Here is a 110,335-nt window from a genome sequence, read left to right as displayed (position 1 = left end):
CTCCTTGACCACGCGCTCGAGGTGCGGGACGAGGAAGTTCGAGACGCCGATGCTGCGGGTCAGGCCCTGCTCGCGCAGCTCGACGAGCTTGGCGAATGCGTGCACGAAGTTGTCCTTCGCAGGCGTCGGCCAGTGCACGAGGTACAGGTCGACCTGATCGATGCCGAGCTTCTCCAGGCTCTCGGCGATCGCTTTGTTCGGCTCGTCGCCATCGTGGCGGTCGTTCCACAGCTTCGTGGTGATGAAGAGTTCTTCGCGGGCGATACCGCTCTTTGCGATAGCGGCGCCGACGCCCTCTTCGTTGCCGTAGATCGCGGCGGTGTCGATGTGGCGGTAGCCGACCTCGAGCGCTTCGCTGACAGCTTTCTCGGTCTCCTCCTGCGGAACCAGGAAGACGCCGTAGCCGAGCTGCGGAATCGTGAAGCCGTCATTGAGAGTGATGGTGGGAATCGTCATGCGTTCAGCCTACGACCTGTGATGACAGGTACCGGCCCGAGATGACTCCGAATGTCGATCATCGCTGTCCGAGTACCGCATGAAGGGCCTCGGTGTAATCCTCGAAAGCGCGTCGACCGGTGCGGGTGAGCCCGATGTAGGTCACCGGAGTCCGCCCCTGGTGGGTTTTCGCCACGGCGATGTAATCAGCATCCTCAAGCTTGCGCAGGTGCGTGGAGAGGTTGCCTGCCGTCATGTCCAGCAGCTCCTGTAGACGCGGAAAAGCGATGCTCTCCTCGTCTGCCAGCGTCGCAAGTGCCGCCGTGATCCGCAGTCGCGCTGCCGCATGGATGACCGGATCGAGTTCGGTCATGATCGCGCACCCGGAGCCATGCGGCTGCGTGCTCGCCGCATCCATATCCACGTCCACAGCGCGACGATCAGCAATCCCCCACCGCCGGCCAGCGCGTAGACCAGATACTGACCGGGATAGCCGACGAACGGCGCGACGGCACTGACGATGATCGACCAGCCACCCAGAATCAACATCGGAACAGCCCGCCAAATCGCCGCGGCCGAGACGAACATGACGCCGACGAAGAAGATGTACGCCGACGGGTAGAAGACCCTCAGCAGATCCGGATGCATACCCTGAAGCACGAGCGCCTGGCCGAGCGCGAAGATCGCCAGGCAGCCGACCCACCAGGACTGTCCGTAGATGATTCCGACGAAGGCGGAGTCCTTGCCGCCGCGCAGGCCCGTGCCCGAACGGATCCCCAGAACGGTCGACAGGACTCCTGCCCCGCCCAGAAGCACGACGAATGCGCCGATCGCCACCCCGATCGGCAGCGAGAACGCGGCACCGGGGCCATCGATCAGCCACAGCGCGCCGAACCCGAACAGCCAGGCGATGCCCCACGACAGCAGGATCAACGGCACGAACGCACCCTTTTGCCCTGCGACGCTGCGCTGCTGATCCTTCATCAGTGCCAGCATCTCGGCCGGGTCAAGAGGCTCTTCATCGAGTGACATGGTCGTACTCCGTTCTCGGGTCTGTCTGGTCATGGTTAACTTTGTACTGCAAACTACTTTGCATGTCAATGCCCGCGCGCACATCAGGGCGGCCTCGTCATACGATGGAGGGCTATGTCTACTGCCGATTTCGTCATCACCTATCCCTCGGAACTGCCCGTCAGCGCCGCGCGGGATGAGATCGCTGATGCCATCCGCAATCACCAGGTCGTGGTCGTGGCAGGAGCCACCGGGTCGGGTAAGACGACGCAGCTGCCTAAGATCTGCCTCGAACTCGGGCGAGAGAACATCGCGCATACGCAGCCGCGTCGCCTCGCCGCACGAACGATCGCCGAGCGCATCGCGGAAGAGCTGCAGGTGGAGCTGGGAACCACCGTCGGATACAAAGTGCGCTTCACCGACAAAGTGTCGGCCACAACCAAGATCGCTCTGATGACCGATGGGATCCTGCTCAACGAGATCCATCGGGACCGGCTCCTGCGCCGATACGACACGATCATCATCGATGAGGCCCACGAGCGATCCCTCAACGTCGACTTTCTGCTCGGCTACCTCACTCGCATCCTGCCGGAGCGCCCGGATCTCAAGGTCATCATCACCTCGGCGACGATCGATCCGGTGAGCTTCGCGAAGCATTTCGCGTCCCCTGCCGGCATCCCGGCTCCTGTCATCGAGGTGTCTGGCCGCACCTATCCGGTCGAGATTCGGTACCGAGCTCCGGCCGACGCGAGCACAACTCCTGAAGAAACCGCGGCCGGGGCCTCTCCGGGGCCGACTTCAGCACGTTCTGGCAAAAAGTTCAGGAGTTATGCATCGGGAGCGGCGGCGACAGCGGCCGGAGAAGCCGAGGACGAGGTCTCCGCGATCGTTGCGGCGCTGCGCGAGCTCGATGGTGAAGCGCACGGTGACGTGCTCGTGTTCCTGCCCGGCGAGGCCGAGATCCGGGATGCCGCGGATGCTGTGCGCGCCGCGTACACGTCAGCATCGGCGCCGGTGGAGGTTCTCCCCCTGTACGGGCGCCTGTCCGCCGCTGAACAGCACCGCGTCTTCGAAAAGAGCCGCGTTGCGGGTGTCCGGCGCCGCGTCGTTCTGGCTACGAACGTCGCCGAGACGAGCCTGACCGTCCCCGGCATCAAATACGTCATCGACACGGGAACGGCACGCGTCTCCCGCTACAGCAACCGCTCGAAGGTGCAGCGACTGCCGATCGAAGCGATCTCGCAGGCGTCGGCGAACCAGCGCTCGGGACGCGCGGGACGAACCAGCGACGGCATCGCGATCCGCCTCTACAGCGAAGACGACTTCGATAAGCGCCCGGAGTTCACCGAACCCGAAGTGCTGCGCACATCCCTCGCTGCGGTCGTACTGCAGATGCTGTCACTCGGCTTCGGCGACATCACGGCTTTCCCGTTTCTCACCCCGCCCGATTCCCGCGGAATCCGCGCGGCCTTCGACCTGCTCACCGAGCTCGGTGCAGTGACCCTTCAACAGGCTCAGGGAGCGAATCCTGAGAGCCCGCGGCTGACGAAGATCGGCCGTGAGATCTCGCGGATGCCGATCGACCCCCGCTTCGCACGAATGTTGCTCGAGGCGCAGACCCCTTCGACGGGCTCAGGGACCGACGTCACCGCTGCTGTCCTCGCGATCGTCTCCGGTCTCACGATCCAAGACGTACGCGAACGGCCGTCCCAGGATGCACCGCAGAATGTGCGCGACTCCGCCGAGAAGATGCACGCGCGATTCACGGATCCGACGAGTGACTTCCTCGCGATCCTGAACCTGTGGAACCATCTGCGCGAGCAGCAGCGCGAGCTCGGCTCCAGCGCTTTCCGGCGGATGTGCCGTTCCGAGCACCTGAACTATGTGCGCGTGCGGGAATGGTTCGACGTGCACCGCCAGCTGCGCTCGCTCGTGAAAACGGGGACGTCATCGAAGGGGGATGCGGCGGCTGACCCCGACGCGATCCATCGCGCGCTGCTGTCCGGGCTGCTGTCTCAGATCGGCACGCTCGATGAGCGCAACACCAAGACACCCCCCAAGGGGCAGGCGAAGAGCCAGAAAGATCCGAAGCGTCGCATCGCCGAATATCGCGGAGCACGCGGCATCCGCTTCTCGATCTTCCCCGGATCGGGCCTGCGCAAGAAGGCGCCGCAGGCGGTCATGGCCGCCGAGATCGTCGAGACCTCCCGAACCTTTGCCCGTACCGTCGCCGCGATCGACCCGGCGTGGGCTGAGTCTCTGGCCGGTGACCTCGCGAAGCGGTCAACCTCGGAACCGCACTGGTCCAAGGATGCCGGATCGACCATCGCCTACGAGAAGGTCACGCTCTTCGGTGTCGAGATCGTTCCGCGTCGGCGCATTCAGTTCGCCCGCGTCGACCGGGCCGCATCACGGGAGATGTTCCTGCGTCATGCGCTGGTCGAGGGAGAGTGGGATCCGAGCCGACTCGACAAGCGCGTCAGCGCGTTCTGGCGCAGCAACCACGAATTGCGCAAGCGACTCGAGAAGCTCGAGGAGCGCGAGCGCCGCCGCGACATCCTCGCCGGCGATGAAGAGGTGTTCCGCTTCTACGATGAGCGCGTCCCCGCCGATGTGTTCGACGTGCGCTCGTTCGAGAAGTGGTGGCGCGAATCGCTGCAACAGACCCCGAAGCTGCTAGTCATGCGCGAGAGCGATCTGATCGAAGACGACGAGCGCGCCGATCAGAATGAGTTCCCGACCCGCTGGACGCAGGGCGATCAGGTTCTCGGGCTCGCGTACCGTTTCGAGCCCGGTGCTGCGGACGACGGTGTCAGCGTCGTCGTGCCGTTAGCGCTGCTGGCACAGATCGAGGATCGCGGCTTCGACTGGCAGGTGCCGGGCCTGCGTGCAGAACTCGTCACGGCCCTTCTTCGAGCACTACCCAAGACGATCCGCCGACATGTGGTCCCAGCCGCGGACTGGGCTGACAAGTTCGGCGAAGTGCTTGCGGAAGAGGGGCCGGAGCGGCACGGCGGACGGCCGCAACGCTCCATGAAAGAAGCACTCGCCCGTCTGATCCAGCCACTGGCGAATCAGCCGGTGAACGCCTCCGACTTCGACGACGAGCGCGTGCCCGGGCACCTGCGGATGAACTTCCGTGCGGTCGATGAACGCGGCCGGGTGGCAGGTTCCGCACGAGATCTCAGCGACCTTCAGTCGCAGCTGTCAGATCGCGCCCGCGCGAGTGTCGCCCGGTCGATCGCACGGCCGGAGCAGAATCGTCGAGGACCCCGGCCCGACGCAAACGCTGTTGCCGCAGCATCCGCACGGGGGCCGATCGAGCAGGACGGCCTCACCTCGTGGACCTTCGGAGATCTTCCCGAGGTGCTCGACACGAAGGTCGCCGGCGGTGTCGTCCGCGGCTATCCTGCGATCGTTGACCAGGGTAAAACCGTGTCGATCCGCGTCGAGTCGACAGCGGATGCCGCAAACGCCGCGACCAGCGACGGCGTGGTGCGCCTGATCCTGCTGAGCGTTCCCTCTCCCGCCTCGTACGTGCAGGGACATCTCACCTCGCAGGAGAAGCTCGCGCTGGCAGCATCGCCGTACTCGTCGGTCGCTGCGCTGATCGAAGATGCCAGAGTCGCGGTCGTACGCGCCGCGCTGCGATCGGATGCGATCATCCGCACCGAGTCGGAGTTCGTGGCCGCACGGGATGCTGTGAGCGCGACGCACGTCGATCAGCTGTTCACGACCGTCTCCCTCGTCGCGAAGATTCTCACGAAGTCGCGCGAGGTCGAGCGCGGCATCAAGTCGCAAAACTCGCTTGCTCTGCTCGGTCCGCTGAACGATATCCGCACGCAGCTCAGTGGCCTGTTGCATCCGGGATTCATCTCGGCGGCAGGCACCGAGCGATTGGCGCACTTCCCGCGTTATCTTGACGGCATGCTCGACCGGTTAAAGACGCTCGAGAGCGAACCGGGCAAGGATCGCACCCGCATGACCGAGTACGAACGTATGGCGAAGGCGTTTGAGGATGCTGGGGGGACGGTGCCGCTCCCCCGAGATGCAGCCCCCGCGCTTGAGGAGGCGCGCTGGCTGCTGGAAGAGTTCCGCATCAGCGTCTTCGCACAGCGGCTCGGTACCGCACAGCCGGTCTCGCCGCAGCGCATCCAGAAAGTGCTCGCGGCACGCTGAGCGAAACGTCGCGCGAGATACCCTGGCGAGATGAATCGGCAAACGGTCCCGTCAGGAGCTGCCCAGTTGTCCGCAGAAGCGAGCGGCAATACTGACGGCGCCGCGGTACTGCTGATCCATGCGGGCGTCACCGATCTGCGTTCCTGGGATCATCTGGTCGAGCACCTCGGCGCGGGCGTGCGTAGCATCCGGTACGACGCGCGTGGCTACGGCGAGACCACGTACGACGCAGACGACGGGTGGTCGCCCGTCACCGATACCCTCGCTGTTCTGGATGCCTCGAACGTGAACAGAGCGATCGTCGTGGGCTGCTCGATGGGCGGGCGCACAGCGATCGATCTTGCGCTCGCGCATCCGGAGCGAGTCTCAGCGTTGGTGCTGATCGCACCCGCCATCAGCGGCGCTCCGGAACCAGCACTCGAGCCTGTGGTCGCCGAACTTGATCTTGCGATCGATGCGGCCGACTCGCACGGGGATCTCGATGAGGTCAATCGGCTCGAGGCCCACGTCTGGCTGGACGGGCCCGGTCACGAAGGTCGCGTCACAGGGCCCGCGCGCACACGCTTCCTGGAGATGAACGGTCGTGCACTCGCGGCTGCTGATCCTGGAGAACCCACATTCGCGTCAGATTCATTCTCCGAACTCGTGCGGATCTCCGTACCGACCCTCCTCCTCGTCGGCGACCTCGATCTGAAGCACGTCCGCGAGAACGCGCGGCATGCCGCGGCTTCCATCCCGCAGTCACAACTGATCGAGCTCCGCGGCGTCGCTCATCTCCCGCATCTGGAAAGCCATCGGCCGACGCTGGATGCCATCGTCGAGTTTGTCGCCTCAACACCGCACAGCCGCAGCGCATAACCGCAGCGCATAACAAAGGTGTTGCGCGAGGCCTGAGCGCCCGTCACACGGCGTCATCTCGATTAGCGCCAACCGGGCGATCGGGTGAGAATTGATTTCTCACCTCCTCTTCTTCCCCGAAAGGGGCCCTTGGCATTCCTATGATCACCATCGAGCACGTCAGCCGGTCGTTCGGCGGCACCCGCGCACTCGACGATGTCTCGCTCGAGATACCCCGCGGTCAGATCTTTGGCGTCGTCGGCCAGTCCGGTGCCGGCAAATCGACGCTGCTGCGCACCGTCAATGCACTCGAGCGCCCGGACTCCGGACACGTCGTCGTCGACGGCGTGCAGATCTCGCATCTGGCCGGCAACGAACTGCGCGCAGCCCGGCACGGCATCGGCATGGTGTTCCAGCACTTCAATCTGGTGGGTAACCGTACGATCGCCCAGAACGTGGAGTTCGCGCTGGAAGCGGTCGGTCGTGCACGTGGCGACCGCACGAAGGATGCCCTCGAGATGCTCGACCTGGTCGGTCTCGCCTCCCGCGCCGGCGCCTACCCCGCGCAGCTCTCCGGCGGACAGCGTCAGCGCGTCGGCATCGCCCGCGCCCTGGCATCCCGCCCCAGCGTCCTGCTCTCGGACGAGGCGACCAGCGCACTCGACCCCGACACCACCCGCCAGATCCTCGCTCTGATGAAGCGGCTGTCGGGCGAGCTGGGACTGACGATCATGCTCATCACACATGAGATGGCTGTTGTGAAGCAGATCTGTGATGCCGCAGCGCTCCTCGAGCACGGCCGCGTGGTCGAGCAGGGTGCCCTGATCGATCTCATCCGCACGCCGGGCAGCCGTCTGGCGCGAGACCTGTTTCCACTCGGCGATGTCCCCGAGATGCCGGGCTCCGCGGTCATCGACCTCACCTTTGCTGGCGAAGAGGCTGAGCGGCCGACCATCACACTCCTCGCACGCGCTCTGGATCTGGATGTTTCGATCCTCGGCGCCACGATCGAGAACATCGCCGGATCACAGGCCGGCCGTACTCGGCTCGCGCTTCCGGCTGACCCCGCAGTTCTCGCTCGCGCTCAGGCATTCCTCGCCGAGCACGACGTAGCCGTCGAAGTGGTGAAAGCAGCATGATCGACTACACATCCCCGGACTTCTGGCCCGATCTGTTCGACGTCATGCTCAAGGGCACGCTCGAAACGCTCTGGATGACCGCTGTCGCCATCCTCATCACGATCGTCGTCGGTCTCCCGCTAGGCATCGTGCTCGTCGGCACGGAGAAGGGTCGTTTCCTGGCGACTCCGTTCGGCTCCGCCACGGCCGGTGTGATCATCAACCGGCTGCTGGGGTTCATCGTGAACCTGGGTCGATCGGTGCCGTTCATCGTTCTGATGATCGCGCTCATTCCGCTGACCCGACTCCTGCTCGGCTCGTTCATCGGCACGGGGCCTGCGATCTTCCCGCTCACGCTCATCGCGATTCCGTTCTTCGCGCGCGTTGTGGAGATCGCCGTCAAGGAGGTCGATTCGGGTCTGCTCGAGGCGGCCGATTCGCTCGGGGCCACCCGCTGGCAGCTCGTGCGGCGCGTCATCCTCCCCGAGACCGGACCGGCGATCGTGCTCGGCATCGCAACGACCATCACCTCAATCATCAACTTCTCCGCCATGGTCGGCGTCGTCGGCGGCGGCGGGCTCGGAAACGTCGCGCTCACCTACGGCTTCCAGCGCTACAGCTGGGTGCACATCGTCGCCGTCGTGATCGTGCTGTTCGTGATCGTGCTGCTGGTGCAGTGGGCATGCAACGTGCTTGCGCGCCGTCTCGATCACGCCAATCGTGCCTCGCACTCTGCCGACGTCATCGCCGTCGGCGCCTGATTTCCTTTCACCCCTGACACCCCGGAGCATCATCATGTCTTTCTCCTCTCTCACTCGCGGCATCGCCATCGCCATCGCCGCCGCAGGCGCCCTTGCACTCGGCCTCACCGCCTGTGCCGGATCGGACTCCACTCCGGCCGCCGACGGCTCTGAGGGCCTCGGCACGCTGAAGGTCGGCGCTCTGCCGGTCCCGGCCGGCGACATGCTGAAGTGGGTCTCCGAGAACCTCGCCGAGGAGAAGGGGCTCACGATCGAGTGGCAGGAGTTCACCGACTACAACACGCCGAACCCGGCACTGTCGGACGGCTCGATCGATGCCAACCTGTTCCAGAACTCGACGTTCCTGGACACCTACAACACGCAAGCCGGTGACGAGCTGATCTCCCTCGGCGACATCTACCTGCCGGCCGCAGCTTTCTACAGCGAGAAGATCGACAGCCTTGACGAGCTCAAAAAGGGCGCCACTGTTGCGATCCCGAACGACCCGACGAACGAGGGTCGTGCGCTCGAGCTGCTCGCCGCCGAAGGCATCATCGAGATCAAGGACAACGCGACCACGATCACCGACATCACCGACAACCCCAAGGATCTGAAGTTTGTCGAGATCGAGAACGCTTCGCTCGCACTCGCTCTGCCCGACAACGACGCTGCCTTCGTGACCGCGTCGTTCGCGATTCCGGCTGGGCTCTCCGACGAGCAGGCGATCCTCCTCGAGGGCACCGACAGCAAGTACTACAACGTGCTGGCCACTCGTCCCGAGCTCAAGGATGACCCGCGCATCGTGGCTCTCATCGAACTTCTCAACGATGACCGCACCAAGGAGTACATCCTGGAGACGTGGAAGGGACTCATCGTCCCCGTCGGCTGATCTCAGCGCCGTTGTGAAGCCCTCACATCTTCGGATGTGAGGGCTTTGCTCGTTGCCGGTAGCCTGGCGTCATGGCTCACGCGATCGTGTACACAGAACTCGGCACCCCTGATGTCCTTCAGCTCGTAGAGATCCCCGATCCTGTCGCCGGCCCCGGTGAGGTCGTGGTGCGGATCGAGGCAGCGGGCGTCAACCCGCTGGATGCGAAGCTGCGCCGCGGCGCACGCCCCGGCGCTCCGATCACCCAGCCGCGCCGCGTCGGTTTCGACGGCGCAGGAGTGATCGAGTCACTCGGCGAGGGCGTGAGCGAATTCGCTGTCGGCGACCGTGTGGCAATCGGCGGCACTGTGGGCACGTACGCCACTCACCTCGTCGTGAAGGTGGAGAATCTCGATCTGCTTCCGGATGCTGTGACCGCTGCCGAGGGCGCCGGTCTCAGCATCCCGATCGGAACCGCCTATCAGTGCCTGCGTTCGCTCAATGTCGGAGACGGCGATGTCTTGCTCGTGCACGCCGGTTCTGGCGCTGTGGGACAGGCCATGATTCAGTTTGCTGTCGCCTGGGGCGCAACCGTTGTCGCCACTGCAAGCCCGGCTCGCCACGAGCATCTGCGCGAACTCGGCGCGATCCCTGTTGCTTACGGCGATGGTCTCGCGGACCGTGTGCGGGCAGCTGTGGATGGCGACGTCACCGTCGCGCTCGACTGCATCGGCACCGATGAGGCGATTGAGACCTCCCTTGAACTCATTACTGACCGCGATCGCATTGCGACGATCGTTCGCGGCCCGGATGCTGCCAGCTTCGGCATCCGTGCTTTCAGCGGCGGCTCTCCCGAGCCGCTCACGGCGCAGGAGCTCGCCTGGCGCGCAGAGGCCGTCGGTGTAGCGATCGAACTTATCGCAGCCGGAGACTTCCAAATCGAGCTCGGCGCCACGCTGCCGCTCGCCGAAGCCGCCGTGGCCCACCGCATGGTCGAGGAGCACTCCGCCCGCGGCAAGATCACACTGGTTCCGTGATCGTCCGCGCCCGTCACCTCCGGCAGTGCCGAGTTTGAGCGATCCCAGCGACTCATCAGTCCCCCCGGAACCATTCACGTTCATGAATGCTCCCGGACGCAGCGGTGTCCCCCGACTCCAGCAGCCGGTCGTCGAGATCCTATTTTTCGGCGCATTCTGCGTTGCGGGGATTCTGCTGTCGGTGTTCCTGTTCACCAGGCACGGAGGCGGGGCAGCCCCTGCCGTCTCCGGCGTAATTGTGCTGATCTTCTGGGTCGTTCCCGGCGCTGTCGGAATGTACATCGGCTTCGCCCGACAGGTCTGGAAGCGGCGCTACAAGAAGGCCTACGGCACCCCACCGTTCTGATCGCGGGCTATGGGTACTGCCGGCCACGACGAAAGCGATCTCGGGCACGCCCAGACGCACACGCAGAGCTGTCGAACAGTACGCGGCCCGTAGCAAGAACAACTGGCGCCGGCGGGCGGCACGCTCTCAGGCGGCCGCACGAGCCTCGTCTCGCCGGCGAGCACCTTCGCGGAGCAGCGGCACCAGCTCCTTACCCCAGTCGCGGACATCACCCAGCGGGTTGAAGCCGCGGATGAGGAACCGTGTGACACCCAGGTCGTAGTACTTCAGCAGCGCGTCGGCGACTTGCTCTGGTGTGCCCACTGGAGCGGTGGAGTTCCCCGACGGTCCGGTGAGCCTTGTGATTCCGAGCCAGAGCCGCTCGTCATGCACGTCACCGCGGGTTGCATGCTGCTGCAGACGATCGGCCGACACGGCAGTTCGTTCGCGGCGCAGTGGCTCAGCAAAAGCCAGCGTATTGCCAGTCTTGTTCCCTTCAAGGAGCTTCTCCGCGTGCGCGTAGATCCGGTCTGCCTTTGCCCACGCTTCCTCTTCGGTGTTGGCAATGATCGGACGGGTGGAGAGGCTGAACTCGATCGTGCGCCCCTCCCGGGCTGCGGCCACCCGGATCGCACGAATGTGCTCTGCGACGTCGGCGAGCGGTTCGCCGAAGAGCATGTACACATCGGCCTCCTTGGCGCCGACCTCGATGGCACCGTCTGAAAGGCCTCCGAAGAAGATCGGGATGCCATCGGATGTCGCTGGCTTGACTCCCGAATACCCGCCCTCGAACCGATAGAACTCCCCATTGTGATCGAATGGCTCCTCCTCGGTGAGCGTCTTGCGCAGCACCTCGATGAACTCGCCGGTGCGACGGTAGCGGTCATGTTTTTCACTGAAATCACCATCACGTCGCTGATCTGCCTCGCTGCCACCGGTGATGTGGTGGATCGCGACTCTTCCCCCACCGGTCAGATGGTCGAGCGTCGCGAGCTTGCGAGCGACGATCGTTGGCGGGACGAATCCAGGGCGGTGGGCGATCAGCACCTTGAGTCGCTCGGTGGAATGCAGTGCGGCGGATGCCACCGCAAAACCATCCGGCGAGCTCGCGCTATAGCCGATCAGCACGCGGTCGAACCCGGCTTCCTCGTGTGCGCGGGAAAACTCTCGCACATACGCCGGATCGACAACGGGTCCCGTCAGCGCCTTCGCCTCCGACCCTGCGGTAGTAGCGATCATTCCAAGAAGTTCAATGGGCATTGCGGTGACTCCAAACGTGTCAGGGGCGGTTGGTGGAAAGTGTGCGGATGAGGGGGACGGAATCGATAAGCCGCCGGGTGTATGGATGCTGCGGTTGGGAGAGCACTCGCCGAGTCGAACCGTCCTCGACGATGCGCCCATGATTAAGGACGACGAGCCGATCGCTCATGGCTGCGAGTGAACCGATGTCATGCGAGATCACCAGCATCGCCAGAGCGCTGCCCCGCCGGTCTCTCAGCGCAATCAATGCCTGCACGACCCGGTCACGACTCGCTGCGTCGAGCGCGCTGACGGGTTCATCGAGCACGAGGAGGTGCGGCTCGACGACGAGAGCTCTGACGATTGCGGCTCGTTGGCGCTGCCCGCCCGAAAGCCCGGAAGGCAGTCGGCTAATGAGCTCCGCGTCGAGACCGACCGCCTGCAGCGCGACATCCCGCTGACGCGCAGCATCCTGTGCGGGGACACGGGCAATGCGCAGACCTTCGACGAGGGAATCCGCCACAGGCACCCCCGGATCGAGCGAGCGCAACGGATCCTGGAACACATATTGCACTGCACCGGAACGCCGCCACGCGCGCAGTGCGCCGCCACGAAGCCGAGTGATATCCCGGCCTGCGACGTGAATGCTGCCTTCGGAGGGTCGAGCTGCGCGGAGAACGGCCCGCGCGAGGGTGGTCTTCCCCGAGCCAGATTCGCCAACGACACCGACGACCTCGCCCGGACGCACGGTGAGGGAGATACGGTCGAGCACGCGCACCTGGCCATAGTCGACCGAGACGCCATCCAGTTCGAGAACCGAGCCCCGAGCTGAGGCCACGTTCCCCAAAGGCTCCGGGCGACGCGGAGCGGTGGCGGGAGTGGGACGTACGGAGCTAAGGGTCATGAGAGGTACTTCTCCAGTCCGTAGGCGGCATGCGCAGCGAGCAGCTCCCGCGTATATGGATGCCCCGGTGCGCGTAGCACGCGCGAAGTCGCACCGGCCTCGACGACGCGACCGTCGCGGAACACCTGGACACGCTCGCACACCTGCGCGACGACGGCGAGATCGTGCGAGACAAGCACGAGCGCAAGGTCTCGTTCGATCCTCAGCCTCTTCAGCAGCTCAAGCAGCTCAGCCTGCACAGTGACGTCAAGCGCAGTCGTCGCTTCGTCTGCGATCAGGACCGCCGGATCAGCGGCGAGCGCCATCGCGATAAGGACTCGCTGCAGCATGCCGCCGCTCAGCTGCGCGACGCGCTGGCGGAGCACGAGGTCGACACGGCGGATGCCGAGATCGTCAAGAAGTTCACGAGCGCGTGCGCGGGTAGCTCGGCGAGGCACACCGGCGGTGATGCGCAGCGTCTCTTCCAGCTGAACCCCGACTGGGATCGCTGGGTGCAAGTAGGACGCGGGGTCTTGGAACACGGCGGCGATGTGCGACCCCCGGACGCGGCGCCACTCCGGCTCTGTCGCGTGCGTCAAATCATGCTCGTCAATCAGAACGCTGCCACCGGAGATGCTGAGCCCCGGAGGGAGGATGCCGAGCAGTGCACGGCAGGTCAGCGTCTTGCCGCTGCCGGATTCACCGACGATGCCAACAGCCTCTCCAGGGCGCACCACCACGGATACGCCGTGCACGAGATCGGTACCGTCATTCGCAGTGATCACTAACTGCTCGACGGCGGCTACGGCCGGCCGAGCCAACGACCCCTCGTCGAACGACGGTGTGAGGGGCGCATGTTCGTTACGCACGGCGGACCCTGTGACGAAAACCGGAGGTTTTGTCCCAATAGCTCCGACAGGCGTCACACCCTCCGACGGGTGTATCAGTTCGGCCGCAAGCGGTCTGACACGAGCATCAGACATGAGCACTCTCCTTCCGGTTCGCCCGGACGAGCACGGCATCGCCCCCGAGCACATCGCGCGCAGCATCCGCGAGCAGGTTCAACGCGGCCACGGTGATGATGATCGCCAGCGCCGGTCCGAGCGGCCCCAGCGGTCGTTGACTGAGATACCCCAAGTCACTGGCGAGCATGCCGCCCCAGGTCGGGGCCGGCGGCTGCACGCCGATGCCCAGGAATGTGAGCGAAGCGACGGCAAGCAGCGCGCCGCCGAGCGCCGAGACGGAGGCGACGACGAGGTTCGGCGCAACCTGTCGCCAGACGTGCCGTCGCAGCACCCACCAGGCAGAGCCGCCGAGAAACAGTGCAGCTTCGACGTATTGCGAGTCGCGCACTCGGAGCGTTGCCGCGCGAGCGATACGAAAGAAGCCGGGAGCGATCAGGATGCCGATCGCCAGGGTCGCCTGGAAAAGTCCGTTTCCCAGCAGGGCTGCGAAGACGATCGCAAACAGGATGAAGGGCAGCGAGAGCAGAGCATCAACAAGCCGCAGTGACAGCCACTCGCCGATTTTCGGCGCGAAAGCACTGAGCGCACCGGGCACCGCGCCGACGACCAGCCCGATGACCGCCGCGCCGAGCGCGCTGAGAAGCGATGCCGGTGCGCCGGCGAGGACTCTGGAGAGCACGTCGCGACCCAGGTAGTCGGTGCCGAAAGGATGTGCGAGCGACGAGTTCTGCAGGGCGTTCGCGGTGTCCTGCACCAGCGGATCGAATGGCGCCATGGCTGGCCCTGCCACGGCGATCACCACGACACCGAGAATGACCAGTAACGCGATGCGCACCATCCAGCCTGCGGACCACAGAAGTCTGAGGGTGTTCATGCCGCACTCCGTCCTGTTCCGCTTGTGTGGGTGATGACGAGATTGATCAGCACGCCGAAGACCACGACCATGGCGATCGTGACCAGCAGCACACCCTGCACCACGGGAATATCTCCTTGGAGGGCGGCACGGTTCGCGAGTTGTCCGAGTCCTGGCATGCCGAAGATCACCTCGGTGATCACCGCGCCGCCAATGAGCCGCGGAGCGTGGGTCCCGAGCACCGATAGCGCGGGCGTCGAGGCGATCGGCAGCGCATGACGGAGCAGAATCCGGCCCGGGGTCAGCCCGTGCACCCGTGCACCGATGATGTAGTTCTCCTGCAATGTACCGACCAATGACGTTCGCAGCTGACGAGCGAGATCGGCACCGGTATCGAGGCTGAGGGCGATTGAGGGCAGCACGAGGCACATCACCCAACCTCCCAGGCTCGTCGACGGCGGCACATACCCGGCAACGGGGAATATCGGGATCGCATAAGCGAACAGCAAAATGAGCGCGATCGCCGCGACGAATGCAGGGATCGTGGCAGAGACGGTGCTCAGCAGCGTGACCACGCGATCCACCAGTCCGCCTCTGTTTACAGCTGCGAGCACGCCACCGGTGAACCCCGACAGCAGAGCGAGCAGTATTGCACCGGATGCGATCGACAGGCTCACCGGGAACGCCTGCGCGATGCTGGCCGCGACGGGAATCGTCGTGAACCAGCTCGCACCAAGGTCGCCAGTGACGGCGTTCGAGATCCAGTCGAAATATCGCACGAGAAACGGGCGGTCCAGGCCGAAGAAGTGGTTGAGTCTGTCGATATCCGCCGGGGTTGCAACCTCGCCGAGCGCGACGGCCGCCGGGTTCGAGCCGCTGGCCGCGCCCAGGGCAAAAGTGGCAAACGTCGCGATGACGAAGACCATGACCGCTGTGCCGACCGTGGACAGTGCCGCGCGTAGCAGGGGCCATCCCCAACGCGCGACCGTCGCTTCCTCAACCTCAGATGTCACCGCCGTTTCCACGGACACGGTCGTCGTCATAGCGCTCAGCCCTCGACCTTCACGTCTTCCCAGCGCTGGACGTCGAGCCAGTGTTGAATGCCAGTCACCTTCGCCGGGTGGATGAGGATGCGCGGCCAGCTGAACAGGAATGTGTTCGGCTGCAGTCTGACTCCAACCTCCACAGCTTCCTGAAGTCTCTGCTGATACTCCGGATCGCCTGTCGGCGTAGCGCGAGCGACATCAATGGCGGCAGTGAGCTCCGCCGGTGTCTCGCGACCCAGGTTCATCAGTCCTTCTGGGCCGTACAGAACCTCAAGTGCTTGCAGCGGAGACTGCCGGCCCGAATAGCTGTCGAGTACGAAGGGGAATGAGCGCTGCACGTAGTTCTGCGAAATGGCTGCGCCAGCCTGGACATCGAGGACGACCCGGATTCCGGCTTCTGCCCACTGTGCCTGCAACAACTCTGCGAGTGGGGTGTCGTCCTCACCCAGCGTGAGAGTGACCTCCACGCCGTCCGGATAGCCCGCTTCGGCGAGCAGGTCTCTCGCAGCATCGACGTCATACGGATAAAGATCATCAAGATCGTCATTGTGCGCCGCATAGCCATCGGGGAAAGGCTGCCAGTTCGGGGTGCCGTGTCCGAAGTAGGTGACATCAATCAGGGCCTGCCGATCGGTGGCGTGACTGATCGCTTGCAGGACGCGCTGGTCGTCGAACGGCGCCACCGTCGCATTGACATCGAGAGCCCGCACCGTGAGCGCATTGATCTCCTCGATCTCCAGCCCGGCAGCTTCGGCCCCCTGAACCTGCGATGCCGGAATGATCGAGACATCCCATTGACCAGACGTGACGCCAGCGACTGCGGTCGCGTCGTCAGCAACGGGCACAACGGAGAGATCATCGATGAAGATGTGGTCGGCGTTCCAGTACTCGCTATTCTTCTCGAGCGTCGCGTGGGCGTTCGGAACGTACTCCGTCAGCGAGAAGGGGCCGGCGCCTTCCGGTTGCGTAGCGAGGGATGCGACATCGTCGAAAGCCACGGGATTCACGATGAACCCCGTCTTACCGGCAAACAGATACGGGACCTGGTAGTCGGCCTGATCGAGGTGCACCGTGACGGTGTACTCGTCAACGGCGTCGACAGCAGTGATGATGTGCAGCTGCCCCGCCAGCGTGGAGTTCTCCTGGTCCCGCCCACGTTCGAGATTGAGCTTGACGGCGTCAGCTGTCACCGGTGTCCCATCGCTGAAGGCTCCGTCTTCGCGCAGCTGGAAAGTGATCGCGGTTCCGTCTGCGCTGTACTCCCAGGACTCCGCAAGACCCGGCACTGGTTCACCGTCGATATCGAGCTGGGTGAGCCCGTCATAGACGAGCGCGAGAGCGTGCGTATCCCAGCCTGCGGTGGAGGTGACCGGGTCCCAGCTCGTCGGCAGCCGCCATCCCCAGGTGAGCGCGGTGGAGTCCGTCGTGTTCACGGCGACCGTCTGGGACGTCGCGCATCCGGAGACGGAGAGGACGGCGACGGCAAGCAAGGCGAACGATGTGAGTCCTGTTCGTGAAGTCATGGTGGAGAAGCTAGAAGCCGGATTCTCCGCAAACCAGGGACGCTGATGCAGGGCGACACACACCGCAACAGTTCGACACATCCCGCGCGCCGCGGGGTCCCAGACCCAAGGATGGATCGCATGAGCACGAACATCTCTCCCTCCGCCGTCTGGCCTGCCGCCCGCGTGCGCGGCACACTCGCCGTTATCACCGGCCGCGGCGAGCGCGCCGCCGTGTACGAGCGATTCGGACGCCGGCTCAGCGCCGACGGATACACCGTCGGAGTTTTCGAAGCGGATGCTGACGCCGCAGGCGCGTGGCTCGACACCGTGGATGCACCGCGCGTGCTCGTCGGCTCTGATTCCGGCGCTGCATCCGTTCTCCGCGTGCTCGCGCAGGGCGCCACAGCCGATGCCGCCATCATCGCCGGGACCCCGATCGATGCCGAGGGCGACGCCGTCACCGCCCAGCCGACCGACGCGGAACGCACGGCCTGCCCGCTGCACCTCGGCGTGCTCGGCACGGATGAGGCGCGCACCGCGCCGGTCGCCGTCGAGCCTGTCCCCGCATCCGCTGACCTGGCCGCCGTTGCCGTTCCGGTGCTCGCCTTCCACGGTTCGGCAGATCGGGTATCCCCGATCACCGAAACTGCCTCCCTGCTGAGCGCAGTGCCTGATCTGGAGCTGGTCGAGACCATCGACGGATTGCACGACGCACTGAACGACGTCTCGCACCGCAGCGTCGCAGCATCCATCGTGCTGTGGCTCGAGCGCTTGCGCGGCGGAGACGTGCACACACCCGTGCTTCGCGCCCTTCGACAGGTTCAGGGAGCAGACCGACACGAACCCGCCGACGCATGACCGCGTTCGCGACCCAGCAGGTACAGGCCGGATACGTCACCGGCGTGCCGCAGAACAGTGCCGTCGCTCCCATCTATCAAACCGCCGCCTACGAGTTCGCCTCGCTCGCGGATGCCGCAGACCTGTTCGCGCTGCGCACCCCGGGCAATCTGTACAGCCGCAACGCGAGCCCCACCCAGCAGGTTCTGGAGGAGCGCGTGGCGACGCTGGAGGGCGGCGCATCAGCCGTCGCCGTCGCCTCCGGGCAGGCCGCCGTCGCCGTCACCCTGCTCGCTCTCGCTGCGCGCGGTGGGCATATCGTCGCCGCCAGCCAGTTGTACGGCGGCACGGTCGATCTGCTCCAGGACACGCTCGACGATTTCGGCATCACGGTGTCGTTCGTCGACCAGGATGATGCGGATGCCTGGCGCACCGCGATCCGACCGGAGACCCGTGTTCTGTTCGCCGAGTCCGTCGCGAACCCCGTGGCACAGGTGCTCGACATCCGCCTCGTTGCAGATATCGCCCACGATGCCGGCATCCCCCTCGTCGTCGACAACACTGTTGGCACGCCGTATCTGATCCGTCCCGGTGAGCATGGCGCCGACTTCGTTGTGCATTCGGCGACGAAGTTCCTCTGCGGGCACGGCACTTCGCTCGGCGGTCTCGTCGTTGACCAGGGCACCTTCGATTTCGGCGCAGAGCCCGAGCGCTGGCCGCAGTTCACCGCGCCGTACAAGCGGTTCGGAGACCTCGTCCTGTGGGAGCGCTTCGGCATCGGACTCGCCTTCGCGGCGCTCGTGAAGTCGAAGTATGTGCACGACCTCGGCCCGTCGCTGTCGCCGTTCAATGCCTGGCAGATCCTGCAGGGCATCGAGACGCTCGATCTGCGGGTGTCCCGTCAGAGCACGACGGCGCTCACAATCGCGCGGCATCTGCAGAAGCATCCGAAAGTCGCGGCCGTCCATCACCCCGGCCTCGCTGACAACCGCTGGCATCCACTCGCCGAACGCTACCTGCCGCGGGGGGTTCCCTCCGTGTTCTCCTTCGATCTCGCCGGCCTCGAGAACGACGCGGCACAGGCCCGCGCCGGCCGGGTGATCGATGCCCTCGAGACCGTGCGGCTGGTCGCGAACATCGGCGATGCTCGCAGCCTCGTCGCGCATCCGGCATCCATGACGCACTCGCACCTGGATCCGCGCCAGCGGGCAGCCGCCGGCATCTCACTGAACACCATCCGCCTCAGCGCCGGTCTGGAAGATCCTGCCGACATTATCGCCGACCTCGACCGCGCACTCACGTACGCCTGACGACTGGAGCACCATGGGCATCAACCTCGGATACTGGACACCCGTCTACGGAGGCTTCCTGCGCAACGTCACCGACGAGGGGCGGATGGCTGCGACCTGGGATTACATCCGCGAAGTGTCGGTGAAAGCAGATCGGCTCGGCTTCCACACCACCCTCGTTCCCGAGCTGTACCTGAACGACCGCAAGGGAATCGACGCACCCAGCCTGGAGGCTTGGTCGCTGTCGGCGGCGATCCTCGCCGTCACCGATCATCTGCGCGTCATGACCGCCGTCCGTCCCGGCTTCCATCTCCCCGCCGTGCTCGCCAAGACCGTCAGCACCCTCGACACGGTAGCTCCCGGCCGCATCGCTCTCAATGTCGTCGCGGCCTGGTGGGCTGAAGAGGCACGGCAGTTCGGCGGCAACTTCCCCGCCCACGATGCGCGCTACACCCAGGCGAAAGAGTTCGTCGAGGTGCTCAACGGGCTGTGGGAGCGGACGCCGTTCAGCTTCGCCGGCGACCACTATGAGTTCGAGGACACCATCGTCGAGCCGAAGCCGTCCACGCATCCGGTGGTCTTCGCCGGCGGCGAGAGCGAGGCCGGCCGGGAGGCGATCGCCGACTTCGCCGATGCCTACGTCATGCACGGCGGCACACTCGACGAAGTGCGTGACAACGTCGCCGATATGAATGCCCGCTCCGAGCGTCTGCATGGCCGGCCGGTATCAGAATTCGGGATGCCCGCATACGTCATCGTCCGCGACACCGAGGCCGAGGCACGGCGAGAGCTCGACCGGATCACTACGGTCGATCCGGCCTCCCCCGGATACGCCTCGTTCGAGCAGTTCCGTGAGAATTCACAGCTCTCCCTGGAGGTCAGCAGGCGCGAGTATTCCGTCGGCACCCGCGGTCTGCGACCCGATCTGGTCGGCACCGCCGAGCAGGTCGCCGAGCGCATCAACGCATATGCCGAGGCCGGTATCACGCTGCTGCTGATCCAGGCTTCCCCGCTGGATGAGGAGCTCGAGCGGATCGCCGAACAGGTATTTCCGCTGGTCCCGCAGGATGCCCTCACATCTGCTCTACGCTGAAAGCATGACTGGTCTTCGCTGGGGAATCCTCGCCACGGGCGGCATCGCCCATTCGTTCGCTTCTGATCTGCGCACCGCCGGACTCGATCTGGTCGCTGTCGGCTCGCGTTCGCAGGCTTCGGCCGATAAGTTCGCGGCAGAGTTCTCGATCCCGCGTGCGCACGCCTCTTACGAGGCTCTGGTCGCCGATCCGGATGTTGACATCATCTATGTCTCCACCCCGCACCCGATGCACCATGCCGGCGCGAAGCTCGCTCTGGAAGCAGGCAAGCACGTGCTCGTGGAGAAGTCGTTCACACTGAACCGCGCCGAAGCAGAGGATCTGCAGCGCATCGCCACCGAACACGGGCTGCTGGCGATGGAAGCGATGTGGACGCGGTATCTGCCACACATGGTGCGCATCCGCGAGATCATCGCCGAGGGCACGCTGGGAGAGATCCGAGCTGTCACCGCCGATCACACGCAGCTGCTCCCCTCCGACCCGACTCACCGCCTCAACGCGCTGGAGCTCGGCGGCGGCGCACTGCTGGATCTCGGCATCTACCCGGTCTCGTTCATCTGGGACATCCTCGGTGCCCCGACCTCCATCAAGGCCGTCGCTCGTCTGGTGGAGACCGGCGCCGACGCCGAAGTCGCAACGCTCATGACGCACGAGGGCGGCGCCGTATCAACCAGCATCTCCTCCTCGCGGGCAGCCGGTGCCAACGTCGCCACGATCGTCGGAACCCAGGCGCGCATCGAGATCGACCGTGTCTGGTACTGCCCGACCTCGTTCCGTGTGATCGGCCCGGACGGCTCGGTTCTCGAGAGCTACGAGTCAGAGATCGACGGCCGCGGCATGCAGTACCAGGCCTTCGCCGCCGAAGGCGCAGTAGCCGCTGGAGACACCGCGGGTGCCCTGCTGCCGCTCCCCCTCGCGGAGTCCGTCGCGATCATGGGAACGCTCGATGAGATCCGCGCCCAAATCGGCGTCCGCTACCCGAGCGAGGGGAACGCAAATGTCTGATCCCCAGGACCCTCGCGTCGCGGTCTACCTCGACTTCGACAACATCGTCATCTCTTGGTACGACCGCGTGCACGGGCGAAACGCCTACGGCAAGGACCGGCAGCGCATCACCGAGAACCCGAATGATCCTGACGTCATCGAGCGGCTCCGGGGCGCGATGATCGAGGTCGGTGCGATCATCGACTACGCCGCATCCTTCGGCACGCTGGTGCTCACTCGCGCCTACGCCGACTGGTCATCCCACGTGAACGCTGAGTACCGCTCGCAGCTCGTCGCTCGTGCGGTCGACCTTGTGCAGCTGTTCCCCGCCGCCGCGTACGCGAAGAACGGTGCCGACATTCGTCTGGCCGTGGATGCTGTGGAAGACATGTTCCGCCTCCCCGACCTCACCCACGTGGTCATCGTCGCTGGCGACAGCGACTACGTGCCTCTCGCGCAGCGCTGCAAGCGCCTCGGACGTTATGTGATCGGCGTGGGCGTCGCAGGATCCACAGCCAAGTCGCTGGCCGCAGCGTGCGACGAATTCGAGTCCTACGATTCGCTGCCGGGCGTCGTACGCCCCGTGCCCAAGCAGGCGGCCCTACCCGCTGAGCCTGTGACACCGCAGGTCACCGAGCCGGTTGCGTCGCGGAAAACTGCGGATGCCGAGCCGGCTGCGCCGCGTACCACCCCGGATGCCGCGCCCGAAGCCCCCGCGACGAAGCCCAAGGCCGCATCCAAGGGCCGCACGAAGAAGGCGACCAAGCCTGCCGAGACCGTCGCGCCCGCCGAAGAGACTGAGCCGACTCCGACCACCGAGCAGGAAGAAGCCACCCTGCTGCTTGAGCGCGCGCTTCGCCTCGGGCACGACAAAGCCGGTGCGGATGAGTGGCTGCACAGCTCTGCGGTGAAGACGCACATGCGCCGCATGGATCCGTCGTTCAGTGAGAAGGCGCTCGGCTACCGGTCGTTCTCGGACTTCCTCAAGTCTCGCGACGACATCACCGAGCTTGAAGAGACCGGCCACGAGCGGGTGGTCCGCCTGCGCGAGGGCGCTTAGGCAGCGGGGAGGCTGCCGAGCTGACGGCGGATCCCCAGGCTCTCCCACTCTAGGGTCAGCGGACCAGCTCCCGCGCGTCGAGGTGCAGACCGGCGATCATGCAGCGCACTGATCCGCCGGCGAGCTCGATCGTCGGCACCGGCAGGGCGATGATCTCGCAACTGCGCTCGATGACAGCGCGCTGATCGTCCCGCAGCGCTGCGAGCGCGCGGGTCGAGAGCGCGAGGATGCGACGACCGTCCGCCTGCAGCTCAATCGCATTCCCGGCGAATGATGCGATCTGCGAGGCGGTCAGGTCGATGATCTCCCGCCGCCCGCGTGCGCCCAGGCGCATGACGACCTCTTCACGACGAGCATGATCGGCTATGAGTCCGAGGCCCACCATCACGAAGTCCGTGGCAATCGTCATCATCACGTTGGTGTGATAAATCGGTGCGCCGGTCTGGTCGACGGCATCCATCACCATCGGCTCATAACCGAACATGGAGCAGAATCTCTCCAGCAGCACGGGATCGGCGCGCCGGGAGCGGGCCACGTACACGATGCGCAACTCATGATCGATGACCATCGCGCCGGTGCCCTCCAGGAAGAGGCCGTCAGGCTCCATCCCGGAGTAGTCGATCACCTGCTGCACCCGGTACTGCCTCTTCAGCATCTCGACGATGTCGGCCCGACGCTCCGTGCGCCGGTTCGGCGCATACATCGGGAAGAGTGCGACGTGGCCGCCGGGATGCGTGGAAAACCAGTTGTTCGGAAACACGCTGTCCGGTCGCTGCGGATCGGTGTCGTCAAAGAGGTGAACTCTCACACCCGCCTCGGTGAGTGTCTGCGCGGCACGCGTGACCTCGTCGTGCGCCAGTCGGGCGACCTCATCGCGGGCAACTTCCGGCAGCGCCTGAAACACGTTGTCGACCGCTGTCTCCGGGTTGGGGAGGAATCGCTGCGGCCGCACCATGACGACCGCACTGGGCGCCTGGACCGACACCTCAGCCGACCGGAGAGAACGCGCCGAGCATGCCGAACAGATCCTTGGGGTCCTCCGGTGCTGCGACGAGATCGATCTCGCTCTCGTAGTCCGTACCGGCGACCTGGTCACGCACGTAGCGCAGTGCCGAGAAGTCTTCGATGGCGAAGCCGACTGAGTCGAACAGGGTGATATCTGCCGGGGAGGTGCGCCCTTCCTTACGGCCGAGCAGCACTTCCCACAGCTCGGTGACGGGAAAGTCGTCGCTCTGGTGCTGGATCTCACCCTCGATGCGGGTCTGCGGCGTGTACTCGACGAACACGCGTGCACGGTCGAGGATCGCCGGGTCAAGCTCAGTCTTTCCGGGGCAGTCTCCGCCAATGGCGTTCACGTGCATCCCCGCTGCGACATCGGCATCGTGCAGCACTGTGGCGAGCTGCTTGTCGGCCGTGCATGTCGTGATGATGTCTGCACCGCGAGCCGCGTCAGCTGCCGATGAGGCGGCCTCGATGCTGAAGCCGAGCGGTGTCAGATTGCGAGCGAGCTTGGCGATGGCATCCGGATCCACGTCATAGACCCGCAGCGTGTCGATGCCGAGCGTCTGCCGGAAGGCGAGCGCCTGGAACTCCGCCTGGCTGCCGGTTCCAATCATCGCCATGACCTGCGAATCCGGGCGAGCCAGAGCGCGGGCGGCGAGGGCTGAGGTGGCGGCCGTGCGGAGAGCCGTGAGCAGGGTCATCTCGGCGAGGAAGGTCGGATAGCCGTTGTGTACGTCGGCGAGGACGCCGAAGGCGGTGACGGTCTGGAATCCGCGCTGCGGGTTGGAGGGATGCCCGTTGACGTATTTGAAGCCGTACGTTTCGTGATCGCTGGTGGGCATCAGCTCGATCACGCCGAAGGGGGTGTGGCTGGCAACACGGGGCGTCTTGTCGAACTGCTCCCAGCGACGGAAGTCCGCGTCGAGGTAGTCGATCATTCCCGTGATGCAGCGCTGGGGACCATGATCTGCGATCCACCGGCTCATGTTGCGGACATCGACCAAGCGCGTCATGATCTTCCCCTTCTTGTCTTCGTTCTGTCACCACGGTACGCGTTGGCGATATGCAAGATCAATGCGCACATTGCCGAGCGGATCATCAGAACATGCGCATTCTGGTCAGTATCACTTTACGATGTGTACATGAAACACCTCGATGACCTCGACCGCCGACTGCTGGCGGCACTGCGCCAGGATGGTCGGGCATCCAGTGCGGCCCTGGCGCGAATGCTGGATGTCTCGCGCGCGACCGTGTCGGCCCGCATCGACCGGCTGCAGGAGAACGGCACGATCATCGGCTTCACAGCGCGTGTGCGCGATGAAGCCGATCCGCTGACGATCCACGCCATTGCGCTCATCGAGGTCGAGGGGCGCACCACCGACACGGTCATTCGGCGCCTGCGCGGCATCCCTGAGATCATCGCCCTGCACAGCACCAACGGCGGGTGGGATTTGGTCGCCCAACTGCGCATGGAAACCCTCGGTGACTTCGACCGGTTGCTCGGGCTGATCCGCTCGATCGAGGGCGTGCAGAACTCGCAGACGAGCCTGCTGCTGTCCAGTGTGCTGCGCTGAGCACTCCGGCGGATAGGCTCAGAGCGTGCGCCACGTCTCGCAATCGCCCTACGCCGAGATACTCGGCGATCGCCTGGATCAGCTACATCCGCACCTGCGTGAATACTTCTCGTCGCTGCCCGAGGGGCACATCGGTATCGGCGAAGGCACCTTCAGCCGAGTCGGCACACCGCGACGGTGGCTGTGGCCGCTGCTGCGCCCGCTGCACGAGCGCAGTGTGATCTACGCCGGGTGGCAGCTGAGCGTTCCCTTCCGCGTCACCAACCGCTTGATCGACGGCCGTGTGGTCAGCGAGCGAGAATTTCTCCTCCCCGGTCAGGGGTGGACGATGCGTGACGCGGTATCGGTGAATCCGCATGGACGACTCGTTGACGAGCTCGGCGAATCCGGCGTCGTGGCGGCGAGCTTCGCGGTCGACGTGCGCGATGGTGCACTGCGGATGCGCAGCCACACGGTCGGCATCCGGTGGGGATCGCTGCGGGTCAGGCTTCCGCGGTTCCTCTCCCCCGTCGTCGATCTCACCGAGAGCTTCGACGAGGTGATCGGCCGGCAGCGCGTCCTGGTCACGATGGAGCTTCCCCTCGTGGGCCGTATCTACGAGTACGCCGGCGACTTCAGCTATCGCATCGAGGAGAAGAAGCCGTGAGCGCAGGCGAAGTGGCGACCGGCCGCGTGGTGATCGGCGGGTCGTCCGGGTTCATGGGACAGCACCTGCAGCAGAAATACCGGGCAGAGGGGCGTGAGGTCGTCACGATCTCGCGTTCGAGTGCGGATCTGCGCTGGGGCGACCAGAACGGCATCGACCAGGCAGTCGATGGCGCGACTCTCGTGATCGGGCTTGCCGGAAAAAGCGTGAACTGCCGGTACACGCCAGAGAATCGGGCTGAAATCTTCCGCTCCCGCCTCGACACGACGGCATCGCTCAGCGCCGCGATCACCAGGGCGTCAGCGCCGCCGGCGTTGTGGGTGAATTCATCCACCGCGACGATCTACCGGCATGCCGAAGACCGCCCGATGACCGAATCAGATGGAGAGATCGGCACCGGATTCTCGGTCGAGGTCGCCCAGGCATGGGAGCGGGCACTGTTCGCCGATGACCTGCCGCAGACGCGTCGGGTTGCCCTGCGCAGCACCATCGTGCTCGGGCACGGCGGTGTGCTCGGACCGCTGAAGAACCTGGCCCGGATCGGGCTCGGTGGTGCACAGCACGACGGCTGGTGGCCGGTTTCGAAGTCTCGACGCGCGGCGGGGACGGGTCATTTTCCCGGAGCTAAACGCGGCGCGCAGCGGTTCAGCTGGGTGCACATCGACGACATCGCCCGCATCATCGACTTCGTCGAGCAGCATCCGGAAATCGATGGTCCGGTGAATGCTGCCGCACCCTTCCCCGTTGATAACACCACGTTCATGGCGACGGTGCGGCGGGTTCTCGGTGCGAAGTTCGGCCCGCCGATGCCGCGATGGATGCTGGAGCTCGGTGCCATCGGCATCCGCACGGAGACGGAGCTCATTCTCAAGAGCCGGTGGGTGCTTCCAGAGAAACTGTCCGCGGCCGGGTTCGAGTTCGCGTATCCGACGATGGAACCAGCAGTGCGGGAGTCTTTCGAGCGCGCTTAGTCTGCGTCGCCCTGCTCGCGGCGCTTCTCGATCTCCTGGCGCAGGCGCCACTCCTCGATCTCACGGTCGAGGTCTTCGATCTGCTGTTCAGTGGTTCGAGCGGCGGATGTCTGCGTCCACGTCTGCTGGATCGGCGGTTGCGTCGTCGTGCGCGGTGCGCGTTGGGGCATCTTCGGCAGTGAGACACCGCCCTCGCCGGGCTCGCGCCCGAGTGCGAACCAGAGAACGCTGCCGACCAGCGGCAGCAGGATGACGATGATCAGCCACACCATCTTCGGCAGGTACTTCACCTGCGAGTCATCACGAGTGATGATGCTGATCAACGCACCGACCATTAGCGCGAAGGTGAGAATCATGAGAATGAACGGCATGGCTTTAGGGTAGCGAGTCGGCCGAGACGTTGCTCGCGCTCGTCCGGCGCGATGGCCGACCAGCCGCTGATTTAATGAGGTATGGCTTTTCGCACCGACCCTGCACCGCTCACGCTGACCGGCTCGCTGGTCGAGCTGCGTCCCCTCGACCGGGGGCATCACGATGGGCTGGTGGATGCCGTCCGCGAGGACGACCTCTGGCAGACCGCCTGGTACACCTCAGTCCCCTCGCCGGACGGCGTCGCAGCGGAGATCGAACGCCGGCTCGGCCTCTCCGAGAAGGGCGAGATGGTGCCGTTCACCGCGTTTGATGCGGCCGGACGCGTGATCGGGATGACGACGTACTACGACATGGCGGCGGATGTTCCCCGGTTGCACATCGGGTACACCTGGAACCGTCCTTCCGCGCACGGCACCGGCACCAATGCCGAGTCGAAGCTTTTGCTGCTGACGCATGCCTTCGAGACGCTCGGCGTGTTCCGGGCGGGGTTCACAACACAATGGGTGAACTTCCAGTCGCGTGCAGCCATCGAACGGCTCGGGGCGAAGCAAGACGGCGTGATGCGCGCGATCTCGCGTTATCGAAACGGCGCGCTACGCGACAGCGTGGAGTTCTCGATCCTGGAACCGGAGTGGCCGGCGGTCAAGGCGAACCTCGAAGCGCGGCTCGCAAAGCGGCGCTGAGACTGATCAGAGCGACGCTAGCGAGTTCTGCCCCGCGGCGAAACCCCCTCCTGGGTGGGACGAACGGTGGCTAGCCTGCGGTCATGGATACTCAATTGACCGCACTGATGATCAACTGCACGCTCAAGCCGTCGCCCGCCGATTCCAGCTCGGACGTTCTGGGCGGACAGATCCTCGCCTCGCTTGCTGCGCACGGCGTCTCTCCCGCCAGCATCCGCGCGGTGGATCATCTGATCTTCCCCGGTGTGCAGACGGGCATGGGCGAGGGAGACCAGTGGCCATCGCTACGCGAGCAGATCCTGCGCGCAGACATTCTTGTTTTCGTCACCCCGACCTGGCTCGGACAGCACTCCAGTGTCGCTCAGCGCGTGCTGGAAAGGCTCGACGCCGAACTCAGTGAAACCGACGAAGAAGGTCTGCCGACCATGTTCAACAAGGTCGCGATCGCCGGGATCGTCGGAAATGAGGACGGGGCTCATCACATCGCAGCGGTCCTGTTCCAGGCGCTGAACGACGTCGGATTCACCGTGGCAGCACAGGGATCGGTGTATTGGAACGGGGAGGCGATGCAGGCTGTGGACTACAAGGATCTCGACGAGGTGCCGGAGAAGGTCGCACAAGCGACCGCTACTGCGACGGCGAATGCCGTGCACATCGCTGAACTGTTGCGTGAGCGCAGCTACTCAGCAGCCTGACCGCTCACGCCGTGCGGCGCTCACTGAGCGCCGGGACCGCCATCCCAGTTGTTGGCGCGACGCGTGGCACTGCCGGGCTGCCGCATGATCCAGGCAAGCGACAGGCAGAACGCCACGAGGCCCGCGCAGAAGACAAGCGCCTCGAAGCCAGCGACCTCGAAGGACTTACCCATCAGGATGATTCCGCCGAGGAATAGGACGACGTAGACGATAAAGCTGAAGATCACGATTGCCTCCTGTTGTGACTGCCTTGTCCAGGATACCCGGCGCCGCGACGGTCGCAGACGCTCCGCATCACGAGCATCTGCGTCGGGCTCGAATCGGCGGCGAGGAGGTGCTCCAGAGCGCCCATACGACAAGCACCGGCTGGAGCAGCAAGCGTGCGAATCGTCGACGATCAGTGTCCAGCAGAGGCGCGGATCGACCGGTGCGCCACTGGTGCACGTTCCCCGGGAACACAGCGACGAAGAAAGCGGCGACCGCCCATCCGATGCGTTTGCGCTCCTTCGGAAGCGCGACAAGTGCCACAGAGAGCATCACTTCGACGGCGCCGGATGCGACCACGATCGCGTCCTTGTCCAGGTGAGACAACCGTGTCGCCCAGTCCGGCACGGTGATGCGGAAACCGCGCCGCCCCCAGCTCAGGTGACCGAGCCCCGCGGCGGCGAGCAGAACGGCGAGGACCCAACGAGAGACGGTACGCGGCATCCTGTGCTCCTGTCGAACGTGACGTGCTCAGCGTACCGGCCGCGGGTGCAGGAGAGCTGTCTCGTAGTCTGATCTCATGGAAGCTTCGCGCCGTCAGCGCTTGAGCGCGATGGATCGCGTCGTCGATATCGGATTCGCCATCCTGCTCGTCGTATGCGGGATGCGGTATTTCAGCAGGCATCCGCTTGAGGGCGTCGGCTTTGCCGCGCTTATCCTCGCGATCGGAGCGGGTGTGAGCTACGCGATCGCGGTGATCGGCCGCCGCAGCCTCGATTCTGCTGCGCACGCTGCGGGACTGGACGCGGTCGGATCTAGACAGGCGATAGGACTCCTCATCGCTACGGGCTTCTGGCTGCCTCTCGCCGTGCTGGCTCCGTCCTTCGGATGGTGCGGTTTCGCGCTCTTCTTCGCGGTGCACAGAGTGATTCGCGGCCGCCTCGCGATCATCATCTCCGCTGCCATCGTCGTGGCCGTGAGCGTGGGGCTCTTCCTCATGTCGAATGGGGACGACCTCGGGTTGGTACTGGGTCCGTTCTTCGGCGGCGTCGTGCTCACCTACGCTTACACCGCGCTCGATCGTGCGCTGGACGCGCAACGAACGCTCATCGCGGAACTGGTCGATACACGTGAACAACTTGCACGTTCTGAGCGAGATGCCGGAGCGCTGGCGGAACGTGAACGCGTGGCCAGCGAACTGCACGACACGGTGGTGCAGCGAACAGCGACGGCTCTTCTCATGCTCGAATCAGATGACCTGCGTGGTGAGCAATCCACTGCGGTCGGGAAAGCGCGTGAAGCGCTGCGCGACGGCCTCGTGCAAACACGGCAGCTTCTTCACGGGCTCGCTGACCCGCGGGAGAGCGGCGTCTCCCTCGCTATCGCGCTTCAGGCGCAGGCACGGGCCGCGGGCGCAGAGTTCGTCGTCGTCGGGGACGAGCGCGCGGTCTCCGATACGATTTCTCACGCACTCCAGCGCGTCGTTCAGGAAGCTCTGGTCAACGCTCACAAGCACGCTCAGGCAACGTGGACACGCGTCACCCTCACCTTCTTCGACTCAGAGATCGGTGTGGACGTGGCCGATGACGGGATCGGGCTCGCCGCCGCTGCACACGACTCGACGATGATCGATTCCGGTTCCGGTGGCTTCGGCATTCGAGCGATGACGTGGCGCGTCGAGAACCTGGGCGGAATGCTGACCGTCGAGTCATACGCGGGCGAAGGAACGACCGTGTCCGCGATCGTGCCGGATGCCGCGCAGGAAGAGAGCAGATCATGATCCGGATTCTGCTGCTGGATGACCACCCTGTCCTGCGGCACGGCGTGAGGTCGTTGCTGGACACTCAAAACGATTTCGAGGTCGTCGCCGATGTGGGCTCTGCTGCGGAGGCAACCGCGGCAGCTCAGGGAATCGATGTCGCGCTCGTCGATCTCGACCTCGGCGACGATGTCCCAGACGGAATCGAAGCGATCCGCGAGATCCGCCGGGCAAGCCCGACCACGAGCGTGCTGGTGTTCACGGCCTACGACTCCGACGCAGATATCGTGCGAGCGCTGGATGCCGGGGCTGCGGGTTATCTCGTCAAGGACAGCAGACCCGCGGAACTGTTTCAAGCGATCCGCGCGGCCGCGGATAGAAAGAGTCGCCCGCACGGCGCGATCAGCGCACAGGCTCTCGAACGCATTGATCGACCGGGGGCGCTCACGCTGCGCGAGCTCGAAGTTCTCACCTTGGCTGCCGACGGACTCTCCAACCGTGACCTGGCGCGAGCGCTGCACGTCAGCGAGGCGACGATCAAGACTCACCTGCATCACGCCTTCACCAAACTTGGCGCGGATAATCGTCAGGCAGCGATTGCCATCGCGGTCAAACGCGGGTTCATCCGAATCTGAAGCATTCAGGTTCCTATCAGGCAGGTTCAACTGATCGATTGATGTGCCGGTTTTCTCGAATTCCTAACGTGGAATGTATTCGCTTCGACTACTTGAGTCGGAGTCTCACACTCACTTCAGGGAGAAGAAAACTTGACGAAGAATCGCATCGTGCCGACACGCCGCACCATGATCACCGCGTCGGTGGTCACCGCTGTAGCTATCAGCCTCGCCCCGACCGCAAGCGCATTCGCCGCTGAAACCACGGCCGCCCCCGTCTCAAGTATTACTGCTGCGGTTGCCACGCCGTCAGATGTACTGGCAGGCACACCGTGGGAGACCACAAGCGCCGTGGACCAGGACGGAAACAACGTCCCGCTGACAGACGAAAACGTCGCCAACTTCGTCGGCTGGGCCTACTACAACACCGACGGCACGTTCACGATGTACAACCTGGACGACACCCCGAAGATGCAGGGTGACTGGACCGTATCGGCCGACGGCTCAGAGCGTGTCCTCATCGCGAAGGACACCAACGGCGACGTGCTCTTCGAGCGCGCAGTGCCAATCACCGAACTCACCCCCGAAGAGTTCACCTACCGCGTCATCCCCGACGAGGCCAACCCCGAGGTCTACTACGACATCATCCACACTCCCACCGAGCACGCCGAGCCCGCAGCCACCGCCCCGGATGACAGCGAAGCCGGGACAGACGACGAAGGGCTGGCCGCGAGGGGCAATGCGGGCCCGATCGTTGCACTCGCTGCAGGATTGGTCGCGCTGGTCGGCGGTGTCGCAATCTACGTAACCCGCCGGATGCGCCCGAGCAACCAAGCCTGACCCGCCTGCCCACCTCTCCGAAAGGCCACCATCATGAGACCGCGATCGATCTTCCTCGCTGCCACCGCTCTGTCTACGGCTATCCTTCTTGCAGGCTGTGCCGCGACAGAGCAGACGCCGAGCACAAGCACGACACCCGCTCCGGAGGCGTCCGCAGAGGCTCTCGAACAGGAGGAGCTGAACATGAACCTGATTCAGGCCGCCTGGGCCAACGATCTCGAAACATCCGCGCAGCTCATCGCAGCGGGCGCCGATGTCAATGCCAAGGATTCAACCACTCAGAGCGCGTATCTGATCGCCACGAGCGAGGGGTACCTTCCGCTGCTGGAGCTCACTCTCCAGAACGGAGCCGACGTCGCAAGCCTTGATTCCTGGAACGGCACCGGCCTCATCAGAGCGAGCGAGCGGGGTCATGCCGACGTCGTGGGACGCTTGATACAGGCGGGGATCGACACTGACCATGTCAACAATCTCGGTTGGGTGGCGCTGCACGAGGCGCTGGTCTTCGCGAAGCCCGAACAAGTCGAAGCCTACGTAGACACCGTGCGCGTGCTCGTGGCAGGAGGAGCCGACGTGACTATTCCATCTGAACGCGACGGGATGAGCCCCGCGCAGCTCGCCGAAAAGCACTCTCTGACGCCTCAGTCCGAGTTGCTGCGCGCTGCTGCTGCTGCCGCTGCCGCTGCCGCTGCCGACGACGCTGCCACGGCCGACGACGCTGCCACGACCGGTGACGGTGAAGCCGACCAGCGGCTTCTCACGGCTGCGCAGGCCGGCGATGCTGATGCGGCAGCGCTCGCGCTGCGCGCCGGAGCAAATCTGGAGACACGAAATGATCTCGAACAGACTCCCCTTCTCCTGGCATCCGCTCATGATCACGTCGAGGTTGCTCGTCTGCTCGTCGCCCTCGGCGCCGACGTTGATGCCCTCGATCATCAGCACGACACCCCTTGGCTCGTCACAGGGGTAACAGGCAGCGTCGCGATGCTCGAAGCCCTTCTTCCCGCGGATCCGGACATGTCGATTCCCAATCGGTTCGGAGGACTCGCCCCGATCCCGGCTGGCGAACGCGGGCACGCAGATTACATCAAACGGGTCGTGAGCACAGGCGTGGACCTGGACCATGTGAACAACCTCGGCTGGACGGCGCTCCTGGAAACGGTCATCTTCGGAGACGGCTCCACGCGTTACCAGGACATCGTCGCCACGCTCATCGACGCTGGCGCAGATGTCACCATCGCAGACAAGAACGGTGTCACGCCTCTCGAGCACGCTCAGTCTCGCGGATTCGGAGAAATCGCGGCCGCATTAGAGAAGGCTTCTCGCTGACGGGCACAGGGCTCGCCCTGGCAGCACCGCTGGTACCGCCGCTCAGCGTATGCGACCGCCATGCCACGCGCGTGCGACAGCACCGGTGTCGCGGCTGATACCCGTGCCGATGACCATGCCGATCGCAATCGCGAAGATACCGCCGATGGTCTGCAGTAGGGCGTTTCCGCCACCGGCAGTTCCCACCACGGTCTCGGTCAGACCGATGAAGCCCAGAGTGCCGGGCACCATCATCCAATAGGCGCACGTGAGCATCACCGCGGGTTGCGGAGCGCGAGGAATATGCGAGGCGAGATAGATGGCAGGCACCGCGATGAGAGCCCCCACGAGCCCGGACAGCGTTGCGCCGAGGAGCAGGTGTCCGAGCAGCTGTCCGGCGTAAGCAACGCTCAATGCGAACAGAATCCAGATCAGGGAGCCTTTGGGCGCAACGGAATAGAGATAGTAGCCAACCGCCACGAACACGATGCCCACCCACGGAGCCCAGGCACCGAGACGATCTCCCGTGGCAGTGTGCGGGGTCGCGATGCCCGTGACGACAATGCCCATGTAGAGCCCGAAGGCCAGCAGCGAGAGAGTCGCGAAACCGTAGAGCAGACGGCTCGCGCCGGCGATGATCTGACCATTCGTGAGTTCGACAGTGGCGATCGTGAGAGTCAGCCCCGGAAGCATGCTGGCGATGGCAGGCGTGACGAGGCTGAGCATGCTCTGACTCGCCAGCTCAGGAGCGATCAGTCCGGCGATCGCCGTTGCGATGAAAGCAGCCACGACCGGGAGCACGAGCGCGAGCGTGCGCACCCGTGAACCCAGCAGCACGAGCAGCCCGACGAGCAGCCCGAGCGCCGCATATATGGGCAACGCCGGCAGCGTGGGGCTCAACACGAGGCCGAATCCGACGGTCAGCAGGACGTGACCGCTCAAGGATGCCCAGAAACCGAATCGTGGCGGAGTTCTGATGATCTGCGCTACCTCTTCCGACACGGCCGCTGGCGCGAGTTGGGTTTCGGCCGCCCGGTGCATGAGGCGTTCGATTGCATCGACCTGGTCGAGGCGCAACGCGGGCTGATCGGCGTCGAACACCGATGTGTTCGCCGGCACGGCCAGCGGATCCTCGATCAACACGAGGGTAGGAAGGGTGATGATGCGCAGTTCAGAATTTCCATAAGTGCCGGCCAATGAGCGAAGCGATGCTGCCACCTCATTGGTGGGCTGCGACCCGGCCAGCAGCATACGTCCGAGCATGCCGAGCATGTCGACCAGCTGCGCGTCATGCGCACTGGTCGGTGGCGCGGAGTCTTCCTTCTTAAGGACAGACAGCGCACGTTGCAGGCGCGTTCGGCGAAGGTTCAGAACTATCCTCCCGGTCGTGGATGGTGACGACTTCGATCTCACATGAGTTTCGTCGACTTCAGCATGCCCTCCATCTTCGCGTTGACGCCGATGAGCGGCTTGCGCAGCGCCAAGCCCAGAAGCAGCATCGGCACGATGAACGCGAGCAGCAGACCCAGTGAGATCCAGTAGTCCGCGTGGTAGATGCCGGCAAGCGCGGCCCGGAAGGCGTCGATGGCATGCGTGGCCGGCAGGAACGGACTGATGTTCTGGAACCATTGCGGTAGCAGGACGAGCGGATACGCACCTCCGGCACCTGCGACTTGGATGACCAGCAGAAAGACTGCTAGCGCCTTTCCTGCATCGCTGAACGACACCACGAGCGTATAGATGACGAAGGTGAAGACGAGCGAGGTCACCCAGCCGAGCAGGAGGAACAAGAACGGATGCACGGGTTGCAGCCCAACGATCAGAATGTTCCCGAGGAACACCAGGGTGCTCTGAGCCAACCCGAGCAGCGCGAAAAGACCGTAGCGACCGAGGAACCGCTGATGGAGCTTCAGCTCGGGCCCGCCGTCGAAGGGCCGTGCGGGCGGGTCGACGCGCAAGGTCACGCACATCAGCAAAGCACCAACCCAGAGCGCAAGGGTCGAGTACAGCGGTGCCATCCCGGCCCCGAAGCTCACCACCGGGAACAGCGGAATCCGATCGAGTCCGATGGGCTGGGACAGCGCGGTGGCCAGCACTGCCGGGTTCGAGCCGATGATCTTGCTGATCTCACCGAAGTCGCCGGAGTCGACTGCTGTGGACAGCAGGCCAGCGACCCGCTCAACCTCCACTGCGGTATCACCCAAGGTTGTGGCGAGTTCGCCATTCTGCGCTACGGCATTGTCGAGCATGCTGGTGACGCCGTTTGCTGTGTTGCCGAGGCCCGCGACGCTGCCGGCGACGCCCCCGAGCCCGATACTGACCGCGTTGAGTGTTGTTGCGAGCTCATCAAGCGTTGGCTTGAGGTTGTTCGTGAACACGGCCCCGGCGTTATCGAGTGAAGCCTGCGCAGCCACGATCCGTCCATCGATATCGGCACGGAACCCCTGCACATCGTTGTTGCCCTGAGCCACGCCGTCCGCCGTCTCCTGAAGGCGAGATTGCAGAGCCTGCTCCCCGGCGATCGCAGCGTCAAGATCTGCCACGACGGCATCGAGCGCGGGGCGCTCTTCGTCGGACAGCGTCGGCGCTACGTCGTTGATGAGTCGCTCTCGCAGCTGCACATGCCGATCGATGAGGTCGCCAATGTCGGTGACCATCACCCCGATCAGCTCGACGCTGGACGCGGCATCGGAATCGAGGCCAGAGAACACTCGATCGACTTCGCCGGAGAAACGGCCGAGCTGAGCCGAGCTGGCTTCGAAGGCCGCAGTCAGCACATCGGACGCGTGAATGACCGCAGCATCCGCATCCTGCGCGGCGGCGAGACCTTCCTGGATCTTTCCCGTCGCGGTAGAGAACTCGGATTCGACGGCTCCGAACAGGCTGGAGCTACTACTGACCAGCGGGATGCTCGCTTGGAGGATCCCCGTGAACATCGTGGCAGTGCCCGATGCTGCACGCAGCTGCGCTGCCACGTCGCTGATGTGCGCCTCGATGCGAACGAATGTTGCCTGAGAGTCACTACTGCCCAGGTTCTTCGCGATCGACGAAACGAGGCTCAAAGCGATGTCGCTGAGCTCGTTCATGAACTCGGAGTTGATCTTCGCAGAAAGGTCGTCGGCGCCTTCGCTGGTGATGAGGGGTGCCAACGGATTCGATTTGTCGTTGGTGTAGTAATTGATCTTGGTCTGCTGGGAACCGGCCGTATAGAAGGTGAGCATGCGCTCGCTGAAGTCTTCCGGCAACACCATCGCGGCGTAGTACTCACCGGACTCTGTGCCGGCGATCGCATCTTCCTTGGTTGTGATGACCCAGTCGAGCTGGTCGTTCGCACGAAGCGCTGACTCGACCAAGCTCGCGATGTTCAGGTGGATCGGGATCAGCGGGCTGGTGTAGCCCTTGTCCACGCTCGCCACAGCGACCTTGAGGTTCTTGGTGTTGTCGAAAGGCTCCCAGCTGCCGATCACGTTGAACCAGGTGAACGCGGAGGGAATGACAACGAGTCCGCACAACACAATGACCGCCATCACATTGCTTGTCACGCGACGCAGGTCCGATCGGAACTGCTGCACGATTCCCCTCATCGCTTGGACTCCAGTTCCGCCAGCTCTTCACGCAATTTCTCTTCGGGCATGTCCCCCACCTCCGCGGAAAGGCGCAGGCTGTAGCGGATGTACTCCAGTGCGACCAACGCGACGAAAACGATGATGAGCCACAGAATCCACAGACCCACGAATTCGATCTTCGTGCTCGGGAAGACTATTGCGCACACGGCCAGCACCAACACACCGATCAGCCCAACGACGACGATCCCGCTACGGAACCCTCGGTATGACCGCGCGAACGGCAGGGCACGTTTCTTGAGGCTCTCCTTGTATCTGGCGCGATTGGCCAGGGCACGCAGCACGTGATTGAGCCGGTAGCCGCGGCCGGTAGGAGCACCGTCCTCGCTGGTGAACAGCTCCGTTTCGCGGACCTGGCTCGTGAACAGCCGCGTGACGTTGGCGACGTGTCGTCGAAGCACCAGCCCGAGGAAGAAGGACAGTACAACGAAAATTGCCAGCATCCCGAGGTAGCGCCAATAAGCGAACCCAGCGAAACCGCTGATCACCTCACGCATTGCGTCGATCCCGTATGTGAACGGGAAGAAGGGGTACAGCGATTGGAAGAACTCCGGCATGAGCTGGATCGGATAGATTCCAGAAGCTCCCGGGATCTGCATGATCACGAGAACGACAGCGAGCCCCTTGCCGACGTACCCGAATGTCACAGACAGGGCGTAGATGACGCTGAGATAGGCCAGTCCGATCAGTATCGGCGTGACGACGAATGCGAACACGTTGACGTGTTGCACCCCGATTATCAGGTTGCCAATGCTGAGGACGATCGCCTGCATCACAGCGATGCACGCGAACAATGACCAGCGACCGAGGTACTTCTGACGTTCCGTGACGTCGGCGATATCTTCATCGTCAACATCAAGCTTCAAGATCACGACGAGCACGAAAGCGCCGATCCACAGCGACAGGTTGATGAACAGAGCTCCCATCAGCGATCCGTATGCCGGGGTCGGGAAGATGGTGTGCTGATCCACTTGCACGGGCGTCGCCATGAACTCAGCAATCTGCTCGGCATTCAGATGAGTGAGGGCCTCAAGATCTTGGAAGAGGGCCACCCCTCCCAGCGTCTGCAGATCAGAGACCGCGACGCCCATATCCGCTTCCACTGCAGCGAGGTTGCCATCGAGACTGCTCAGCGCGCTCGATGTCTGCTCGAGCTGGTGGTCAAGGCCTCCCAGCAGAACCGACGACTCCCCCAGAATGACACGCTGCGCGTCCACCGCCGCTAAGAGCGCACTGCTCGCCGCGCTCACGCGTCCGACGGCACCCAAAGCACCTGAGGCTGCCTCGCCCACTTCTGCGGAGCCGATCACATGACCAGTCGTCGCCTCTCCGGCGAGTTGAAGCAACTCCGTCTGGGCGCGTTCCGCGAGTGCGCTGACGTCGGTGAGCGTCGTCTGAGCATCTGCGAGGGCAACGTCGATGTCGCCCAAGACCACTTCGCTGCTTTGCAATCCCGCCCGTGCATCGGTGATATCACCGTCGAGCACGCTCAGGCTGGCACGAGTCTGCCCAATGGCCTCCGCTACTCGCTGCAAGTCGCTGACGACTTGGGCCTCGGCGGCCAGCAGGTCATCTTCGGCTGCGACGCCACCCTTCTGGATCGCCGTCGCGACAGCATCCGCGACCTGTTGGGTGAACGAGTCAGTGATCTGCGTCTGCAACGTTGTTGCCCCGGTGTCAGTGATCTCCGGCGTGACTCCGTTCTCTTTCTCATTGACGTAGTAGAGCAACTTGGGTTTGGTGAAATCCCCCGAAGTGATGCTCAGCAGATCCTTCGAGAAGTTCTCAGGAACGACGAACATGGCAAAGCTCTCGCCGCTGCGCACGGATTCCATGCCGGCGTCCTCTGAGAGGAAATGCCAGCCGAGATCGTCGTTGTCTTTGAGCTTTGCGACGAGCTGATCGCCGACATTCACCTCGCCCGTGAGCGAGTTGGATGCCCCAGCATCGAGGTTGACGACCGCGATGCTCAAGTTCTTCGTGTTGTCGAACGGGTTCCAGAACGCCGTGATGTTGAACCATGCATACAACGCGGGCGTGATGAGGGCACCACCGATGATCACAAGTGCCAGCGGCACACGAACGAGCCGTTTGATATCCCGTTTCAGAACCCGCCAGACATTGCGCATTCGTTCGCCCCTCACGACACCTGATCAGTCCTACACCGTCGGACGCGACGCCTCCGACGGTCAATCCATAGCTCCGATGTGCCCTACCCTAGCGGCAGGCGAGCGCCGCGACGCGCACCCCTCAGAAATGTGCGAGATTGCCGGCCTGGTCGGTGTTGCGCGTGCCCGGTGGATAGACTGAGGCCCGATTGCGACCGCCCGGCAGTGAGAGGCCCTCCGTTGTCACACACCACAATGCACATCCTCGGCATCAGCCTTGCCGTGCTTTCCGCCGCAGCGTTGTCGTTCGGAAACCTCTGGCAGGCCAGGGGCATCGCGATCGCCACCGCAAGCAAAGGCGACGGCAAGCTCTTCATCACGATGGTCAAGACGCCGATCTGGTTGCTGGGCACCGCGTTCTACGGGCTCGCAATACTGCTGCAGGTGGCCAGCCTCGCCTTCGCTCCCCTGATGCTCGTACAGCCCGTCGGCGTGCTGGCTCTCGTATTCGCGGTCTTCCTCGGCGCGAAGATGTCCGGCAAGATGCCCACTCGCGGGATCTACCGATCGATTCTGCTGTGTTTGGTCGGCGTCATCGCATACGTGATCATCGCAGCGCAGGTGAGCAAACAGAAGGCGATCACGGACGCGGAGCTCATCGGGGTGCTGGTCGCGCTCTGCACCGGTCTCGTCCTCGCGGCCGCTGCCTGGCTGGTCAGCCGCGGCAGATCGAAGCTCGCCCCCATCGTCTACGTCCTCTTCGGCGGGCTCTTCTCGGCGTTCGTCGCAGCGCTCGGCAAAACGGTGCTCCTGCGCGTGCAGGGACTGTTCGCCGGGCATCCGTTCACGCTTGACTCCGAAGGCATCCTGACCCTCGCGTGCGTGCTCGGCATCGGTGTGGCCTCGGCTCTCTCGATCTACTTCGTCCAGACGGCGTACACGTGCAATCCGTCGGATGTGGTCGTCGCCGGCACAACGGTGATCGACCCTGCGATCTCAGTGTTCATCGGAATCGTCATCTTGCACGAGGCTGCGGGCGCATCTGTCTGGTCGCTGCTCGCGATCGGCGGTGCAGGTATCGTCGCCACGATCGGCGTCTTCAAGCTTGCCCAGGCCGAAAAGCTCGAAGAGGCTCCTGATGCGGACGTCTCCCAGACGCGAGATGCTGACGACGCAGACGCGCCCAGCGACCTTCCCGAACGGTGACCACGGAACCCCTGCGGCCGCTCATCAGCCTGTGAACACGAAAGGGGACCGGCCCGTCTCGGACCGGCCCCCTCTCTTCGTATGCTCGCGGGCAGAGAGCGTCAGCTGGCCTTCGCCAACTTCAGAGCCTTGAAGCCCTTGGCAAGCTGAGCGAACTCATCCTGCTTGCGCGCGACGAACTCAAGCGCCTCACGCCCGGTGTCCACAAGGCCGAGACCGAGGTCGTCGACTGCCTCGAACTTGTGGCTGCAGTCCCCCGCGAGACCGCCTTCGAGCGAGAGCTTTCCGATCAGATCCAGCTTGAGGATCTCCGTCCCCTCGTGGAAGCTCATCTTCTCGAAGTCGATCCACACGATGTTGGGGCGCGTCGTCGATTCGAATGCGTAGCGCTTGTTAGTCATATCCGCGACAACCTGCCAGATCGTCTGCGATGCATCCGGTTTCCCGGGCTCCGGAGTCCGGAACGGCTGCGCAGCGTTGCGGATGATGCTGAACATCGCCGCCATCGCCTGTAGCTCGGTCTTCGGCTGCACCTGGTGCTCGATGTAATAGGAGGCACGAGCGAAGCGGTCCGACGCAAGCGTCGACCCGGGAAGCGGCTTGTCGCCGCCGAGGCCATCGATCTCCTTGACCAGCTCGAGCTGCTTGTCGAAGGTCGGGGAGTTTGTCATGACCTTGTAGTCACGGTTGTGGTAAACCGTCGCCGACCCCTGGGTGTACTCGATGATCGCGGAGTCACCGGTGGCATCGTTGATCGCGAGGTGCAACGTCGGGACGAGATGTCCAGTCGGATCGAACAGCTGCGCGATGCGTACATCGCTGCTCTTCGTCCATTCAACGGCTTCGGCGACCGTGGCGAAGTTGTCGAGGTAGTACTGCAGCCAGATCGACTGGCTGAGCTGAACATCAGAGTCCTCGGGCTTGCCGTAATTCGACTCCGCGAGCCACAGGATGTGTCCTGCGAGGCCCTCTTCGTTCATGCCATCAGTAGCGATCAGGTCGAACGCCGTCGCGATGACGCTGCCGTACTTCGCCTTCCATGTGAGCTTGCCGTTAGCGCCATCCTTGCGTTCGATACCGCGGGGCATTTTCCACAGGTTGGTAAGCAAATCCATGTGGAAATCCATGTTTCGGCCGACGATTACCGCGCCGTTTGCGTCGGGCCAGAGTACTCGTGTGCACATTGGGTTGGTTCCCTTTCTTTGCATGCACTCCTGGAGTGCGTTACACCGGTATCGAGGTGATCCGATGAGAATAGGTGCTCAGCATCCTCCAACGGATGCGGAGAGAACGAGCCGAACTTTCATCGCTTCGCCGGCTTCTTGAGCGGCACCGTCGCAGAATCGAATCGCACGGTGTTCCAGGGCATCTTCGGCAGCGCGATGACGGAAGCTCCGACAAAGCAGAGCGCGCCGATGAACGTGCCCCAGTTGGCGACGTTCGCGTCTTTACTGCCGCCGTCGTCCGTCACGAAGGCGCCGATCGCGGAGACGCCGAACGCGATGCATCCCGCCATGTTGACGTGGGCTGCCCACCAGGCGGGCTTGGTCAGGCCCCACAGCGTGTCTTGCTCGCGATAAAAGGCTATATAGACGAAGAAAGCGCTGATGAGGAAGGCTGCCGAGCCACCGGCATCGGGATTCCACACGAAGTGCTTCTCCACGGCGACGGATTTCGCGGTGAGTGCCGTCGTCGTACTCACATTGAAAAGGATCGTGCCGAAACTCTGCGTCGCCGCAGCCAACCACTCGGCACGGAACGCTTTCGCCTGACCTTTATGGACGCGGACCGTCGCGTCACCACTGAGAACCAGCTGGAAAAGTCCGGCTGTGGTGAAGAACCACGCGCCGATGAAACAGACCCAGTTGGTGAATGCGACGTCACCGAATCCCCAGATCGAGGCCGCCGATCCGAGAGCGAACAGCGAGCCTCCAATAATGAAGTACACGCTCTGCTTTGTGAGACTCGGCGTGAGAAAGGGCGCGCGGAGGTCGGCGCTCGGCTTCGATGTCATCGCGGATTCCGTTCGGTTACAGTCGGCTGAGTTCGGTGGTGGGTGCCGCCATTCAGCGGCACCCACCTCAACGGTCAGTGCGCGAAGCTCTGCTTCTTCGCTTCACGCGGGAGCGGCGTGGACAGGCCCTCCAGGTACGAGACCTCTTCCTTGATCGCGGTTAGCAACGTACCCGCAAGATCCTTGCTCAGGTCGGAACGCACGACGATGCGCTGCACGATCATGTCGCTCATGTTGTCCGGCATCGGGTACGCGGGGACGAGCCAACCACGCATGCGGAGTCGATCGGCGAGGTCATACAGGTCCCAGTTGCGGTCTTCCGCAGTGAGCCGCCATGCGAACACGGGGATGGTGTCCCCCTTGCTGACGAGTTCGAAGTTCTCCATCTTGGCGATCTCTGACGACAAGTAGGTCGCCACGTCGATCGAGCCCTGCTGGATCGCCGTGTAGCCCTCGCGGCCCAAACGCAGGAACTGGTAGTACTGGAGCAGCACCTGCGAGCCGGGGCGCGAGAAGTTCAACGCGAGCGTCGGCATGTCGCCGCCGAGGTAGCTGACGTGGAAGATGAGGCTCTCCGGGCAGACCGCCTTGTTTCGCCAGACAACCCAACCGACGCCCGGGTAGACGAGACCGTACTTGTGACCCGAAGTGCTGATCGAGTTGACGCGGTCGATCCGGAAGTCCCATTCAAGGTCCGGCTGGCAGAACGGTGCGACCATTGCACCGGAAGCACCGTCCACGTGGATCTTCACGTCGACGCCCGTGTTCGCTTGAATCTCATCGAGCTTCGCAGCGATCTCCTTGACCGGCTCATAAAGCCCCGTGTAGGTCTGACCGAGGATGGCGACGACACCGATGGTGTTCTCATCGACATACTTCTCCAGCTCGAAGCCGTCCAGCACGAGGTGCTCCTCGCTCACCGGAACGTAACGAGCCTCGACATCCCAGTAATTGCAGAACTTCTCCCACACGACCTGCACACCGGACGAGAGCACGAGGTTCGGCTTCTCCGTTGACTTGCCTTCCGCCTTGCGACTCTCCTGCCACAGACGCTTCAGCGCGAGACCGCCGAGCATGCAGGCCTCAGAGGAACCGATCGTGGAGGTACCGATGGTGTCGTCTGCGTCCGGCACGCTCCACAGGTCGGCGAGAATCCTCCAGCAGCGGTCTTCGATCTCCGCAGTTGCGGGGTATTCGTCCTTGTCGATCATGTTCTTATCGGCAGCTTCGAGGTGCAGCTTCTGCGCGTTCTCATCCATCCAGGTGGAGACGAACGTGGCGAGGTTGAGCCTGGAGTTGCCGTCGAGCATGGCGGTGTCGTGCACGATCTGGTATGCGGTGTCCGAAGCCATCATGCCTTCGGGCATCTTGAACTTCGGAAGCGTCGAGGCTTCGCCCGGGCGGGTGAAAACTGGGGCAAGCTCAAGCGCTGCATCGGAGCTCTGCTCGGACGCGATACGGAAACGTTCTGACATGGATCGTCCTCTCGGATGTGAAAGATGGAAATACAGTCGTCCGCACTTGGTGCGGATCAGCGCGATCGGCATCCGCCTCAGAAACGGACTCGTTCGACTACTCGGCAGCCGCAACGAAGCCTGATCCGGTTCGCTGCACCCGCATGGAAAATGGGCGACAATACGCGCCGCTTCTCGTTTCACCCCCCTGTGCAACCTCAGTTACCGGTCACCATAGCAGTGCCGAACGACCAAGGGATATCGCGTCGGCCGGGCGTGTACGTCAGCGGCTCGCCGATCCGATAGTCTCAGCGTGAAATGTTCATGCTGCCCCTTTGAGAGGACGCTCGATGCGCATCCTGGTCACCAGTTCACGTAATACGTTCGCCTTAGATCTCATCCGAAAGCTCGGCAGCGCCGGCAATTATGTTGTCGCCGCTGACACTTTCGCAGGCGCGATGGGAAGCCACTCCCGATTCCTCGCCGCACACGAGGTGACGGCGTCACCACGGTTCGAGACTGATCAGTTCATCGCGGATGTGAACCGGATCGTCGCCGCGCACCAGATCGACACGATCATTCCCACCTTCGAGGAAGCCTTCTACCTCGCAGCCCGGGTCGCGGACCTCTCCGAAGGCGTCCGCCTCTTCACCGGCAGCTTCAGTGCGCTCGCGCAGCTTCACGACAAGGGCAGTTTCCAGCGCCTCGTGGAGCGGGCGGGAGTGCCCATTCCCGAAACAGTCGTCGTCTCCGACGAGGAAGAGCTCCACGAGGCGATCGCCCGCTTCCCCCAGTTCTTCGCGCGCGCCGTCTACTCGCGAGGCGGTGTAGGACTGCTGACGAACACCGGCCCCCTCGCGGGGAAAATGGCCGTCGAAGACTGCCACCCAACCCCCGAGCAGCCCTGGCTGGTCCAGCCGTTCACAGACGGGCCCATGATCTGCACGTACAGCGTGATCGTGAACGGTCGGGTCACCGCGCAGTGCACGTACAGTGCGCCGGAACAGTGGGCGCACAGCACAGGCATCGCGTTCCTGGCCGAAGACAGCACGAAGACGCTCGAGTACACGCAGAAACTCGTTGACGAGCTCGACCCGACCTTCACCGGCCAGCTCTCATTCGACTTCGTCAACCACCATGGCGAGCTCTACGCGATCGAGTGCAACCCGCGTCCGACGAACGGCGTGATTCTTCTTGAGACCGCAGAGTTCCTGAAGGCATTCAGCGGCGAGGTCGACGAGCCCATTCTCGTTCACCCGGGCGTGGAGCGCCAGGTCCGTCTCGCGGTGTTCGCTGACTCGTTCGCGGAACCGGTCAAGCACCTGAAGACTTCGCTGCACGACCTGCTGCACGTGCACGACATCGGGCACGGATGGCACGACTCCCTCGCAATGATGTGGGGACCGGCCGCGCTCGTCCACGGCGCCAAGCTCGCCGACGGACATCGTGAGGAACTACTCAAGGCGATGGGCGCGGACATCGTGTGGAACGGTGAGCCGATCACTGGCATGACCGACGAAGACGCCGCGGCACTGATGAACGTACACGCGCAGCGCGTCTGACGCTCGCGAAAGCACAGGCCAACGGTTACGGTAACCCGTTGGCCTGTGCGCCTAGTTCTTGCCGCCAATCACCGCCGCGAGCACACCGGGTGCGCGTGCGGCAATGCCCTTGCGAGGCAAGCGGTCCAGTTGTGCAACGATTCCAGGCAATCCATTCTGTTTGCCACGGACAAGCCAGTCGAGCGCGTTCAAGAGTGCAACGGGATGGGTGTCCAGCGCGCTGTGCCCGTTCTCGATCGGCACGGTGATCGTCTGGGGTGCCGCCGCCACGACACGCGCTGCGATCGCGGGGGGTGTGCGCAGGTCCCGGGAACCGGTCAACACCACCAGCGGCCAGTCGAAGCGTTGCACGCCGGTGATCAGGTCGAACGGCTCCCTCTCGAACGCAGGGAACTGCGAAGCGAGTGGCGCGTATGTCAGCGCCGGATCGAGCGGCAGCCCGTCGCCCTGTCCCCCATAACCAAGTTCGCGAAAGCCGATCGTTCCGGCAAGATCGAACTCGTAGATACCGGGGAAGCGGATGAGCGAAGAATCCCGCGTGGCGTATGACTCCAGCGCCCGCCATGCCCAGCTGCGCTGCCAGCGCAGCCGATGACGAAGCAACGGGATCAAGAGCGCGTCTCCGCCCAGCTCATATGCGGCACGCGCTACGTCCAGCAGTATGCGCTGACTGATCCCGGCCTCGGCAAGGCGCCGAACGAGACGCGCTGATTCGCCGTGCGCATCCCACAGCACCCCGCGTACGGCGGCTCGTTCGATGTCGATGTCACCTGCGGACTGGAGAGCTGAGTCAAGGAGCATCCCTGCGACGCGATCAGGGTACGCGACTCCGAAGCTCGAGGCGAGGTAGCTGCCGTATGACGATCCGACGATGTGCGCCTGCTGAACCTTTTCGTGATCGAGAACTGCCGCGATGTCACCGAGCACCTCAGTGATCTGCATGCTCGAGCGAGGGAGGTCTCTTCCGGACACGTCTTTCCGTGACAGCCCGATGCCGCGGTGCTCCACCATGATCAGGTCGAGCCCCCGCCGGGATGCCAGGCTACGCAGTACCCGATAGGGCAAGACCGATCCCAGACCCGGTCCGCCCGGGATCACGACCGCGGGCGGCCGTTGTCCGACCGGCCCAGTGCGGACATAGGCGAGGTCGAATGCCGGCGCGTCAGCGGTGGCGGGACGGCGCACGAACCGCACGCCCGACGTGCGTTTGGCGATCGCCAGCAGCACTCGATCCAGCGGTCCTCTCTGCTGCGCGGCTTCAGCTGAGCGTGTCATCTCACTGGCGTTCCGAGGATCTGAGACCGGCGCGGCCATATCCGAGGAAGTTCACCAGCAGCGCGGCAACCACCGAGAGCCCGGCGCCCACAAGGGTGAACCCTAACCGCTCCGCATCGAGCAACAAGGTACTTACGTCCGACGTGTCCATAAGCACGACGGTGATCGTGAGGAAGAAGGCGTATTGCCAGTACGGCTTCTTCAGGAGCATGAACAACAAGCACAGCCAGAGCGCCGGTATCGCCAGGTAGATCAGCACCCCATCGGGTACACCGAGAAGCGAAATCAGCGAGACCACCACGAACCCGGCGAGTGTGCCCAGCACCCGGCCCCACGTCTTCGCGCGCGAATAGAGCTGCTGCGGATCAGCGAGCACGTAAAGCGTGAGTGTGATCCAGACCCAATGCGTCTTGACATCGGTGGTGGTCCCGATAATCATCACCGCCGCAGAGAACAGTCCGAGAATCGCACCGTAGATCAGTGGAATACGGAGATTGTGCGCTTCCAACGGCTTCAGAGCGCGCTTGCCTACGGCCAGGTGCAGAACAAGAATCGTCCAGAACCCGACGGTGATCATGACGACGATCACGCCGATAATGTACGTGGCATCGATGACGGCGGGATTGTTGAAGAGCGCCGGAGGCTTGAGCATGAAATAGGGCGTGAGTATCGGCAGCTGCAGCACGATTTTGCCAACGCCTCGACTGGCCGCGAAGCCATATGCCAGCCCCAGCAGTAGCAAGATCAGGGCGAGCGCCCATGTCTGTCCGTGCAGCAGGACTGAGACCACGCCGAGTACCGCCAGGGAGGCCACGATCGCCGCCCCACCCCGTGGGCCACCGCTGATCCAGCCGAAGGACGCTGCCAGAACCCCGTAGAACGCGACCTCGCTGATGCCGGGCACCCAGTTCGAGGCGATCAGCACGGGCGCGGCGATGATCACCAGACCGACGAGCAGCTTCAGAGCGAGGCCGACGATGCGCCTTCGACCTGCCGCTGCGGGCGAGGCCTCCACTGTGGAACCTTGCATGCTCACTCCCTCTGCGCTTGCACCGAGGTTACCGTGCCGAGCTCGTCCACCGCACCCGCCGCGCTCGGATAGGCTCAGCGTGACGCGCCGGACGACCTGCGGGCAACGGAGCGCCGCAGAGAATTCATGTCTTGAGGGGGGCACCCGTGCGAAGAGTGTGGCCGAATGACTTCGGGTTCGGAGGGCTTTTTCATCGTCAGCCAGTTGAACAGAGTTCTGACACCGCCTATCTGAGCGGCAAACTGGCCAGATATGTCGTGGATGGTCTTCCCGCGCCCGTTCCCGAGGGGGTGTCGGTGGCAGAGGCCACCGCGTTCGCTCGTGACAACTCAGGTCATATGGCGATGTTCCTGTACGCGAATCCCCGTGCTGATCAGGTCAACGAACTCGCAGAAGCGTGGGATCTTCACCCTGTGCTGATCGAGGATCTCATCAATGCGGGACAAAGACCCAAGCTCGAGCGCTACGGCGAAACACTCTTCCTCGTCGCGCGGGCAGCGAGATATGTTGACAAGACCGAGGAAGTGGACTTCGGGGAGTTTCACGTCCTCTTGCGTCCGGGTGCGGTTGCAGTGATCTGTCAGGATGACCGGTGGATCAGCGCCCCAGCGACCGCCACCGTTGACGAGGACAACGTCGACTTCGGCGATCGGGAACGTGCCTTGCTCGCCGATCAGACACTACTCAGAATGGGGCCGATCGCAGTCGTTTATATGCTCCTCGACACGATCGTCAACGGGTACGGACCGGTCCTTCGCGGCATTGCGCACGATAAAGAAGAGATCGAACGACAGGTATTCAGCGGCGATATCTCCGTTGCCGAGCGCATCTATCGGCTGAGCCGGGAAGTAATAGAGATTCAACAGGCAATCACCTCGATGACGGATGCCGTCGACATGCTGCGATCGGGTACGGATAAGCAGGCAATCTCACAAGAGTTGCTCATGCGCTTGGATGCGGTAGCCGATGATCTCACGCAAGCAGCCGCGAAGGCGGCGATGCTTCGAGATGCGCTCACACAGATCCTGAGTGTGAATGCGACGCTGGTGAACCAGCGGCAGAACGAAGACATGAAGAGGATCTCCGGGTGGGCCGCGATTCTCTTCGCACCATCCTTGATCGGTGGGGTCTATGGCATGAACTTTGAGATCATGCCCGAACTGAGCTGGGGGCTCGGGTATCTCTTCGCTCTGGGGCTGATGCTCGCACTCGCCGTTATGCTCTACCTCGTCTTCAAACGCAGTAAATGGATCTGAGGAGTCGAATGTCACGTGGAGTACGCGTGAACTCGCCAACCTGGCGGCAACGACGGCAAACATCATCCGGCACTTTCACCCACAGACCCTGAAAAGGCCCGAACCCGCGAGATTTCGCAGGTCCGGGCCTCTGACCAGGCTTTTCAGCCGGGACTTCGGAGAGTAACTCTTAGAAGTCCCAGTCGTCGTCCTCTGTCGCCTCGGCCTTGCCGATGACGTATGAAGAACCCGACCCGCTGAAAAAGTCGTGGTTCTCATCCGAGTTCGGAGACAGCGCCGACAGGATCGCCGGGTTTACGTTCGTCACCTCGGAGGGGAACATTGCCTCATAGCCGAGATTCATCAGAGCCTTATTGGCGTTGTAGTTCAGGAACTTCTTCACGTCCTCGGTCAAGCCGACGCCGTCATAGAGATCCTGTGTGTACTGCACCTCGTTCTCGTAGAGCTCGTAGAGCAGGTTGAAGGTGTAATCCTTCAACTCGTCGCGACGCTCCTGGGTCTCCTTCTCGAGGCCCTTTTGATACTTGTAGCCGATGTAGTACCCGTGCACAGCCTCGTCGCGGATGATGAGGCGGATGAGGTCGGCCGTGTTCGTCAGCTTCGCCTTGGAAGACCAATAGATCGGCAGGTAGAAACCCGAGTAGAACAGGAACGACTCGAGAAGCGTCGAGGCGATCTTGCGCTTGAGCGGGTCATCGCCCCGGTAGTAGTCCGTGATGATCTGAGCCTTCTTCTGAAGGTTCTGATTCTCCACAGACCAACGGAATGCCTCGTCGATCTCCTTCGTCGAGCACAGCGTCGAGAAGATCGACGAGTAGCTCTTCGCGTGCACCGACTCCATGAAGGCGATGTTGGTGTAAACAGCTTCCTCATGCGGGGTAATCGCATCCGGGATCAGCGATACCGCGCCGACCGTGCCCTGGATCGTATCGAGCAGGGTCAGCCCGGTGAAGACGCGCATCGTCATCAGCTGTTCCTCGGGTGTCAGCGTGTTCCACGACTGGATGTCGTTCGACAGCGGCACCTTTTCGGGCAGCCAGAAGTTGTTCACCAGGCGGTTCCAGACCTCAAGGTCCTTGTCGTCCTCAATGCGGTTCCAGTTGATCGCCTGCACGTGGTCGACCAGCGCGAGCTTCGGTGAGGGGGTCATCGTCTATCTCTCAATCTCAGAAAAATACCTGGGCAGAAGCATCACAACATGCAGCTGACGCACTCGTCCATGTTCGTACCCTCGAGCGCCATCTGGCGAAGACGGATGTAGTAGATCGTCTTAATGCCCTTGCGCCATGCGTAGATCTGCGCCTTGTTGATGTCGCGCGTGGTGGCGGTGTCCTTGAAGAACAGGGTCAGCGACAGACCCTGGTCGACGTGCTGAGTGGCGGCGGCGTAGGTGTCGATGACCTTCTCGTAGCCGATCTCATAGGCGTCCTGGTAGTACTCCAGGTTGTCGTTCGTCATGAACGGCGCCGGGTAGTAGACGCGTCCGAGCTTGCCTTCCTTGCGGATCTCAACCTTGGATGCGATCGGGTGGATCGACGACGTCGAGTTGTTGATGTACGAGATCGAGCCGGTCGGCGGAACAGCCTGCAGGTTCTGGTTGTAGATACCGTGCTTCTGGATGGAATCCTTCAGCCCAGCCCAGTCTTCCTGCGTCGGGATGTGCTGGCCTGCAAAGAGCTCCTTGACCTTCTCGGTCTCAGGAACCCAGGCACGCTCGGTGTACTTGTCGAAGAACTCACCCGACGCGTATGTCGAGTCTTCGAACCCGTCAAAGGCCACACCGCGCTCCTTCGCGAGCAGGTTCGACGCGCGCAGCGCGTGGAACAGCACCGTGTAGAAGTAGATGTTCGTGAAGTCGATGCCCTCTTCGGAGCCGTAGTGCACGTGCTCGCGAGCCAGGTAACCGTGCAGGTTCATCTGGCCGAGGCCGATGGCGTGCGAGCGGTCGTTGCCGTCTTCGATGGAGCGCACCGAGGAGATGTGGCTCTGGTTACTCACCGCGGTCAGGCCTCGAATTGCCGTCTCGACCGTCTTGCCCAGGTCACCGGCATCCATCGCCAGCGCGATGTTCATCGAGCCGAGGTTGCACGAGATGTCCTTGCCGATCTGGTCGTACGAGAGGTCCTCGTTGTACGTGGTCGGCGTGTTCACCTGCAGGATCTCACTGCACAGGTTCGACATGTTGATGCGGCCCTTGATCGGGTTCGCGTCGTTCACCGTGTCCTCGAACATGATGTACGGGTAGCCCGACTCGAACTGGATCTCGGCGATGGTCTGGAAGAACTCGCGCGCGTTGATCTTCGTCTTCTTGATACGCGGGTCGTTGACCATCTCGCGGTACTTCTCGGTGACCGAGATATCGCCGAACGGCACGCCGTAGACCTTCTCGACGTCGTACGGTGAGAACAGGTACATGTCCTCGCCGTTCTTGGCGAGCTCGAACGTGATGTCGGGAACGACAACGCCCAGAGACAGCGTCTTGATGCGAATCTTCTCGTCAGCGTTCTCACGCTTGGTGTCGAGGAAGCGCATGATGTCGGGGTGATGCGCGTTGAGGTAGACGGCACCTGCACCCTGACGGGCGCCGAGCTGGTTGGCGTAGCTGAAGCTGTCTTCGAGAAGCTTCATGACGGGGATGATGCCCGAGGACTGGTTCTCGATCTGCTTGATCGGCGCACCGGCCTCGCGGATGTTCGACAGGAGCAACGCCACGCCGCCGCCGCGCTTGGACAGCTGCAACGACGAGTTGATGCCTCGGGAGATCGACTCCATGTTGTCTTCGATGCGCAGCAGGAAGCAGCTAACGAGCTCGCCGCGCTGCGCCTTGCCCGAGTTCAGGAACGTCGGGGTCGCCGGCTGGAAGCGGCCGGAGATGATCTCTTCGACGAGGTCGAGTGCGACCTGCTCATCGCCGTCGGCAAGGCCGAGAGCGGTCATCACGACGCGGTCTTCGAAACGCTCAAGGTAGCGCTTGCCGTCGAAGGTCTTCAGCGTGTAGCTCGTGTAGTACTTAAAGGCACCCAGGAAGGTCTCGAAACGGAACTTCTTCCCATAGGCGAAGTCGTTGAGCTTCTGGATGAACTCCATCGAGTACTTCTCGATGAGAGCACCCTCGTAGTACTCCTTCTCAACGAGATAGTCCAGGCGCTCCTTGAGCGAGTGGAAGAACACCGTGTTCTGGTTCACGTGCTGCAGGAAGTACTCCTGCGCGGCCCGCTTGTCGGCATCGAACTGGATCTTGCCGTTCGCGTCGTACAGGTTCAGCATCGCGTTGAGCGAGTGATAGTCAAGACCCTCGAAAGCAGGGTTGGCCTTGAACGCCACCTGGTCGTTCGTCACTGCACGCTCTGCATGCTCGTCGATTGCAATGCCCACCATCGCTCCAATCCGTCGCTCACGCGATCAACATCATCCTGTGTGCCGAATACTTCGAGCCGATACAAGTGCGGCACCTGGCACTTGCGGCTGATGATCTCTCCAGCGAGGCAGAATGCATCGCCAAAGTTGGTATTTCCCGCGGCGATCACTCCGCGAATGTGACGCCGGTTTCGCTCGTCGTTGAGGAATCGGATCACTTGTTTGGGCACTGCGCCCTTTTCCACGTCGCGTCCCTGTCCCCCGCCATACGTGGGCGTGACAAGGACGAACGGTTCATCGATGAGCAGGGGATCTTCGTTGCGATACAGCGGAATGCGCTCCGCTCGCAGACCAAGCTTCTCGACGAACCGGGCAGTGTTGCCGGACACGCTGGAGAAATAGACAAGGAGTGGCGCAGCCGTTGCGACGACTGTCATGACTCACCCCGTTTCTTTCGATCCTGAGCTTGTTCTGTGGCCCTGCTCGCGACCAGAAGCGCTTACGCCAAGCGAGAAGCGAGCTCGCTGATCTTGTCGGGACGGAAGCCCGACCAGTGGTCCTCGTCCGTGACGACGACAGGTGCCTGCATGTAACCCAAAGCCTTGACCTGCTCGAGCGCCGCAGCATCTTCAGAGAGGTCGTGAATCTCGTACTCGAGGCCCTGTGCATCCAGCGCGCGATAGGTCGCATTGCACTGAACGCAAGACGGCTTGGTGTAGACCGTGATCGACATTTCTTTCCCCTCAAATCTAGGTTTTCCGGCAGACCCCCGCCGGGACTTCAATACTACATATAGGTACGGACATTGAGAGCGACCACAAGGTCTAGTAGTTACATCCGTGTAGTTTTCCACCGCTCTCCACTGGTACAACACAGGTTGTCCACCGTTTCATCCACAGATCGCCATCTATTTTTCAGCCCCGCGAAGCGCATGATCTCGCGGCTCCCGGGCCCCGGTCTCGGATCCATCCACAGGGGGCACCTTACGAGCGGGTTCAGACATTCAATGTTCTGTGGAAAAGTCCTCTCCGGCGTGTCGCGGCGTGTTGTTCCGAGTCGCGCTCGAGGGTGTTCATCGGCCGCGAGTATCGTTGCCTCGTGGCGGGATATCGGGACCTTCTTCGCACCCCTGGCGTGGGGCGCATGATCATTGCTCAGCTGACGGCGCGCTTCCCCAGCGGAATGACATCGCTGGCGATCCTGCTGCACGTCGAACAGCAGACTGGATCGTACGGCGCAGCCGGCCTGGTACTTGCTGCGACCTCAGTCGGCCAGGCAGCAGCCGGGCCCGTCACCAGCCGGTGGATGGGTGTGTGGGGCATGCGCCGCGTGCTCACCCTCACAGCCGCCGTGTGCACTCTCGCCGTGCTGGCCCTTGGACTGCTGCCGCTGAGCCTGCCGGGATACATGGCCTGCGGCCTGATCGCCGGCCTGTCCACCCCGCCGGTCCAGTCCGCAGTGCGCACGATCTACCCCAAGCTCGTCAACTCATCCCAGCTGACGCCGCTGTTCTCGCTCGATGCCTCTCTGCAGGAGATCATCTGGATCATCGCCCCGGTCGTCATCACGCTGGTCTCCACCCAGATCGGCACGACCACCGGGCTCATGCTGGTGGCAATCATCCTCGTGCTGGGCTGCGGCTGGTTCATCTCTTCACCGGAAGTCGGACGCGTACGTATCCCGCGCAGTCGCCGCGCATTCGGTCGCGTGCTGCTGCGCCCACCGGTGGCATTGGCGACCGTCCTCGGATTCCTCGTCGTCGGCGCATGTTCCGCGGTCGAGGTGGGCGTCGTCGCCACGTTCGACCACGGCAACCTCAACGCCGGCCTGGTGCTGGCGGTGTTCGCCGCGGGAAGCCTCGCCGGTGGCTTGTCGTTCGGTCACATCCCGATCGGCCCCTGGGCGATGGCCCGGCGACTGATCATCGTCGCCGTCGGCCTCGGCTTGACCATGGTGATGCTCAATGCTTACTGGCTCGGAGGCGCGCTGTTCCTCGCGGGCCTCGGCGTCGCCCCGGCCTTCGCCGTGATGTTCGCCATCACCACGGCAAGCGTCAAATTCAGCGAGACTGCCGAGGCGTTCGGCTGGGCCGGCACCGGACAGCTCATCGGCGCCGCCGCAGGATCGGCGATCGCCGGTTTCCTCGTAGACGGCACGGGAGGCGCAACAGGCGCCTATCTCGCCGCCGCGCTGTTCGCTATCGTCGGTCTCATCGTCTCGGTGGCGTTCGTCCGTGCACTCCCTGATCTGCGCCACCGCGATCCCAGTCCCATTCCTGACACCGAACCTGTGGCGGTCGTATCCTCATGAATTCCTCTCCCCTTCCCGAGATCGTCTGCGTCGGCGAGACGATGGCGCTGATCACACCGGTGGATACTGCGCTCTCCCACGCCCACGAGGCGAGCATCGGCCTCGCCGGAGCGGAGTCGAACGTCGCAGCGGGACTCGTCGCGGCCGGACGGCGAGCGGCATGGGCCTCCCGGCTCGGCGCTGATCCGCTCGGCGCGCGCATCGGCTCGGAACTGGAACGACGCGGCGTCGATCTGTGGACCGAGAACGATCCGGATGCCCCGACCGGCGTCATGTTCAAAGACCCCGGTGCCGAGGGCTCCGCTGTCTACTACTACCGCCGCGGCTCGGCAGCATCCGCAATGATGCCCGGATTCCTGTCGGCAGAGCGACTCGCCGGCATCCGGTTCGTGCACACCACCGGCATCACGCCAGCGCTCTCCGAGACCTGCCGCCAGATGGTCGATCAGCTGTTCATCGACGCACGTGCCGCTGGGGCACGCGTCTCGTTCGACGTGAACGATCGCCGCGCACTGTGGTCGATGGAGGATGCCGCCGCCACCCTCGCACGCCTGGCCAATGCCGCCGACATCACCTTCGTCGGCCGCGATGAGGCCGAGCGCATCTGGGGAACGGCAACTGCCGCTGAGATCCGCGCTTACCTCCCGGGCTGCGCTGTGCTCATCGTAAAAGACGGCGACATCGGAGCCACCGCGTTCGACGGCGACGCCGATCCCGTTTTCGTGGCGGCACCGACGGTCGACGTGGTCGAGCCCGTCGGCGCGGGCGATGCATTCGCCGCAGGCTTCCTCGCCGCAACCGTGGAGGGACTCCCTCTCGCCGAATGTCTCCAGGCCGGCCATGTCGCCGCGGAACGCGTGCTCACCATCGCCGCAGACATGCCGCCCATAGGCTGAAGATATGCCCGCCCCCGTTCAGCTGCCCCGAATCTCGTGGGGATCATCGGATGCCGCCTACGAGGCGCTTCTCGTGCACGGACTCGGCTCGTCTGCCGCGCTCATGTGGCGGTTGGGTGCAGCCCTCGCCGACGCCGGTTGGCATGCCGTCGCTGTCGATCTTCGCGGCCACGGCGACGCTCCACGATCTCTGAACTACACGATCCCCGCCTACGCTGCTGACCTCGGTGCCCTCCTGCCCGGTCGAGGCGGTGCCTGGGATGCCGTGATCGGACACTCGCTCGGCGGCGCATCCAGCACAGTTGCGGCAGCATCCGATCCCTCGTGGACGAACCGGCTCATCCTCATCGACCCGGCCATCCTCGTTGAAGGCCGTGACGAGACCATCATCCGGCGCAGCCAGGAGCGGGCGTTCGCGGACAACCGCACCGAGGCCGTGCAAGAGGAGCATCCGCACTGGCATCCGCAGGAGATCGAACTCAAAGTCGACGCGGTGCACCGGGCGAGCCGCTGGGCGGTTGAGCAGACCAGTGCGCAGAACAAGCCCTGGGATGTGCGGGCGGATGCTGCGCGCCTGACGATCCCCACGCACATCATCGGCGCCGACCCGAAGATCTACAGTCTGTTCACCGGTGCCACCGCCGAATCGGTACTCACCGCCAACGCGAAGATCTCGATGTCGGTTGTCACCGGCGCGGGGCACTCCCCGCACCGCGACAAGCCCGACGACACCATCCACCAGATCCTGGAGGCACTCGCATGACACGTACTGAGCGACCGAAGGGAGTCGAAGTGACCTTCGATCCCGCAACCCACCTGCCCGACGATCTGCTCGAGCGCATCCGTGAGCGGGCGCCGATCCACGACCGCCACAACACTTTTCCGGAACAGGACCTCGAGGAACTTCGCGATGCCGGGTATCTGAAGATCCTCGTCCCCACCGAGCGCGGCGGCGCAGGGCTCGGTCTCGAGCAGGCGGCAGTTCTGCAGCAGCGACTCGCGACCGCATCGCCGGCCACCGCATTGGCCATCAACATGCACCTCGTCTGGACCGGCGTCGCGAAGGTTTTCAGCGACCGCAGCATCACCGGGATGGAGTTTGTCCAGGACGGAGCAGCCCGGGGCGAGGTGTTCGCCTTCGGGATCAGCGAGGGGGGAAACGACCTGGTGCTGTTCGGCAGTGACACCGACGCCGCGCCGCAGCCGGACGGCGGCTTCGCCTTCACCGGCACCAAGATCTTCACCTCACTCGCGCCGGTGTGGACGAAGCTCGGTCTGCACGGCCTCGATACGACGTCACCGGATGCCCCGAAGCTCGTGTTCGCGTTCATCGACCGCACCGATGCGGTCACCACCAAAGATGACTGGGACACCCTGGGCATGCGCGGCACGCAGAGCAGAACCACGGTCCTCGATGGCGCGCTCGCCCGTCCGGAGCACGTGGTTCGCCGCATCGATCCGGGGCCCGGCCCCGACCCGATTATCTTCGGGATCTTCAGCGTGTTTGAGCTGCTGCTCGCGTCGGTCTACACCGGCATCGCACGGCGCGCGTTGGATCTTGCTGTCGCCACCGTGCAGAAGCGCAGGTCGAAGAAGACCGGGCTGACCTACAGCCAGGATCCCGACATCCGCTGGCGCATCGCCGAGATGAGCCTCGCCTACGACGCTCTCCCGCCGCAGATCGCTGCCCTTTCTCGCGACGTCGACGAACAGGCAGACCACGGCGCCCGCTGGTTCACCCTGTTGTCGGGCGTCAAGCACCGCGCTGTGACGATGGCGAAGAGCGTGGTCGATGAAGCGATCCTGACCGCGGGCGGCGGGTCATACTTCTCATCGAACGAGCTCTCCCGCCTCTACCGCGACGTGCTCGCCGGCATGTTCCATCCGTCCGACCCGGAGTCGGCGCACTCCACCGCAGCGAGTGCCCTATTGGGCCCGCCTACCGCGCCCTGAGCTACTTCCGCTCGAAGTCGAACGCCTTCAACAGCTCACCGACGGCCTGCTCACGCTCATCGCCGCCCTCCTCGAACATATGCGTCACGTGGGTGCGCAGATGATTCTCGAGCAGGAGACGGTTGAGGGATTCCAGTGACTTCTGGATTGCGCGGGACTGCGTGATGATATCCATGCAGTACTCCTCGCTTTCGATCATCCTGGCGACTCCGCGCAGCTGCCCTTCGAGGATGCTGGTGCGGTGCAGAGCGCGCTTCTTGATGTCTTCGATCACCTCTTGAGGGTACCCTTCGACAGGCAATTGCGGGCCTGCCGAAGGACTCAGCGGCCGAGCGCGTGCGAGGATGACAACCATGCCGCGCACTCCGATGGCCCTCCTCTCTCCTGCCGACCAGGAGCGCCTGCGGGCGCTGCGCCGAATGAAGGCGATCGCGGTCGGCGCGCTGGTGTTCATGGCGGTAGTGTTCGTAATCGCGTTCTGGCTGCAGAGCCGGCATCCGTGGTTGGGATATGTCCGTGCCGCAGCCGAAGGCGGCATGGTCGGTGCCCTCGCCGACTGGTTCGCCGTCACGGCGCTGTTTCGGAAACCGCTGGGCCTGCCGATTCCGCACACCGCGATCATTCCGAACCGCAAGGACGAGATCGGGCGCACCCTGGGCGAGTTCGTGGAGACGAACTTCCTCGCCGCTGATGTGGTGCGCACGAAGCTCGCCAGCACAGCCATCGCCCGGCGCGCCGGAGAGTGGCTGCGCGAGGAGGCGCACGCTGAGCGGGTTGCAGCCGAAGGTGCGACGATCGCGACTGCCGTCCTCAACGCGCTCAGCGACGATGACGTCCGCGACCTCATCACCGACCTTGCCCGCGAGCATCTGGTCGATCCGGAATGGGGCCCACCCGCCGGCGCCTGGCTCGAGAAGATCGTCGAAGCAGATGCCCACCATGGCGCCGTAGACCTCGCGGCAGACAGCATCTCGACATGGCTGGATTCCAACGCCGAATCATTCACCGGCCTCGTCTCGCGGCGGCTGCCACCGTGGGTGCCGCGCCTCGCGCACCGCTTCGTCGACGACACGGTTTATCACGAGGCCGTCAAGTTCGTTCATGCTGTGCAGGCAGACCCGCAGCATCCGGCCCGCCTGGCGATCGACGGCTATCTCGGTCGCCTCGCCGACAACCTGCAGACCGATCCCGCCACCCGCGCGAAGTTGGAGAATGCGAAGGCATCGCTGTTCGACAGCCCCCGCGTGGGTGCGCTGGCAGCGGATGCCTGGAACACCGCGAAGGCAGGCTTGCTGAAGTCTCTCGCGGATCCGGCGAGCGGTCTGCGTGCACGCGCGGCGCAGGCCGTGCAGGAGGTTGGCGAGCGGCTGACGACGGATGCTGCGCTGCAGAAGCGTGTGGACACCTGGGTCTCCGACGCCGCAGTGTTCCTCGTTGACCGGTACCGGCACGACATCGCGTCGATCATCACAGACACCGTCGAGCGCTGGGATCCGGCCGAGACGACGGAGAAGATCGAGCTCATGGTCGGCCGGGACCTGCAGTACATCCGGTTGAACGGCACGGTCGTCGGAGCCCTCGCGGGGCTGGCGATCTTCACCATCGCCCACGCTGTGATTCCAGGAGTCTGACATGGCACTTTCCTACGACGCGCTCTGGCCCCGGGCCGGCGGCTGGCCCTCCTTCGACGGTGCGGCAGACGCTGTGCTCCTGGGCGTTCCCACCTGGCGGACATCGCTGTCCCCCACCGGCGCGCATGCCACGCCCGGCGCGATCCGTGAAGCGCTGCAACGGTACAGCGCAACGCTCATGGGACCGCCCGCCGTGGATCTGAACGCCGCATTGCGGATCGCCGATGCCGGCGACATCGATGAGCCGGACGGCGACAGCGGCATCGCCTCGGTCATCGCCCGCATGCAGGAGTTGGCGCCGGCTTTCGTCATCGCACTCGGCGGCGATAACTCGTTGACCTATCCGGTCGCGCAGGGCGCTGGAGCCGACGGACTGATCACCTTCGACGCGCACTTCGATCTGCGCGACGGCGTCTCCAATGGGTCACCGGTGCGCCGCCTCATCGAGGATGCACCGGACGGTGCTCGCATCGATCCGACGCGGATCGTGCAGATCGGCATCGCCGATTTCGCGAACTCGGCAGCATACGCGCGCAGGGCTGAAGCCTGGGGCATCCGGGTCATCACTGTTGACGAGGTGCGGCGTCGCGGCATCGATGCCGTCGTCGAGGAGGCATTGTCTATCGCTGGAGCGGACTCTCGGTCACGCATCCATCTCGATATCGATGTGGATGTCTGCGACCGCTCTGTCGCCCCCGGCTGCCCGGCGAGTGTCCCGGGCGGCCTGGCCGCGTGGGAGCTGCGAGCGCTCAGCCGGGCAGTCGCCGTCGATCATCGTGTGGTCAGCGCCGACATCGCTGAGGTCGACGCGACCGCCGATGCCGACGATGCTCGGACCGTGCGTCTCGCCGCTCTGTGCGTGCTGGAGCTGTTGGCAGGTCTCGCCGCGCGGCGCGCGGTGTAGCGTTCGCCACTTCTGCGTTCACGCCTTCTGCGTTCACAACTCCTGCGTGCACACCTTCTGCGTTCGCACCTTCTGCGTGCACAACTCCTGAAGAATGGCCGGAGATGTCGGATCTCGGCCAGTTTTCCCCCTTGCTGGCGTCGTTCTTCAGGAGTTATGAACGGTCGAAGACCCGCGCACCGTCCTTCCACACGGTCCGGACCAGCGGGACACCGGGCCGGTACGAGAGGTGCACATGACTCGGAGCATCAAGCAGCACCAGGTCGGCACGGGCACCGGGGACGATGATGCCGATGTCATCCCGGCGCAGCGCCCGGGCGCCTCCCGCGGTTGCCGCCCAGAGCGCCTCCATCGGTGTCATCCCCATCTCACGCACAGCGAGGGCGATGCACAGCGGCATCGATGAGGTGAAGCTCGAGCCGGGGTTCGTGTCGCACGCGATCGCGACGGTGACGCCGGCATCAATGAGGCGCCGGGCGTCGGGATACGGCTGACGGGTCGAGAATTCCACACCGGGCAACAGCGTCAGCACCGTGTCGGAACCAGCCAGCGCCGCGACGTCCTCATCGGTCAGATACGTGCCGTGATCGATGGATGCTGCGCCGAGTTCGACTGCAAGGTGTACTCCGCCGCCCGGTCGGAGCTGGCTGGCGTGCACCCGCGGCATCAGGCCACGAGCTATTCCGGCTTCGAGTACGCGGCGAGACTGAGCAACGGTGAAAGCACCCGTCTCGCAGAACACGTCGATCCATTTCGCGTAGGGGGCACAGGCATCCAGCATCGGCCCGACGACGAGGTCGACGTAGTCATCCGGCCGATCGGCGTACTCGGAAGGAACCACATGCGCGCCGAGGAATGTCACCTCGTCGGTGACCTTCGCGGCAAGGCGCACCAGCCGCTCTTCGGTGCCGACGTCGAGCCCGTAGCCGCTTTTGATCTCGACGGTGGTGGTGCCCTGTGCACGCATCTCATCAATGAATCCCCGCAACCGCGCGCGCAACGCATCGTCGCTGGCCGCGCGCGTGGCGGCAACGGTGGATCGGATGCCGCCGGCGGAATACTTCTCCCCCGCCATCCGCGCCTCGAACTCGGCAGCGCGATCGCCGGCGAACACGATGTGACTGTGGCTGTCGACGAATCCCGGAATGATCGCGCGTCCCCCAGCATCCACCACCTCCATTTCCTGCCCATGAGTGGTGGGGGCGGATGCTGCTGGCCCGACCCATGCGATGCGCCCGTCCTCGATGAGCACCGCCGCGTCACGCAGAATCCCCGCGTCGGCGTTCGTCACCAGCTCCCCAATGTTCGAGATCAAGGTGCGCATCATCTACCTCTTATCAGTCGTCGAGTGGGCGTTGGTGGCTCGAAAATCCCGCAAAACCGAGCCACGAGCGCCCACTCGCAAGGGGTGGGGTGGGGGTGGGGTGGGGGTGGGGTGGGGGTGGGGTGGGGGTGGGGTGGGGGGTGGGGGTCATGGCATCGGGAGCTTTAGGCCGCGAGTGCGGGCAACCTCGCGGGCACGTTCGTATCCGGCATCGGCGTGACGCATCACACCCGTTCCCGGGTCATTGGTGAGTACGCGCTCGAGCTTCTCTGCGGCGAGCGCAGTGCCGTCGGCGACACATACCTGTCCGGCATGGATGCTCCGCCCGATTCCGACGCCTCCGCCATGGTGCAGCGAGACCCATGACGCGCCGGATGCCGTGTTCAGCAGTGCATTCAGCATCGGCCAGTCCGCAATCGCATCCGAACCGTCGGCCATGGCTTCTGTCTCCCGATACGGCGAGGCAACGGAACCGGCATCCAGGTGGTCCCGACCGATGACAATCGGTGCCTTCAGTTCGCCGGACGCCACCATCTCATTGAACTTCAGCCCCGCGAGGTGCCGTTCCTTGTACCCGAGCCAGCAGATCCGCGCCGGAAGGCCCTCGAACTGCACCTTCTGGGCCGCCTGATCCAGCCAGCGGTGCAGCGCCGCATCCTCGGGGAACAGTTCTCGCACCGCACGGTCGGTTGCGGCGATATCGGCCGGGTCCCCCGACAGCGCCACCCATCGGAACGGCCCCTTGCCCTCGGCGAACAGCGGACGGATGTACGCCGGCACGAATCCGGGAAATGCGAAGGCCCGCTCGAACCCGCCGAGTTCAGCCTCTCGCCGAATCGAGTTGCCGTAGTCGAACACGGCCGCCCCGGCATCCTGGAATCCCACCATCGCTGCAACGTGCGCTGCCATCGACTCGCGCGCGCGGCGTGTGAACTCCTCAGGATCGCGCTCCGCCTCGGTCTTCCACTCCGCCACCGGCATCCCCACCGGAAGGTAGGCAAGCGGATCATGCGCACTGGTCTGGTCGGTGACGATATCGATCGGGATGCCACGACGCAGCAGTTCCGGGAAGACCTCGGCCGCGTTACCGACGATCCCGATCGAGAGCGCCTCACCGGCATCCTTCGCCGCAAGCGCACGCGCGACAGCGTGATCGAGATCGACGGTGTATTCGTCGAGATAGCGACGCTCGACTCGACGAGCGAGGCGCGTCTCGTCGACATCGACGATGAGCACCGCTCCTCCGTTCATCGTGACGGCCAGCGGCTGAGCGCCGCCCATCCCGCCGGCACCGGCGGTGAGCGTCAAGATCCCCGCCAGTGAGTCCTGGCCCAGCGATCGCGCCACCGCCGCAAATGTCTCGTAGGTGCCCTGCAGAATGCCCTGTGTGCCGATGTAGATCCACGACCCGGCGGTCATCTGTCCGTACATGGTCAGCCCGAGCGCCTCGAGTCGGCGGAACTCCGGCCACGTCGCCCAGTCGCCCACGAGGTTCGAGTTCGCGATCAGTACGCGCGGCGCCCATTCGTGCGTGCGGAAGACTCCGACCGGCTTTCCCGACTGCACCAGCAGGGTCTCATCGGGCTCGAGCTCATCGAGCGTGCGGATGATCGCGTCATACGCTTCCCAACTGCGCGCCGCTCGGCCCGTACCGCCGTAGACGACGAGTTCTTCGGGGTGCTCGGCGACGTCCGGGTCGAGGTTGTTCATCAGCATGCGCTTGGCAGCCTCCGCACCCCAGCTCTGAGCGGTGCGTTCGTTGCCACGAGCGGCATGGATGCCCCTATGAGACAGCGGGGTTTTGTCAGACATCGGCGTTCTCCTTCGCGGTGCGGGCAACGGCGCCCGATCGGACGAGCTCAGTGACCGCTTCTATCTCGGGCGAGAGGAAGCGATCAGGGCCAGGGCCCTCGACGACGGTGCGGACGAGGTCGCGGACGGCTCCGGTGGCGGGTCCAGACGAAAGCGGCGCACGAAGGTCGAGAGCGCGAGCGCCCGTGAGCACCTCGATCGCGAGCACCCGTGTCAGCCCGTCGATCGCTCGACGGAGCTTGCGGGCCGCAGACCATCCCATCGAGACGTGGTCCTCTTGCATTGCGGATGACGGTATCGAATCGACGGATGCTGGAGCGGCAAGGCGCTTCAGCTCAGAGACGATCCCCGCTGCGGCATACTGCGCGATCATGAGCCCGGAGTCCACGCCGACCTCATGTGCGAGGAACGGCGGCAGGCCGCGGTTGCGGGCGGGATCCAGCGCGCGGTCGGTACGGCGCTCGGAGACGCTGGCGACATCGGCCACCGAGATCGCCAGGAAGTCGAGTACGGCCGCGACCGGAGCCCCGTGGAAGTTGCCATTCGATTCGATGCGTCCGTCCACGGTGATGACGGGGTTGTCGATCACGCTCGCCAGTTCCCGCGAGGCGATGGTGGCGGCGTGTGCCATCGTGTCGCGCATCACCCCGTGTACCTGGGGTGAGCAGCGCAGCGAGTACGCGTCCTGCACTCGGCCGTCTTCCGGGCCCCTGTGGCTGGCGAGAATGGGCGAGTTCGCCAGAAACATACGCAGGTTCACCGCCGATTGTGCCTGCCCGACCTGCGGGCGCAGCGCCATCAGATCAGCGGCGAACACGGCATCCGTGCCCAATTGGCTCTCGATCGACATCGCCGCCGCCAGGTCTGCGGTGGTGACGAGGGTTTCGAGGTCGTGCAGGGCGAGCAGCAGCATCCCGAGCATGCCGTCCGTGCCGTTGATGAGGGCGAGCCCCTCCTTCTCCACGAGGACGAGCGGTTCGATTTCTGCGGTCGCGAGCGCCTCTGATGCGGGCTGGAGGATGTCATCAACGCGCACGTTCCCCTCGCCCATCGCTGCCAGTGCAATGTGCGCCAGCGGCGCGAGATCGCCAGAACAGCCCAGCGAGCCGTATTCCCTGACGACAGGGGTGACACCTGCGTTCAGCATGGCGGCGTAGGTTTCAGCGACGACGGGACGTACGCCGGTGCGACCGGATGCCAGGGTCTGCAGCCGCAGCAGCTGCAGGGCCCGCACGACCTCGGCCTCAACCTCGGCCCCCGTTCCGGCAGCGTGTGAGCGGATGAGACTGGCCTGCAGCTGGTGCCGGCGCTCCGGCGCGATGAACGTCGTCGCGAGCGCACCGAAGCCGGTAGACACTCCGTAGTGCGGATCCGGGTCTGCCGCGAGCGCGTCGACGATGCCGCGGGTCTCGGCGATCTGGTCGAGTGCGGCGTCATCGAGCACGATCTGCGCACCGTAGCGAGCGATCGCCACGACGTCGGCCGGGCTCAGGACGTCGGCGCCGACGCGCACGGCGTCGTCCGCGTGGGTGTGGGGGAACTCTGCCATGTCTTGATTCCACACCCTGGCAGTGGCGACGAACAGGGGCGCGTGACATCCTTTGTCTGTGATACCAGACAATAGGAGCGGCACGCAGGTTCCTGCTGCCGACCAGACCCTGCGCATTCTGCGGTATCTGGCCGGGCGCCCCGCCTCCGTCGCGGCATCCGCGATCGCTCGCGAGCTTGCCCTTCCCCGCTCGACTGTGCACCATCTGCTCAATACGCTCGCCGCGCACGGGTTCGTGCTGCACCTGCGCGAGGAACGACGATGGGCGCTGGGCATCGCGGCATCCGAGCTCGCCGGCGGATTCGCCCGCCAGCAGCCGCTGGCCCGGCTCGGTCGACCTCTGGTCGCGGCTCTCGCCGACCGGCTGGGACAGAGTACGCATCTGGCTGTGTTGAGCGGCAGCGATGTCGTCTACATCGTCGAAGAGCGTGCCCCCCGGCGTCCGGCACTGGTCTCCGATGTGGGTGTGCGGCTGCCAGCGCATCTGACGGCGACCGGACGTGCGATGCTTGCGGCCCTTCCCCGTGAGCAAGTACGGGCGCTGTATCCGAACGCCGGAGTGTTCTCCACCCGCACCGGCCGTGGCCCCTCGACGCCCCGGGCGCTTCGTGAATTGCTGCGCAGCATCCGCGCCGCCGGTTTCGCGTCGGAGGACAGCGAAGTGACGGAGGGCATGCGCTCGGTGGGTGTTGCGGTGCAAGACGCGTCAGGATGGCCGCTGGCCGCCGTCGCGGTCACATGGGCGAGCGATACCGGTCCCGCAGAATCCGATGCGGCAAGCGCGGTCATCCAGACGGCGGCAGATCTCCAGCGGAGACTGCGCCACTGATCTGTCGCAGAACTGAGACAGTGCTTCAGCGGTGCGCATGCTGGCGCGCGCACAGATCGCACTGCGCTGACAAAATGCGGAGGGAGCCGCAGGCGTACTCGCCCGCGACCCCCTCCGAGGAGCCGGATCTCTCCGTAGATCAGCCGGCCGCACCCTTGCGGGGCTTGAGGAAGCTCTCCGGCTCCTGCTTTTCGCGCTTGGCCGCGCGCTTCTCCTTCGGCGACAGCTTGGCTGCCTTCTTTCCTGCTCGTGTAGTGGGCGTCTTTCCAGCCATCGGGACTCGCTTCCCCTTTCGGGCGGTTGGGCGGGTGTCACCACTGACCATAGCCAGTCCTGCAGGTAAGTCAAATTTCCCGATGAGAAGGAAAAAACGTGCTCGCGAAACCGGCGCGCTCACTCGGAGCCACTACGCTCAGAACGTGCTCGATACACTCACCGGCTTCGCCGTTGTCGCAGTCGCGATCGCCGTCGGGTACATCCTCGGCCGCATCGATCTGCTCGGCCCGCACGCACGTCACGTGCTCAGCCGGCTGACGTTCTTCGTCCTGTCGCCGTTCCTGCTGTTCACGGTGCTCTCTCAAGCCGACGCATCCATGCTCTTCTCCGCGCTGCTGCCGGCGTCCGCGGTCGCGGCCGTTGCTGTGATCGCTCTGCACACGCTCGTAGCCAGGCTCGTCTGGAAGCGGAACGTCGGCGAGACGCTGATCGGCGCCCTGGCTGCGGGCCAGGTCAACTCGAACAACATCGGCATTCCCCTCTCGCTCTACCTGCTCGGAAGCGCTGCCTATCCCGCGCCGGTGATCCTCATGCAGCTCCTGGTTTTCACACCGATCTCGCTGACCATTCTCGACACCATCACGGGTGGTCGAACCTCCCCCATCCGCACCGTCGTGCGCACGGTGACGAATCCGATCATCCTCGGCTCCGTGCTGGGAACTCTCGTCTCCGTGATCGGTATCGATCTGCCGCCGATCGTGATGGAACCGGCAACACTCCTGGCCAACGCCTGCGTTCCCGTACTGCTGATCAGCTACGGCATCTCCTTGCACGGGCAGAAGGTTCTGGGCACCGCCGGCCACCGCCGTGATGTGCTGCTGGCCAGCACTCTGAAGCTGCTGGTGATGCCACTGATTGCCTGGGTGGTCGCCCAGTTCGTGTTCGGCCTGTCGACCCACGAGGTGCTCATCATCGTCGTGCTCGCAGCTCTTCCCACCGCGCAGAACGTCTTCAACTATTCACAGCGCTACGATATCGCCGAGCCGATATCCCGCGACACGGTGTTCATCACCACGGTCGGCTGTGTGCCGGTACTGCTCATCGCAACACTGCTGCTGGGCTGACTGGCGCACTTCTGGCAGAGTGTCGCCATGAGCAGTCTGCGCATCCTGCATCTCAGCGACACCCATTTCGCCGGCGACGGCGGCCGCCACTACGGCGTGGTTGACACCCGTGAACATCTGCAGCGGGCTTTGTCGCACGTAGGTCATCTGCTGTTCGATCTCGTGGTCATCTCGGGAGACGTGAGCGACGACGGTTCCGAAGAGTCGTACCGGCAAGTTCACGATGCGGTGCTCCCCTGGGCTCTGGCGCGAGGTGCGCGCCTCGTATTCGCGATGGGAAACCATGATCGTCGGGACACGTTTCGTGCGGTCCTCGGTGGCGGACAGCCGGATGCCGGTGAGCAGGAGCTCGCAGGCATCGACCTCGATCGTCCGGTGGCTTCAACCGCCGAGAGCAGTGGATGGCGTGTAATCGTGTTGGACAGTTCGGTGCCGGGCGCAGGCTACGGGCGGGTGGATGCCCCCCAGCAGCAGTTCCTGCGCGACGCCCTGTCCACGCCCGCCCAGCACGGCACGGTCGTGGTCATCCATCATCCGCCGGTTCGTGCGCACACTGACCTGCTGCAGGCTCTCGCGCTCGACGAGGAAGACGCCCAGTCCCTCATCGACATCACGCGCGACACGGATGTGCGCGTCATCCTCTCCGGCCACTACCACGCGCCAATCGTCGAATTCGTCGACGACGTTCCCGTAGTCGTCACCGCAGGGGTGGCGAACGTCTCCCGCACTTTCGCCGACGCTGCAGAGGAGTCGGCGATCGATGCCTTCGGCGGCGCGTTGGTCGAGATCGATGGCGCACGCGTCCGAGTAGTGCCGTTCCTCGAACGTCTGACGCCCGATGACGAAGTTTTCCACTTCGATGCCCAGGTCGTCGAGCAGATCATTCAGGATGCCGGGCGGCCGCACTGACACCGGAAAGCGAAGAAGCCCCGCCTGTCGGCGGGGCTTCTTCTTACTGTCTCAACACAGTGTGGACCTAAGGGGATTCGAACCCCTGACCTCCTCGATGCGAACGAGGCGCGCTACCAACTGCGCCATAGGCCCAAGAACCTCAGCTAGATTATCACGCCGGAAACAGGGGCAGCGACGAGGGCGCGATCACCCGACAGCGCGGCGGGTGAGCAACTGGCGCACGTGTTCTTCGATCTCCGCGTCATCCACAAAACCCATCTGCGCGTATGGCGAGGCTTGGGCGGCAGGAAGAGCAACCGGTGCCGGCGGCCCCATCTGCTCGGCGCGCTCACGCAGGCGCGCGACGCGTTCGGCACGACGCAGCTCCTGGGTGGCTTCGATCTCGGCCCGCGCGGTATGGGTGAGCGAACCGCTCACCGAGGCCATCGGCGCAGGCAGCGGCCGTGGCGTCCACGTTGCACGCCCTTGGTCATGCAGCGGCGGCGAGACGCGCGGTGCAGTGTCGGTGGCGACGCTGCGCACCGGAAGGCGATCGATGCGACGTGCCACAGCTGTCATCTTCTGCAGTGTGACCGCGGCCACCAGAGCGAGTGCTCCACCGAGCCAGATCATCAGCTGCGCGCCGCCGGTGACGACCTGCCAGATTCCGAGCCCTGCCAGCACAAGACCGGCCAGCAGCAGCACGGTCGCCGTCATCCGCACTGTGCGGCGGGCACGGGCCTGACGAACAATGGGATCCGCTCGAGCGGCAGCAAGCTCGGCGCGCAGACGCACGAGCTCTCCAGCTTCTTTCTCGGACTGCAGCCGTCTTGCCAGCTTCTGCTGGGCGAGCGCAGTGCGGGCGTTGAGTTCGAGGTGCACCTCGCCGGGTGTCTCACTCGTCTCCGCCAGCACACGCAGTGCCTGATTCAGTCGCACCGCGTTTCTTTCTGACGAGTTGTACTGGTACCTGCCGCGCCAGGAGGGCAAAAGGTACAGCATCCAGAGCAACACCGACACAAGGACGATGACGCCCCCGCTCAGTACTGGCCCGTTCATAGGGACAACGGTATGCGACCGTGACCGGCCTTCGCCTCACCGGCGTCGCGTGTCGTTCCCGGGATTTCAGAAAACTCAGATCGAAAGACGATCAGACGGTGGAATGCTGGCAGCTTCCTGCGGCGCTTCGCCACTGATCCAACGACGCAGGACACCCTGGGGCACATCTTCGCGAGTCAACGCGAAGGCGTAGTGGTCACGCCAATCGCCGTCGATGTGAATGTACCGACGCCGCAATCCCTCGTACCGGAATCCGAGTTTCTGCACCACCCGCAGACTCGCGATGTTCTCCGGGCGAATGCAGATCTCCATCCGATGCAGCCCGAACTCGTTGAAGCACGCATCCGTCGCCAGGGCCACCGCTGTCGGGGTGATGCCGCGACCGGCGAAACGCTCACTCACCCAGTAGCCGATGGTCGCCGAGCACAGCGAACCCCGGGCGACGCCCCAGACATTCAGTTGCCCGGCGATCTCACCGTCGTATTCCATGACGAAGGGATACCCGGCACCGTCGCGGTACTGCTGCAGCAGGCGCCTGATCCCGAAGCGCATATCGAACGACGCGACACCGTTGGGAATCGTCGCTTCCCACTGCTGCAACCAAGTGCGGTTCTGCAGCAACTCGCGTTGCAGCACACGTGCATCACGCGTGCGGACGAGCCGCAACTCGATCGGCCCGTGACGACGCCCCGGCAACAGATCCATCCGACCCTCGAGACTGAACGCCTACAGGCGTTCGCCGAACGCCTTCAACCACGGACGAAGGTCTGGTCCGAGGTCTTCACGGTCAGCAGCGAGCTGAACGATCGCCTTGATGTAGTCGACGCGGTCTCCGGTGTCATAGCGGCGTCCGCGGAAGACCACACCCACAACACCGGGGCCGTTCTCGTCTGCGGCCAGCTCCTGCAGAGCATCCGTCAGCTGGATCTCGCCGCCCTTGCCGGGCTTCGTGCGCTCGAGAATCGGGAACACGGATGCCGGCAGCACGTAGCGACCGATCACGGCCAGGTTAGAGGGAGCTTCTTCTTTGGACGGCTTCTCCACCAGTCCGGTGACACGAACGACATCATCCGAATCGGTGGGCTGGGCAGCGGCCGCGCCGTACATGTGGATGTGGTCGGGATCGACCTCCATCAAAGCGACCACTGCTGCGCCGGTGCGCTCGTGCTCCGCCATCATCGTCGTGATCAGCTCGTCGCGCTCATCAATAAGGTCATCGCCGAGCATGACCACGAACGGACTGTCACCGACGTGGGTCTTGGCGCGCAGCACTGCGTGCCCCAGCCCCTTCGGCTCGCCCTGGCGAAGGTAGTGAATGTCAGCGAGGTCACTGGACTTCATAACGTGCTTCAGGCGATCGAGGTCGCCCTTCTCCGTGAGCCTGACCTCGAGCTCCGGGACAGAGTCGAAGTGGTCGGAGATGGCGTTCTTGTTGCGTCCGATGATGACGAGGATGTCATCGATGCCCGCGGCCGCTGCTTCTTCCACCACGTACTGGATGGCCGGCTTGTCGACTACCGGGAGCATCTCCTTCGGCATGGCCTTGGTGGCAGGCAGGAATCGCGTGCCGAGACCCGCCGCCGGAATGACTGCCTTCATTGACTGTTTTCCCATTTGGCCAGCTTAGCGGCGAGGCGCACCATGCCCGACACGTAGACTCGAAACATGTCGACAGACATCGAACAGCAAAAGCGGGCACTGCGTGCAGAATTGCGCGAGCGCCGGCAGCTGCTTTCTGACTCGCAGCGCGAAGCCGCGGCATCCGGCATCGCCGAACAGCTCGACATCCTTGTGAACACGCGCAATGCGCAGTCGATCTCATGCTTCCTGTCCACGACCACAGAACCCGGCACCCGGGACTTCGTCACCGCCGCTGTCAAGCGCGGCATGCGGGTACTTCTCCCCATCACACGCGCCGACGGATTGCTGGATTGGGCCGTGGCAGACGACTCGCCACAGGTCGCCGAGGGCCTGTTCGGTTTGCCCGAGCCGCAGGGTGAAGTGCTCGGTCCGATCGCTGTCAACGACGTCGACCTCATGATCATCCCCGCCGCAGCGATCGACTCCACCGGCACACGGCTCGGCTGGGGACGCGGTTATTTCGACAAGACCATCGGGTCCATGGAGAAATGCCCTCCGGTGTACGCCGTGATCTATGATTCCGAGATACTCGACTCCCTCCCGCGGGAGATGCACGATCAGCCGGTTGACGGCATCGTGACTCCTTCCCGCATCCTCACCCTGTCGCCATCGCGACACTGAACCACCTGAAACGAACATGCCTACCTACGCCTACGCCTGCACCGCGTGCAGCCACGCTTTCGACGCCGTCCAGAGCTTTTCCGACGATGCCCTCACCATCTGCCCTGAATGCGGCGGCGCCCTGCGCAAGCAGTACGGGTCGATCGGGGTGACGTTCAACGGTTCCGGTTTCTATCGGACGGATTCCCGGAGTGGCTCTGGTGCAAAGCCGAATGGTTCGGCATCATCGAAATCGGAGTCGCCGACGAGTTCCACTCCGGCGCCTGCGTCGGCTCCTGCCTCAGCCTGAGGCAGCATCGATAGATGGGGGTTCCCATGTTTCAGGGATTCAAAGAATTCATCACCAAGGGCAATGTCATCGACCTTGCCGTCGCGGTCGTTATCGGCGGCGCGTTCACAGCCATTGTCAACGCGGTGGTGTCGAGCATCATCAACCCGATCGTCGCCCTGTTCTACCAGCCCGACGCGTCCGGCAACATCGGCCCGACACTCACCGGAATCTACGGCCAGCAGGTGACCTTCCCGCTGGGAGACCTCATCAGCGCGATCATCAGCTTCCTCGCTGTCGCGCTCGTCGTCTACTTCGTTTTCGTTGTGCCGATGAACAAGTACAACGAACGCAAGGCCGCGCGAAACCCTGCGGTCGAGGAGGACACCCTGCCGACCGAGCAGGACCTGCTCATCGAGATCCGTGATCTTCTCCGCAAGGACAGCATCCGCTGAACGCAGGACCACAGCGTCAGGCCCTCATCTCCTTCGGGAGGTGGGGGCCTTTCCGTATCGTGGGGGGGGGTCTTCAGTAGTGCGGCGGAACGTCGCCGAGCATCCGGTCATCATTAGGACCGCGCCCGGTGATCTTCTCTTTGGCCGGCGCTTTATGCGTGACCACGTCCGGAGAGGTGTCGGTGCCGGCCACTGCCGTCAGTCGCGCACGACGACTCCCCGTCACTCGGACGATCCGCTGACGCGGACTCTCCTCAGGGTTGTGCTCACCCATCGAGATCGGGGAGGTTGATCGGCTGCGTGTCGGTTTCGACCTTCGCAGCATCCGCCGCGATGCCGAGCACAGCTGCGATTCGGGATGCCGCGGTGACCGGGTCGCTGTACAGATCAAAGGCGTGCACGCGTACGTAGTGCCAGCCGAGTCGGCGCAGCACGTGCGGGCGCAGTCGCAGGGTCTCACGCAGCGAGTCACCCAGTGTCTCGGGGTCACTCTCGATCACAACAGCCTTGCCGTTGTACTGCGCCACCAACGGCAGCAGGCCGCGATAGTCGACATCGACGGATGCCCCGAGGCGCCGCAGTTCGCGGGCAAGCGCCAGCGTCAGCGGGTCGGCGAGGTCTTCCAACCGTGATTCGCGGCTGCGTGAGGCCAGTCCACCAAGAATCGACATCAGCGTGGATGCCCCGTGCATGAGGCGTCCGTCATCGAATGCCGACGGGCGAATGGACGACACCAGAACCATCGAGCGCCGGGCCCTGGTCATGCTGACTGTCAGCAGCCGCTCACCGTCCGGTGTGGACAGGTCTCCGAAATCGCTGAGCACGCGGCCGTGCTTGGTGAGTCCATACCCCAACGAGAAGATCACACGATCGCGGCTCTCTGCCACTGACTCCTCGAGCGTGAGTACCGCGAACGGCTCTGCCGTGTAGCGTCCGACGAAATCGGCAACATCGGAGCGGCCGGCGAACGCCGACGTCACCGCTGCACGGATGCGCTCGGCGTGCTTCGCGCTGGCGGTGATCACCATGAGCGACTCGGTCGGACGGTGCACTGCATGCTCGACCACCAGCGTGACGACGCGCGACACCTCAGCGTTCGGGCTCTCCACGGCCCCGGAGATCGGGTCGGGTGCTCCGACTCCGCCCTCGACGTAGTCGACTGTGAGGCTGCCCCGACCGAGGTATGAGCCGGCCCAGGGCAGTGAGACGATCTCGCCGCCGTAGAAGGCGTCGTTGATCAGTTCGGCAAGGTCTTCTCCGCCAGCGCGGTAGCTGCGCGTCAACGTCATCACCGGGAGCAGTTCGGCAAGGCGCTCGAACACACTGACCTCGTCGAACGGCACCTCCGCTTCCCATTCGGTATCGGGGTCCACCGCCATCGTGAACGGCGTCGGGCGCTGCGTCACCGGGTCCCCGAACGCGACGACCTGGCGTGCCCGGCGAATCGCGGGGGCGGCCTCAGCCAGGTTGATGGCGGCAGCGTCGGCCAGCAGCACGGTGTCGAACTCCACAGAGTCGGGGATCTCCGGCACCTGGTACGGCGAGGAGAGCCAGGCCGGTGCGAGCACGCTCATCAGCGTCGGCGCCGCCGACACGATCTCCGCTGTCGACGGGGTGCCCTGCGTCAGCGCACGACGGAGGTTCTGCGACTCAGTGGGCTCATCGACAATGGCGATGCGCCACTGGTTGGCGAGCTGCCACGCGAGCAGGGGCCCACCCATCGCCGCATGTGCTTCGTCTACGAGGCGGAAGTCTCGTTCGAGTCGATCAACGACTGCGGTGTTCGCTCCGAGCAATGCCCTGTTGTCTTGCAGTGCACGCTCCAGCAGCGATTGCCACCAGGCGAACTCCAGCTCTTCGGCGACCTGTTCTTCAGACACGTGGCGCACCGAGAGTTCTGCCAGCAGCGGCTCGAGTCCCAGCGTTGCGAGCTTGTCGCGGATGGTCGCACGCTCGACCAGGTTGTCGAACACATCCGAGCGGGCAGCGAGCCCGGCAAGCGTGCGCTGAACCCGTTCGATCGGGAGGGTGGCCAGCGGCTCGCGCCGTCCGAGTGCAGCGTCGAGCTCTGCGAGCTCGGCACTCACCCGCCGCCAGGATCCGAGCACGTCAGACAGTCCGAGCGGAATTTCGGGCGCAGCACCGGCATCGACGTAATGCTGCCACTGGGTGCGCTGCTGCTGGATGCGCAGCAGAGCCTCGTGCATTTCCGGGATGTGCACGCCGGGCCGTACATACTCTCGGGCGAGGCGACGCAGGCGTCGGCGGTTCGCTCCGGACAGCTTCGGGGCATCACGGCGGGAGCCATGCGCTTGGATCAGCTCGCCCAGCGGGCGTTCGAAAACAGTCGGGCTGAAGCGGTCGAGCGAGTCCCGGATGCCCTCCAGAAGGCTCAGATACTCCCCCAGCTCGTCAATCGTGGTGAACGGACGCATGCGCGTCTGCGAGATGAGCTCGAAACCTCGCTCCAGCAGTGCTGGAACGCTTGACGCGTGCAGCCGACCGGCAAGCTCGTGTGCGGCGCGTGCTGACTCGGTACTCGTGAAGCTGACGCCGTACCAGGGCGAATCATCCGGTCCGAAACGGAATTCACCGAGGCGCGCGGCCTGCACGAGCGCGGCGGCGGCGTCACTGCGGTCTCCCGACAGCCGGCGCAGCGTCTCAGTGCTCAGTCGCGCAGTCGTCGACGGCGGCACCGGCAGCAGGGCCAGGCGCGTGAGGTTTCGGGTGGCATCCAGCACGGATGCTTCAAGTCCGGCGATCGGCGCCGTCAGCGCCTTACGGTAATCGAGCAGCACGGCGCGAAGGCGCACGAGTGCATCATCGACATCGCTGACTTTGGGAGCGGTCGCCTTCTCGTTGCGCCCGATCGCGCGGACGAGATCACGACGGATGCTGGCGGGCGAGACCGCGAGGCTGTCCAAACCGATTCCCGCCAATCGGTGGCGCACGCCATCGAGCGTGGAGCGCCGAGCAGACACGACGAGCACACGCTTACCGGCCCGCACCAGTTCACCCAGGGCGTTGATGACGGTCTGCGTTCCGCCGGTTCCCGGAAGGGTCGAGACGACGAGCGAGTGGCCCGCGGTGATGCGTGCCAACACCGACTCCTGCTCGGCGTCGGCATCGAGCAGGAGCGTGTCGGATGCTGGTGCGCGCTCATCCGGGCTGGTGCTTCGCGGCGCGGGACGGGCAGCGGTGACCTGCTCACGATCGTCGACGTGCCCGGCGAGGGCGTTCAGTAGTTGGTGATCGAGGCTAGTGCTGTCGCGCGACATCGATGAGGCAATGTCGGCGAAGGTCGATACGACCAGGCGCGGCAGCACCGTGAAGGTATCGATCGATTGGGTGGCTGCGCGCAGATGATCGATGACCGGCTGCGGTTTGAAGATGCCGCTGTCGTAGGCGAGGGCAGCCAGTGCCTCCGCGTCGATGGTGATCCCGAAGTGCTCGCGCGCAACGCTCACCAGTTCCGGGTTGACGGTGAAGGAGCCCTGCAGCTTCAGCTCGAAATCGGCATGGTGCCGCCGGATCGCAAGCGGACGCAGCAGCACGGGAGCGGCGAAGTCGGCTCCGCCGATGCGCCACCCGGCCAGCCCCACGGCCAGATGCACGGCGTCGACGCCGCGCACGGTGCGCAATTCCGTGTGCTTCGCGGTGATCCGCTCCGCAGCCAATCGCGCAGTTCGCAGCCCGACCTCGTCACGGAAGAGGTTGGACAGCAGCGTCGATTTTCCGGTGATGAACTGCGGCAGGCTCCCCGGATGAGCCTTGGAGATATCGATCCCACCCTCGACGGTGTCGCGGTACGTGATCAGGGGTGAGGGGCCACCAAGGTCAGCGGCCTCGGCGCGAAGCCGAGTGCGTTCGGCGTCGGCAACGTGAGCGAGCGCGATGGCGGTGTGGTCATCATGCTGACCATCAAGCGTCATCGCGGCATCCGCAGCCTTATCTTCACGTCGCCACACATAGAACACACTAAGCTCCGCAGGTGCGCGATCCCTGTATCCCCGGCGGGTTTCCTCGGATTGAGCCACTTTTTCTCCACCGATCATGCCCTTTCCCAGGTTCTCCCCCATCCGCGCGATCAGCACCTCAAAAGTTCGGTCTGCACGTCAGGATGGGGTGATGACATTCCGCTACGACTTCGCACCCACGCCCTTCGGCGATGCGCTGGTGGTCTTCTCCGACGAGGGGATCGTGCGCTTCGACCTCTCAGAATCAGCAGACCCTTCCGTTCCCTGGCTGCTGGAGAGCATCTCCGCGCGCCTTCGCAGTGTGCCCGTGGCAGATCCGGGTGCGGCCGACGAACTCGCTCATCTGCTCGATGACTACTTCGCCGGCTCCCCCGTGCGCTTTGATGAGCTTGTACGGCTCGATTGGCGCCTGGTGAACGGTTTCCACCTGTCTGCCCTGCAGACGATCAACACAATCGAATGGGGCGAGACGATGAGCTACGGCGAAGTCGCCGCCCTCGCCGGCAGCCCCGGTGCCGCCCGCGCAGTCGGAACGGCGTGTCGATTGACGCCCTTCTCCGTCCTCGTTCCGGTGCACCGGGTCGTGCGCTCTGATGGCACGCCGGGGCAGTACGGTGCTCATCCCGAACACAAGCGCTACCTGCTTGATCTCGAGAAGCAGTGAGGCGATACCCGGCGAATGGTAGGGTCGACGCTACGAAACGGGGAACAGCGATGTCTCCCGAAAGCAGGCAGTCGATGAACACCACGATCACACTCGATCCCGATACCGACCTCGTCGCTCAAGCAGTGCGAGAGCTCTCTGCGCGCACCCGGTTCCCGGTCGCGTTCGGTGGCCTGATCGAAGACGGCATCGTCTCGGTGACCAGCATCGTCGGAAACCGCACGCACAGCCTGGAAGGCCTGAAGGTGCGTCCCGAACGCGGCCTCGGCGGACGGGCAATGACCGAGTTGCGACCGCGAATGACCAACGACTACGGAGCGTCGCTGCACATCACCCACGATTACGACGGTTTCGTGCTCGGCGAAGGATTGCGAACACTGCTGGCGCTTCCGATCATTGTCAACGGTCGCTCACGCGGGGTCCTCTACGCCGGGGCATGGAGCGAATCGCCGATCGGCGGTGTCACCACCGCACCGGCGATGACAATCGCTGATTCCGTGGCATCCGAACTGCGAATCCGCGACGAGGTGGACCGACGCGTGGAGTCGATGAACCTGTCGACGTCAGCCTTCACCACCTCCGATCGAGAACAGCTGCGCGAAAGTTTTGCCGAACTGCGCAGCATCGCCGGAGAAGTCGATGAACCGGCGCTGCGCGAGCGTCTTTCCCGGCTCGAGAATCAGCTCCTCGCGGTCGCCGGTGAGCAGGCGCCTGCGACGACCGGCGCGATCGGCACGGTTCACCTGTCTCCACGCGAGACCGACGTGCTCGCCTGCGCGGCGTTGGGATGCACGAACGCCGAGATCGCCGCGCAACTCGGATTGCGGGCGGGCACGGTAAAGGCCTATCTGAGCACAGCGATGTCGAAATTGGATGCCTCCACCAGGCACTCCGCCGTTACTCGAGCGCGCCGCGCCGGGCTTCTGCCGTAACCACGCTGTTTACCGCGCACCGATTGTCCTCGACAATTGCCTCATCAGTGACAAGTGAATTGTTTACACGTAAGCTGGCGAAATGGCTCGACGTATTGTGCACCAGTTGGTTGACGACATCGATGGAACGGTACTCGGAATCGGCGAGGGTGAGACCGTGCTTTTCTCCCTCAATGGCACCGCTTATGAGATTGATCTCACATCAGCGAATGCTGAGGAATTCCGCGAAGCAATGGCACCTTATGTCTCTGCGGCGCGACGCTCATCAGCATCCGCCTCGCGTGGGACGACCCGCAAGCGCGCGACGAGCTCGCCGGAAAGCGCCCTGATCCGGAAATGGGCACGTGCTAATGGGCACGCCGTTTCGGAGCGTGGCCGTATTCCTGCAACGTTGGCTGAGGCGTACCGCGCAGCGCACTGATCATTCCTCGCGAGCCCACAGTTCGTCTGTGATCGCAATTTCGCGAGTCATATCTTCGAGAAAGCGAATCACCACTTCTCGCTCATCGGAATTCAGCCGTGCCCCGGAATAGAACCGCTTTGCCTGCTGGCGCCCGACCGTCTCCATGGCCGCCTCATACGTTTCGGGGGTAATCGTGATGGCCAGCGCTCGACGGTCGGTCGGGTGCGGCGATCGCACGATGTGCACCCCCTTCTCGAGCCGGTCGAGCAACTTCGTCGTAGACGCGCTGGAAATGTTCAGGTGCTGGGCGATAGCCCCGGGCGTGGCGATTGTGCCACGGTTGCTGCACACGATCAAGAAGTGCAGAGCGCGCATGTCGGTCTCGTTCAGCTTCATGTAGCGACGAGACGCTTCGGACAGGCGCTGCTCCGCTTCGCGCAGCGCACCCAGCGCAGCCATGACACGTGTGACTTGAGCGACCTCTTCAGCCGCCATCCCCGAACGATCCACAAGAGTTCCGCTCGGATCACTCGCATCGACGTCGTAGATCGGCGGTGACGTCTCCAGGTGTGCGGCGTCGGGCCCCGGGGAGATCATCTTCACCTGCATCCTCCGGCCGCGAACCGTGCGCCGGCATTTTGCATCACTCTACACATGATGATTAGATGCTAGCGTTATTACTTGCTTGGCTAACGAAATCGATGACGTGGCCGTTCCGCCGCTTGCGCCATCTTGCTGAAGGGCTTCTCCATGACTTCTCCGGATTCTCTCCAAAGCGACACCCCGCGACGACGTGTGCGGCGGCGCTCCTGGCTGCGCGTGCTCCTGCCCGCCATGCTGATCATCGCCTGGCTTGCCGGAGCGGGGCTGGGCGGGCCGCTGTTCGGCAAGGTGGGCGAGGTGTCATCGAACGATCAGACGAGTTATCTGCCGTCATCGGCGGATGCAACCCAGGTGCAGAACCTCCTCGGCGAGTTCAACGACTCAGACGCGATCCCCGCGATCGTCGTCTTCGTCGGTGACGGTGAACTCGACGAGAATCAGCTCACCGCGATTGCGGATGCTGTCGCCGCGGCGCCCGACATCGAGGGCGTGGCCGCTGAGGTCTCCCCCGCCATCCCCTCCGAAGATGGCCGTGCAGTTCAGGCATTCGTCCCGATCTCCAGCGACGCCGACCTCGGCGATGCGGTCGCGGCGCTCGGAGACGAGCTTCGCAGCCAGGCGCCCGATGGGGTCGTCGTCTACGTGACCGGTCCTGCAGGGTTCTCCGCCGACCTAGTCGCCGGCTTCGCCGGAATCGACGGCCTGCTGCTGGGTGTCGCGCTGCTCGCCGTGCTCGTCATCCTCATCCTCGTATACCGGTCGCTCCTGCTTCCCGTGGTCGTCCTATCGACGAGTCTGTTCGCCCTGTGCGTCGCGCTGCTGGTTGTCTGGTGGCTGGCCAAATGGGAGATTCTGCTGCTGAGCGGGCAGACCCAGGGAATTCTGTTCATCCTTGTCATCGGCGCGGCGACGGACTATGCGCTCCTGTTCGTCGCCCGGTTCCGAGAAGAGCTGCGCAGCACCCAGGACAAGGGCGTTGCAACGATGGCTGCGTGGAAGGCATCGCTGGAGCCGATCGCGGCATCCGGTGGAACAGTGATCGCCGGGCTGCTGTGCCTGCTCCTGAGCGATCTGAAATCGAACAGCACACTGGGCCCGGTGGCCGCGATCGGCATTCTGTTCGCCATGCTCTCAGCCCTCACTTTGCTGCCGGCATTGCTGTTCACATTCGGTCGCGCGGTGTTCTGGCCCCGGCGCCCGGCGTTCGAGCCGGATGTTGTCACGGCTGAGACCGGCGTGGCGACGAAGGGTCTGTGGGCGTGGTTGGCGCGCGGCATCCAGCGCCGCCCGCGCCTGATCTGGATCGTGACGACCCTCGTGCTCGTCGCGGGTGCGGCAGGGTTCACTCAGTTCAATGCGTCGGGCATCCCGCAGTCGGACCTGGTGCTGGGCGCTTCTGAGGCGCGCGATGGTCAGGTGGCGCTCGGCGAGCACTTCCCCGGCGGATCCGGAAGCCCCGTGTACGTCGTTGTGGCCGAGGACTCGCTGCAGGACGCTGCCGATATTCTCCTAGCCAACAGCGGCATCGACTCCGTCGCTGTGTCTGCCGCAGACTCGCCCAGTGGTACTGCGGGCGTGGATGCTGATGGCATCACGGCGTTCGGCCCTCCGGGATCGCCTGCCCCCGAGCCGACGGTGGTCGATGGTGATGTGATGTTGCAGGGCACGCTGACCGACGCCGCCGATTCCGATGCTGCTGCTGAGACGGTTCGCGAGCTGCGCGGCGAGCTGGCTGACCTCGATGCCCTCGTGGGCGGCGTGACGGCGACCTCTGTCGATACGAATGATGCCTCAATCCACGACCGCAACCTGATCATTCCGATCGTGCTCGTCGTCATCCTCGTCATCCTGATGCTGCTGCTGCGCTCGGTGCTCGCACCCGTGCTGCTGATCCTGACCACGGTGCTTTCGTTCGGTACAGCGATGGGCGTGTCAGCGCTGGTGTTCAACGGTGTCTTCGACTTCCCGGGTGCTGACCCGGCCGTGCCGCTGTACGGATTCGTGTTCCTCGTGGCGCTCGGCATCGATTACAACATCTTCCTGATGACGCGCGTTCGTGAGGAATCGATCAAGCACGGCACCCGCGAGGGGGTGTTGCGCGGACTCTCGGTCACCGGCGGCGTGATCACCTCAGCGGGCCTCGTGCTGGCTGCGACCTTCGCCGCACTGTCGGTGATTCCGATCCTGTTCCTGGTGCAACTGGCATTCATCGTCGCCTTCGGTGTGCTGCTGGACACCTTCGTCGTGCGATCGCTGCTGGTGCCCGCGCTCTCCTACGACATCGGCCGCTCGATCTGGTGGCCGTCGAAGCTGGGCCGCGGCAAGCGCTGAGCTCAGGTGAAGGCGGGGATCATCGACACGACGAGCCCGATGATCCCCACGCCGGCGAAAACGATGCCGAGGGTTGCCAAGAGCCGGCGCAGCATCGGTGCGGTCATCCGCACATGACCGGGGCTTCGCACGCTGACGAACCCCTCGTGCCATCCGTCGGTGACGTTCTCGCGCTGGGTGAGGGGGCGTTCGCGGAAGTCGCCTCCGGCAAACCAGCGGGCGATCGCTTCCCCATCACGTTCGATGACGGCGATGTCGACCGGTTCCCAGCGCCCTTCGGCGAGCGCGATCATGCCAGCGACGATGAGGAGCGGGATGCCGGCGCCGAGACCGATCCAAGACAGCACCTCGCCGACGGCTGCAAGGGCGTCCAGTGGGCTCACCTGTTCATCGTAGAAGACGCGGCGACCTAGTCCGGCATCGGGGATCAGTCAAGAGGGTCGTGAACGCTGTTCGGTGGACGTAAGGTCACGGACACCAGCGAAAGGAACTCTCATGTCCAACCCTCCCTTCCCCCCTCTGCCCCTACCCGATGACGATCGCATCACTGACGAAGGCGTAGCCGAACCCGGTGTCGACGACATGGCGACAATCGAGCACGATGGCAAACGCGTCGTCGATCCTGACATCGATCCCGCCCAGGTTGACAGCGCCGCAGCAGATCGAATGGCATCTGGCGCACCGACAGAAGAAGGTGACCTGTGAGCGGCATCGAAGACCAAGGTATGCGCCCTCCTGGCGTCGAGCAGGCACCCGTGGAAGAGTCCGAAGATGCGGCAGAGCACACAGAGACCGGGCAGGTCCCGGCCGGTCGGGCCGGTGCCGATTCCGGCTCAGCGGACAGGGTGCGCATCGATCCGGATGATGAGGCCGAGATCCCCGACGCATCGCGAATGAATGACGCCCCGGGAGTCGGACCTCGACCGCCTAAGCCGTAGTTGTTGCTTCGATGTGCTCATCGATGAGCGTGATGCCGCCCGTGGAGTGAGCAGAATTCGCCAAGTCCTCCACCCATTTCCGACTGATGTCCGACGGCTCGACGGAGTCGAACACGAACCGGAGTGGAATCGAGGGGTGTAGCCAGATCGTGCTGCGACCGCTTACTTCCCCTTCGGGGTGACGCCACGAGAGCGTGAAACTCTCGCTGCGACGCAACTTGGTGGCCACGACGATCTTCAGGTGCGCGAGCGCACGATCTTCGATATTGATGGGCTCATTCGAGTCACCGTAATAAAGACTTCCCATGAGCGTCCTGGCCTTTCATCACGCGCAGCTGAACTGCCGACCGTGCGGGGTCGCGCGTCACCATTGAATCTAGCCTCTCCGGGTCGCCGTGTCCTCATCGGCGAATGTCGCGCGCTGCGGCTGCCTCTTTTCGATCGCGGCGCACGCTCTTCGCGATCCGCGTCGCGTCTCTGAGCGGTACCTGCACCTGCGTCTCGGCGTGGATGCCCGCTTGCAATTGCCGCACACGCTCCACTTCCGCATCGAACTCCGCGCCCAGAAGCAGGGCCATATTGGCGATCCACAGCCAGAGCGCGATGATGATGACACCGGCGAAGGCACCGTAAATGCGATCGTAATCGGCGATGGTCGATACGTAGAGGCGGAAGCCGAGCGACGCCAGCACGAGAGCTACAAGCGCAATGGCGGCGCCGAGACTCATCCACCGGAACCGCGCCGGCCGTACGTTCGGTGCGAAGTAGTACAGGAAAGCCAGCACGAAAACGACGACGATGGCCAGAAGCGGCCAACGCACGATACGCCAGACGAACAGCGCCGTCTCACCGAGCCCGATCGCACCACCGATCGCTTCCGCGATACCGCCGGACACGGCCAGAAGCGCGGCAATGGCTGCAACACAGACGATGATCACCAGTGCGATCAGGAGCTGCCCGATTTTCAACTTCGCGGCTGTGCGCCCCTCAGCGACCCCGTAGATGCGATTCATGCCCCGCCCCAGCGCTGCAACGTAGCGCGCGACAGCCCACAACGTCAGTGCGAGGCCGAGCACGAGCACGATGCCCGACAGACGCGCATCAGCGATCTGACCGATCACGTCGCGGATCGCTTCCGTCGAGGCATCCGGAACCAGGGATTGCGCAACCGCGCTGATGATTTGGGCTGTTTCCTTCCCACGCCCGAGCAGGCTCACAACGGAGAACGCGACCATCACAGCCGGCACCAGGGCGAGCACTGCGTAGAACGTCAGACTCGCGGCGACGTCAGGACATTCGTCTGTACCGAAGGCACGAAAGGTACGCCGGACAGCGAGCTTCCATGAGCGGCGTTCGACCTGCGCGGGTGACCCTGGTTTTTCGGAGCGATTCAACGGCATGACAGGCTCTCCTTTTGTTATCAGGATGGCAGTCCGGATCCGTTTCGCTTACTCCCTTGACACTCCACGCGCTCTCGCCGTAACGAACTCGGTCATCGATTCTCGTTTGTCAACCCGGTTCGACCCGGGCGCCGGGTGCGCGAGGGTTGACGGATACCCAGAGGAGAGAATATGAGCAACTCAGATCAGCCCACCGCAGACCGCCCAGATGAGCCGGACACTCCCGACGAAGAGGAGATGCCCTCCACAGAAGACCTCCAGGAGCCGAGCACGGAGAAAGAGCCCGGTGAGGAGCCTAAGGCGCCAGAGCGGACCGAACCCGAGCCAAGCCACGAGGCCGTCGGCATCGGGATCATCGGACGCCCTCAGGTGGAGCCGGAGTCTTCCGATTCCTGACCCAGCCGAGTTAGTCGAGGACAAGTTCTCCGTGAGCGTTGAGGATCTCCATTATGTGCTCGACCCTCTTCGCGTCGATCACGGGCTTGTTCGGTTCGTCGAACGCAAGGACCAGAGGGATGCTCGGATGCATCCAGATCGTGAGACGACCGGCAGGACCATTCTCGTCTCGCAGCCATGTCATCATGAAGCTCTCGTGACGACGTAGCTTCGTTCCGATCACAATTTTGACGTGTGCCAAGGTCTCATCGTCGACAGTGATCGCAGGGCGAGAGCTGTTGTACTCGAGTGTTCCCATGAAATGAACGCTACTCGGGCAAGGATCACGGGGCTTCTAGAGTCTGTGAAGATTGTGCCCCTGGAGGGACTCGAACCCCCAACCCTTTCCTTAGGACGGAACTGCTCTTCCATTGAGCTACAGAGGCTGACCAGACCAGTCTAACCATTCGCGCCAGTGCTGTTCCTCGCGCCCTACGCCGCCAAAGCCAAATACGGCTCCCAGCATGGGTCACTGCGCTCGGCGCCGCGGACAGTCCACGCTGTCCCCCGCGGCGGACGCGGATTGAACCGCAGTTGCCAGTGCATCTCCTGCGGGGTGCGATTGCTTTTGACGTTGTTGCAGCGCAGGCAGCAGGCGACGAGGTTCTCCCATGAATCCGCCCCGCCGCGAGAACGTGGAAGCACGTGATCGATCGTGGATGCCGCGCCCCCGCAGTAACCGCATCGATGGTTGTCCCGTCGCAGAACACCGCGCCTGGTCACCGGAGCGCGCCGGCTCATCGGAATGCGCACATAGCGGGAGAGGATGATGACGGCCGGTCGATCGTAGGCACCCTGGGCAGCCCAGACGGGATCGTCTTCGACCCGCTCGACGACAGTGGCTTTCTCATTCATCACAAGCACCAGCGCTCGTTTGAAGGAGACCACCGCAAGCGGTTCATATCCGGCGTTAAGAACAAGTGTGCGCATTGTCATCCTCTCGATCCGCCGGGACGGCTTCCCGGCACTCTCGACTCACACGACGCCACATGGACGACAGAGGAAAGTACGCAGGAACCAAAAAAGGCGCCGTCTTTACAGACAGCGCCTTTCGCACACGACAAGCTCAGTGCATCCCTGCGGGCAATGCCGAAGAACGTAACGACCGAGTGCATCCATGGTGCGGATGCTCGGTATTCGTTCCATCGGCTTTCTCCCATCCGTGCGACGACGGGTACAGGCTAACCCATCGTGCAGACAGATGACGAAACAGCAGGTGAACAATTCGGCGCGTGTCGCGCCCGAACAGCAGAGAGGATCAGCCGGCGTTAGCGCGCAGCCACGCGATCGGCTCCATCAGCCCACCGTTGACGCGCACTTCGAAGTGCAGGTGGTTCGCGGTGGAACGACCGGTGCTACCGACGAAGCCGATGAGCTGACCGGCTGCGACATACTGACCGACCTGGACCTGACGCGAACCGTAGACCATGTGACCGTAAACGCTCGAGGCGACCTGACCACCGATGACGTGATCGATCATGACGGCGACACCGTAGCCACCGATGCTCTCCGCGGATGCGCGAACCGTTCCGGCCGCGGTGGCGTAGATAGGGGTGCCCTGTGGTGCGAGCATGTCGGCGCCCTGGTGCGCACCGCCGACGGTGCGACTGACGTTGTACGAGCCCTGCGGAAGCGGATAGCGAACTTCGCCAGAACCGGGTGAGACCAGTTCGTAGTTTCCCGTGTTGATACTGACGCCCGGTGAAGCGACGGATGCCGCGGCAGCGGCAGCGGCGGCCCGTGCAGCAGCGGCCTCTTCAGCCTTCTTCTTCTCGATCTCCTCAGGAGTCGTCGCCGCGTATGTACCGCGATCCAGCGGCGACGCCGTCGCCTCGGATGCGACAACCAGCGACTGAGCGTCATCGAATGCAACCTGCTGCAGAGTTGCCGGAGCATCCGCAGAGGGAGTCGATGAGGCAGCGAATGAGGGAAGAGCGATGCCGGCAACCAGAACACCTACTGCTCCGAAGATCGCCATCGATCGCATCGGCTTAACCATCTTGCGAGCCGCGTCGCGGGTGACCACAGTGCGGGGTCGCTTGGCGGCCTTCTCAGTCGTGTTCGTAGTGGGTTCGATATCTAGGGCCAAAAGGTGATCCTCCTGCGCCTCGACGCTCGGGTTGCGCTGGCTCGTCGGCACTCTGCTTCTCGTGGCACTTGCTCGGGGCACTTGGTGCGATCTGTCCGAGAAGATGACGAGCCGGTGAGGCAATCTTCTCGGTTCTGCCGCCAACGGGCTTCTTCTTTGGCGACCTGTCCGAGGTTACCGGATGATAACGATTCTGTCACCCTGGGAACCTGACAATCCCCCGTCAGGCCGGTTCGCCCACGAGGAAGATGTGTGAAGCCAGTTCAACCGGCAGCTCCAGGCTCTCTTCATTGCCGTCCATCTCGATGAGCACATAGCCCTCGTTATAACGGTAGTTTCCATGAGCGCCAGGCACGACTCCTGCGTCGCGCAACTGCTCGAGCAGCTCGGGATCAACCTGGGCAGGCTCGGCGAGACGACGAACTGTTCCCTCGGTCGACTCACCCGCAGCATTGAGCTTTGCGACCAGCCCGATCACGCCTTCGTCAAACACTCGCGCAGGCGCGCCGCCGAGCTGATCGAGTCCGGGGATCGGATTGCCGTACGGCGACTCGGTCGGGTGTCCGAGCAGTTCGATGAGGCGCCGCTCGACCTGTTCGCTCATCACGTGCTCCCAGCGGCAGGCCTCGTCATGAACGTAGGCCCAGTCGAGTCCGATCACATCGGACAGCAGCCGCTCCGCAAGGCGGTGCTTGCGCATGACGTTGACGGCCTTCCGCCGACCGGCCTCGGTCAGTTGGAGCGTGCGATCGTCGGACACGATGACGAGCCCGTCACGTTCCATGCGCCCGATGGTCTGCGACACCGTCGGACCGGAATGACCGAGTCGTTCGGAGATGCGCGCGCGCAGGGGAACAATGTTCTCCTCCTCGAGTTCGAGGATGGTGCGGAGATACATCTCCGTGGTGTCGATCAAGTCTGCCATCTGGCCCTCCGGGTCTTCTTAGGTAAGCCTACATTCCCGGCCGGACATCGGCGTCGAGTCACAGTGAAGGTCATCCGTCCGACACGGCCCTAGAATCGACCCATGGCGATCGAGATTCCCCGTGACCTTCTGCCCGTTGATGGCCGCTTCGGCTGCGGCCCGTCCAAGGTGCGCCCAGCGCAGCTTGAGGCGCTCGTCACCTCCGGTGCGAGCATCCTGGGCACATCTCACCGTCAGGCACCGGTGAAGAACCTTGTCGGCAGCGTCCGCGAACAGTTCGCCAGCCTGTTCCGTCTTCCTGATGGCTACGAGATCCTGATCGGCAATGGCGGATCGACGGCGTTCTGGGATGCTGCCGCCTTCGGCCTCATCGAGCGTCGCAGCCAGAACCTCACCTTCGGTGAGTTCGGAGGCAAATTCGCCAAGGCTGCAGCTGCCCCGTGGCTGCAGGCACCTGATGTGCGCAGCGCCGAGCCCGGCTCGCTCATCGCTCCCGAAGCAGCCGACGGCATCGATGTGTACGCCTGGCCGCACAACGAGACCTCGACCGGCGTCGCAGCCCCCGTCGAGCGCGTAGCCGCCGATGGCGCGCTGACCGTGATCGATGCAACCAGCGCCGCCGGCGGCATCGACTTCGACCTCGCCCAGGCCGATGTCTACTACTTCGCCCCGCAGAAGAACCTCGGATCCGACGGAGGCATCTGGTTCGCCGCGGTGTCACCTGCTGCAATCGAGCGGATCGAGCGGATCGCGGCATCCGACCGTTACATCCCCGAGTTCCTGAGCCTGAAAAACGCCGTCGACAACTCGCGGTTGAATCAGACGCTGAACACGCCCGCCCTCACGACACTGCACCTGCTGGATTCCCAGCTGAAGTGGATCAACGACAACGGCGGTCTCGCCTGGGCCGGAGCACGCACGGCTGAGTCGTCGCAGGCGCTGTACGAGTGGGCAGAGGCATCGGCTGTGGCGACGCCTTTCGTAACGCGCCCGGAGCACCGCTCCCCCGTTGTCGTCACCATCGACTTCGACGAGAGCATCGACGCGGCGGCCATTGCCAAGACTCTGCGCGCGAACGGCATCGTCGACACCGAGCCGTACCGCAAGCTCGGCCGCAACCAGCTGCGCGTCGCGACCTTCGTCTCGATCGAGCCGGATGACGTGCGCCAGCTGACGCGTTCGATCGACTACGTCCTCGCGAACCTCGGGGCGTAAGCCGGACGGCCCGACGGAGGACTACTCCTCTTCGTCGGACTCCGATACGTCCGCGTGGGTTATTGAATCGTCGAGCTCGTCGATGTCGACGCCGTCGAGGTCACCGGCGTGCAGCACGCGCGACTCCGTCACGTCATCGTCATCGTCATCGTCGTCGTCGTCGAGATCGTCGTCGTCGAGATCGTCGTCGTCGAGATCGTCATCGTCGAGATCGTCGTCGTCGTCGAGATCGTCGTCGTCGTCATCGGATGCTTCGACTGTCCCGGCCTCCGCGGCCTCAGCCGCAGCCTGCTCGGCGAGCTCTACCTGGTGTGCGCGATACTCGGCGAGGCGCTCGGCCCACGGCACCCATTCCGGGGCCAGCAGTGCGCCGTCGTTGGGCAGCAGCTCCAACTCGAGCACGGTGGGCTCAGCATCCTCAACGCGGGCGAGTGTGACAGTCCAGTACCACCCCGGGTAACCGGACAGACGGTTCTCGAAACGCAACGACACCGATCCGTCGTCCTCAAGCAGGTAGCCCGCGGGCGGACCGACAGTCGAGGCAGGGGTGATCTCGTGCAACGCCGCGAGCGCGACATCGTGCGCGCCGATCAGGCGAGCATCCGGCTCAGGCGTCGAGGTCATCAGCGACCTTACGCAGAACTGCCGCGATCTTGCGGCTCTGACCGTTCGCTGGATAGCGCCCACGGCGCAGGTCGCTGCCGATCCCATCGAGGAGCTTCACCAGATCCTCGACGATGATGGCCATGTCATCAGCGGGCTTACGCTTCGCCTTTGCCAGCGAGACCGGAGCCTCGAGAATCCGCACCGAAAGCGCCTGCAGACCGCGTTTGCCGTCGGCGACGCCGAACTCTACGCGGGCACCTGCCTTCACTGTGGCGTCTGTGGGCAGGGCGGATGCGTGCAGAAAGACATCCTGACCGTCATCGCTGGCGATGAAGCCGAATCCCTTTTCGTCGTCGTAGAACCTGACCTTGCCGGTGGGCATGGAAGAACCTCGCTGTGTGATGGTACTGAAGCAGCCGTGCACATGCGCGACCACCGATCAGCTTACCGCTGTTCCAGGGGCTAGGCTGAGAGGGATGAGCACGCAGAATTCTGGATCAGAGGTTCCCGTCCGCAGGGTCGATCGCATCCTCGCTTACACGGCGCTGACACTGGCTGCGCTCTCCGTCATCTGCTTCTTCGCCATCATCATCGGCAGCGCCGCAGGACTCGATCAGCACGCCTTCAATGCGGGTGCTTGGCCACTGGTCGCCGCGGTTCCGCTGTACGGGCTGCCGATCGCATTCGTGCTGATCATCGCGCTGCTGATCATGAGCTTTATACGGAAGGGACGCGCCGCCAAGCGCTCCTGACCATGAGCACGCACGCACGCCCGCTTGCTGTATGGCTGGCTGCTGCGCCCGATGCGCAACTCGCCGCACTTTTGCGCGCGCGTGGCGTGCGTGCTGAGGTCGACTGGCTCGACTTCTTCGATGCTGCTGAAGCACTGCTGGATGCAGCATCCATCGATCGAATACTGACGCAGCTGACTCTCCCCGAAGCGACGGCACTTCGTCGTGCGGTGGATGGGCACGATGCCGGTGATCAGACTGAAGCGCTGCTCGCTCTGGCGCTGTTGCGCGATGACGGTACCCCGCCGCCGCCGGTCGCCGAGGCCGTCTCCGCACGCCCTGAGCCGCAGCAATCACCGCAAACGATCCGGCCCACCCTCTCGTCCGCCGACGCGCAAGCTCATGCGGCAGAGCGGGCGTTCACCAGCGTCGCAGCCCTCGCCGACGTGCTGCTGCTCGCCAGGGAGGCGCCGCTGGCACTGCTGACCAATGGGAATCTTGCCGCGGGCGAAAAACGGCGCATGGCCGAGGCCGGGATGCCCAGCGAAACGGCCGACGACCTCATCGCGATCGCCGGTGTTGCCGGTCTCGTCACCACGGATGCTCGTCAGGTGCGACTGACAGCCGAGGGCGAGAGCTGGCTGGTGCTGGCGGCATCCGAACGGTGGGCACAACTGGCCGAATCGTTCCGTGTCACTCTTCCCCGTGGCCTTCGCACTCCGTCCGGCGGGTGGCTGCCGGTGCCGACGTGGCCTCACCAGCATCCCTGGGATTCATCGTGGAACGACCGCAGTACCCAGCTTCGCCGACGCGCGCACCTGCTCGGCCTGATCGCTGATGACGGCAGCGAGCCGGCGTGGGTGCTTCCGCTGCGCGATGGCGAGAGCGCGGATGCGCCGGCGCTGCAGGCGATGCTGCCCGACGAAGTCGACCGCATCTTCTTGCAGAACGATCTCTCAGCGATCGCTCCCGGCCCACTCGTCCCCGCCCTGGATGTTCGACTGCGCGGCATTGCCACGCGCGAGTCGGCAGCACAGGCATCCTCGTACCGATTCACCGTCGAATCGATCTCGCGTGCGATCGCTGCCGGTGAGACGACATCGTCGATCCTTGAGTTCCTCGACGCGCTGTCGCTGACCGGCATCCCGCAGCCGCTCGAGTATCTCGTTACCCAAACCGCGCAGCGTCATGGCTTGGTTCGCGTCTTCACGGATGATGACACCGGCCGCACCCGCGTCGTCAGCTCGGATGCGACGATGCTCGACGCCCTGGGCGTTGACCAGGCACTACGGCCGATCGGACTGACTCGGGATGCCGAGGGCCTGAGCTCTCGCGTCAGCCGCGACACGGTCTACTGGGCTCTGACGGATGCTCGATACCCGACGACGATCGTCGGGTCGGACGGACTGCCGCAGATTGTGGAACGTAACCCTGCTCCGCCGCGAGCGGATGCCACTCCAGAGACGTATGCTGCGCTGATCACCCGGCTACGCGCCCAGCAGGGGCCGGACGCTGATGCCGCTTGGCTTGACCGCGAGCTGGAAGCGGCAGTGCGCGCCAAGGCCCTGCTGCTGATCGAGATCATGATGCCGGACGGCTCCATCCGCGAAATGCAGCTGGAGGCGAATGGCCTGGGTGGCGGGCGTCTGCGCGGACGCGACCGGGCAGCAGATGTCGAACGCACACTTCCGGTCAAAAGCATCCGCTCAGCGCGCGTCGTCGCCGCAGACACGGCCTCGTGACACCGCAGCGCGGTAGACTGGCCTGCTATGTCTGATGGCCCACTGATCGTCCAGAGCGATCGCACCGTCCTGCTCGAAGTCGCGCACGCAGACGCCGAGAGCGCCCGCCACGAGCTGGCGATCTTCGCCGAGCTGGAGCGCGCTCCCGAGCACATCCACACCTACCGGATCACTCGTCTGGGACTGTGGAATGCGCGGGCAGCCGGCCACACCGCAGAAGAGATGATGGAGACGCTGGAGCGCTGGTCGCGCTTCCCCGTACCGCCATCCGTGGCCGTCGACCTCCGCGAGACGGTGAACCGGTACGGACGTCTCGTGATCGAGCGCGACGACGAGGGTACTCTCCTGCTGCGATCGACGGATCCGGCCGTGCTCACGCAGGTGGCTGGCAACAAGCGCATCCAGCCGCTTCTGATCGGCCACCCGACCCCTGACACCTTCATCGTGGACGCCTGGGCGCGCGGTCAGATCAAGCAGGAGCTGCTCAAGATCGGCTGGCCGGCTGAGGATCTCGCCGGTTACACGCCGGGCACCCCGCATGAGATCGAGCTCGCCGAGGACGGCTGGCAGATTCGCCCTTACCAGCAGGATGCTGTGGATGCCTTCGCCAAGGACGGCTCCGGCGTCGTTGTGCTCCCCTGTGGAGCGGGTAAGACCATCGTCGGTGCGGGAGCGATGGCGACGACCAAGACGACCACGCTGATCCTGGTCACGAACACGGTTTCGGCACGCCAGTGGCGCGATGAGCTCCTCAAGCGCACGTCTCTCACGCCCGAGGAGATCGGCGAGTACTCCGGGCAGGTCAAAGAGGTCAAACCGGTCACGATCGCCACGTATCAGATCCTCACGGCGAAGCGGAAGGGGCAGTACGCGCACCTGTCACTTCTCGACGAGCTGGACTGGGGCCTCATCATCTACGACGAGGTGCATCTGCTCCCGGCTCCGGTGTTCAAGCTCACCGCCGATCTGCAGGCCCGCCGCCGCATCGGGCTCACCGCCACGCTCGTACGAGAAGACGGTCGCGAAGGCGATGTCTTCAGTCTGATCGGACCGAAGCGTTTTGACGCACCATGGAAGCAGATTGAAGCGCAGGGATTCATCTCCCCGGCTGCCTGCTACGAAGTGCGGGTGGATCTTCCGCCGGATGACCGGATGGAGTACGCGGCCGCAACGGATGAAGATCGCTACCGGCTCGCAGCCTCTGCGCCGGCGAAGATCGACGCGGTTCGCGAGCTGATCGCCAAGCACCCAGGCGAGCGCATTCTCGTGATCGGCCAGTATCTCGACCAGCTCGACACGCTCTCTGATGCGCTGAACGCCCCGCAGATCACCGGGGCGACCCCGGTCGATGACCGCGAGAAGCTGTACCAGCAGTTCCGTACGGGCGAGATCTCACTGTTGGTGGTATCCAAGGTCGCGAACTTCTCGATCGATCTGCCTGAGGCCTCGGTCGCGATCCAGGTCTCGGGATCGTTCGGCTCCCGCCAGGAAGAGGCTCAGCGTCTCGGACGCCTGCTGCGCCCGAAGCAGTCCGGTCACACCGCGAGCTTCTACACGCTCATCGCCCGCGACACCGTCGACCAGGATTACGCGCAGAATCGCCAGCGTTTCCTTGCCGAGCAGGGCTACAGCTACACGATCCTCGACGCCGACGCGCTGGAAGCGGCTTAGCCGGTCACTCCGTATCGTCGGCTGACGCCGGCGCTGTACCGCAGCGCCAGCACGGGCTGACGCGATCGTCCAGCATCGCCCCGCACTCCGGGCACACCTGTGCGAGCCAGCAGGCGGAGTCACCGCCCGTCTCCTCCTCGATCATGCCGTCAGGCTACTCCGCCATCGCAGCCGGCGCTGTGCGGGCGAGCCTTCGCACGCGCGCCCAGCGATCAGCAAGAAGCGCATACACGATCATCGTAATCACGGATGCGATGAGGTCGGCGGGGGCTCCCTCTGTCGCGATCGCGGCTTCGAGGCCTCCGGTGCGCCAGGTCAGCCACGCTGCGACGATGGCGAAGGCGAAGGCTCCGACGCTGAGCCCGCCCCAGATGTCGTAACCGTGACGAGTGCAGGCAGCATCAGGATCAACGGCACCATCAGAGCGACGAACAACCAGGGTTGATATGTCGATCTTCGTCCCACCACCGCGGCATCCGCATCGACCGAAAGAGCGGGCGGTGACCGCCATCGGTCATCCTTTCGGTCGATACGTCGCCTCGCACCAGCCCCCTAGTCTTAATACGTGGCCTCTCGTTCGTCTTCTGCACGCGGGCGCTGGTGGAGCGGCTTCTGGCGCTGGGCCTGCGCTGCATTCATCGGAATGCTGGTCTTCGTCGGCGGCTACGGAATCGAATTGGAACCCGTCGATCCAAACGGCCAGGAACTGGCGGCGATCGGCGCCCGCATGCTGATCGATGTGGCCCTCGGCATCGTCGTGCTCGGCCTGTACGCATTCCGCCGCCGTGCCCCGCGGGTCATTCCCGCAGTGGGAATCGCGTTGACCGCGTTCTCCTGGCTGGGTGCTGGCGCTGCCGCTGCCCTCCTCGTATTCGTCTCCGCCCGCAGGCGTCCGTCGGAAATCATCGTCGCCGCGACGCTGTACACCGCGGTGAACTGCATCGACATCACGGTGCACCCGTTCGATGACGGCACACCGTGGTGGCTGGTGCTCATCATCGGTGGAATCCTCACGGGTGCATTGGTCCTGCTCGGCCTTCTGATCGGCGCACGACGGCAACTGGATGAGGCGGCCGACGCCGCGCACACAGCGCAGGTACAGCAGGCGCGCACCCAAGAGCGCTCGCGTATCGCTCGCGAGATGCACGATGTGCTGGGACACCGATTGTCGCTCATCGCCGTGCACGCCGGTGCGCTCGAGTATCGCCGGGATCTTTCTCCACAGCAGTCTGCGGAGGCGGCCGGGGTGATCCGCGAGAACTCCCACCGGGCTCTGGAGGAACTGCGTGATGTGCTCGGGGTTCTTCACGACGAAGTTCCGGGTGACACGGAGCGCGCTCCGCAGCCGGTTGCTGCCGATATCCATACGCTGATCGCCGATGCGCGCGCGGCAGGAAGCCCGATCGTGATCAGTGCGCTGGAGACCGACGCCGTGCCGGCAGAGCTCGGCCGTCATCTGTTCCGGATCGTGCAGGAGATGCTCACCAATGCTCGCAAGCACGCTCCTGGCGAGCGCGTCTTCCTCCAGCTGACCTCGGATGCCGTCACCGGTGTGCGTCTGTCCGCTCAGAACCATGTGGGCGCGCCCGTCGCCCCGCCCGGTTTCGGACTCACCGGCGTCGCGGAACGCGTCCGTCTGGCCGGCGGCGAGCTCATCATCGACGACACGGACGGATGCTTTCGAGTCGAGGTGGTACTGCCATGGCCGAGTTGAGCGTCCTGCTCGTCGATGACGAACAGCTCGTGCGCACGGGCCTTCGCCTGCTGCTGGATGGCAGCGATGGTATCCGTATCGCCGGTGAAGCAGCCGACGGCGAAGCAGCGATCGAGGCGACGCTTCGGCTGCGACCCGATGTGGTCCTGATGGACATCCGGATGCCTCGGCTCGACGGCATCCGCGCGACAGCACGCATCCTCGCCGAGCGACCCGATGCGCGCATCGTCATGCTGACGACATTCGACGCCGACGCCGAAGTGCTCAGTGCACTGGAGAGCGGTGCGATGGGCTTCCTGCTCAAGGACACACCGCCGGCGGAGCTGATCGCGGCGTTGCATCAGGTCGCAGACGATCGGATGATGCTCTCCCCTTCAGTCACTCGCCAGCTGGTAGTCGCCGCCACCGACAGTCGGGGCGCCGATCGGCGCCGACTCGCGAACGCCCGGCTCAGTTCACTCACCACCCGTGAACGGGAGGTCGCAGGCGCGGTCGCACGCGGTCTGAGCAACGCCGAGATCGCTCGTGAGCTGTTCCTCAGCCTCGCGACCGTGAAGACCCATGTGGGCCGGATTATGGACAAGCTTCCGGCGGCTAATCGCGTGCAGATCGCCGTCTGTGTGCACGAAGCTGGGGATGACAAATCGGGCGCTCCGCAAGATAACCAGCCACTACATCACTGAAGTCACCATAATGGGGTCATGACTGATGCGCGCATTCTGGTGGTCGACGACGAGCCGAACATCCGCGACCTGCTGTCCACGGGCTTAAGCTTCGCCGGATTCCAGGTGAGGACGGTGGCAAACGGTGCGGCCACGATCTCGGCTGTCCTCGAAGAGGAGCCGGACCTCATCATCCTCGATGTCATGCTCCCGGATATGAACGGGTTCAGCGTGACCAAGCGCCTGCGCGGAGCAGGATTCACCGCACCGATCCTGTTCCTCACTGCGAAGGACGATACGCAGGACAAGATCGAAGGGTTGAACGCCGGCGGTGACGACTACGTCACCAAGCCCTTCGCGCTCGATGAGATCGTCGCCCGCGCACAGGCGATTCTGCGCCGCACCATGCAGGCGGATGAGGAGTCGATCATTCGTGCGGGTGAGCTGTCAATGGACCAGGACACCCACGATGTCTTCGTCGGCAAGGAGCCGATCGAGCTGAGCCCCACCGAGTTCAAGCTGTTGCGCTACCTCATGCTGAACCCGAACCGCGTGCTGTCGAAGGCTCAGATCCTCGACCACGTGTGGGAGTACGACTTCAACGGCGATGCCGGCATCGTTGAAAGCTACATCTCTTATCTGCGCCGCAAGATCGATCCGCTCACCGAAGAATCTGTTATCCAGACCAAGCGCGGCTTCGGCTACATGCTGAAGGTGGGCAAGTAGTCCGCGAGGAGAACCCGCATGGGCACTCAGCCTGACGCGATCACCGGATGGTGGCGGCGCATCAGCCTCCGCGCGAAGGTCACCGGCGTCACCGTTGCTGTCCTTGCGCTCGGATTGCTGGTTGCCGGCATCGGCACCGTGCCGCTGTTGCGCAATTCGCTGGTCCACAACATCGAGACGCAACTGCCGTCTCTGGTGACCAGCGATCTGACCAGCCGGTGGTTCCACCTTCAGGCTGTCGGCGGAGAGCTGCAGGTGAGTGACGCCGAGACCGCACCACGTTCGTCCGATTACGTCTTCGCCGTCTACGCAGCCGACGGCACACAGCTGGCACAGGCGCCCCGCTTGTCTGACCCCGAAGCACAACCACTGTTTCCCGAGACCTTCACGCTGGAGCAGGCATACGCGCTCGAGGGCGAGATCATCACGCTGGAGAGTGCGGACGGCAGCGTGTTCCGCGCATCCGTCGCCGGGCGCGGCGGCCCCGGCGCCACGCTGTACGTGCAATATGTGGCTTTGCCGCTGGCAGAAGCGGATGCCATCATCGGGCAGTACTTCGCCGTTTACACCACCGTCGCGCTCGTCACGACGCTGATCGCCGCGCTCCTGATCCGCGGCCTCGTCACGTTGACGTTCCGCCGGCTGGGGCAGGTGGAGTCCACCGCAATGCTGATCGCCTCTGGCGACTTCAGCCAGCGCCTTACCGATCTGGAGCCGTCCACCGAGGTCGGCCGGCTCAACTTCGCGATCAATACGATGCTCGAGCGCATTGATCAGTCCATCGCTCAGCGTGACCGCACCGTGCGTCATATGCGCCGTTTCATCGGCGACGCCAGTCATGAGCTGCGCACTCCGCTGGTGAGCGTGCGCGGCTACGCCGAGCTGTACCGCATGGGAGCGATTCGCGGCGACGAGGACACTGCTCGGGCGATGGAGCGCATCGAGAAGGAGGCGATCCGGATGGGCGTGCTCGTCGAGGATCTGCTCGCCCTCGCGCGCCTGGACGAAGAACCCGAACTGCAGATCGTGGCGCTGGATCTGCGGCCGGTGGCCCGCGACGCAGCCCTCGATCTACGTGCTGCCGCCCCGAGACGGACGATCACCGTCATCGACAAGACTCTGGATGCTGTCGCCACCACGCCGATCCGCATCCCCCCCTCCTCCCCGCAGACGAGCAGCACTCCGGCAGCCCGAGCCCGGGCCAGCGCGCTCGCTCGACTGCGCCGGAAGCCTCGCAACTCCGGGCCGGCGATGCCCGAGATCGACTTCACGGAAGCCGAAGACATCCCGGTGCGGACACCGCCGATCGTTTTGGGCGAAGAGAACAAGATCCGTCAGGTCATCGCGAATCTACTGGGCAACGCGCGCCGGTTCTCGGCAGAAGATAGCCCGATTGAGCTCGTCGTCGATTCGGATCGTTTAGCTGGTACTGCAAGCATCGCGATCGTCGATCATGGTGAGGGCATCCCCCCGCAGATCCGCGAGCAGATCTTCGAGCGCTTCTGGCGCGCCGATACCTCCCGCGCCAGGGAGACCGGCGGCTCGGGCCTCGGCTTGGCGATCGTGTCGTCGATCGTGGCGGCGCTGCACGGCAGCGTGCGCGTCGACGAGACACCCCAGGGCGGCGCTACCTTCACCGTGACGTTCCCGCTCGCTTCGGCGCAGGCGACGCCGGAGCACCTACTGGCAGACACGCAACCGCTGGAGCGTTTGGACCTCGACCAGCTCTGAGCCGGGCAGCAGGGACTCTTTCTGCACAGCTGCGGGATCTCGGCGGTCATCCACCGAACACGGGTTCCGCGCTCCTGCGCCGTCCCGCTCTCTCGTAGCGTATGAGCTCCGACGAGAGGAGTTCCCATGTCCGTATACACCGTTGACACTGAGGCCGTCTTTGCCGCCAACGCGGCAGCACGAGCCACGATGGAGCGACTGCGCAGCGAGTCGCTCGCATTGAAAGCGCAGCTCACCCAGTTGCAGTCGTCCTGGACCGGCGCCGCATCGGTCGCGTTCCAAGGATGCAGCGATCAGTGGAGTGCCGCGCAGATGCACGTCGAGCAGGTGCTGGATTCGATTGGAGTGGCACTGGGCTCTGCGGCAACGCAGTACTCCGATGCCGATCAGTACTCGGCAAGCCTGTTCCGCTGACCCTTCGACGCAACGCAGAAGCGGCCCGGCCGAGGGAGAGGGGCGTTTTTTCGNCCCCCCCCCCCCCCCCCCCCCCCCCGCCCCGCTTCTGTCTGTGCGTGTGGACTTAGAAGTCCATGCCACCCGTCGGGTCGCCAGCAGGAGCGGCGGCCTTCTCGGGCTTGTCAGCGACAACGACCTCAGTGGTGAGGAAGAGGCCGGCGATCGAGGCTGCGTTCTGCAGCGCCGAGCGCGTCACCTTGGCGGGGTCGATGATGCCAGCGGCGAACATCTCCACGTACTCACCGGTTGCGGCGTTGAGGCCGTGACCGCTGGGCAGCTCGGAGACCTTGTGCGACACGACACCGGGCTCGAGACCGGCGTTGAGCGCGATCTGCTTGAGCGGAGCCGAGATGGCCACGCGCACGATGTTCGCGCCCGTTGCCTCGTCACCGGTGAGCTCGAGAGTGTCGAGCGCCTTGGTGCCGGCCTGGATAAGCGCGACGCCACCACCGGGGACGATGCCCTCTTCGACGGCTGCCTTCGCGTTACGAACGGCGTCCTCGATGCGGTGCTTGCGCTCCTTGAGCTCGACCTCGGTTGCTGCTCCGGCCTTGATGACCGCAACGCCACCAGCAAGCTTCGCAAGACGCTCCTGGAGCTTCTCACGGTCGTAGTCGCTGTCGGTGTTCTCGATCTCGCGGCGGATCTGGGTCACGCGACCCTCGATCTGCTCGGTCTCGCCAGCACCCTCGACGATGGTGGTCTCGTCCTTGGTGATGATGACCTTGCGGGCACGACCCAGCAGGTCGAGCGTGGTGTTCTCGAGCTTGAGGCCGACCTCTTCGGTGATGACCTGTCCACCCGTGAGGATCGCGATGTCCTGCAGCTGAGCCTTGCGACGGTCGCCGAAGCCGGGAGCCTTGACGGCAGCCGACTTGAAGATGCCGCGGATCTTGTTCAGCACCAGAGTCGCGAGGGCTTCACCCTCGACGTCCTCAGCGATGATGACGAGCTCCTTGCCGTCCTGGATCACCTTGTCGACGATCGGGAGAAGATCCTTGATGTTCGAGATCTTCGAGTTCGCGATGAGGATGTACGGCTCCTCGAACACGGCTTCCTGGCGGTCTGCATCCGTCACGAAGTACGGGTTCAGGTAGCCCTTGTCGAAGCGCATGCCCTCGGTGAGCTCAAGCTCGGTGCCGAAGGTCTGCGACTCCTCAACGGTGACGACACCTTCCTTGCCGACCTTGTCGATGGCCTCGGCGATGAGTTCGCCGATCTCGGTGTCAGCAGCAGAGATCGAAGCGGTAGCCGCGATCTGCTCCTTGGAGTCGATCTCCTTGGCGCTGGCGAGCAGCTCCGCGGTGATCGCCGCAACAGCCTTCTCGATGCCGCGCTTGAGCGAGATCGGGTCTGCACCGGCTGCGACGTTGCGCAGGCCTTCGCGGACAAGTGCCTGAGCGAGGACAGTCGCGGTGGTGGTTCCGTCACCTGCGACGTCGTCGGTCTTCTTGGCGACCTCCTTGACGAGCTCCGCGCCGATCTTCTCGTACGGGTCGTCCAGCTCGATCTCCTTGGCGATCGACACACCGTCGTTCGTGATCGTGGGGGCGCCCCACTTCTTCTCGAGAACAACGTTGCGACCGCGCGGGCCGAGGGTCACCTTGACAGCGTCGGCGAGGATGTTCAGGCCGCGCTCGAGACCGCGACGGGCCTCCTCATCGAAAGCGATGATCTTTGCCATGAGTTTTGTCGTCCCTCCTGGACGTAGACGTTCTGGTTAGCACTCACAGTGCGAGAGTGCTAACGCCCATTCTGGCACTCGACCCCATCGAGTGCAAGCCACGGGACGTCTATTCTGCGGGAGTCTCCGCAGACTCGGGAGCGGCGGCCGTACGGTCGAGGCCGATGACGACAACGAGTTGCTTCTGCTCCGGGTCATTCGGGTCCGCGTAAAAATCGCTCTGCTCGACCTGAGCCCCGCCGATGAGATCGGCCAGGCCGATTGCGGCGAGCTCATCCGTAGTCGATGCGTAGTAAATCGTCGTGTCCGCGAACTCCGGAGATTCGGCCAGTCCGGTAGTCACGCTGTCGGCGGTCCAACCCGCGTTGAGCAGCGTGTCACGCAACTGCACATCGAGGCCCTCCTCCGATGTGGCATTGAGCACGATCACCGAATACGTCGTATCAACGACACCCTGTACCTCGGGCGCGGACGGTCCGGGAGTATCCGCGTCCGGGAACAGCGCGATGCGGCCCATCATCACGAGGGCGACGAAGATGCCGACCACGATGATCACGAGGGCGGCAACGAGCGACCACAGCAGCACGACCCAGCCGTTCATTCCGGGGGCTTCGGCGCGATGAGCTCCTACGCGTCCAGAGGAACGGGGAACATCATCGAAGCGATCTTTGACGAGCTGAGTCACTCGTCGATGTTATCGGGCACGGCCTTGGAATCCACTCTCAATGCCGTTCGGTGACGCTTCAGCCGGCGAATCCACGCATTCGCGACACCCGCTGGTCTGCTTTTTTCTCGCGCAGCCGACGCAAACGCCGCACGAGCAGCGGGTCATGATCGAGCGCCTGCTCGGTATCGATCAGGCGTCCGAGCAATTGGTAGTAGCGTGCCGGGCTCATGCCGAGCTTTGCGCGGATCGCTTCTTCCTTCGCTCCGCCGTGCCGCGGCCACGCCGACTCCAGCGCGAGGATCGCACGATCGCGATCGGTGAGGTCTCCGAGCATGCGTCCAGGCTAGGCGCGGCGCGCCCCGAACGCGGCACGCCACTCCCACCAGCGCCCCAATGGGTCGGCTGCGCCGCGCACCTGCCCGTCCAGCGCGACGACGAATCCCGGCCAGTCGTCGGCGTCGACGGCCGGATTCCAGGCGTCGTGCAGCGCCGGGGCATCGATCGTGATCCACCGGGCCGGAAGCTGCTGCAGCTGAGCGATCAGCGCCTGCCGCGCCTGCCGCGGGATGTGTACAAGCACGCCCGGCGTGGTGATCACCAGCGTCGCTTCGGCAGGTGCGGATGCGGCGAGCGCAGCGACCTCGTCGCCGGCATCCCCCGCCACCAGCAGGGGCGGATCCGCTGCCACGATGTCGAGAGCGGCGACGATGCGCTCCTGACGTCCGGTTTCCCCCGGCCAGACGAGAGCCTGCAACCAGGCGCGGTCGCGTTCCTCTCGCGCGTCGAGCGGATCGAGGTCGATTCCGGCCCGCCAGACGATCTGCGGCAACCGCATCACTGGCATGCGCCCGCGCACCTGACTGGTGAGGATGACCGCGGAGGCTCCGTCTGCAGGGTCGAGCGCTGCCTGTAGGTGTCCGGCGGCATCGAGGAAACGATACGAGTAGCGATCGGGGTACAGGCAGAGACCGGCGGATGCCCCGATCTCCAACAGCGCGATCGGCCCCGCGATCTCGGAGAGCACGGGCAACAGCGGCGCCAGGCGCAGTGGTTCGTTGGTCTGCACCCGTCGCGCGGCGCATTCGGCGACGACCTCGTCGGCGTGCGTGAGCAGAAACTCCCGCCACTGGTCGAATCCGTCGAGTTTCACCCCGAGCATCCGGGTCACGGCGAATACCAGCGGCGGTTGCCGGTGCGTCTCCGGGATGCGCGCGAGCACTGCTTGAACCTCGGCGTCGCCGGCGACCCCGGCCGCCCAGCGCTCGTACAGCGCGGAGCGGCCCGGCGCTTCGTCACGGGCGAAGCGGTCGTAGCGTTCGCGCACAGCATCCGTCATCTGTCCATTCTCGCGTGCCGGAGCGGCCCCGATCGGCCTCGTGAGGGGGACAATGGAGAGGAACCAGGAGGACTGATGGACTACAGCGTGAAGAAGACGGATGCCGAGTGGCGCGAGCAGCTCGGCGATGAAGAGTTCTCGGTATTGCGCAAAGCCGCGACCGAGCGCGCGTGGACCGGCGAGCTGCTCGATGAGGAGCGCTCCGGGCTGTACACCTGCGGCGCTTGTGATGCGGAACTGTTCAAGAGCGGTACGAAGTTCGATTCCGGATGCGGGTGGCCGAGCTTCTACGAATCGATCCGCCCGGATGCCGTGCAGCTGATCGAAGACAACACGCTGGGCATGCAGCGCACCGAAGTACGCTGCGCCGCCTGCGGCTCGCACCTCGGGCATGTGTTCCCGGACGGATTCGGCACGCCCACCGGCGACCGTTACTGCATGAACTCGCTGGCACTGAACTTTTCTCCCGAAGCTCCCCCGGCGTGAGCGCACTCGAGGCGGCGCTGGCGCGTCAGTCTTGGTCGAAGGTCACCGATGATGCGCCGACCAGGCAAGAGTTGCTGGCGCTGATTGCCGCAGCAGGGCGCGTCGCTGATCATTCCGCGTTGCAGCCGTGGCGGCTGATCGAGCTGCGCGGTGACGACCGGTTGGCGCTGGGCGCAGCGATCGCGAAAGCGCAGGGTGACACGAAACCGTCAACCAAACCACTGCGGGCGTCGTTGCTGATTGCGGTCGTGGCAAGCTTCCGCAAGAGCGAGAAGGTGCCGCACTGGGAACAGGAAGCAGTCGCTTCAGGAGTCGCGCACACTCTCAGCCTGCTGCTGGATGAAGCCGGCTGGGGTGTCATCTGGCGCACTGGCGGACACACGCGTTCGAAGCCGGTCGCGAAGGTTCACGGATTGAAGAAGAACGAACAGCTGCTGGGCTGGCTGTACGTCGGCGGCAAGCCCGCGGGCAAGTCTCCGGGGCGCCGCAAGAGCGTCGACGCGTCGGCGCTCCTCACCGAGATGCCCCGCCCCGCTTCAACCTCCGGTCGTTGAGCGGCGAAGCGCGAGAAACAACGCTCACCGTTTTCTGCGCCACGGCACGGCGACCACGACGGATGCCACCGCAACCAGAACCATCGTCACCAGCTGCCATAACGCCGGCCCCCCGGTGGTCGGCCAGAGCAGGTCGATCACGACCGAGGTGACGAGCTGACCGAGGACGGCTCCGAGACCGAGCAGCAGCACACCGGTGTGCGCGACGATCACCGCTCCCAGCAGGATGTACACGAACCCGAGCAACCCGCCGACGTACAGCCACGGTTCGCTGGGTAGAGCGGCCGGCATCCCGCGCACCAGAATGCTGATCCCCGCGGCCACGCACAGCACCAGGGTTCCGGTGATGAAGCTCATCAGGGTTGCCGTCATCGGAGACTGGATCTGCCGTGCGAGGCGTCCGTTCGTCGCCACCTGCCACGCGATACCGATGCCGGCGGCAAGAGGCAGCAGAAGCAGCCACAGCGGCGTGTGGGCCAGCACGTCTCCGCTGAGCGAGATGCCGACGGCGACCAGCGCCAGCGCGCCGCCAAGCACCCGTCCCGGGGTGACGGCGACCACTCCGGATGGTCCGAAGCCGATACGATCCAACACCAGACCGTTCATGGTCTGCCCGGCGACGACTCCGACGGTGAACAGCGAGACGCCGAGGACACCGGCTGTCACGCCCTGCGTTGAGACGGTGAGTGCGCCGCAGGCGCCGCCCAGTAGCATCCATGCCGGAATCGAACGCGAGCGGACGCCTCGCCACAGCCGCGCGACGCTCGCCCGGGAGCGCGGCGCTGTCGCGGTAATGACGATGAGGACGACGAGTCCGACGCCGAACGAGATGAGACCGGCGATGATCCCATCATCAATCCGCGCACCCAGCACACCGTTCACCCGGGCCTGAATCGCGGTCATCGCACCGATGGAAGCTGCACCGGCCAGGGCAATGGGGGCAGGTATCGCCCGCGTCTCAGTCACCCGAGCACACTACCCGAGTCCCAGCGAATGTCCGTGGGCGGGACTACTCTTGCCGCATGTGCGCGAGTTATGGGTTGGATCCGCGGTTCACCGACGCTGAGCTGCTGGCCGAGGCCGACGCCGACATCCTCGACGGTCTGCGCGTCTGGGCTGAGCGCAACGCCGGTGAGACGGTGCGTCCGACCGGCAAGAATCTGCGCAATTTGAATCCGCTGATCGTGCCGCGCGATGGGGACGCAGCGTGGGAAGCATCTTGGTGGGGGTATCTTGTCCGCGGTGAACCGGCGAAGTTCCCGTCCATCAACACGCGATCCGAACGGCTGCAAGAGCGGCCCGGCGGGTTGAAGGGCCGCGGAATCGTGCCGATGAGCAGCTGGTTCGAGATGCACAAGCCCGACCGCGTCTGGCAAGAGTTCGCCCTAGACAACGACGCCCTGTTCGGGGCGGCCGCCGTCACGCAGCCCGGCCGCACCGCCGATGGTGAAGAATTCACCTGCTATTCGATCGTGATGCGTCCGGCCGCCGATCATCTTGCCGAAGTGCACGACCGGATGCCTGTACTCATCCCGACCGCGTTCGCGCACGACTGGCTGCACGCTGACGGCGGTCGCGAGATCATCGATGAGGCACTCCTGGCAGCGGCATCCCTCGATGAGCGGGTGACGGTCACTCCACGTAAGAGCGACAAGGGCGCAGCCGACCGGCTGTTCTGAAGGCGGGAGCCTCAGGCCGCGGGCAGCAGCGCGCGCTTCAACTGCTCGCGCACGCCAGCATCGACACCGGCCTCGTCGAGGTAGCCGAGCACACTGCCGAACTCGCTGTCGATCCACTCCAGCACCCCGCTGAGCAGCGTCGGCGGCGAACCAGCGAGAACCTCGACGAGCTGATCCGTCACCGGCACGCGAAAGCGTCGTATCTTTCGCAGCATCCGCTCTGTCCACTCCCCCGAAAGATTCGCCGCCGTCGCAGCATAATCGGCGAGGATCACGTCTCGATCGATCCCGATCGCCGTCAGGGCGAGGGCGGCGACCAGACCGGTGCGATCCTTGCCGGCTGTGCAGTGCACGAGGGTCGCGCCGTCAGCCGCGGCGATGGTGCGCAGCACTCGGCCGAAATCGTTCTGGTGCCGGGCGAGCACGACCTCGTAGACCTCGCGCAGCGTCACCGTCTTCGGGTCGACATTCGGCGGCGCACCATCCATAGGAACGGAGAGATAATACACGCCAGTGCCGCGCAGACGATCGCGCCCACCGATTCGCCGGTCGAACCCTGAGCGCAGGTCGATGACCTGCCGGATGCCGAACTCCCGCAGCGTGCTTCGTCCGACGCGGGTGAGACGGTGAAGCGCATCCGAGCGGTACAGCACTCCCGGCTTCAGCACCCCAGGAGCAACCTCGCGGAAGTTGAACGTGCCCGGCACATTGAGCCGTGTGATCCCGACATCCATGCGGCCATGCTAGCCGCGCCCACGCACCCGTCGGCTAGCGTGGGGCTCTGGAGGATGAGACATGACCGATGAGAAGCCGCGTCCGCGCGCTCTGCGCGACGGCACCGTCGAACCGCGATTTGCTGCCCGCTATGCCACCATCGACGAAGTCGCAGCGCTCATGGGCGTGACGCCGGTGTCGTTGCGCCAGACGATGCGCCGACGCGATTCCGGTGAAGCATCCGCGGCGAGCGATGCGTTCATCGATCCGATCGGCAATGTCTCCGGCTATTTGTGGGACCGCGACGATCTCACGCCGGAGGCGATCGAAGCCTGGCACAACCGTCCGCGGCGTGGGCGCAAGCCCGGTATCGGCAACTGACTCAGCAGGTGACCTTCAGCGTTGCGGTGGGAAGCTGCGTGCCAGCCTGATCCCACGCTCCGCCCACGACGATCAGGTCGGTGTCGCTGAAGTCAGCGACCACGATATGACCTGCGACGGTCCCCATCGCAATGAATTCATCGGTGCTCTGTAACTTGGCCGTCGCCCCGAAGTCGATGCGCGCTTCGCCGTGTGGGAGGTCGGTGAGTGCACCGAAGTCGCCATTCAGATACCCGACTTGCTCTCCTGCATCGTCGTATGCCACGCCGTGAAACAGGGCGTCCTCGGTCCCGCCGAGTGAGCAGAACTCCAGCTGAGCGGAATACGAAGTGTCGCCGTAGCTCAGTACGGCTTCGCCCTGAGCGCTGGATGCTCCCGCTTCATCCTCGTCGCTTGCGGTGGACGCACCCGCTTCGTTCTCGTCGCTTGCGGTGGTGGTGTCTGACTGTGCGCCGGCGCCCGCCGATGCCGGTTCATTGCTGGCCGGTGAACCACAACCGGCAAGGAGCAGTGTGGCAATTCCGGTGACGATGACTGTGGACAGGGAAGTGACTGTGTTGCGCGGCATCTTGATCCAGTTCCAATCACGAGGCCACCAGGACACGGACGTGCGATGGCAAACTGTGGCTCACGGTAGCAGGGTTCCTCACCCGCTGCGGGCAGAGCAACAGCACACGATGCTGATAAACCAATTGACCAGGTATTTATATGGAGCCGACTGCGAGGTTCGAACTCGCGACATCCTGTTTACAAGACAGGTGCTCTACCAGCTGAGCTAAGTCGGCATGCGGCACCGGAAACGATCCCGCACTACAAATTCTATGACACCAAACCTCAACAGTTGACCGCGCGATATCTGAGACGCACTGCACACTGGAGATGTGATTCAGCGACTACCGATCCGCCGCGTCGAGATGCACCCTCTCGCACCGGCCCCTCAAGACGAATGGCCAGCGACGTTGCCTCCGGTGAGGCAGGTGCTGCAGAACGGATGGGAGCTCGGCCCGGTCACGGTTCTGACCGGCGAGAACGGCAGCGGCAAATCGACGCTGGTCGAAGCCATCGCCATCGCCTACGGATTGAATCCTGAGGGCGGCTCGACGGGCGCCATGCACACCACCCGGTCGACTGAATCGAATCTCAGCGAGCACTTGCAGCTGGTCCGCGCCGGCGGAGCACCGAAGAAGGGCTTCTTCCTGCGCGCGGAGAGCATGCACGGTTTCTACACCTACCTCCAAGAAGTCGGGTTCGGTGGCGATCGCTTGCATGCCCGCAGTCACGGCGAGTCGTTCCTAGACCTTGTCGCCGAACGCGAGCACATCACGGGCCTGTGGATGCTGGACGAGCCCGAATCCGCGCTCTCCGTCTCCGGATGCCTCGCATTGATCGGGCAGTTGCGTGACTTCGTCGCTCGTGGCTCGCAAGTCATCCTGTCCACGCACTCGCCGATCCTCGCAGCATTTCCCGGCGCAGACTGCTACGAGCTCGGCGACTGGGGAATGCGTCGCTCAGAGTACGACGACCTCAACCTGGTGCGAACCTGGCGCGGGTTCCTCGATTCACCCGAGCGCTATCTACGCCACCTCGACTGATCGATCCAGATTCAGTCGGTGATCGAGATTACTCGGCCGGAGTCTCTTCCGCAGCCGGGGTCTCGACTGGTTCTTCCGTGGTCGACGGCGAAGGTGTCGGCGTCGCATCCGAATCGGCTGCGACCGTGATCATGAACTGCGAGAACTCGGCCGGATCCTTCAGCGAACCGACGTACGCCTCGCCGTTGACGACGACCATCGGGGCGCTGGTGAGCACCAGGTCGTCAGACCCGGCGAGGGGTCCCGCCAACGCACGAGACGTTGCTTCCTTTGCCCAGGAGACGTAGTCCGCATCTTCGATGCAGTTGCGCACAGCCTTCGGGTTGTCCGCGCCGACGGCGACTGCCAGATCGGCGAGCTCGACATCGGTTGAACCGTTGCTGTCGACCTCAGGCTGATCGATGAGCAACTCGTGGTTGAAAGCGTAGAACTGCGCGCTGGAGTGCGTAGCAACGCAGGCCGCCGCTGCCGCTGAGCGCAGCGAATACTTCGTGCCGTTCGAGCTGGCGGTGAGCATCGACACCGGGTGATACGTCACCGTGGCGACACCCTCGTTGATCCATCCAGCAAGCTGCCGGGCATTGGCGCGCTCGAACTCGCCGGACCCGGGAGACAGATAGTCGACGTAGATGTGCACATCAACCGCGGCCAGCGAAGCACTCGGCTCCGGCGTGGCCTGTTCCGTGGGCTCGGCCGACGGGTCACTAGGCACAGGCTCGGTCGCCGACTCGATGACGTTCTGCACGACGATGCCGTCGCTCGTCATACCCTTGGGGCTCATCGTCGGCTTCGAGATCGTCGAAGTGACGGCCATGGTCACCGCCGTGCCGATGGCACCGACGGCGACGATCGCGACCGCACCGATGATGATCCGTCGCATGATGCGAGCCCTCGACTGCTGGGCATGCACCTGCTGAGCCTTCTCCCGAACCGCCTCACGAGAATTGCGAGGGGTAGGGACATTCGGCGTTTCGTCGCTCGACATCGTTCCTCTTGAAAGTCTGGTGGGGACGGGATCCCCGACGCCCGCTTCTCTAAGCAGGACCGTCTTCGATGTTAACCAGCCAGGCTGGGAAACACCCAGGTACGCCCATCCGTGACATACTGAGTTCGGCCCGATGACGGGCCACGGTGGGCATTTCCACCGCATCCATCACAACGGATCGTCCGGCACGTACCTGCCGGTGAAGGAGAAAACAATGGCATCCGTAACTTTCGATGACGCCACGCGACTGTACCCCGGCGGCACCCGCCCGGCAGTTGACAAGCTCAACCTTGAGGTTGCAGACGGCGAATTCCTCGTCCTCGTCGGCCCTTCCGGCTGCGGTAAGTCCACCTCGCTGCGTATGCTCGCCGGCCTCGAAGAGGTCAACGACGGCCGCATCCTCATCGGCGACCGCGACGTCACCGACGTGCCGCCGAAGGACCGTGACATCGCCATGGTCTTCCAGAACTACGCGCTGTACCCGCACATGACCGTCGCCGAGAACATGGGCTTCGCGCTCAAGATCGCCGGCGTTGGCAAGGAAGAGCGCGCCTCCCGCGTTCTGGAAGCAGCCAAGCTCCTCGACCTCGAGGAGTACCTGACCCGCAAGCCGAAGGCGCTCTCCGGTGGTCAGCGTCAGCGCGTCGCCATGGGCCGTGCGATCGTCCGCCAGCCGCAGGTGTTCCTCATGGACGAGCCGCTGTCGAACCTTGACGCCAAGCTGCGCGTGCAGACCCGTACGCAGATCGCTTCGCTCCAGCGCCGCCTCGGCGTCACCACGGTCTACGTCACCCACGACCAGACCGAGGCTCTCACCATGGGCGACCGCATCGCGGTGCTCAAGGATGGTCTGCTGCAGCAGGTCGGCACGCCTCGCGACCTGTACGAGAAGCCCGAGAACCTCTTCGTCGCCGGCTTCATCGGTTCGCCGGCGATGAACCTGTTCCCCGCCGACCTCGCCGAGGGTGGCGTGCGGTTCGGTACCGAGGTTGTTCCGCTCGACCGCGACACCGTCGGCCGTGCGAACGGCAGCCAGGTCACGGTCGGTGTCCGCCCCGAGGACATCGTCGTCGGCCCCGCCGACGGCAAGGGCCTCTCGGTCACGATCGACCTCGTCGAGGAGCTCGGCGCTGACGGCTACCTCTACGGTCACGCAGACGTCAACGGCAAGCGTGCCGACCTCGTCGCTCGCGTCGACGGACGTAACCACCCGAACGCCGGCGAGACGGTCACGCTCGCGGCAACCGCCGGTCACGTGCACGCATTCGACCTCGAGTCTGGTCTGCGCCTGAACGACAAGCCGGTCATCTCGGCCTCGTAAGTTCGTTACACACGCGGCGCGGGCTACCTTCGGGTCGCCCGCGCCGCGTCGTTTCTCCGGGAGAACCATGCAGGACGCACTGCGCATCACCGCCAGCAAGATCAACCCCGAGTTGCTCGCGCTGCCCTGGTCGACAACGCTCGCCAAATGGCCCTCCGAGCGGATCGTCTCGCTCCCCAAGGGTCTGTCGCGTCATCTTGTGCGCTTCGCTGATCTGTCCGGTCGTGTCGTGGCGATCAAGGAGACCACCGCGCAGATGGCACAGCGCGAGTACGACATGCTCGGCAACCTCGCCCGCCTGGACGTGCCGTGTGTCGACCGTGTCGCCGTGATCGCCGGTCGATCGGATGCCGCGGGCGATCCGCTTCCGGCCGCCCTCGTCACCGCGCACCTGCGCTTCTCCATGCCGTACCGCGCGCTGTTCACTCGCGTGCTGCGGCCCGACACTGCCACCCGATTGGTGGATGCGCTCGCGCTGCTGCTGGTGCGGCTGCACAACGTCGGCTTCTACTGGGGCGATGTGTCGCTGTCCAATACGCTCTTTCGCCGCGACGCCGGCGCCTTCGCCGCCTACCTCGTGGATGCGGAGACCGGCGAACTGCATGAGGAAGGCCTCACCGAAGGCCAGCGCCTGTACGACCTCGACCTTGCGCGTACCAACATCGCCGGCGAGATCATGGACCTTGCGGCCGGTGGGCGGCTCGAGCATGGTGTGGATGCTGTCGCCATCGCCGATGGCATCGTGTCGTCGTATCACTCGCTGTGGGCCGCCCTCACCGCCGAGGAGTCGTTCTCCGCTAACGAGACCTGGCGTATCACCGAGCGGGTCGAGCGCCTCAACGCCCTGGGCTTCGATATCGACGAGATGTCGATGTTGACGACGGCAGACGGCACGGTGGTCGAGATCCAGCCGAAGGTGGTGGATGCCGGGCACCATCAGCGCCGCCTCATCCGTCTCACCGGTCTCGATGTCGAGGAGAACCAGGCGCGTCGTCTACTGAACGACCTGGACGAATTCCGCGCACGCTCGAAGAAGGAGTGGGTCGATGAGGAGATGTTCGCCCACGAATGGCTCACGCGTGTGTTCGAGCCCGTGGTCCGAGCCATCCCCTACGATCTGCGTGCGAAGCTCGAGCCTGCCGAGGTATTCCACCAGGTGCTGGAGCACCGCTGGTATCTCTCGCAGGCGAGCGGCCGTTCGGTTCCGCTCGCTGAGGTGCTGACCTCGTACATCAACGAGGTGCTGCGGCACCGCCGCGACGAAGCGACGATCATGGGCCCGCCGACCGAGACCATGTCACTCCCCGTCGTCACCGGCACCATGCTGCTGCCCGATGATGACGAGGTCGACTGGCGCGACCTGGTCTAAGCCCCCGGTCTAGGGCCCCTCCCGTTCATTGCGAGTGGGCAGCTGTGGCTCGAGATTCGCAGGCAAAGTCAAATGGTCTGGGCAACGTTGGTAGTTATGCTGCGAGGAGCAGCTGGTTGAGCCGGTTGGCTGGGGTCTGAAGCTCGAGGGTCGGGCGGGGGCGGCGATTCAGGATCGCGGCGGTCCGGGCGAGGTCCTCGGGAGAGTGGGCGGAGAGATCTGATCCTTTCTCGAACCAGAATCGTAGAAGCCGGTTGGTGTTCTCGTTGGTCCCG

113 protein-coding genes, 3 tRNA genes and 2 pseudogenes (1 of these 118 cut by a window edge) are annotated in these 110,335 nt (G+C 64.3%); 59 read left to right on the top strand and 59 right to left on the bottom strand.

All coding sequences use genetic code 11. The features are described from left to right. The 3 genes in view from ACSS7Z_RS11945 to ACSS7Z_RS11935 are tightly spaced (at most 58 nt apart) and all read right to left on the bottom strand, a layout consistent with a single transcriptional unit that may run on beyond the window. On the bottom strand, positions 1-456 hold the 5' portion of the coding sequence (locus ACSS7Z_RS11945; RefSeq protein WP_438255017.1) for an aldo/keto reductase. 381 nt of this gene lie to the left of the window's left edge; the window shows 456 of its 837 coding nt (coding positions 1-456); it begins with the start codon at positions 454-456; its stop codon lies off the left edge, out of view. 58 nt (positions 457-514) lie between these two features. After that, positions 515-808 (bottom strand): transcriptional regulator, encoded by a 294-nt coding sequence (locus tag ACSS7Z_RS11940; RefSeq protein ID WP_438255015.1) that lies wholly within the window; start codon positions 806-808, stop codon positions 515-517. Continuing rightward, a complete protein-coding gene (locus ACSS7Z_RS11935; RefSeq protein ID WP_438255013.1) occupies positions 805-1,467 on the bottom strand; it encodes a hypothetical protein in 663 nt (220 codons plus the stop codon). The genes ACSS7Z_RS11940 and ACSS7Z_RS11935 overlap by 4 nt, the downstream gene beginning before the upstream one ends. 114 nt (positions 1,468-1,581) lie before the next feature. Here ACSS7Z_RS11935 and hrpA point away from each other — a divergent pair, with 114 nt between their 5' ends. From hrpA to ACSS7Z_RS11900, 7 genes are all read left to right on the top strand, one after another. After that, positions 1,582-5,625, top strand: a complete 4,044-nt coding sequence (gene hrpA, locus ACSS7Z_RS11930) for an ATP-dependent RNA helicase HrpA (RefSeq protein WP_438255011.1) — start codon at positions 1,582-1,584, stop codon at positions 5,623-5,625. A 30-nt stretch (positions 5,626-5,655) separates the two neighbouring features. Next, complete coding sequence (locus ACSS7Z_RS11925) at positions 5,656-6,483, top strand: alpha/beta fold hydrolase (protein ID WP_438255009.1); 828 nt, start codon at positions 5,656-5,658, stop codon at positions 6,481-6,483. Positions 6,484-6,623: 140 nt separating this feature from the next. Further along, positions 6,624-7,601: a methionine ABC transporter ATP-binding protein gene (locus tag ACSS7Z_RS11920; RefSeq protein WP_438255008.1), complete on the top strand. Its 978-nt coding sequence runs from the start codon at positions 6,624-6,626 to the stop codon at positions 7,599-7,601. Further along, complete coding sequence (locus ACSS7Z_RS11915) at positions 7,598-8,341, top strand: methionine ABC transporter permease (RefSeq protein ID WP_438255006.1); 744 nt, start codon at positions 7,598-7,600, stop codon at positions 8,339-8,341. The genes ACSS7Z_RS11920 and ACSS7Z_RS11915 overlap by 4 nt, the downstream gene beginning before the upstream one ends. A gap of 34 nt (positions 8,342-8,375) precedes the next feature. Then, complete coding sequence (locus ACSS7Z_RS11910) at positions 8,376-9,209, top strand: MetQ/NlpA family ABC transporter substrate-binding protein (protein ID WP_438255005.1); 834 nt, start codon at positions 8,376-8,378, stop codon at positions 9,207-9,209. 71 nt (positions 9,210-9,280) lie between these two features. Beyond that, entirely contained in the window at positions 9,281-10,225 is a 945-nt protein-coding gene (locus ACSS7Z_RS11905) for a quinone oxidoreductase family protein (RefSeq protein WP_438255002.1), read from the top strand. Between the two features lie 82 nt (positions 10,226-10,307). Continuing rightward, entirely contained in the window at positions 10,308-10,571 is a 264-nt protein-coding gene (locus tag ACSS7Z_RS11900) for a hypothetical protein (protein ID WP_438255001.1), read from the top strand. 126 nt (positions 10,572-10,697) lie between these two features. Here ACSS7Z_RS11900 and ACSS7Z_RS11895 read toward each other — a convergent pair whose 3' ends face one another. The 6 genes from ACSS7Z_RS11895 to ACSS7Z_RS11870 all read right to left on the bottom strand — a co-directional run bounded on the left by ACSS7Z_RS11895 (position 10,698) and on the right by ACSS7Z_RS11870 (position 17,059). Further along, positions 10,698-11,810, bottom strand: coding sequence for an LLM class flavin-dependent oxidoreductase (locus tag ACSS7Z_RS11895; protein ID WP_438255000.1), 1,113 nt, complete (start codon positions 11,808-11,810; stop codon positions 10,698-10,700). Between the two features lie 19 nt (positions 11,811-11,829). Continuing rightward, positions 11,830-12,627 carry an ABC transporter ATP-binding protein gene (locus ACSS7Z_RS11890; protein ID WP_438254999.1) on the bottom strand — a complete coding sequence of 266 codons (798 nt, stop codon included), beginning with the start codon at positions 12,625-12,627 and terminating at the stop codon, positions 11,830-11,832. Positions 12,628-12,689: 62 nt separating this feature from the next. Further along, on the bottom strand, positions 12,690-13,541 hold the full coding sequence (locus ACSS7Z_RS11885; protein WP_438254998.1) for an ATP-binding cassette domain-containing protein: 852 nt from the start codon (positions 13,539-13,541) through the stop codon (positions 12,690-12,692). Between the two features lie 106 nt (positions 13,542-13,647). Next, entirely contained in the window at positions 13,648-14,511 is an 864-nt protein-coding gene (locus ACSS7Z_RS11880) for an ABC transporter permease (protein ID WP_438254997.1), read from the bottom strand. Further along, positions 14,508-15,533: an ABC transporter permease gene (locus ACSS7Z_RS11875; protein WP_438254995.1), complete on the bottom strand. Its 1,026-nt coding sequence runs from the start codon at positions 15,531-15,533 to the stop codon at positions 14,508-14,510. The genes ACSS7Z_RS11880 and ACSS7Z_RS11875 overlap by 4 nt, the downstream gene beginning before the upstream one ends. A gap of 5 nt (positions 15,534-15,538) precedes the next feature. Continuing rightward, positions 15,539-17,059: an ABC transporter substrate-binding protein gene (locus tag ACSS7Z_RS11870; RefSeq protein ID WP_438254993.1), complete on the bottom strand. Its 1,521-nt coding sequence runs from the start codon at positions 17,057-17,059 to the stop codon at positions 15,539-15,541. Between the two features lie 120 nt (positions 17,060-17,179). On the opposite strand from ACSS7Z_RS11870, the gene ACSS7Z_RS11865 reads away from it, so the two are divergent. The 5 genes from ACSS7Z_RS11865 to ACSS7Z_RS11845 are packed head-to-tail and all read left to right on the top strand — an operon-like array spanning position 17,180 to position 22,305. Beyond that, the gene (locus ACSS7Z_RS11865; RefSeq protein ID WP_438254992.1) at positions 17,180-17,899 is read left to right on the top strand and encodes an alpha/beta hydrolase; all 720 of its coding nucleotides are present in this window, start codon (positions 17,180-17,182) and stop codon (positions 17,897-17,899) included. Next, positions 17,896-19,188: an O-acetylhomoserine aminocarboxypropyltransferase/cysteine synthase family protein gene (locus tag ACSS7Z_RS11860; protein ID WP_438254991.1), complete on the top strand. Its 1,293-nt coding sequence runs from the start codon at positions 17,896-17,898 to the stop codon at positions 19,186-19,188. Before ACSS7Z_RS11865 ends, ACSS7Z_RS11860 begins: the two co-directional genes overlap by 4 nt. A gap of 13 nt (positions 19,189-19,201) precedes the next feature. Next, entirely contained in the window at positions 19,202-20,260 is a 1,059-nt protein-coding gene (locus tag ACSS7Z_RS11855) for an LLM class flavin-dependent oxidoreductase (protein ID WP_438254989.1), read from the top strand. Positions 20,261-20,264: 4 nt separating this feature from the next. Continuing rightward, entirely contained in the window at positions 20,265-21,266 is a 1,002-nt protein-coding gene (locus ACSS7Z_RS11850; protein ID WP_438254988.1) for a Gfo/Idh/MocA family protein, read from the top strand. After that, positions 21,259-22,305 (top strand): NYN domain-containing protein, encoded by a 1,047-nt coding sequence (locus ACSS7Z_RS11845; RefSeq protein ID WP_438254986.1) that lies wholly within the window; start codon positions 21,259-21,261, stop codon positions 22,303-22,305. Before ACSS7Z_RS11850 ends, ACSS7Z_RS11845 begins: the two co-directional genes overlap by 8 nt. 55 nt (positions 22,306-22,360) lie before the next feature. Here ACSS7Z_RS11845 and ctlX read toward each other — a convergent pair whose 3' ends face one another. Next, the gene (gene ctlX, locus ACSS7Z_RS11840) at positions 22,361-23,260 is read right to left on the bottom strand and encodes a citrulline utilization hydrolase CtlX (RefSeq protein ID WP_438254984.1); all 900 of its coding nucleotides are present in this window, start codon (positions 23,258-23,260) and stop codon (positions 22,361-22,363) included. A gap of 31 nt (positions 23,261-23,291) precedes the next feature. Next, positions 23,292-24,320, bottom strand: a complete 1,029-nt coding sequence (ocd, locus tag ACSS7Z_RS11835; RefSeq protein ID WP_438254983.1) for an ornithine cyclodeaminase — start codon at positions 24,318-24,320, stop codon at positions 23,292-23,294. A 129-nt stretch (positions 24,321-24,449) separates the two neighbouring features. On the opposite strand from ocd, the gene ACSS7Z_RS11830 reads away from it, so the two are divergent. Genes ACSS7Z_RS11830 through ACSS7Z_RS11820 form a run of 3 tightly spaced genes read left to right on the top strand, consistent with a single transcriptional unit; the run spans position 24,450 to position 26,498 of the window. Further along, the gene (locus ACSS7Z_RS11830) at positions 24,450-24,881 is read left to right on the top strand and encodes an Lrp/AsnC family transcriptional regulator (RefSeq protein WP_438254981.1); all 432 of its coding nucleotides are present in this window, start codon (positions 24,450-24,452) and stop codon (positions 24,879-24,881) included. A 25-nt stretch (positions 24,882-24,906) separates the two neighbouring features. Further along, positions 24,907-25,527, top strand: a complete 621-nt coding sequence (locus ACSS7Z_RS11825; RefSeq protein ID WP_438254980.1) for a DUF4166 domain-containing protein — start codon at positions 24,907-24,909, stop codon at positions 25,525-25,527. After that, positions 25,524-26,498 (top strand): epimerase, encoded by a 975-nt coding sequence (locus ACSS7Z_RS11820; RefSeq protein ID WP_438254978.1) that lies wholly within the window; start codon positions 25,524-25,526, stop codon positions 26,496-26,498. Before ACSS7Z_RS11825 ends, ACSS7Z_RS11820 begins: the two co-directional genes overlap by 4 nt. Here the strand turns inward: ACSS7Z_RS11820 and ACSS7Z_RS11815 are convergent. Continuing rightward, a complete protein-coding gene (locus ACSS7Z_RS11815) occupies positions 26,495-26,869 on the bottom strand; it encodes a PLD nuclease N-terminal domain-containing protein (RefSeq protein WP_438254977.1) in 375 nt (124 codons plus the stop codon). The two genes, ACSS7Z_RS11820 and ACSS7Z_RS11815, sit on opposite strands and share 4 nt — an antisense overlap. Before the next feature lie 81 nt (positions 26,870-26,950). Here ACSS7Z_RS11815 and ACSS7Z_RS11810 point away from each other — a divergent pair, with 81 nt between their 5' ends. Both ACSS7Z_RS11810 and ACSS7Z_RS11805 read left to right on the top strand, forming a co-directional pair. Next, positions 26,951-27,553 (top strand): GNAT family N-acetyltransferase, encoded by a 603-nt coding sequence (locus ACSS7Z_RS11810; protein WP_438254976.1) that lies wholly within the window; start codon positions 26,951-26,953, stop codon positions 27,551-27,553. Positions 27,554-27,636: 83 nt separating this feature from the next. Beyond that, positions 27,637-28,248, top strand: coding sequence for a flavodoxin family protein (locus ACSS7Z_RS11805; RefSeq protein ID WP_438254974.1), 612 nt, complete (start codon positions 27,637-27,639; stop codon positions 28,246-28,248). 20 nt (positions 28,249-28,268) lie between these two features. Here ACSS7Z_RS11805 and ACSS7Z_RS11800 read toward each other — a convergent pair whose 3' ends face one another. Both ACSS7Z_RS11800 and ACSS7Z_RS11795 read right to left on the bottom strand, forming a co-directional pair. Then, on the bottom strand, positions 28,269-28,475 hold the full coding sequence (locus ACSS7Z_RS11800) for a hypothetical protein (RefSeq protein ID WP_438254972.1): 207 nt from the start codon (positions 28,473-28,475) through the stop codon (positions 28,269-28,271). Between the two features lie 67 nt (positions 28,476-28,542). Continuing rightward, positions 28,543-28,956: a DoxX family protein gene (locus ACSS7Z_RS11795; RefSeq protein ID WP_438254971.1), complete on the bottom strand. Its 414-nt coding sequence runs from the start codon at positions 28,954-28,956 to the stop codon at positions 28,543-28,545. A 76-nt stretch (positions 28,957-29,032) separates the two neighbouring features. Here ACSS7Z_RS11795 and ACSS7Z_RS11790 point away from each other — a divergent pair, with 76 nt between their 5' ends. The 4 genes from ACSS7Z_RS11790 (at position 29,033) to ACSS7Z_RS11775 (ending at position 32,994) form a co-directional block, all read left to right on the top strand. Further along, positions 29,033-30,232 (top strand): sensor histidine kinase, encoded by a 1,200-nt coding sequence (locus ACSS7Z_RS11790; RefSeq protein ID WP_438254969.1) that lies wholly within the window; start codon positions 29,033-29,035, stop codon positions 30,230-30,232. Continuing rightward, positions 30,229-30,846 carry a response regulator gene (locus tag ACSS7Z_RS11785; RefSeq protein WP_438254968.1) on the top strand — a complete coding sequence of 206 codons (618 nt, stop codon included), beginning with the start codon at positions 30,229-30,231 and terminating at the stop codon, positions 30,844-30,846. Before ACSS7Z_RS11790 ends, ACSS7Z_RS11785 begins: the two co-directional genes overlap by 4 nt. Positions 30,847-30,978: 132 nt before the next feature. Further along, the gene (locus ACSS7Z_RS11780; RefSeq protein ID WP_438254967.1) at positions 30,979-31,665 is read left to right on the top strand and encodes a DUF4822 domain-containing protein; all 687 of its coding nucleotides are present in this window, start codon (positions 30,979-30,981) and stop codon (positions 31,663-31,665) included. A 33-nt stretch (positions 31,666-31,698) separates the two neighbouring features. Then, on the top strand, positions 31,699-32,994 hold the full coding sequence (locus tag ACSS7Z_RS11775; RefSeq protein WP_438254966.1) for an ankyrin repeat domain-containing protein: 1,296 nt from the start codon (positions 31,699-31,701) through the stop codon (positions 32,992-32,994). A 42-nt stretch (positions 32,995-33,036) separates the two neighbouring features. Here ACSS7Z_RS11775 and ACSS7Z_RS11770 read toward each other — a convergent pair whose 3' ends face one another. The 3 genes from ACSS7Z_RS11770 to ACSS7Z_RS11760 form a co-directional block, all read right to left on the bottom strand. Beyond that, positions 33,037-34,245, bottom strand: a complete 1,209-nt coding sequence (locus tag ACSS7Z_RS11770; RefSeq protein WP_438254965.1) for a threonine/serine exporter family protein — start codon at positions 34,243-34,245, stop codon at positions 33,037-33,039. Positions 34,246-34,382: 137 nt separating this feature from the next. Further along, positions 34,383-36,557, bottom strand: coding sequence for a YhgE/Pip domain-containing protein (locus tag ACSS7Z_RS11765; RefSeq protein ID WP_438254964.1), 2,175 nt, complete (start codon positions 36,555-36,557; stop codon positions 34,383-34,385). Next, positions 36,554-38,725, bottom strand: a complete 2,172-nt coding sequence (locus ACSS7Z_RS11760; RefSeq protein ID WP_438254962.1) for a YhgE/Pip domain-containing protein — start codon at positions 38,723-38,725, stop codon at positions 36,554-36,556. The genes ACSS7Z_RS11765 and ACSS7Z_RS11760 overlap by 4 nt, the downstream gene beginning before the upstream one ends. A gap of 219 nt (positions 38,726-38,944) precedes the next feature. Between ACSS7Z_RS11760 and ACSS7Z_RS11755 the strand changes: the two genes are divergently transcribed. Beyond that, the gene (locus ACSS7Z_RS11755) at positions 38,945-39,910 is read left to right on the top strand and encodes a DMT family protein (RefSeq protein ID WP_438254961.1); all 966 of its coding nucleotides are present in this window, start codon (positions 38,945-38,947) and stop codon (positions 39,908-39,910) included. Between the two features lie 101 nt (positions 39,911-40,011). On the opposite strand, the gene ACSS7Z_RS11750 is transcribed toward ACSS7Z_RS11755, so the two are convergent. From ACSS7Z_RS11750 to gad, 3 genes are all read right to left on the bottom strand, one after another. Continuing rightward, entirely contained in the window at positions 40,012-41,094 is a 1,083-nt protein-coding gene (locus ACSS7Z_RS11750) for a linear amide C-N hydrolase (RefSeq protein ID WP_438254959.1), read from the bottom strand. A gap of 119 nt (positions 41,095-41,213) precedes the next feature. Beyond that, on the bottom strand, positions 41,214-41,924 hold the full coding sequence (locus tag ACSS7Z_RS11745) for a hypothetical protein (RefSeq protein WP_438254957.1): 711 nt from the start codon (positions 41,922-41,924) through the stop codon (positions 41,214-41,216). Between the two features lie 74 nt (positions 41,925-41,998). Then, positions 41,999-43,399, bottom strand: a complete 1,401-nt coding sequence (gad, locus tag ACSS7Z_RS11740; protein WP_438254955.1) for a glutamate decarboxylase — start codon at positions 43,397-43,399, stop codon at positions 41,999-42,001. A gap of 329 nt (positions 43,400-43,728) precedes the next feature. On the opposite strand from gad, the gene ACSS7Z_RS11735 reads away from it, so the two are divergent. Further along, positions 43,729-44,940 (top strand): ATP-grasp domain-containing protein, encoded by a 1,212-nt coding sequence (locus tag ACSS7Z_RS11735; RefSeq protein ID WP_438254953.1) that lies wholly within the window; start codon positions 43,729-43,731, stop codon positions 44,938-44,940. Positions 44,941-44,991: 51 nt separating this feature from the next. On the opposite strand, the gene ACSS7Z_RS11730 is transcribed toward ACSS7Z_RS11735, so the two are convergent. Next, positions 44,992-46,215: an alpha/beta fold hydrolase gene (locus ACSS7Z_RS11730; RefSeq protein WP_438254952.1), complete on the bottom strand. Its 1,224-nt coding sequence runs from the start codon at positions 46,213-46,215 to the stop codon at positions 44,992-44,994. A 1-nt stretch (position 46,216) separates the two neighbouring features. After that, the gene (locus ACSS7Z_RS11725; protein WP_438254951.1) at positions 46,217-47,245 is read right to left on the bottom strand and encodes an FUSC family protein; all 1,029 of its coding nucleotides are present in this window, start codon (positions 47,243-47,245) and stop codon (positions 46,217-46,219) included. A 257-nt stretch (positions 47,246-47,502) separates the two neighbouring features. Between ACSS7Z_RS11725 and ACSS7Z_RS11720 the strand changes: the two genes are divergently transcribed. Beyond that, positions 47,503-48,501, top strand: coding sequence for a magnesium and cobalt transport protein CorA (locus ACSS7Z_RS11720; RefSeq protein WP_438254949.1), 999 nt, complete (start codon positions 47,503-47,505; stop codon positions 48,499-48,501). A gap of 169 nt (positions 48,502-48,670) precedes the next feature. On the opposite strand, the gene nrdF is transcribed toward ACSS7Z_RS11720, so the two are convergent. From nrdF to nrdH, 4 genes are all read right to left on the bottom strand, one after another. After that, positions 48,671-49,651 (bottom strand): class 1b ribonucleoside-diphosphate reductase subunit beta, encoded by a 981-nt coding sequence (nrdF, locus tag ACSS7Z_RS11715; RefSeq protein WP_438254947.1) that lies wholly within the window; start codon positions 49,649-49,651, stop codon positions 48,671-48,673. A gap of 41 nt (positions 49,652-49,692) precedes the next feature. After that, positions 49,693-51,879 carry a class 1b ribonucleoside-diphosphate reductase subunit alpha gene (gene nrdE, locus ACSS7Z_RS11710; protein WP_438254946.1) on the bottom strand — a complete coding sequence of 729 codons (2,187 nt, stop codon included), beginning with the start codon at positions 51,877-51,879 and terminating at the stop codon, positions 49,693-49,695. Then, positions 51,837-52,295 (bottom strand): class Ib ribonucleoside-diphosphate reductase assembly flavoprotein NrdI, encoded by a 459-nt coding sequence (nrdI, locus tag ACSS7Z_RS11705; protein ID WP_438254945.1) that lies wholly within the window; start codon positions 52,293-52,295, stop codon positions 51,837-51,839. Before nrdI ends, nrdE begins: the two co-directional genes overlap by 43 nt. A 62-nt stretch (positions 52,296-52,357) precedes the next feature. Beyond that, the gene (gene nrdH / locus ACSS7Z_RS11700; protein WP_438254944.1) at positions 52,358-52,591 is read right to left on the bottom strand and encodes a glutaredoxin-like protein NrdH; all 234 of its coding nucleotides are present in this window, start codon (positions 52,589-52,591) and stop codon (positions 52,358-52,360) included. 365 nt (positions 52,592-52,956) lie between these two features. On the opposite strand from nrdH, the gene ACSS7Z_RS11695 reads away from it, so the two are divergent. The 4 genes from ACSS7Z_RS11695 to ACSS7Z_RS11680 are packed head-to-tail and all read left to right on the top strand — an operon-like array spanning position 52,957 to position 57,017. Beyond that, positions 52,957-54,168 (top strand): MFS transporter, encoded by a 1,212-nt coding sequence (locus tag ACSS7Z_RS11695; protein ID WP_438254943.1) that lies wholly within the window; start codon positions 52,957-52,959, stop codon positions 54,166-54,168. Further along, the gene (locus tag ACSS7Z_RS11690; RefSeq protein ID WP_438254941.1) at positions 54,165-55,064 is read left to right on the top strand and encodes a sugar kinase; all 900 of its coding nucleotides are present in this window, start codon (positions 54,165-54,167) and stop codon (positions 55,062-55,064) included. Before ACSS7Z_RS11695 ends, ACSS7Z_RS11690 begins: the two co-directional genes overlap by 4 nt. Before the next feature lie 4 nt (positions 55,065-55,068). Continuing rightward, on the top strand, positions 55,069-55,827 hold the full coding sequence (locus ACSS7Z_RS11685; RefSeq protein ID WP_438254940.1) for an alpha/beta fold hydrolase: 759 nt from the start codon (positions 55,069-55,071) through the stop codon (positions 55,825-55,827). 29 nt (positions 55,828-55,856) lie between these two features. After that, positions 55,857-57,017 carry an acyl-CoA dehydrogenase family protein gene (locus tag ACSS7Z_RS11680; protein WP_438254939.1) on the top strand — a complete coding sequence of 387 codons (1,161 nt, stop codon included), beginning with the start codon at positions 55,857-55,859 and terminating at the stop codon, positions 57,015-57,017. Between the two features lies 1 nt (position 57,018). Here ACSS7Z_RS11680 and ACSS7Z_RS11675 read toward each other — a convergent pair whose 3' ends face one another. Further along, positions 57,019-57,291 (bottom strand): metal-sensitive transcriptional regulator, encoded by a 273-nt coding sequence (locus ACSS7Z_RS11675; protein WP_438254938.1) that lies wholly within the window; start codon positions 57,289-57,291, stop codon positions 57,019-57,021. Between the two features lie 79 nt (positions 57,292-57,370). On the opposite strand from ACSS7Z_RS11675, the gene ACSS7Z_RS11670 reads away from it, so the two are divergent. Both ACSS7Z_RS11670 and ACSS7Z_RS11665 read left to right on the top strand, forming a co-directional pair. Continuing rightward, positions 57,371-58,648 (top strand): DUF445 domain-containing protein, encoded by a 1,278-nt coding sequence (locus ACSS7Z_RS11670; protein ID WP_438254936.1) that lies wholly within the window; start codon positions 57,371-57,373, stop codon positions 58,646-58,648. A 1-nt stretch (position 58,649) separates the two neighbouring features. Beyond that, a complete protein-coding gene (locus ACSS7Z_RS11665; RefSeq protein WP_438254935.1) occupies positions 58,650-59,552 on the top strand; it encodes an arginase family protein in 903 nt (300 codons plus the stop codon). Positions 59,553-59,706: 154 nt separating this feature from the next. On the opposite strand, the gene hutI is transcribed toward ACSS7Z_RS11665, so the two are convergent. From hutI to hutH, 3 genes are all read right to left on the bottom strand, one after another. Beyond that, the gene (gene hutI / locus ACSS7Z_RS11660; RefSeq protein ID WP_438254934.1) at positions 59,707-60,876 is read right to left on the bottom strand and encodes an imidazolonepropionase; all 1,170 of its coding nucleotides are present in this window, start codon (positions 60,874-60,876) and stop codon (positions 59,707-59,709) included. A 147-nt stretch (positions 60,877-61,023) separates the two neighbouring features. Then, positions 61,024-62,688: a urocanate hydratase gene (gene hutU, locus ACSS7Z_RS11655; protein WP_438254933.1), complete on the bottom strand. Its 1,665-nt coding sequence runs from the start codon at positions 62,686-62,688 to the stop codon at positions 61,024-61,026. Further along, on the bottom strand, positions 62,681-64,237 hold the full coding sequence (gene hutH, locus ACSS7Z_RS11650) for a histidine ammonia-lyase (protein WP_438254932.1): 1,557 nt from the start codon (positions 64,235-64,237) through the stop codon (positions 62,681-62,683). Before hutH ends, hutU begins: the two co-directional genes overlap by 8 nt. A 52-nt stretch (positions 64,238-64,289) precedes the next feature. Here hutH and ACSS7Z_RS11645 point away from each other — a divergent pair, with 52 nt between their 5' ends. Further along, a complete protein-coding gene (locus tag ACSS7Z_RS11645) occupies positions 64,290-65,066 on the top strand; it encodes an IclR family transcriptional regulator (RefSeq protein WP_438254931.1) in 777 nt (258 codons plus the stop codon). A gap of 139 nt (positions 65,067-65,205) precedes the next feature. Here the strand turns inward: ACSS7Z_RS11645 and ACSS7Z_RS11640 are convergent, their stop codons facing one another. Then, positions 65,206-65,340 carry a hypothetical protein gene (locus tag ACSS7Z_RS11640; RefSeq protein ID WP_438254930.1) on the bottom strand — a complete coding sequence of 45 codons (135 nt, stop codon included), beginning with the start codon at positions 65,338-65,340 and terminating at the stop codon, positions 65,206-65,208. A 145-nt stretch (positions 65,341-65,485) separates the two neighbouring features. Between ACSS7Z_RS11640 and ACSS7Z_RS11635 the strand changes: the two genes are divergently transcribed. Both ACSS7Z_RS11635 and ACSS7Z_RS11630 read left to right on the top strand, forming a co-directional pair. Next, entirely contained in the window at positions 65,486-66,406 is a 921-nt protein-coding gene (locus ACSS7Z_RS11635; protein WP_438254929.1) for an AEC family transporter, read from the top strand. 27 nt (positions 66,407-66,433) lie between these two features. Continuing rightward, positions 66,434-67,315 carry a metallophosphoesterase family protein gene (locus ACSS7Z_RS11630; protein WP_438254928.1) on the top strand — a complete coding sequence of 294 codons (882 nt, stop codon included), beginning with the start codon at positions 66,434-66,436 and terminating at the stop codon, positions 67,313-67,315. Positions 67,316-67,377: 62 nt separating this feature from the next. Here ACSS7Z_RS11630 and ACSS7Z_RS11625 read toward each other — a convergent pair. The 4 genes from ACSS7Z_RS11625 to galU form a co-directional block, all read right to left on the bottom strand. Further along, positions 67,378-67,450 (bottom strand) — tRNA-Ala (locus ACSS7Z_RS11625). A gap of 54 nt (positions 67,451-67,504) precedes the next feature. After that, a complete protein-coding gene (locus tag ACSS7Z_RS11620; RefSeq protein ID WP_438254926.1) occupies positions 67,505-68,356 on the bottom strand; it encodes a hypothetical protein in 852 nt (283 codons plus the stop codon). A gap of 75 nt (positions 68,357-68,431) precedes the next feature. Next, positions 68,432-69,061, bottom strand: coding sequence for a GNAT family N-acetyltransferase (locus ACSS7Z_RS11615; RefSeq protein ID WP_438254925.1), 630 nt, complete (start codon positions 69,059-69,061; stop codon positions 68,432-68,434). A 21-nt stretch (positions 69,062-69,082) separates the two neighbouring features. After that, positions 69,083-69,970, bottom strand: a complete 888-nt coding sequence (gene galU, locus ACSS7Z_RS11610; RefSeq protein ID WP_438254923.1) for a UTP--glucose-1-phosphate uridylyltransferase GalU — start codon at positions 69,968-69,970, stop codon at positions 69,083-69,085. 51 nt (positions 69,971-70,021) lie between these two features. On the opposite strand from galU, the gene ACSS7Z_RS11605 reads away from it, so the two are divergent. The 3 genes from ACSS7Z_RS11605 to mscL are packed head-to-tail and all read left to right on the top strand — an operon-like array spanning position 70,022 to position 71,341. Next, a complete protein-coding gene (locus tag ACSS7Z_RS11605) occupies positions 70,022-70,618 on the top strand; it encodes a 5-formyltetrahydrofolate cyclo-ligase (protein WP_438254922.1) in 597 nt (198 codons plus the stop codon). A gap of 16 nt (positions 70,619-70,634) precedes the next feature. Further along, positions 70,635-70,907, top strand: a complete 273-nt coding sequence (locus ACSS7Z_RS11600; RefSeq protein WP_438254921.1) for an FmdB family zinc ribbon protein — start codon at positions 70,635-70,637, stop codon at positions 70,905-70,907. Between the two features lie 26 nt (positions 70,908-70,933). Further along, a complete protein-coding gene (gene mscL, locus ACSS7Z_RS11595) occupies positions 70,934-71,341 on the top strand; it encodes a large conductance mechanosensitive channel protein MscL (RefSeq protein ID WP_438255232.1) in 408 nt (135 codons plus the stop codon). A 73-nt stretch (positions 71,342-71,414) separates the two neighbouring features. Here mscL and ACSS7Z_RS11590 read toward each other — a convergent pair whose 3' ends face one another. Continuing rightward, positions 71,415-71,615: a hypothetical protein gene (locus ACSS7Z_RS11590; protein ID WP_438254920.1), complete on the bottom strand. Its 201-nt coding sequence runs from the start codon at positions 71,613-71,615 to the stop codon at positions 71,415-71,417. Continuing rightward, positions 71,608-75,273 (bottom strand): AAA family ATPase, encoded by a 3,666-nt coding sequence (locus ACSS7Z_RS11585; protein WP_438255231.1) that lies wholly within the window; start codon positions 75,271-75,273, stop codon positions 71,608-71,610. The genes ACSS7Z_RS11590 and ACSS7Z_RS11585 overlap by 8 nt, the downstream gene beginning before the upstream one ends. Before the next feature lie 196 nt (positions 75,274-75,469). Between ACSS7Z_RS11585 and ACSS7Z_RS11580 the strand changes: the two genes are divergently transcribed. The 3 genes from ACSS7Z_RS11580 (at position 75,470) to ACSS7Z_RS11570 (ending at position 77,335) form a co-directional block, all read left to right on the top strand. Continuing rightward, on the top strand, positions 75,470-75,982 hold the full coding sequence (locus ACSS7Z_RS11580; RefSeq protein WP_438254918.1) for a methylated-DNA--[protein]-cysteine S-methyltransferase: 513 nt from the start codon (positions 75,470-75,472) through the stop codon (positions 75,980-75,982). Positions 75,983-76,056: 74 nt separating this feature from the next. Continuing rightward, positions 76,057-76,914 (top strand): LuxR C-terminal-related transcriptional regulator, encoded by an 858-nt coding sequence (locus ACSS7Z_RS11575; RefSeq protein ID WP_438254917.1) that lies wholly within the window; start codon positions 76,057-76,059, stop codon positions 76,912-76,914. Between the two features lie 82 nt (positions 76,915-76,996). Continuing rightward, the gene (locus ACSS7Z_RS11570; RefSeq protein WP_438254916.1) at positions 76,997-77,335 is read left to right on the top strand and encodes a histone-like nucleoid-structuring protein Lsr2; all 339 of its coding nucleotides are present in this window, start codon (positions 76,997-76,999) and stop codon (positions 77,333-77,335) included. Here ACSS7Z_RS11570 and ACSS7Z_RS11565 read toward each other — a convergent pair whose 3' ends face one another. Continuing rightward, the gene (locus ACSS7Z_RS11565) at positions 77,336-77,914 is read right to left on the bottom strand and encodes a MarR family winged helix-turn-helix transcriptional regulator (RefSeq protein ID WP_438255229.1); all 579 of its coding nucleotides are present in this window, start codon (positions 77,912-77,914) and stop codon (positions 77,336-77,338) included. 153 nt (positions 77,915-78,067) lie between these two features. Between ACSS7Z_RS11565 and ACSS7Z_RS11560 the strand changes: the two genes are divergently transcribed. After that, positions 78,068-80,251 (top strand): MMPL family transporter, encoded by a 2,184-nt coding sequence (locus ACSS7Z_RS11560; protein ID WP_438254915.1) that lies wholly within the window; start codon positions 78,068-78,070, stop codon positions 80,249-80,251. A gap of 2 nt (positions 80,252-80,253) precedes the next feature. Here ACSS7Z_RS11560 and ACSS7Z_RS11555 read toward each other — a convergent pair whose 3' ends face one another. Beyond that, positions 80,254-80,634, bottom strand: coding sequence for a hypothetical protein (locus ACSS7Z_RS11555; protein ID WP_438254914.1), 381 nt, complete (start codon positions 80,632-80,634; stop codon positions 80,254-80,256). Positions 80,635-80,746: 112 nt separating this feature from the next. Between ACSS7Z_RS11555 and ACSS7Z_RS11550 the strand changes: the two genes are divergently transcribed. Next, entirely contained in the window at positions 80,747-80,956 is a 210-nt protein-coding gene (locus ACSS7Z_RS11550; protein ID WP_438254913.1) for a hypothetical protein, read from the top strand. Further along, positions 80,953-81,189: a hypothetical protein gene (locus tag ACSS7Z_RS11545; protein ID WP_438254912.1), complete on the top strand. Its 237-nt coding sequence runs from the start codon at positions 80,953-80,955 to the stop codon at positions 81,187-81,189. The genes ACSS7Z_RS11550 and ACSS7Z_RS11545 overlap by 4 nt, the downstream gene beginning before the upstream one ends. Here the strand turns inward: ACSS7Z_RS11545 and ACSS7Z_RS11540 are convergent. Then, positions 81,179-81,496, bottom strand: a complete 318-nt coding sequence (locus tag ACSS7Z_RS11540) for a DUF7882 family protein (protein WP_438254910.1) — start codon at positions 81,494-81,496, stop codon at positions 81,179-81,181. The genes ACSS7Z_RS11545 and ACSS7Z_RS11540 overlap by 11 nt on opposite strands. 94 nt (positions 81,497-81,590) lie before the next feature. Further along, a complete protein-coding gene (locus ACSS7Z_RS11535) occupies positions 81,591-82,589 on the bottom strand; it encodes a YihY/virulence factor BrkB family protein (protein ID WP_438254909.1) in 999 nt (332 codons plus the stop codon). A gap of 171 nt (positions 82,590-82,760) precedes the next feature. Between ACSS7Z_RS11535 and ACSS7Z_RS11530 the strand changes: the two genes are divergently transcribed. Further along, positions 82,761-82,985 carry a hypothetical protein gene (locus ACSS7Z_RS11530; protein WP_438254908.1) on the top strand — a complete coding sequence of 75 codons (225 nt, stop codon included), beginning with the start codon at positions 82,761-82,763 and terminating at the stop codon, positions 82,983-82,985. A 10-nt stretch (positions 82,986-82,995) separates the two neighbouring features. Here ACSS7Z_RS11530 and ACSS7Z_RS11525 read toward each other — a convergent pair whose 3' ends face one another. The 5 genes from ACSS7Z_RS11525 to ACSS7Z_RS11505 all read right to left on the bottom strand — a co-directional run bounded on the left by ACSS7Z_RS11525 (position 82,996) and on the right by ACSS7Z_RS11505 (position 86,038). Further along, the gene (locus ACSS7Z_RS11525; RefSeq protein ID WP_438254906.1) at positions 82,996-83,283 is read right to left on the bottom strand and encodes a DUF7882 family protein; all 288 of its coding nucleotides are present in this window, start codon (positions 83,281-83,283) and stop codon (positions 82,996-82,998) included. Positions 83,284-83,338: 55 nt separating this feature from the next. Beyond that, positions 83,339-83,410, bottom strand: a tRNA-Arg gene (locus tag ACSS7Z_RS11520). Positions 83,411-83,456: 46 nt separating this feature from the next. Continuing rightward, positions 83,457-83,954 (bottom strand): HNH endonuclease, encoded by a 498-nt coding sequence (locus ACSS7Z_RS11515; protein ID WP_438254904.1) that lies wholly within the window; start codon positions 83,952-83,954, stop codon positions 83,457-83,459. Between the two features lie 328 nt (positions 83,955-84,282). After that, positions 84,283-85,164: a M23 family metallopeptidase gene (locus tag ACSS7Z_RS11510; protein ID WP_438254903.1), complete on the bottom strand. Its 882-nt coding sequence runs from the start codon at positions 85,162-85,164 to the stop codon at positions 84,283-84,285. Positions 85,165-85,336: 172 nt separating this feature from the next. Next, positions 85,337-86,038, bottom strand: a complete 702-nt coding sequence (locus ACSS7Z_RS11505) for an iron-dependent transcriptional repressor DtxR (protein WP_438254902.1) — start codon at positions 86,036-86,038, stop codon at positions 85,337-85,339. Between the two features lie 102 nt (positions 86,039-86,140). On the opposite strand from ACSS7Z_RS11505, the gene serC reads away from it, so the two are divergent. Next, positions 86,141-87,253, top strand: a complete 1,113-nt coding sequence (serC, locus tag ACSS7Z_RS11500; RefSeq protein ID WP_438254901.1) for a phosphoserine transaminase — start codon at positions 86,141-86,143, stop codon at positions 87,251-87,253. 21 nt (positions 87,254-87,274) lie between these two features. On the opposite strand, the gene ACSS7Z_RS11495 is transcribed toward serC, so the two are convergent. Beyond that, complete coding sequence (locus ACSS7Z_RS11495; RefSeq protein WP_438254899.1) at positions 87,275-87,877, bottom strand: DUF3027 domain-containing protein; 603 nt, start codon at positions 87,875-87,877, stop codon at positions 87,275-87,277. Then, positions 87,861-88,241: a cold-shock protein gene (locus ACSS7Z_RS11490; protein ID WP_438254898.1), complete on the bottom strand. Its 381-nt coding sequence runs from the start codon at positions 88,239-88,241 to the stop codon at positions 87,861-87,863. Before ACSS7Z_RS11490 ends, ACSS7Z_RS11495 begins: the two co-directional genes overlap by 17 nt. A 94-nt stretch (positions 88,242-88,335) precedes the next feature. On the opposite strand from ACSS7Z_RS11490, the gene ACSS7Z_RS11485 reads away from it, so the two are divergent. From ACSS7Z_RS11485 to ACSS7Z_RS11475, 3 genes are read left to right on the top strand one after another with little or no spacing between them, the layout of a single operon-like run. Next, positions 88,336-88,611: a multidrug ABC transporter ATPase gene (locus tag ACSS7Z_RS11485; protein WP_438254897.1), complete on the top strand. Its 276-nt coding sequence runs from the start codon at positions 88,336-88,338 to the stop codon at positions 88,609-88,611. A gap of 2 nt (positions 88,612-88,613) precedes the next feature. Beyond that, on the top strand, positions 88,614-90,332 hold the full coding sequence (locus ACSS7Z_RS11480; protein ID WP_438254895.1) for a helicase-associated domain-containing protein: 1,719 nt from the start codon (positions 88,614-88,616) through the stop codon (positions 90,330-90,332). A gap of 27 nt (positions 90,333-90,359) precedes the next feature. Continuing rightward, a complete protein-coding gene (locus ACSS7Z_RS11475) occupies positions 90,360-92,003 on the top strand; it encodes a DNA repair helicase XPB (RefSeq protein WP_438254893.1) in 1,644 nt (547 codons plus the stop codon). A gap of 280 nt (positions 92,004-92,283) precedes the next feature. Here ACSS7Z_RS11475 and ACSS7Z_RS11470 read toward each other — a convergent pair. Continuing rightward, positions 92,284-92,388, bottom strand: a pseudogene (locus ACSS7Z_RS11470) (CPBP family intramembrane glutamic endopeptidase); the annotation flags it as partial. A 180-nt stretch (positions 92,389-92,568) separates the two neighbouring features. On the opposite strand from ACSS7Z_RS11470, the gene ACSS7Z_RS11465 reads away from it, so the two are divergent. The 5 genes from ACSS7Z_RS11465 (at position 92,569) to ACSS7Z_RS11445 (ending at position 97,250) form a co-directional block, all read left to right on the top strand. Then, entirely contained in the window at positions 92,569-93,717 is a 1,149-nt protein-coding gene (locus ACSS7Z_RS11465) for a sensor histidine kinase (RefSeq protein WP_438254892.1), read from the top strand. Further along, on the top strand, positions 93,705-94,400 hold the full coding sequence (locus ACSS7Z_RS11460; protein ID WP_438254890.1) for a response regulator: 696 nt from the start codon (positions 93,705-93,707) through the stop codon (positions 94,398-94,400). Before ACSS7Z_RS11465 ends, ACSS7Z_RS11460 begins: the two co-directional genes overlap by 13 nt. A gap of 18 nt (positions 94,401-94,418) precedes the next feature. Then, positions 94,419-95,105, top strand: a complete 687-nt coding sequence (locus ACSS7Z_RS11455; RefSeq protein WP_438254889.1) for a response regulator transcription factor — start codon at positions 94,419-94,421, stop codon at positions 95,103-95,105. Between the two features lie 18 nt (positions 95,106-95,123). Continuing rightward, positions 95,124-96,836, top strand: coding sequence for a sensor histidine kinase (locus ACSS7Z_RS11450; RefSeq protein ID WP_438254887.1), 1,713 nt, complete (start codon positions 95,124-95,126; stop codon positions 96,834-96,836). A 126-nt stretch (positions 96,837-96,962) separates the two neighbouring features. Next, positions 96,963-97,250: a WXG100 family type VII secretion target gene (locus ACSS7Z_RS11445; protein ID WP_438254886.1), complete on the top strand. Its 288-nt coding sequence runs from the start codon at positions 96,963-96,965 to the stop codon at positions 97,248-97,250. Positions 97,251-97,356: 106 nt separating this feature from the next. On the opposite strand, the gene groL is transcribed toward ACSS7Z_RS11445, so the two are convergent. The 4 genes from groL to ACSS7Z_RS11425 form a co-directional block, all read right to left on the bottom strand. Next, positions 97,357-98,976, bottom strand: a complete 1,620-nt coding sequence (gene groL, locus ACSS7Z_RS11440; protein WP_438254885.1) for a chaperonin GroEL — start codon at positions 98,974-98,976, stop codon at positions 97,357-97,359. Between the two features lie 109 nt (positions 98,977-99,085). After that, positions 99,086-99,661, bottom strand: coding sequence for a LytR C-terminal domain-containing protein (locus ACSS7Z_RS11435; protein WP_438254884.1), 576 nt, complete (start codon positions 99,659-99,661; stop codon positions 99,086-99,088). Between the two features lie 58 nt (positions 99,662-99,719). Further along, positions 99,720-99,977: a DUF3263 domain-containing protein gene (locus ACSS7Z_RS11430; RefSeq protein WP_438254883.1), complete on the bottom strand. Its 258-nt coding sequence runs from the start codon at positions 99,975-99,977 to the stop codon at positions 99,720-99,722. Positions 99,978-99,986: 9 nt separating this feature from the next. Continuing rightward, a complete protein-coding gene (locus ACSS7Z_RS11425; protein ID WP_438254882.1) occupies positions 99,987-100,979 on the bottom strand; it encodes a DUF2332 family protein in 993 nt (330 codons plus the stop codon). 75 nt (positions 100,980-101,054) lie between these two features. On the opposite strand from ACSS7Z_RS11425, the gene msrB reads away from it, so the two are divergent. Together msrB and ACSS7Z_RS11415 are read left to right on the top strand one after the other, a co-directional pair. Further along, entirely contained in the window at positions 101,055-101,465 is a 411-nt protein-coding gene (gene msrB / locus ACSS7Z_RS11420; protein WP_438254880.1) for a peptide-methionine (R)-S-oxide reductase MsrB, read from the top strand. After that, positions 101,462-102,019, top strand: a complete 558-nt coding sequence (locus ACSS7Z_RS11415) for a nitroreductase family protein (protein WP_438254879.1) — start codon at positions 101,462-101,464, stop codon at positions 102,017-102,019. The genes msrB and ACSS7Z_RS11415 overlap by 4 nt, the downstream gene beginning before the upstream one ends. Positions 102,020-102,043: 24 nt before the next feature. Here ACSS7Z_RS11415 and ACSS7Z_RS11410 read toward each other — a convergent pair whose 3' ends face one another. Then, positions 102,044-102,985, bottom strand: a complete 942-nt coding sequence (locus ACSS7Z_RS11410; protein ID WP_438254878.1) for a DMT family transporter — start codon at positions 102,983-102,985, stop codon at positions 102,044-102,046. Between the two features lie 56 nt (positions 102,986-103,041). On the opposite strand from ACSS7Z_RS11410, the gene ACSS7Z_RS11405 reads away from it, so the two are divergent. Further along, complete coding sequence (locus ACSS7Z_RS11405; RefSeq protein ID WP_438254877.1) at positions 103,042-103,698, top strand: SOS response-associated peptidase family protein; 657 nt, start codon at positions 103,042-103,044, stop codon at positions 103,696-103,698. Positions 103,699-103,709: 11 nt separating this feature from the next. On the opposite strand, the gene ACSS7Z_RS11400 is transcribed toward ACSS7Z_RS11405, so the two are convergent. Further along, on the bottom strand, positions 103,710-104,432 hold the full coding sequence (locus ACSS7Z_RS11400) for a tyrosine-protein phosphatase (protein WP_438254876.1): 723 nt from the start codon (positions 104,430-104,432) through the stop codon (positions 103,710-103,712). A gap of 61 nt (positions 104,433-104,493) precedes the next feature. Between ACSS7Z_RS11400 and ACSS7Z_RS11395 the strand changes: the two genes are divergently transcribed. Then, positions 104,494-104,793, top strand: coding sequence for a hypothetical protein (locus ACSS7Z_RS11395; protein WP_438254874.1), 300 nt, complete (start codon positions 104,494-104,496; stop codon positions 104,791-104,793). Position 104,794: 1 nt separating this feature from the next. Here ACSS7Z_RS11395 and ACSS7Z_RS11390 read toward each other — a convergent pair whose 3' ends face one another. Then, a complete protein-coding gene (locus ACSS7Z_RS11390; protein WP_438254873.1) occupies positions 104,795-105,361 on the bottom strand; it encodes a hypothetical protein in 567 nt (188 codons plus the stop codon). Positions 105,362-105,502: 141 nt separating this feature from the next. Further along, positions 105,503-105,578: transfer RNA gene (locus ACSS7Z_RS11385), tRNA-Thr, on the bottom strand. A 96-nt stretch (positions 105,579-105,674) separates the two neighbouring features. On the opposite strand from ACSS7Z_RS11385, the gene ACSS7Z_RS11380 reads away from it, so the two are divergent. Continuing rightward, a complete protein-coding gene (locus ACSS7Z_RS11380) occupies positions 105,675-106,385 on the top strand; it encodes an AAA family ATPase (protein ID WP_438254871.1) in 711 nt (236 codons plus the stop codon). Between the two features lie 28 nt (positions 106,386-106,413). Here ACSS7Z_RS11380 and ACSS7Z_RS11375 read toward each other — a convergent pair whose 3' ends face one another. After that, a complete protein-coding gene (locus ACSS7Z_RS11375; protein ID WP_438254870.1) occupies positions 106,414-107,370 on the bottom strand; it encodes a thioredoxin domain-containing protein in 957 nt (318 codons plus the stop codon). A 214-nt stretch (positions 107,371-107,584) separates the two neighbouring features. Between ACSS7Z_RS11375 and ACSS7Z_RS11370 the strand changes: the two genes are divergently transcribed. Beyond that, complete coding sequence (locus tag ACSS7Z_RS11370; protein WP_438254869.1) at positions 107,585-108,691, top strand: ABC transporter ATP-binding protein; 1,107 nt, start codon at positions 107,585-107,587, stop codon at positions 108,689-108,691. 67 nt (positions 108,692-108,758) lie between these two features. Beyond that, positions 108,759-110,060, top strand: a complete 1,302-nt coding sequence (locus ACSS7Z_RS11365) for a DUF4032 domain-containing protein (RefSeq protein ID WP_438254868.1) — start codon at positions 108,759-108,761, stop codon at positions 110,058-110,060. Between the two features lie 94 nt (positions 110,061-110,154). Here ACSS7Z_RS11365 and ACSS7Z_RS11360 read toward each other — a convergent pair. Further along, positions 110,155-110,335 (bottom strand): annotated as a pseudogene (locus tag ACSS7Z_RS11360) (IS30 family transposase); the annotation flags it as partial.

This window comes from Microbacterium wangyouchuni (assembly GCF_051546305.1).
In the GTDB taxonomy this organism is placed as follows: domain Bacteria; phylum Actinomycetota; class Actinomycetes; order Actinomycetales; family Microbacteriaceae; genus Microbacterium.
The sequence above is the reverse complement of the archived record's forward strand: the minus strand, read 5'-3'. Positions and strand labels throughout refer to the sequence as shown.

Coding starts and splice junctions, on each gene's coding strand:
- ACSS7Z_RS11940 (WP_438255015.1), bottom strand. CDS start 808: ATGACCGAACTCGATCCGGTCATCCATGCGGCAGCGCGACTGCGGATC.
- ACSS7Z_RS11935 (WP_438255013.1), bottom strand. CDS start 1,467: ATGTCACTCGATGAAGAGCCTCTTGACCCGGCCGAGATGCTGGCACTG.
- hrpA (WP_438255011.1), top strand. CDS start 1,582: ATGTCTACTGCCGATTTCGTCATCACCTATCCCTCGGAACTGCCCGTC.
- ACSS7Z_RS11925 (WP_438255009.1), top strand. CDS start 5,656: ATGAATCGGCAAACGGTCCCGTCAGGAGCTGCCCAGTTGTCCGCAGAA.
- ACSS7Z_RS11920 (WP_438255008.1), top strand. CDS start 6,624: ATGATCACCATCGAGCACGTCAGCCGGTCGTTCGGCGGCACCCGCGCA.
- ACSS7Z_RS11915 (WP_438255006.1), top strand. CDS start 7,598: ATGATCGACTACACATCCCCGGACTTCTGGCCCGATCTGTTCGACGTC.
- ACSS7Z_RS11910 (WP_438255005.1), top strand. CDS start 8,376: ATGTCTTTCTCCTCTCTCACTCGCGGCATCGCCATCGCCATCGCCGCC.
- ACSS7Z_RS11905 (WP_438255002.1), top strand. CDS start 9,281: ATGGCTCACGCGATCGTGTACACAGAACTCGGCACCCCTGATGTCCTT.
- ACSS7Z_RS11900 (WP_438255001.1), top strand. CDS start 10,308: ATGAATGCTCCCGGACGCAGCGGTGTCCCCCGACTCCAGCAGCCGGTC.
- ACSS7Z_RS11895 (WP_438255000.1), bottom strand. CDS start 11,810: ATGCCCATTGAACTTCTTGGAATGATCGCTACTACCGCAGGGTCGGAG.
- ACSS7Z_RS11880 (WP_438254997.1), bottom strand. CDS start 14,511: ATGAACACCCTCAGACTTCTGTGGTCCGCAGGCTGGATGGTGCGCATC.
- ACSS7Z_RS11875 (WP_438254995.1), bottom strand. CDS start 15,533: ATGACGACGACCGTGTCCGTGGAAACGGCGGTGACATCTGAGGTTGAG.
- ACSS7Z_RS11870 (WP_438254993.1), bottom strand. CDS start 17,059: ATGACTTCACGAACAGGACTCACATCGTTCGCCTTGCTTGCCGTCGCC.
- ACSS7Z_RS11865 (WP_438254992.1), top strand. CDS start 17,180: ATGAGCACGAACATCTCTCCCTCCGCCGTCTGGCCTGCCGCCCGCGTG.
- ACSS7Z_RS11860 (WP_438254991.1), top strand. CDS start 17,896: ATGACCGCGTTCGCGACCCAGCAGGTACAGGCCGGATACGTCACCGGC.
- ACSS7Z_RS11855 (WP_438254989.1), top strand. CDS start 19,202: ATGGGCATCAACCTCGGATACTGGACACCCGTCTACGGAGGCTTCCTG.
- ACSS7Z_RS11850 (WP_438254988.1), top strand. CDS start 20,265: ATGACTGGTCTTCGCTGGGGAATCCTCGCCACGGGCGGCATCGCCCAT.
- ACSS7Z_RS11845 (WP_438254986.1), top strand. CDS start 21,259: ATGTCTGATCCCCAGGACCCTCGCGTCGCGGTCTACCTCGACTTCGAC.
- ctlX (WP_438254984.1), bottom strand. CDS start 23,260: ATGGTGCGGCCGCAGCGATTCCTCCCCAACCCGGAGACAGCGGTCGAC.
- ocd (WP_438254983.1), bottom strand. CDS start 24,320: ATGACGCGCTTGGTCGATGTCCGCAACATGAGCCGGTGGATCGCAGAT.
- ACSS7Z_RS11830 (WP_438254981.1), top strand. CDS start 24,450: ATGAAACACCTCGATGACCTCGACCGCCGACTGCTGGCGGCACTGCGC.
- ACSS7Z_RS11815 (WP_438254977.1), bottom strand. CDS start 26,869: ATGCCGTTCATTCTCATGATTCTCACCTTCGCGCTAATGGTCGGTGCG.
- ACSS7Z_RS11810 (WP_438254976.1), top strand. CDS start 26,951: ATGGCTTTTCGCACCGACCCTGCACCGCTCACGCTGACCGGCTCGCTG.
- ACSS7Z_RS11805 (WP_438254974.1), top strand. CDS start 27,637: ATGGATACTCAATTGACCGCACTGATGATCAACTGCACGCTCAAGCCG.
- ACSS7Z_RS11795 (WP_438254971.1), bottom strand. CDS start 28,956: ATGCCGCGTACCGTCTCTCGTTGGGTCCTCGCCGTTCTGCTCGCCGCC.
- ACSS7Z_RS11790 (WP_438254969.1), top strand. CDS start 29,033: ATGGAAGCTTCGCGCCGTCAGCGCTTGAGCGCGATGGATCGCGTCGTC.
- ACSS7Z_RS11785 (WP_438254968.1), top strand. CDS start 30,229: ATGATCCGGATTCTGCTGCTGGATGACCACCCTGTCCTGCGGCACGGC.
- ACSS7Z_RS11775 (WP_438254966.1), top strand. CDS start 31,699: ATGAGACCGCGATCGATCTTCCTCGCTGCCACCGCTCTGTCTACGGCT.
- ACSS7Z_RS11770 (WP_438254965.1), bottom strand. CDS start 34,245: ATGCTCGGCATGCTCGGACGTATGCTGCTGGCCGGGTCGCAGCCCACC.
- ACSS7Z_RS11765 (WP_438254964.1), bottom strand. CDS start 36,557: ATGAGGGGAATCGTGCAGCAGTTCCGATCGGACCTGCGTCGCGTGACA.
- ACSS7Z_RS11760 (WP_438254962.1), bottom strand. CDS start 38,725: ATGCGCAATGTCTGGCGGGTTCTGAAACGGGATATCAAACGGCTCGTT.
- ACSS7Z_RS11750 (WP_438254959.1), bottom strand. CDS start 41,094: ATGTGCACACGAGTACTCTGGCCCGACGCAAACGGCGCGGTAATCGTC.
- ACSS7Z_RS11745 (WP_438254957.1), bottom strand. CDS start 41,924: ATGACATCGAAGCCGAGCGCCGACCTCCGCGCGCCCTTTCTCACGCCG.
- gad (WP_438254955.1), bottom strand. CDS start 43,399: ATGTCAGAACGTTTCCGTATCGCGTCCGAGCAGAGCTCCGATGCAGCG.
- ACSS7Z_RS11735 (WP_438254953.1), top strand. CDS start 43,729: ATGCGCATCCTGGTCACCAGTTCACGTAATACGTTCGCCTTAGATCTC.
- ACSS7Z_RS11730 (WP_438254952.1), bottom strand. CDS start 46,215: ATGACACGCTCAGCTGAAGCCGCGCAGCAGAGAGGACCGCTGGATCGA.
- ACSS7Z_RS11725 (WP_438254951.1), bottom strand. CDS start 47,245: ATGCAAGGTTCCACAGTGGAGGCCTCGCCCGCAGCGGCAGGTCGAAGG.
- nrdF (WP_438254947.1), bottom strand. CDS start 49,651: ATGACCCCCTCACCGAAGCTCGCGCTGGTCGACCACGTGCAGGCGATC.
- nrdE (WP_438254946.1), bottom strand. CDS start 51,879: ATGGTGGGCATTGCAATCGACGAGCATGCAGAGCGTGCAGTGACGAAC.
- nrdI (WP_438254945.1), bottom strand. CDS start 52,295: ATGACAGTCGTCGCAACGGCTGCGCCACTCCTTGTCTATTTCTCCAGC.
- nrdH (WP_438254944.1), bottom strand. CDS start 52,591: ATGTCGATCACGGTCTACACCAAGCCGTCTTGCGTTCAGTGCAATGCG.
- ACSS7Z_RS11690 (WP_438254941.1), top strand. CDS start 54,165: ATGAATTCCTCTCCCCTTCCCGAGATCGTCTGCGTCGGCGAGACGATG.
- ACSS7Z_RS11685 (WP_438254940.1), top strand. CDS start 55,069: ATGCCCGCCCCCGTTCAGCTGCCCCGAATCTCGTGGGGATCATCGGAT.
- ACSS7Z_RS11670 (WP_438254936.1), top strand. CDS start 57,371: ATGCCGCGCACTCCGATGGCCCTCCTCTCTCCTGCCGACCAGGAGCGC.
- ACSS7Z_RS11665 (WP_438254935.1), top strand. CDS start 58,650: ATGGCACTTTCCTACGACGCGCTCTGGCCCCGGGCCGGCGGCTGGCCC.
- hutI (WP_438254934.1), bottom strand. CDS start 60,876: ATGCGCACCTTGATCTCGAACATTGGGGAGCTGGTGACGAACGCCGAC.
- hutU (WP_438254933.1), bottom strand. CDS start 62,688: ATGTCTGACAAAACCCCGCTGTCTCATAGGGGCATCCATGCCGCTCGT.
- hutH (WP_438254932.1), bottom strand. CDS start 64,237: ATGGCAGAGTTCCCCCACACCCACGCGGACGACGCCGTGCGCGTCGGC.
- ACSS7Z_RS11640 (WP_438254930.1), bottom strand. CDS start 65,340: ATGGCTGGAAAGACGCCCACTACACGAGCAGGAAAGAAGGCAGCCAAG.
- ACSS7Z_RS11630 (WP_438254928.1), top strand. CDS start 66,434: ATGAGCAGTCTGCGCATCCTGCATCTCAGCGACACCCATTTCGCCGGC.
- ACSS7Z_RS11620 (WP_438254926.1), bottom strand. CDS start 68,356: ATGAACGGGCCAGTACTGAGCGGGGGCGTCATCGTCCTTGTGTCGGTG.
- ACSS7Z_RS11615 (WP_438254925.1), bottom strand. CDS start 69,061: ATGGATCTGTTGCCGGGGCGTCGTCACGGGCCGATCGAGTTGCGGCTC.
- galU (WP_438254923.1), bottom strand. CDS start 69,970: ATGGGAAAACAGTCAATGAAGGCAGTCATTCCGGCGGCGGGTCTCGGC.
- ACSS7Z_RS11605 (WP_438254922.1), top strand. CDS start 70,022: ATGTCGACAGACATCGAACAGCAAAAGCGGGCACTGCGTGCAGAATTG.
- ACSS7Z_RS11600 (WP_438254921.1), top strand. CDS start 70,635: ATGCCTACCTACGCCTACGCCTGCACCGCGTGCAGCCACGCTTTCGAC.
- mscL (WP_438255232.1), top strand. CDS start 70,934: ATGTTTCAGGGATTCAAAGAATTCATCACCAAGGGCAATGTCATCGAC.
- ACSS7Z_RS11590 (WP_438254920.1), bottom strand. CDS start 71,615: ATGGGTGAGCACAACCCTGAGGAGAGTCCGCGTCAGCGGATCGTCCGA.
- ACSS7Z_RS11585 (WP_438255231.1), bottom strand. CDS start 75,273: ATGACGCTTGATGGTCAGCATGATGACCACACCGCCATCGCGCTCGCT.
- ACSS7Z_RS11580 (WP_438254918.1), top strand. CDS start 75,470: ATGACATTCCGCTACGACTTCGCACCCACGCCCTTCGGCGATGCGCTG.
- ACSS7Z_RS11575 (WP_438254917.1), top strand. CDS start 76,057: ATGAACACCACGATCACACTCGATCCCGATACCGACCTCGTCGCTCAA.
- ACSS7Z_RS11570 (WP_438254916.1), top strand. CDS start 76,997: ATGGCTCGACGTATTGTGCACCAGTTGGTTGACGACATCGATGGAACG.
- ACSS7Z_RS11565 (WP_438255229.1), bottom strand. CDS start 77,914: ATGATCTCCCCGGGGCCCGACGCCGCACACCTGGAGACGTCACCGCCG.
- ACSS7Z_RS11560 (WP_438254915.1), top strand. CDS start 78,068: ATGACTTCTCCGGATTCTCTCCAAAGCGACACCCCGCGACGACGTGTG.
- ACSS7Z_RS11550 (WP_438254913.1), top strand. CDS start 80,747: ATGTCCAACCCTCCCTTCCCCCCTCTGCCCCTACCCGATGACGATCGC.
- ACSS7Z_RS11540 (WP_438254910.1), bottom strand. CDS start 81,496: ATGGGAAGTCTTTATTACGGTGACTCGAATGAGCCCATCAATATCGAA.
- ACSS7Z_RS11535 (WP_438254909.1), bottom strand. CDS start 82,589: ATGCCGTTGAATCGCTCCGAAAAACCAGGGTCACCCGCGCAGGTCGAA.
- ACSS7Z_RS11530 (WP_438254908.1), top strand. CDS start 82,761: ATGAGCAACTCAGATCAGCCCACCGCAGACCGCCCAGATGAGCCGGAC.
- ACSS7Z_RS11525 (WP_438254906.1), bottom strand. CDS start 83,283: ATGGGAACACTCGAGTACAACAGCTCTCGCCCTGCGATCACTGTCGAC.
- ACSS7Z_RS11515 (WP_438254904.1), bottom strand. CDS start 83,954: ATGCGCACACTTGTTCTTAACGCCGGATATGAACCGCTTGCGGTGGTC.
- ACSS7Z_RS11505 (WP_438254902.1), bottom strand. CDS start 86,038: ATGGCAGACTTGATCGACACCACGGAGATGTATCTCCGCACCATCCTC.
- serC (WP_438254901.1), top strand. CDS start 86,141: ATGGCGATCGAGATTCCCCGTGACCTTCTGCCCGTTGATGGCCGCTTC.
- ACSS7Z_RS11495 (WP_438254899.1), bottom strand. CDS start 87,877: ATGACCTCGACGCCTGAGCCGGATGCTCGCCTGATCGGCGCGCACGAT.
- ACSS7Z_RS11490 (WP_438254898.1), bottom strand. CDS start 88,241: ATGCCCACCGGCAAGGTCAGGTTCTACGACGACGAAAAGGGATTCGGC.
- ACSS7Z_RS11485 (WP_438254897.1), top strand. CDS start 88,336: ATGAGCACGCAGAATTCTGGATCAGAGGTTCCCGTCCGCAGGGTCGAT.
- ACSS7Z_RS11480 (WP_438254895.1), top strand. CDS start 88,614: ATGAGCACGCACGCACGCCCGCTTGCTGTATGGCTGGCTGCTGCGCCC.
- ACSS7Z_RS11475 (WP_438254893.1), top strand. CDS start 90,360: ATGTCTGATGGCCCACTGATCGTCCAGAGCGATCGCACCGTCCTGCTC.
- ACSS7Z_RS11460 (WP_438254890.1), top strand. CDS start 93,705: ATGGCCGAGTTGAGCGTCCTGCTCGTCGATGACGAACAGCTCGTGCGC.
- ACSS7Z_RS11455 (WP_438254889.1), top strand. CDS start 94,419: ATGACTGATGCGCGCATTCTGGTGGTCGACGACGAGCCGAACATCCGC.
- ACSS7Z_RS11450 (WP_438254887.1), top strand. CDS start 95,124: ATGGGCACTCAGCCTGACGCGATCACCGGATGGTGGCGGCGCATCAGC.
- ACSS7Z_RS11445 (WP_438254886.1), top strand. CDS start 96,963: ATGTCCGTATACACCGTTGACACTGAGGCCGTCTTTGCCGCCAACGCG.
- groL (WP_438254885.1), bottom strand. CDS start 98,976: ATGGCAAAGATCATCGCTTTCGATGAGGAGGCCCGTCGCGGTCTCGAG.
- ACSS7Z_RS11430 (WP_438254883.1), bottom strand. CDS start 99,977: ATGCTCGGAGACCTCACCGATCGCGATCGTGCGATCCTCGCGCTGGAG.
- ACSS7Z_RS11425 (WP_438254882.1), bottom strand. CDS start 100,979: ATGACGGATGCTGTGCGCGAACGCTACGACCGCTTCGCCCGTGACGAA.
- msrB (WP_438254880.1), top strand. CDS start 101,055: ATGGACTACAGCGTGAAGAAGACGGATGCCGAGTGGCGCGAGCAGCTC.
- ACSS7Z_RS11405 (WP_438254877.1), top strand. CDS start 103,042: ATGTGCGCGAGTTATGGGTTGGATCCGCGGTTCACCGACGCTGAGCTG.
- ACSS7Z_RS11400 (WP_438254876.1), bottom strand. CDS start 104,432: ATGGATGTCGGGATCACACGGCTCAATGTGCCGGGCACGTTCAACTTC.
- ACSS7Z_RS11395 (WP_438254874.1), top strand. CDS start 104,494: ATGACCGATGAGAAGCCGCGTCCGCGCGCTCTGCGCGACGGCACCGTC.
- ACSS7Z_RS11390 (WP_438254873.1), bottom strand. CDS start 105,361: ATGCCGCGCAACACAGTCACTTCCCTGTCCACAGTCATCGTCACCGGA.
- ACSS7Z_RS11375 (WP_438254870.1), bottom strand. CDS start 107,370: ATGTCGAGCGACGAAACGCCGAATGTCCCTACCCCTCGCAATTCTCGT.
- ACSS7Z_RS11370 (WP_438254869.1), top strand. CDS start 107,585: ATGGCATCCGTAACTTTCGATGACGCCACGCGACTGTACCCCGGCGGC.
- ACSS7Z_RS11365 (WP_438254868.1), top strand. CDS start 108,759: ATGCAGGACGCACTGCGCATCACCGCCAGCAAGATCAACCCCGAGTTG.